The 99,676-nt window shown below is 64.2% G+C and carries 101 protein-coding genes and 1 tRNA gene; 53 read left to right on the top strand and 49 right to left on the bottom strand.

The genetic code is table 11. The annotated features are described in order from the left end of the window. Window positions 1-236: 236 nt before the first annotated feature. From ACIPUD_RS34530 to ACIPUD_RS34510, 5 genes are all read right to left on the bottom strand, one after another. Window positions 237-1,592: an esterase-like activity of phytase family protein gene (locus tag ACIPUD_RS34530; protein WP_377829368.1), complete on the bottom strand. Its 1,356-nt coding sequence runs from the start codon at window positions 1,590-1,592 to the stop codon at window positions 237-239. An 84-nt stretch (window positions 1,593-1,676) separates the two neighbouring features. Further along, window positions 1,677-2,573: a carbohydrate ABC transporter permease gene (locus ACIPUD_RS34525; protein ID WP_018453844.1), complete on the bottom strand. Its 897-nt coding sequence runs from the start codon at window positions 2,571-2,573 to the stop codon at window positions 1,677-1,679. Continuing rightward, window positions 2,566-3,522, bottom strand: a complete 957-nt coding sequence (locus tag ACIPUD_RS34520; protein WP_018453845.1) for a carbohydrate ABC transporter permease — start codon at window positions 3,520-3,522, stop codon at window positions 2,566-2,568. The genes ACIPUD_RS34525 and ACIPUD_RS34520 overlap by 8 nt, the downstream gene beginning before the upstream one ends. A 167-nt stretch (window positions 3,523-3,689) precedes the next feature. After that, on the bottom strand, window positions 3,690-5,033 hold the full coding sequence (locus ACIPUD_RS34515) for an ABC transporter substrate-binding protein (RefSeq protein WP_018453846.1): 1,344 nt from the start codon (window positions 5,031-5,033) through the stop codon (window positions 3,690-3,692). 88 nt (window positions 5,034-5,121) lie between these two features. Beyond that, the gene (locus tag ACIPUD_RS34510) at window positions 5,122-6,165 is read right to left on the bottom strand and encodes a C-terminal binding protein (RefSeq protein WP_026232607.1); all 1,044 of its coding nucleotides are present in this window, start codon (window positions 6,163-6,165) and stop codon (window positions 5,122-5,124) included. 252 nt (window positions 6,166-6,417) lie between these two features. Between ACIPUD_RS34510 and ACIPUD_RS34505 the strand changes: the two genes are divergently transcribed. Next, complete coding sequence (locus ACIPUD_RS34505; RefSeq protein ID WP_026232608.1) at window positions 6,418-8,103, top strand: methyl-accepting chemotaxis protein; 1,686 nt, start codon at window positions 6,418-6,420, stop codon at window positions 8,101-8,103. A 156-nt stretch (window positions 8,104-8,259) separates the two neighbouring features. Here ACIPUD_RS34505 and ACIPUD_RS34500 read toward each other — a convergent pair whose 3' ends face one another. Both ACIPUD_RS34500 and ACIPUD_RS34495 read right to left on the bottom strand, forming a co-directional pair. Next, window positions 8,260-9,237: a Bug family tripartite tricarboxylate transporter substrate binding protein gene (locus ACIPUD_RS34500; protein ID WP_018453849.1), complete on the bottom strand. Its 978-nt coding sequence runs from the start codon at window positions 9,235-9,237 to the stop codon at window positions 8,260-8,262. Between the two features lie 97 nt (window positions 9,238-9,334). Then, window positions 9,335-10,270: a DMT family transporter gene (locus ACIPUD_RS34495; RefSeq protein ID WP_007614154.1), complete on the bottom strand. Its 936-nt coding sequence runs from the start codon at window positions 10,268-10,270 to the stop codon at window positions 9,335-9,337. Window positions 10,271-10,375: 105 nt separating this feature from the next. Between ACIPUD_RS34495 and ACIPUD_RS34490 the strand changes: the two genes are divergently transcribed. After that, complete coding sequence (locus tag ACIPUD_RS34490; protein ID WP_018453850.1) at window positions 10,376-10,765, top strand: hypothetical protein; 390 nt, start codon at window positions 10,376-10,378, stop codon at window positions 10,763-10,765. Between the two features lie 17 nt (window positions 10,766-10,782). Here ACIPUD_RS34490 and ACIPUD_RS34485 read toward each other — a convergent pair whose 3' ends face one another. Continuing rightward, on the bottom strand, window positions 10,783-11,388 hold the full coding sequence (locus ACIPUD_RS34485) for a TetR/AcrR family transcriptional regulator (RefSeq protein WP_018453851.1): 606 nt from the start codon (window positions 11,386-11,388) through the stop codon (window positions 10,783-10,785). A 73-nt stretch (window positions 11,389-11,461) separates the two neighbouring features. On the opposite strand from ACIPUD_RS34485, the gene ACIPUD_RS34480 reads away from it, so the two are divergent. Next, window positions 11,462-11,866 carry a hypothetical protein gene (locus tag ACIPUD_RS34480; RefSeq protein WP_204512197.1) on the top strand — a complete coding sequence of 135 codons (405 nt, stop codon included), beginning with the start codon at window positions 11,462-11,464 and terminating at the stop codon, window positions 11,864-11,866. An 86-nt stretch (window positions 11,867-11,952) separates the two neighbouring features. Further along, window positions 11,953-12,357 carry a VOC family protein gene (locus tag ACIPUD_RS34475; RefSeq protein WP_018453853.1) on the top strand — a complete coding sequence of 135 codons (405 nt, stop codon included), beginning with the start codon at window positions 11,953-11,955 and terminating at the stop codon, window positions 12,355-12,357. A 28-nt stretch (window positions 12,358-12,385) separates the two neighbouring features. On the opposite strand, the gene ACIPUD_RS34470 is transcribed toward ACIPUD_RS34475, so the two are convergent. Beyond that, window positions 12,386-13,318 carry a DMT family transporter gene (locus tag ACIPUD_RS34470; protein WP_085395142.1) on the bottom strand — a complete coding sequence of 311 codons (933 nt, stop codon included), beginning with the start codon at window positions 13,316-13,318 and terminating at the stop codon, window positions 12,386-12,388. Between the two features lie 366 nt (window positions 13,319-13,684). Here ACIPUD_RS34470 and ACIPUD_RS34465 point away from each other — a divergent pair, with 366 nt between their 5' ends. Together ACIPUD_RS34465 and ACIPUD_RS34460 are read left to right on the top strand one after the other, a co-directional pair. After that, the gene (locus ACIPUD_RS34465; RefSeq protein ID WP_085395141.1) at window positions 13,685-14,977 is read left to right on the top strand and encodes an adenylosuccinate synthase; all 1,293 of its coding nucleotides are present in this window, start codon (window positions 13,685-13,687) and stop codon (window positions 14,975-14,977) included. Window positions 14,978-15,014: 37 nt separating this feature from the next. Next, complete coding sequence (locus ACIPUD_RS34460; RefSeq protein ID WP_085349173.1) at window positions 15,015-16,640, top strand: hypothetical protein; 1,626 nt, start codon at window positions 15,015-15,017, stop codon at window positions 16,638-16,640. A 156-nt stretch (window positions 16,641-16,796) separates the two neighbouring features. Here the strand turns inward: ACIPUD_RS34460 and ACIPUD_RS34455 are convergent, their stop codons facing one another. From ACIPUD_RS34455 to ACIPUD_RS34445, 3 genes are all read right to left on the bottom strand, one after another. Next, window positions 16,797-17,072: a hypothetical protein gene (locus ACIPUD_RS34455; RefSeq protein ID WP_231190374.1), complete on the bottom strand. Its 276-nt coding sequence runs from the start codon at window positions 17,070-17,072 to the stop codon at window positions 16,797-16,799. Between the two features lie 260 nt (window positions 17,073-17,332). Further along, complete coding sequence (locus ACIPUD_RS34450) at window positions 17,333-17,560, bottom strand: hypothetical protein (RefSeq protein ID WP_018453858.1); 228 nt, start codon at window positions 17,558-17,560, stop codon at window positions 17,333-17,335. Between the two features lie 37 nt (window positions 17,561-17,597). Beyond that, window positions 17,598-17,843 carry a cysteine rich repeat-containing protein gene (locus ACIPUD_RS34445; protein ID WP_085384905.1) on the bottom strand — a complete coding sequence of 82 codons (246 nt, stop codon included), beginning with the start codon at window positions 17,841-17,843 and terminating at the stop codon, window positions 17,598-17,600. Window positions 17,844-17,978: 135 nt separating this feature from the next. Between ACIPUD_RS34445 and ACIPUD_RS34440 the strand changes: the two genes are divergently transcribed. Together ACIPUD_RS34440 and ACIPUD_RS34435 are read left to right on the top strand one after the other, a co-directional pair. Beyond that, on the top strand, window positions 17,979-18,404 hold the full coding sequence (locus tag ACIPUD_RS34440) for a DUF5413 family protein (protein ID WP_085349175.1): 426 nt from the start codon (window positions 17,979-17,981) through the stop codon (window positions 18,402-18,404). Between the two features lie 61 nt (window positions 18,405-18,465). Further along, window positions 18,466-19,023 carry a DUF4112 domain-containing protein gene (locus ACIPUD_RS34435; protein WP_085395191.1) on the top strand — a complete coding sequence of 186 codons (558 nt, stop codon included), beginning with the start codon at window positions 18,466-18,468 and terminating at the stop codon, window positions 19,021-19,023. Window positions 19,024-19,102: 79 nt separating this feature from the next. On the opposite strand, the gene ACIPUD_RS34430 is transcribed toward ACIPUD_RS34435, so the two are convergent. From ACIPUD_RS34430 to msrA, 4 genes are all read right to left on the bottom strand, one after another. Then, window positions 19,103-19,396, bottom strand: coding sequence for a hypothetical protein (locus tag ACIPUD_RS34430; RefSeq protein WP_007596188.1), 294 nt, complete (start codon window positions 19,394-19,396; stop codon window positions 19,103-19,105). Window positions 19,397-19,607: 211 nt separating this feature from the next. Next, window positions 19,608-19,772, bottom strand: coding sequence for a DUF3309 family protein (locus ACIPUD_RS34425; protein WP_083926348.1), 165 nt, complete (start codon window positions 19,770-19,772; stop codon window positions 19,608-19,610). A 108-nt stretch (window positions 19,773-19,880) separates the two neighbouring features. Next, on the bottom strand, window positions 19,881-20,300 hold the full coding sequence (msrB, locus tag ACIPUD_RS34420; RefSeq protein ID WP_018453863.1) for a peptide-methionine (R)-S-oxide reductase MsrB: 420 nt from the start codon (window positions 20,298-20,300) through the stop codon (window positions 19,881-19,883). Window positions 20,301-20,315: 15 nt separating this feature from the next. Then, window positions 20,316-21,020 (bottom strand): peptide-methionine (S)-S-oxide reductase MsrA, encoded by a 705-nt coding sequence (msrA, locus tag ACIPUD_RS34415; protein ID WP_018453864.1) that lies wholly within the window; start codon window positions 21,018-21,020, stop codon window positions 20,316-20,318. Between the two features lie 245 nt (window positions 21,021-21,265). On the opposite strand from msrA, the gene ACIPUD_RS34410 reads away from it, so the two are divergent. Beyond that, window positions 21,266-22,963, top strand: coding sequence for a tetratricopeptide repeat protein (locus tag ACIPUD_RS34410; protein WP_085395139.1), 1,698 nt, complete (start codon window positions 21,266-21,268; stop codon window positions 22,961-22,963). Between the two features lie 120 nt (window positions 22,964-23,083). Here the strand turns inward: ACIPUD_RS34410 and ACIPUD_RS34405 are convergent, their stop codons facing one another. The 6 genes from ACIPUD_RS34405 to napE all read right to left on the bottom strand — a co-directional run bounded on the left by ACIPUD_RS34405 (window position 23,084) and on the right by napE (window position 28,461). Beyond that, window positions 23,084-24,199 carry an ATP-dependent DNA helicase gene (locus ACIPUD_RS34405; RefSeq protein ID WP_007596183.1) on the bottom strand — a complete coding sequence of 372 codons (1,116 nt, stop codon included), beginning with the start codon at window positions 24,197-24,199 and terminating at the stop codon, window positions 23,084-23,086. Between the two features lie 89 nt (window positions 24,200-24,288). Further along, entirely contained in the window at window positions 24,289-24,942 is a 654-nt protein-coding gene (locus ACIPUD_RS34400) for a NapC/NirT family cytochrome c (protein ID WP_085349178.1), read from the bottom strand. Then, entirely contained in the window at window positions 24,939-25,409 is a 471-nt protein-coding gene (locus tag ACIPUD_RS34395; protein ID WP_007614113.1) for a nitrate reductase cytochrome c-type subunit, read from the bottom strand. Before ACIPUD_RS34395 ends, ACIPUD_RS34400 begins: the two co-directional genes overlap by 4 nt. After that, window positions 25,406-27,919, bottom strand: a complete 2,514-nt coding sequence (napA, locus tag ACIPUD_RS34390; RefSeq protein WP_247337662.1) for a nitrate reductase catalytic subunit NapA — start codon at window positions 27,917-27,919, stop codon at window positions 25,406-25,408. The genes ACIPUD_RS34395 and napA overlap by 4 nt, the downstream gene beginning before the upstream one ends. 16 nt (window positions 27,920-27,935) lie before the next feature. Further along, window positions 27,936-28,250, bottom strand: a complete 315-nt coding sequence (locus ACIPUD_RS34385; protein WP_085349181.1) for a chaperone NapD — start codon at window positions 28,248-28,250, stop codon at window positions 27,936-27,938. Window positions 28,251-28,275: 25 nt separating this feature from the next. Then, window positions 28,276-28,461, bottom strand: coding sequence for a periplasmic nitrate reductase, NapE protein (gene napE / locus ACIPUD_RS34380; protein WP_085349182.1), 186 nt, complete (start codon window positions 28,459-28,461; stop codon window positions 28,276-28,278). A 204-nt stretch (window positions 28,462-28,665) separates the two neighbouring features. Here napE and ACIPUD_RS34375 point away from each other — a divergent pair, with 204 nt between their 5' ends. From ACIPUD_RS34375 to ACIPUD_RS34365, 3 genes are all read left to right on the top strand, one after another. Further along, window positions 28,666-29,790, top strand: coding sequence for a helix-turn-helix domain-containing protein (locus ACIPUD_RS34375; protein ID WP_446482428.1), 1,125 nt, complete (start codon window positions 28,666-28,668; stop codon window positions 29,788-29,790). Window positions 29,791-29,875: 85 nt separating this feature from the next. After that, complete coding sequence (locus tag ACIPUD_RS34370) at window positions 29,876-31,105, top strand: acyltransferase family protein (protein ID WP_446482426.1); 1,230 nt, start codon at window positions 29,876-29,878, stop codon at window positions 31,103-31,105. 98 nt (window positions 31,106-31,203) lie between these two features. Further along, entirely contained in the window at window positions 31,204-32,409 is a 1,206-nt protein-coding gene (locus tag ACIPUD_RS34365) for an LLM class flavin-dependent oxidoreductase (RefSeq protein WP_446482425.1), read from the top strand. 28 nt (window positions 32,410-32,437) lie between these two features. Here ACIPUD_RS34365 and ACIPUD_RS34360 read toward each other — a convergent pair whose 3' ends face one another. Then, window positions 32,438-33,019: a hypothetical protein gene (locus tag ACIPUD_RS34360; RefSeq protein ID WP_446482424.1), complete on the bottom strand. Its 582-nt coding sequence runs from the start codon at window positions 33,017-33,019 to the stop codon at window positions 32,438-32,440. A 319-nt stretch (window positions 33,020-33,338) separates the two neighbouring features. Between ACIPUD_RS34360 and ACIPUD_RS34355 the strand changes: the two genes are divergently transcribed. The 10 genes from ACIPUD_RS34355 to ACIPUD_RS34310 all read left to right on the top strand — a co-directional run bounded on the left by ACIPUD_RS34355 (window position 33,339) and on the right by ACIPUD_RS34310 (window position 41,860). Then, a complete protein-coding gene (locus ACIPUD_RS34355; RefSeq protein ID WP_446482427.1) occupies window positions 33,339-33,698 on the top strand; it encodes a DUF2200 domain-containing protein in 360 nt (119 codons plus the stop codon). A 111-nt stretch (window positions 33,699-33,809) separates the two neighbouring features. Beyond that, complete coding sequence (locus tag ACIPUD_RS34350) at window positions 33,810-34,598, top strand: helix-turn-helix transcriptional regulator (RefSeq protein ID WP_446482423.1); 789 nt, start codon at window positions 33,810-33,812, stop codon at window positions 34,596-34,598. 77 nt (window positions 34,599-34,675) lie between these two features. Beyond that, window positions 34,676-35,842 (top strand): cytochrome P450, encoded by a 1,167-nt coding sequence (locus ACIPUD_RS34345; protein ID WP_446482422.1) that lies wholly within the window; start codon window positions 34,676-34,678, stop codon window positions 35,840-35,842. Between the two features lie 360 nt (window positions 35,843-36,202). Next, a complete protein-coding gene (locus tag ACIPUD_RS34340) occupies window positions 36,203-37,165 on the top strand; it encodes a sulfonate ABC transporter substrate-binding protein (RefSeq protein WP_446482421.1) in 963 nt (320 codons plus the stop codon). A gap of 38 nt (window positions 37,166-37,203) precedes the next feature. Beyond that, window positions 37,204-38,157: a sulfonate ABC transporter substrate-binding protein gene (locus ACIPUD_RS34335; RefSeq protein ID WP_446482420.1), complete on the top strand. Its 954-nt coding sequence runs from the start codon at window positions 37,204-37,206 to the stop codon at window positions 38,155-38,157. Window positions 38,158-38,165: 8 nt separating this feature from the next. Further along, entirely contained in the window at window positions 38,166-39,332 is a 1,167-nt protein-coding gene (ssuD, locus tag ACIPUD_RS34330; protein ID WP_446482419.1) for an FMNH2-dependent alkanesulfonate monooxygenase, read from the top strand. Continuing rightward, complete coding sequence (gene ssuC, locus ACIPUD_RS34325; RefSeq protein WP_085359394.1) at window positions 39,329-40,135, top strand: aliphatic sulfonate ABC transporter permease SsuC; 807 nt, start codon at window positions 39,329-39,331, stop codon at window positions 40,133-40,135. Before ssuD ends, ssuC begins: the two co-directional genes overlap by 4 nt. A gap of 20 nt (window positions 40,136-40,155) precedes the next feature. After that, on the top strand, window positions 40,156-40,992 hold the full coding sequence (locus ACIPUD_RS34320) for an ATP-binding cassette domain-containing protein (RefSeq protein ID WP_446482418.1): 837 nt from the start codon (window positions 40,156-40,158) through the stop codon (window positions 40,990-40,992). Window positions 40,993-41,024: 32 nt separating this feature from the next. Further along, complete coding sequence (locus tag ACIPUD_RS34315) at window positions 41,025-41,606, top strand: flavin reductase family protein (RefSeq protein WP_446482417.1); 582 nt, start codon at window positions 41,025-41,027, stop codon at window positions 41,604-41,606. A 95-nt stretch (window positions 41,607-41,701) separates the two neighbouring features. Then, window positions 41,702-41,860, top strand: a complete 159-nt coding sequence (locus ACIPUD_RS34310) for a hypothetical protein (RefSeq protein ID WP_018453881.1) — start codon at window positions 41,702-41,704, stop codon at window positions 41,858-41,860. A gap of 30 nt (window positions 41,861-41,890) precedes the next feature. On the opposite strand, the gene ACIPUD_RS34305 is transcribed toward ACIPUD_RS34310, so the two are convergent. The 10 genes from ACIPUD_RS34305 to ACIPUD_RS34260 all read right to left on the bottom strand — a co-directional run bounded on the left by ACIPUD_RS34305 (window position 41,891) and on the right by ACIPUD_RS34260 (window position 53,059). Continuing rightward, window positions 41,891-43,039, bottom strand: a complete 1,149-nt coding sequence (locus tag ACIPUD_RS34305) for a M20 family metallopeptidase (protein ID WP_446482416.1) — start codon at window positions 43,037-43,039, stop codon at window positions 41,891-41,893. Between the two features lie 164 nt (window positions 43,040-43,203). Further along, a complete protein-coding gene (locus ACIPUD_RS34300) occupies window positions 43,204-44,454 on the bottom strand; it encodes a vanadium-dependent haloperoxidase (RefSeq protein ID WP_018453883.1) in 1,251 nt (416 codons plus the stop codon). A 290-nt stretch (window positions 44,455-44,744) separates the two neighbouring features. Continuing rightward, window positions 44,745-46,130 (bottom strand): sigma-54-dependent transcriptional regulator FlbD, encoded by a 1,386-nt coding sequence (gene flbD / locus ACIPUD_RS34295; protein ID WP_026232617.1) that lies wholly within the window; start codon window positions 46,128-46,130, stop codon window positions 44,745-44,747. A gap of 44 nt (window positions 46,131-46,174) precedes the next feature. Beyond that, window positions 46,175-46,525, bottom strand: coding sequence for a flagellar motor switch protein FliN (fliN, locus tag ACIPUD_RS34290; RefSeq protein WP_007596160.1), 351 nt, complete (start codon window positions 46,523-46,525; stop codon window positions 46,175-46,177). Window positions 46,526-46,528: 3 nt separating this feature from the next. Continuing rightward, window positions 46,529-47,149 carry a FliH/SctL family protein gene (locus tag ACIPUD_RS34285; RefSeq protein ID WP_018453885.1) on the bottom strand — a complete coding sequence of 207 codons (621 nt, stop codon included), beginning with the start codon at window positions 47,147-47,149 and terminating at the stop codon, window positions 46,529-46,531. Further along, a complete protein-coding gene (fliG, locus tag ACIPUD_RS34280; RefSeq protein WP_085395130.1) occupies window positions 47,149-48,240 on the bottom strand; it encodes a flagellar motor switch protein FliG in 1,092 nt (363 codons plus the stop codon). Before fliG ends, ACIPUD_RS34285 begins: the two co-directional genes overlap by 1 nt. Before the next feature lie 17 nt (window positions 48,241-48,257). Beyond that, window positions 48,258-49,865: a flagellar basal-body MS-ring/collar protein FliF gene (gene fliF / locus ACIPUD_RS34275; RefSeq protein ID WP_446482415.1), complete on the bottom strand. Its 1,608-nt coding sequence runs from the start codon at window positions 49,863-49,865 to the stop codon at window positions 48,258-48,260. Between the two features lie 192 nt (window positions 49,866-50,057). Beyond that, complete coding sequence (gene sciP, locus ACIPUD_RS34270; RefSeq protein WP_002714638.1) at window positions 50,058-50,333, bottom strand: CtrA inhibitor SciP; 276 nt, start codon at window positions 50,331-50,333, stop codon at window positions 50,058-50,060. A gap of 361 nt (window positions 50,334-50,694) precedes the next feature. Continuing rightward, window positions 50,695-51,402 carry a flagellar hook assembly protein FlgD gene (locus tag ACIPUD_RS34265; protein ID WP_018453889.1) on the bottom strand — a complete coding sequence of 236 codons (708 nt, stop codon included), beginning with the start codon at window positions 51,400-51,402 and terminating at the stop codon, window positions 50,695-50,697. A 13-nt stretch (window positions 51,403-51,415) separates the two neighbouring features. Beyond that, a complete protein-coding gene (locus ACIPUD_RS34260; protein ID WP_446482414.1) occupies window positions 51,416-53,059 on the bottom strand; it encodes a flagellar hook-length control protein FliK in 1,644 nt (547 codons plus the stop codon). A 348-nt stretch (window positions 53,060-53,407) separates the two neighbouring features. Between ACIPUD_RS34260 and mnmA the strand changes: the two genes are divergently transcribed. From mnmA to ACIPUD_RS34235, 5 genes are all read left to right on the top strand, one after another. Beyond that, window positions 53,408-54,589, top strand: coding sequence for a tRNA 2-thiouridine(34) synthase MnmA (gene mnmA, locus ACIPUD_RS34255; RefSeq protein ID WP_018453891.1), 1,182 nt, complete (start codon window positions 53,408-53,410; stop codon window positions 54,587-54,589). A 42-nt stretch (window positions 54,590-54,631) separates the two neighbouring features. Beyond that, window positions 54,632-55,270: a class I SAM-dependent methyltransferase gene (locus ACIPUD_RS34250; RefSeq protein ID WP_446482413.1), complete on the top strand. Its 639-nt coding sequence runs from the start codon at window positions 54,632-54,634 to the stop codon at window positions 55,268-55,270. Window positions 55,271-55,314: 44 nt separating this feature from the next. Continuing rightward, entirely contained in the window at window positions 55,315-55,671 is a 357-nt protein-coding gene (locus ACIPUD_RS34245; protein WP_063994841.1) for a hypothetical protein, read from the top strand. A gap of 308 nt (window positions 55,672-55,979) precedes the next feature. Then, window positions 55,980-56,056, top strand: a tRNA-Met gene (locus ACIPUD_RS34240). A gap of 333 nt (window positions 56,057-56,389) precedes the next feature. Beyond that, entirely contained in the window at window positions 56,390-56,659 is a 270-nt protein-coding gene (locus ACIPUD_RS34235; protein WP_018453910.1) for a hypothetical protein, read from the top strand. 104 nt (window positions 56,660-56,763) lie between these two features. On the opposite strand, the gene ACIPUD_RS34230 is transcribed toward ACIPUD_RS34235, so the two are convergent. From ACIPUD_RS34230 to ACIPUD_RS34215, 4 genes are all read right to left on the bottom strand, one after another. Beyond that, window positions 56,764-57,492 carry a DUF72 domain-containing protein gene (locus ACIPUD_RS34230; RefSeq protein WP_446482412.1) on the bottom strand — a complete coding sequence of 243 codons (729 nt, stop codon included), beginning with the start codon at window positions 57,490-57,492 and terminating at the stop codon, window positions 56,764-56,766. Between the two features lie 45 nt (window positions 57,493-57,537). After that, window positions 57,538-58,467, bottom strand: a complete 930-nt coding sequence (ku, locus tag ACIPUD_RS34225) for a non-homologous end joining protein Ku (protein ID WP_018453912.1) — start codon at window positions 58,465-58,467, stop codon at window positions 57,538-57,540. A gap of 968 nt (window positions 58,468-59,435) precedes the next feature. Next, complete coding sequence (locus ACIPUD_RS34220; protein ID WP_204512182.1) at window positions 59,436-60,335, bottom strand: SMP-30/gluconolactonase/LRE family protein; 900 nt, start codon at window positions 60,333-60,335, stop codon at window positions 59,436-59,438. Between the two features lie 58 nt (window positions 60,336-60,393). Continuing rightward, the gene (locus tag ACIPUD_RS34215; protein WP_446482411.1) at window positions 60,394-61,053 is read right to left on the bottom strand and encodes a GntR family transcriptional regulator; all 660 of its coding nucleotides are present in this window, start codon (window positions 61,051-61,053) and stop codon (window positions 60,394-60,396) included. A 227-nt stretch (window positions 61,054-61,280) separates the two neighbouring features. On the opposite strand from ACIPUD_RS34215, the gene ACIPUD_RS34210 reads away from it, so the two are divergent. From ACIPUD_RS34210 to ACIPUD_RS34180, 7 genes are all read left to right on the top strand, one after another. Next, window positions 61,281-62,297 carry a TRAP transporter substrate-binding protein gene (locus ACIPUD_RS34210; protein WP_446482410.1) on the top strand — a complete coding sequence of 339 codons (1,017 nt, stop codon included), beginning with the start codon at window positions 61,281-61,283 and terminating at the stop codon, window positions 62,295-62,297. A gap of 76 nt (window positions 62,298-62,373) precedes the next feature. Continuing rightward, on the top strand, window positions 62,374-62,883 hold the full coding sequence (locus ACIPUD_RS34205) for a TRAP transporter small permease (protein ID WP_085383159.1): 510 nt from the start codon (window positions 62,374-62,376) through the stop codon (window positions 62,881-62,883). Between the two features lie 61 nt (window positions 62,884-62,944). Further along, the gene (locus tag ACIPUD_RS34200; RefSeq protein ID WP_085383158.1) at window positions 62,945-64,225 is read left to right on the top strand and encodes a TRAP transporter large permease subunit; all 1,281 of its coding nucleotides are present in this window, start codon (window positions 62,945-62,947) and stop codon (window positions 64,223-64,225) included. Window positions 64,226-64,257: 32 nt separating this feature from the next. Beyond that, complete coding sequence (locus ACIPUD_RS34195; protein WP_446482409.1) at window positions 64,258-64,752, top strand: type II 3-dehydroquinate dehydratase; 495 nt, start codon at window positions 64,258-64,260, stop codon at window positions 64,750-64,752. Window positions 64,753-64,766: 14 nt separating this feature from the next. After that, window positions 64,767-65,423, top strand: a complete 657-nt coding sequence (locus tag ACIPUD_RS34190) for a hypothetical protein (protein ID WP_446482408.1) — start codon at window positions 64,767-64,769, stop codon at window positions 65,421-65,423. Between the two features lie 336 nt (window positions 65,424-65,759). Continuing rightward, window positions 65,760-65,921, top strand: coding sequence for a DUF2934 domain-containing protein (locus ACIPUD_RS34185; protein WP_018453920.1), 162 nt, complete (start codon window positions 65,760-65,762; stop codon window positions 65,919-65,921). A 268-nt stretch (window positions 65,922-66,189) separates the two neighbouring features. Continuing rightward, window positions 66,190-66,474: a DUF2934 domain-containing protein gene (locus tag ACIPUD_RS34180; protein WP_446482407.1), complete on the top strand. Its 285-nt coding sequence runs from the start codon at window positions 66,190-66,192 to the stop codon at window positions 66,472-66,474. A gap of 286 nt (window positions 66,475-66,760) precedes the next feature. On the opposite strand, the gene ACIPUD_RS34175 is transcribed toward ACIPUD_RS34180, so the two are convergent. Then, window positions 66,761-67,492 carry a DUF3750 domain-containing protein gene (locus tag ACIPUD_RS34175; protein WP_018453922.1) on the bottom strand — a complete coding sequence of 244 codons (732 nt, stop codon included), beginning with the start codon at window positions 67,490-67,492 and terminating at the stop codon, window positions 66,761-66,763. A gap of 121 nt (window positions 67,493-67,613) precedes the next feature. Here ACIPUD_RS34175 and ACIPUD_RS34170 point away from each other — a divergent pair, with 121 nt between their 5' ends. Further along, on the top strand, window positions 67,614-67,874 hold the full coding sequence (locus tag ACIPUD_RS34170) for a hypothetical protein (protein WP_007595982.1): 261 nt from the start codon (window positions 67,614-67,616) through the stop codon (window positions 67,872-67,874). Between the two features lie 159 nt (window positions 67,875-68,033). Here ACIPUD_RS34170 and ACIPUD_RS34165 read toward each other — a convergent pair whose 3' ends face one another. Beyond that, entirely contained in the window at window positions 68,034-68,264 is a 231-nt protein-coding gene (locus tag ACIPUD_RS34165) for a hypothetical protein (protein WP_094183527.1), read from the bottom strand. Between ACIPUD_RS34165 and ACIPUD_RS34160 the strand changes: the two genes are divergently transcribed. Then, window positions 68,263-71,379 carry a DEAD/DEAH box helicase gene (locus ACIPUD_RS34160; RefSeq protein WP_446482406.1) on the top strand — a complete coding sequence of 1,039 codons (3,117 nt, stop codon included), beginning with the start codon at window positions 68,263-68,265 and terminating at the stop codon, window positions 71,377-71,379. The two genes, ACIPUD_RS34165 and ACIPUD_RS34160, sit on opposite strands and share 2 nt — an antisense overlap. A 3-nt stretch (window positions 71,380-71,382) precedes the next feature. Here ACIPUD_RS34160 and ACIPUD_RS34155 read toward each other — a convergent pair whose 3' ends face one another. The 4 genes from ACIPUD_RS34155 to ACIPUD_RS34140 all read right to left on the bottom strand — a co-directional run bounded on the left by ACIPUD_RS34155 (window position 71,383) and on the right by ACIPUD_RS34140 (window position 75,739). Further along, window positions 71,383-72,654, bottom strand: coding sequence for a DUF892 family protein (locus tag ACIPUD_RS34155; protein WP_018453925.1), 1,272 nt, complete (start codon window positions 72,652-72,654; stop codon window positions 71,383-71,385). 147 nt (window positions 72,655-72,801) lie between these two features. Beyond that, on the bottom strand, window positions 72,802-73,095 hold the full coding sequence (locus tag ACIPUD_RS34150; protein WP_026232628.1) for a hypothetical protein: 294 nt from the start codon (window positions 73,093-73,095) through the stop codon (window positions 72,802-72,804). 105 nt (window positions 73,096-73,200) lie between these two features. Next, on the bottom strand, window positions 73,201-75,438 hold the full coding sequence (gene glgX / locus ACIPUD_RS34145) for a glycogen debranching protein GlgX (protein WP_317245755.1): 2,238 nt from the start codon (window positions 75,436-75,438) through the stop codon (window positions 73,201-73,203). Between the two features lie 43 nt (window positions 75,439-75,481). After that, window positions 75,482-75,739: a DUF3606 domain-containing protein gene (locus ACIPUD_RS34140; protein WP_018453928.1), complete on the bottom strand. Its 258-nt coding sequence runs from the start codon at window positions 75,737-75,739 to the stop codon at window positions 75,482-75,484. A 279-nt stretch (window positions 75,740-76,018) separates the two neighbouring features. Between ACIPUD_RS34140 and treZ the strand changes: the two genes are divergently transcribed. Together treZ and ACIPUD_RS34130 are read left to right on the top strand one after the other, a co-directional pair. Further along, on the top strand, window positions 76,019-77,830 hold the full coding sequence (treZ, locus tag ACIPUD_RS34135; protein WP_247361093.1) for a malto-oligosyltrehalose trehalohydrolase: 1,812 nt from the start codon (window positions 76,019-76,021) through the stop codon (window positions 77,828-77,830). A gap of 63 nt (window positions 77,831-77,893) precedes the next feature. Further along, complete coding sequence (locus ACIPUD_RS34130; RefSeq protein ID WP_018453930.1) at window positions 77,894-78,751, top strand: SDR family oxidoreductase; 858 nt, start codon at window positions 77,894-77,896, stop codon at window positions 78,749-78,751. A 91-nt stretch (window positions 78,752-78,842) separates the two neighbouring features. Here the strand turns inward: ACIPUD_RS34130 and ACIPUD_RS34125 are convergent, their stop codons facing one another. Then, window positions 78,843-79,358: a YciE/YciF ferroxidase family protein gene (locus tag ACIPUD_RS34125; RefSeq protein WP_018453931.1), complete on the bottom strand. Its 516-nt coding sequence runs from the start codon at window positions 79,356-79,358 to the stop codon at window positions 78,843-78,845. A gap of 86 nt (window positions 79,359-79,444) precedes the next feature. On the opposite strand from ACIPUD_RS34125, the gene ACIPUD_RS34120 reads away from it, so the two are divergent. The 4 genes from ACIPUD_RS34120 (at window position 79,445) to ACIPUD_RS34105 (ending at window position 80,456) form a co-directional block, all read left to right on the top strand. Then, window positions 79,445-79,639, top strand: a complete 195-nt coding sequence (locus tag ACIPUD_RS34120) for a hypothetical protein (protein ID WP_007614011.1) — start codon at window positions 79,445-79,447, stop codon at window positions 79,637-79,639. 120 nt (window positions 79,640-79,759) lie between these two features. Next, entirely contained in the window at window positions 79,760-79,942 is a 183-nt protein-coding gene (locus ACIPUD_RS34115; RefSeq protein WP_143273038.1) for a hypothetical protein, read from the top strand. Then, window positions 79,942-80,154, top strand: coding sequence for a hypothetical protein (locus ACIPUD_RS34110; protein WP_143273036.1), 213 nt, complete (start codon window positions 79,942-79,944; stop codon window positions 80,152-80,154). The genes ACIPUD_RS34115 and ACIPUD_RS34110 overlap by 1 nt, the downstream gene beginning before the upstream one ends. A 116-nt stretch (window positions 80,155-80,270) precedes the next feature. Next, window positions 80,271-80,456, top strand: coding sequence for a hypothetical protein (locus ACIPUD_RS34105; protein ID WP_018453934.1), 186 nt, complete (start codon window positions 80,271-80,273; stop codon window positions 80,454-80,456). Between the two features lie 47 nt (window positions 80,457-80,503). Here ACIPUD_RS34105 and ACIPUD_RS34100 read toward each other — a convergent pair whose 3' ends face one another. After that, window positions 80,504-82,291 carry a peptide ABC transporter substrate-binding protein gene (locus ACIPUD_RS34100; RefSeq protein WP_085348497.1) on the bottom strand — a complete coding sequence of 596 codons (1,788 nt, stop codon included), beginning with the start codon at window positions 82,289-82,291 and terminating at the stop codon, window positions 80,504-80,506. 390 nt (window positions 82,292-82,681) lie between these two features. Here ACIPUD_RS34100 and ACIPUD_RS34095 point away from each other — a divergent pair, with 390 nt between their 5' ends. From ACIPUD_RS34095 to ACIPUD_RS34055, 9 genes are all read left to right on the top strand, one after another. After that, complete coding sequence (locus ACIPUD_RS34095) at window positions 82,682-83,476, top strand: MetQ/NlpA family ABC transporter substrate-binding protein (protein ID WP_247295672.1); 795 nt, start codon at window positions 82,682-82,684, stop codon at window positions 83,474-83,476. 136 nt (window positions 83,477-83,612) lie between these two features. Beyond that, entirely contained in the window at window positions 83,613-84,647 is a 1,035-nt protein-coding gene (locus ACIPUD_RS34090; RefSeq protein WP_085357552.1) for a putative FMN-dependent luciferase-like monooxygenase, read from the top strand. Between the two features lie 28 nt (window positions 84,648-84,675). After that, window positions 84,676-85,302, top strand: coding sequence for a CMD domain protein (locus ACIPUD_RS34085; protein ID WP_162496264.1), 627 nt, complete (start codon window positions 84,676-84,678; stop codon window positions 85,300-85,302). A 12-nt stretch (window positions 85,303-85,314) separates the two neighbouring features. Further along, window positions 85,315-85,899 carry an alkylhydroperoxidase domain protein gene (locus tag ACIPUD_RS34080; protein ID WP_085348494.1) on the top strand — a complete coding sequence of 195 codons (585 nt, stop codon included), beginning with the start codon at window positions 85,315-85,317 and terminating at the stop codon, window positions 85,897-85,899. 60 nt (window positions 85,900-85,959) lie between these two features. Further along, window positions 85,960-87,117 carry an ABC transporter substrate-binding protein gene (locus ACIPUD_RS34075; protein WP_026232631.1) on the top strand — a complete coding sequence of 386 codons (1,158 nt, stop codon included), beginning with the start codon at window positions 85,960-85,962 and terminating at the stop codon, window positions 87,115-87,117. 13 nt (window positions 87,118-87,130) lie between these two features. Next, complete coding sequence (locus ACIPUD_RS34070; protein WP_446482405.1) at window positions 87,131-88,954, top strand: ABC transporter permease; 1,824 nt, start codon at window positions 87,131-87,133, stop codon at window positions 88,952-88,954. Then, on the top strand, window positions 88,954-89,796 hold the full coding sequence (locus tag ACIPUD_RS34065) for an ABC transporter ATP-binding protein (protein ID WP_162496263.1): 843 nt from the start codon (window positions 88,954-88,956) through the stop codon (window positions 89,794-89,796). Before ACIPUD_RS34070 ends, ACIPUD_RS34065 begins: the two co-directional genes overlap by 1 nt. Further along, entirely contained in the window at window positions 89,793-90,533 is a 741-nt protein-coding gene (locus tag ACIPUD_RS34060; protein ID WP_085357560.1) for an ABC transporter ATP-binding protein, read from the top strand. The genes ACIPUD_RS34065 and ACIPUD_RS34060 overlap by 4 nt, the downstream gene beginning before the upstream one ends. A 283-nt stretch (window positions 90,534-90,816) precedes the next feature. After that, the gene (locus ACIPUD_RS34055; protein WP_094183266.1) at window positions 90,817-91,848 is read left to right on the top strand and encodes a HoxN/HupN/NixA family nickel/cobalt transporter; all 1,032 of its coding nucleotides are present in this window, start codon (window positions 90,817-90,819) and stop codon (window positions 91,846-91,848) included. A gap of 13 nt (window positions 91,849-91,861) precedes the next feature. On the opposite strand, the gene ACIPUD_RS34050 is transcribed toward ACIPUD_RS34055, so the two are convergent. From ACIPUD_RS34050 to ACIPUD_RS34040, 3 genes are all read right to left on the bottom strand, one after another. Continuing rightward, window positions 91,862-93,364, bottom strand: a complete 1,503-nt coding sequence (locus tag ACIPUD_RS34050) for an ATP-binding protein (RefSeq protein ID WP_085357564.1) — start codon at window positions 93,362-93,364, stop codon at window positions 91,862-91,864. Between the two features lie 38 nt (window positions 93,365-93,402). Then, window positions 93,403-93,525, bottom strand: coding sequence for a hypothetical protein (locus tag ACIPUD_RS34045; protein WP_274535530.1), 123 nt, complete (start codon window positions 93,523-93,525; stop codon window positions 93,403-93,405). A 101-nt stretch (window positions 93,526-93,626) separates the two neighbouring features. Further along, window positions 93,627-94,691 carry a ketopantoate reductase family protein gene (locus tag ACIPUD_RS34040; RefSeq protein WP_085394205.1) on the bottom strand — a complete coding sequence of 355 codons (1,065 nt, stop codon included), beginning with the start codon at window positions 94,689-94,691 and terminating at the stop codon, window positions 93,627-93,629. 853 nt (window positions 94,692-95,544) lie between these two features. On the opposite strand from ACIPUD_RS34040, the gene ACIPUD_RS34035 reads away from it, so the two are divergent. Further along, complete coding sequence (locus ACIPUD_RS34035) at window positions 95,545-96,627, top strand: alpha/beta hydrolase (protein WP_085357568.1); 1,083 nt, start codon at window positions 95,545-95,547, stop codon at window positions 96,625-96,627. A gap of 97 nt (window positions 96,628-96,724) precedes the next feature. Here the strand turns inward: ACIPUD_RS34035 and ACIPUD_RS34030 are convergent, their stop codons facing one another. Then, complete coding sequence (locus ACIPUD_RS34030; RefSeq protein ID WP_085357570.1) at window positions 96,725-97,204, bottom strand: MarR family winged helix-turn-helix transcriptional regulator; 480 nt, start codon at window positions 97,202-97,204, stop codon at window positions 96,725-96,727. A gap of 503 nt (window positions 97,205-97,707) precedes the next feature. Here ACIPUD_RS34030 and ACIPUD_RS34025 point away from each other — a divergent pair. Beyond that, the gene (locus ACIPUD_RS34025) at window positions 97,708-99,282 is read left to right on the top strand and encodes a porin (protein WP_085357572.1); all 1,575 of its coding nucleotides are present in this window, start codon (window positions 97,708-97,710) and stop codon (window positions 99,280-99,282) included. The last annotated feature ends 394 nt before the right edge of the window (window positions 99,283-99,676 follow it).

Here is a 99,676-nt window from a genome sequence, read left to right as displayed (position 1 = left end):
GACTGATCCCGAACCGCCGGCACAACTCCCGCCGGTTCGCCCCTTCCTGCAACGCAAGCCGCACAAACTCCCGTCGCTGATCCATCACCGACACCTCGTTCCAGGGCATGGAAGGCCTCCCGAATCGGCCATTCCAGCCCAGTTTGAAGTGTCAGCTATGTCTCCGAACACCTGTCAGTGATCTGTCCGGTCTAAACATCGAGCCGGGCGATGACCCGCGTTGAGAGAGCGCTGGCTTACTTCGCCTTCAGGAAGTCCGCGACATCGAGCAGCATGAACTCGTCGTCGTCGGCCTTGTTGGGATCGCGGCTGGACGAGAACGGCAGATTGTTGTCATTGCCGACGATGATGTGGGTTTCGTCGACACGATCGACGTTCTCGATGGTGAAGAACGGGAACGTGTAGACGCCGTCATTGAGCGGCTTCTTCGCCTTCTTGTCGGGATCCCTGATCTTCAGGAGGTCGATGTAGCCGATCTTGCGCACGGGCTTGCCGACATTGGCGTCGGTGAGCTCGATCTTGTAGACGCGCTTGAACTTGGCCACGTCGGGGAAGCAGTTCTCGCCGCGGGTGCCTTGCGGGCAGGCCTTTTCGGGCGTGCCTTCGCCGTTGTCGCGCTCGATGATCAGGCCGGCGCTCGGGTCGATCATGTTGAAGTCGCCGATGGCATTGCCGTTCTGCTCGAACACATACTGCCAGTAGCGGCCGGTGAATTTTTCCGCGGCGACGTCGAATTCGAGGATGCGCGAGGCTTCCTTGCCGTCGACCTTCTCCCAGTCCTTTTTCTCGGCATCCCAGAGCGGCCCCTCGAGCAGGCCGTAGAGAAACTTGCCGTCTTTCGAGGCGGCGAAGCCCTCGTAACCCTTGGAGCGTCGGAGGTTGACGTTGGTGTAGGTCGCACCCGGCGCGCCCGGGGTCGCCACCGCCCAATGATCCGGCGATCGCACGGGCTTACCGTCGGCGACCGTCTCGAATACGGCCAGAATCTTGCCGGTCTTGTCGGCCTTCAGGATGTAGGGGCCGAACTCGTCGCCGATCCAGAAGGTGTCGCCGATAATCTGGAAACCTTCGGTGTCGAAGTCGGAGCCGGTGAGGTAACGCCTCTCGGTGTCTTCATGTACGATGCGGAACGGCACGCGTCTGTCGGGATCGTGCAGGAACACGGTCTCCAGCCGCTCGATCTTGCCGCCGGCCCAATCCATCCTGTAGCGGTTGAGGTACAGCATCGAATCTGGCGAATTGGCGCGCGCGCCCATGCCGTTGTCGGTGATGACCCAGAAAGAGCCGTCCCCCATCGACTTGATACCGGAATGGCCCTGCAGCGGCTGGCCCTTGAACGGCAGCGACACGCCGGTGGCCCGCTCATAGGACTTGCCCATCACCGTGCCGAGCGCGTCGACCCGCTTCCCGGTGGTGTATTTACCGGATGTCTTGAGATCGGCGGGAGCATCAGCCGGCGCGTCGATGAACGTGGCGGCCGGCATCACGACGTGGCCGGCGAGCTTGGCGGGGAATTCGCCTTCGCTCTGCGCCAGCGCGGAGCTCGCGGTCAGAATGATCGTTGCGACGGTACTAAGCAAAGTCGCGCGCATGTGCGTCTCCTGTTAACGGAGGCCGTCTTATGCGGACCGCGCATTGCAGTTTTGTGAAACCGGGCCAAACGCCGCAGCCGACAGCTACTCCTTGACCGCGCCCGTCAGCGACGACACGTAGTAATCGACGAACAGCGAGTAGAAGATCGCAACCGGCAGCGAGCCGAGCAGCGAGCCCGCCATCAGCGCGCCCCACTGATAGACGTCGCCGGTGACGAGCTCGGTCAGGATCGCGACCGGCACCGTCTTGTTGGCGCCGCTCTGGATAAAGGCGAGCGCGTAGATGAACTCGTTCCAGGACAGCGTGAAGGAGAAGATGCCGGCCGAGATCAGGCCGGGCACCGCCAGCGGCAGCGTGATCCGCCGCAGGATCTGGAGCCTGGTGGCGCCGTCCACCAGCGCGCATTCCTCGAGCTCGTAGGGGATCGACTTGAAATAGCCGATCAGGAGCCAGGTGCAGAACGGCACCAGGAAGGTCGGGTAGACCAGGATCAACGCAAGCGGGCTGTCGAACAGGCCGAACTGCACGACCACGGTGGCGAGCGGAATGAACAGGATCGACGGCGGCACGAGATAGGCCATGTAAATGCCGAGGCCGACATAGGGACTGCCGCGGAAGCGCAGGCGCTCGATCGCATAGGCGGCCAGCGTGCTCGCGATCAGCGACAGCGTAGTCGCCCCGACCGCGACCAGCATCGTCGTCCACAGCCAGCGCGGATAGGCGGTGTCGAACAACAGGTGCTTGATGTGGGCCAGCGTCGGCGAGGAGATCCAGAAAGGGTTGTGCTCCTTGTAGTTCATCAGCTCTGCGTTCGGCTTGAACGACGTGATCGTCATCCAGTAGAACGGAAATAGGAGGATCAGCACGAAGCAGCCGAGCGGCAGATAGATCATCATCAGCCGCCGCAGCCCGGAATCCCAGGCCATGGTGTCCGGCGGCGTGGTGGCGACGGCGGCCGGCTCGGCGGCGGTATCAGTCATTGCTCTCTCCCTGCTGCCATTTGCGGCGCGCCAGGCCGAAATAAGAGAACAGCGTTGCGAACACGAGGAACGGGATCATCGACACCGCAATCGCCGCGCCCTCGCCGAGCTCGCCGCCCGCAATGCCGCGCTGGAAGGCCAGCGTTGCCAGCAAATGGGTTGAGTTGCCGGGGCCGCCCCGGGTGATGGCGTAGACCAGCTGGAAATCGGTGAAGGTGAAGATGATCGAGAAGGTCATGACGATCGCGAGGATCGGCATCATCATCGGGAAGGTGATGTAGCGGAACCGCTGCCAGGCGCTGGCGCCATCGAGCATCGCGGCTTCGTAGAGCGAGGGCGAAATGGTCTGCAGGCCCGCCAGCAGCGAGATCGCGACGAAGGGAATGCCGCGCCAGATATTGGCGGCGATCAGCGAGAAGCGCGCCGGCCAGGGCGAGCCGAGGAAGTCGATATTGGTGGTGCGCCAGTGCAGCACGTCGACCAGAAGGTAGGAGATGATCGAGAACTGCGGATCGTAGATCCACCAGAACGCCAGCGCCGAGAGCACCGTCGGCACGATCCAGGGCATCAGGATGATCGCACGCAACAGGCTCTTGAACGGAAAATGGTTGTTGAGCAGCAGTGCGAGCCAGAAGCCGAGCGCGAACTTTCCAAAGGTCGCGATCCCCGTGTAGACCACGCTGTAGAACACCGCGTTCCACCACAGGGAATCGGTGAGCAGATACTGGAAATTCTCGAAGCCGACGAAGACGCCTTTTCTGCCGATCGTCGTGTCGGTGAAGGCGAGCCAGATGCCGAGGCCGAGCGGATAGGTCAGGAACACCGTGAGCAGCCCGATCGCAGGTGCGAGGCACATCACGATCAGGAACGGCTTGTAGTCGAACAGGCGCACCAGCCAGGAGGGTTGCCGGTGCACGAGGGCAGGAGAAGAGAGTGTGGTCACGGACATCGGTTTGTTGTCCCGTCTCTGAAAGTCACCAGGCCCGTCACTGCGAGGAGCCCGTAACAAAATTGCGAAGCAATTTTGCACTGGGGCGACGAAGCAATCCAGGCTGTAACTGGGAAGACAGGCTGGATTGCTTCGCTTCGCTCGCGATGACGCGCTTTTGGCCAGCGCTACTTCTGCCGCCGGAAGTACCGCTTGCAGCGCTGCTCGGCTTCCGCGGCTGCGGCTTCCGGCGTGGCAGCGCCGGTCGCGACGGATGCGAACATCTGAATCAGCACGTAGTCGGCGCTGACGGCACCGGTCGCGGTCGAGATCGGGCCAGCATAGCCGTCATAGTAGATGGTGTTCATGGTGTCCTTGAAGATCTTGATCTTGGGATCTTCGCTCCAGACCTTGGCCTCCGCGTAAGCCGCGAGCGGCTGGGCCCAGTAGCCGGAATTGGCGTTGAGCCACGGCTCGTACTGGTCCTTTTCCAGCATGTATTGCAGGAAGGCCTTTGCGGCGTTGGGGTACTGGCTGTGCTTGAACAGCATGGCGTTCAGCGTCAGGCCCGCCATCGGCGAGACCTTGGCGACACCCTTCGGCAGCAGTTGATGTTCGCTGTCGTCGGCGATCGCCTTGGTCGCCGGATCGTTCTTCAGTGAAAAATACAGCGAGACGCCGTTGGCGGTCAGCGAGATCTCCTGCGCGGCGTAGGCGCGGTTGTTGCTGACGTCGTTCCATGACGTCGTGCCGGCGATGAAGGTCGGATAGAGCTGTTTGACCCAGTTCAGTGCGGCGATCGTCTCCTTGCTGTTGATGACGACGTTCCCCTCTTCGTCGAGCAGCGCCGCGTTGTGCGACCACAGCGCCCAGTTCGCAAAACCGTTGCCGTCGCCTTTGGCGTTGCCGAGCGCCAAGCCGGCCGGCTTGCCGGCCTTCTGAAGCTTCTGGCAGAGATCGAGGATTCCGGCATGGTCTTCCGGCACCTTGTCGAAGCCGACCGATCGCAGGATCGACTTGCGGTAGATCAGCGGACCCGCGGTCGCGCCGAACGGCAGTCCGATCCAGGCGTCGCTCTTGTTCTTCTTGCCGTAGCGCTGCGCCAGCGGCAGCCAGCCGCCGTACCGCTTGCCGACATAGTCGGCGACGTCGGTCAGCTCGATCAGCTTGTCGATATAGATGTGCGGCGCATCGGAGAAGCCGATGATAATATCGGGGCCGGCACCGGAATTCGCGGTCACCGCGGTCTGCTGGTTGATGTCCTCCCAGCCGACGAAGTCGACCTTGACCTCGACCCCGGTCTCCTTGGTGAATTTGGCCGCATTGGCGCGGAACACGTCCTCGTCGGCCTGGACGAAACGTACCGGTCGCAGCATGCGCAGGGATGCGCCTTTCTCGATCGGCAGTTTCGGTGTGGGGACGTCCGCGGCCTTGATCGCGGATTGCGCATTTGCCGGAGCACCGGTTGCCGCGATTGCCGCAGCGGACAGGCCCAGCGCCAAGGCATCACGACGCGTGATGTCGTTCCTCATCGGTTCCTCCCTATATGTTTCCCTTCCCGGCGTTGATCGCCGGTGAAGGGTCTTTCCGGTTGCCGGCGCGCCTTCGCGGCCGTCCCGTCTAGCTGTTCGGGCCGCGGTCCATGCTGACAGGCTGCCAGCGGCGGAGCGCGGTGTCTTGCAGCACCGACGGATTGACGCAGCTTACCGGCCACATGCCCTGAAGCACCAGTGACAATTCGTAGCCCACCCGGCGCTTGCGCGCCTCGTCAAACCGTGCCGAGGCGGAGGCGACGTGGGCGGTCAGGGTGACATTGTCCATGCCGAGCAGCGGATTGTTGTGCGAGGGCGGCTCCTTCTCCAGCACGTCGAGGGCGGCATGGGCGATCCAGCCCTCCTGAAGCGCCTTGATCAGGCTTTCCTCGTCCACGGTGGCGCCGCGACCCGTGTTGATGAAGACGGACCCCTTCTTCATCTGCCGGAAGTGCTTCTCGGTGAGCATGTGATGCACCTCGGGCCGGGCGGGGGCGTGCATCGAGACGAAGTCGGATTGCGACAACACCTCGTTCAGCGTCGCCGGAATCACGCCGTGGTCGGACATCAGCGTTTCCTGGATGAAGGGATCGTAGGCCATCATCCGCAGGCCGAAGGGAGCTGCGCGTTTCGCAACCGCACGCGCCACGCGGCCGAACGAGATGAAGCCGAGCGTCTGGCCCATCAGCCGCGGTATCTTCGACAACGCCGGCCGGCCCTCGGCCCAGCGGCCGCTACGCACCATCCGGTCCTGCTCGACCAGCCGGCGGAAGCCAGCGAGCAGCAGCATCATGGCATGGTCGGCGACCTCCTCGATGAAGGTGTCGGGGATGTTGGTGACGGGAATGCCGCGCGCGGTCGCGGCCTTGATGTCGACGCTGTCGACGCCGACCGAGCCCAGCGTGATGACCTTGCAGCTCTCCAGCGCGTCGATGATGGTCTTGGTGATCGGGATGCCCTTGGCGTAGATGGCGTCCGCTGTCTTCGCGGCGGCGATGAACCCGGCCTCGTCGGCCGGCGCCTCGACGATCTCGGCGTCGATCGGATCGAGCGCCTCGCGCTCGTAGGAATAATCGCTGCTCGCGACCGTGAAGCTCGCGCCCTTCGGCGTCACCACCCTGTATCTCGGCATGTCCTGCTCCCGATTTGGTTTCTTGTTGTGACCCATGCTTTGCGCGGGCCTTTGCGTCTTTTACGCGAAATCGAGGAGGTCGCGTACAATTCCCGGTTGTCATTGAGGCGATTTATACGACTGGTTCGACGTCTTCTCCGGGCTTCTACGGGGCGCCCCGTAACAGCTTGCTAAGGGGTCACCCCCTAAAGGTTAATTTGATTTCGATCGATTCACTCGCGCGTCCTTATCCCTGTGTTGCCGGAGCATCCCGTGAAATTAAGCAATATGAAGATCGCCCCCAAGCTCGGCATCCTCGTCGGCGTCACCTTGTTCGGACTGTGCATTTCCGGGATCCTCGCCGGATACCTGATGAAGCAGGAGATGGTGAACGCGCGCATCGATCAGGCCAAGGCGATCGTGGAGATGGGGCGCAACTACGCCGCTGCCCTCAAGAAGCGGGTCGACGCCGGCGAGCTGACGAAGGATGCGGCGATGGCCGAGATTCGTCGCTACGGCAATGCAATGACGTATGACAACGGTGCGGGCTATTTGTTCGGCACGTCCTATGACGGCATCACCCAGCTCGCGCCCGATCCGAAGCAGATCGGCAGCAACCGCATGGATGTCGTGACCAACGGCCGCAAGCTGTCTGCCGAGTTGATGGACGGGGTCAAGGCCAATGGTTCGATCCTGCTGTATTATGAATATGTGAAGCCCGGCCAGGAGAAGCCGATCCGCAAGCTCGGCTACGCGGTCGCGGTCCCCGGCTTCGACATGTATCTCGGCACCGGCGCCTATCTCGATGATATCGACGCCAAGATGGGTCCGGTCTACTGGCTGCTCGGCTTGGCCATGCTCGGTATCGTCATCGTCGCCGGCAGCGTTGCCTGGCTGATCGGTCGCAGCATCAGCCGCCCGCTCGCCCTGCTCGGAGCCCGCATGAAGGATCTCGCCGAGGGCAAGCTCGACGGCGACATTCCCGGCGTCGGCCGTGGTGACGAGGTCGGCGCAATGGCGTCGACCGTCCAGATCTTCAAGGACAACGCTGTCCGCATCCGCGACATCGAGAAGAGCGAAGCCGATGCCAAGGATCGCGCAGCGGCGGAACGTCGCAGCGTGATGGAGGGCATCGCCAGCGACTTCGAACGCAGCGTCAATGGTATCGTCCGCTCGGTCTCCTCGGCTGCGACGGGCATGCAAGCCACTGCGCAATCGATGACCGCGACCGCCGGCGACGCCTCGTCGCGTGCGGCGACGGTCGGCGCGGCCTCGCAGAGAGCGTCGGGCAATGTCGGCACGGTTGCCGCGGCTGCCGAAGAGCTGTCGAGCTCGGTTGCGGAGATCTCGCGCCAGGTCACCCGCTCGACCGAAGTGGCGAGCCGCGCTGTCAACGACGCCGAGCGTACCAATGCCACGGTGCAGGAACTCTCCACCGGCGCCGAGAAGATCGGCGAGGTGGTCAAGCTGATCCACTCGATCGCGGCACAGACCAATCTGCTCGCCCTCAACGCCACCATCGAAGCGGCGCGCGCCGGTGAATCCGGCCGCGGCTTTGCCGTCGTCGCTTCCGAAGTCAAGGCGCTCGCCAACCAGACCGCCAAGGCGACCGAGGAAATCTCCGCCCAGGTCGCGGCGATGCAGACATCGACCAGCGATGCGGTCGCCGCCATCGGCGGCATCACTCAGACCATCGCCGAGATGAGCGAGATCACCGCGGGCATTTCAGCATCGATCGAGCAGCAGGGCGAGGCGACCCGCGAGATCGCCCGCAACATTCAGTCGGTCGCGGCCGGATCGAACGAGATCAACGCCAATATCGGCAGCGTCACCTCGGCCGCGGAAGCGACCGGCACGGCGGCAAGCGACGTGCTCACCAACGCTCGCGAGCTCGACAGCCAGTCCGGCGCGCTGCGCAGCGCAGTCGACGGCTTCCTCGCCAAGGTGCGCGCGGCGTAGGTCGCCACACCAAAGCGACGCCATCTCCTCTATCGTCATGCCCGGGCTTGTCCCGGGCATCCACGTTCTTGGACACCGGACGCTTTGATCGACGTGGATGGCCGGGACAAGCCCGGCCATGACGGAGAATGCCGAGCGCGCGGCTTTCGCGAGCCCCTACTGCTTCTCGATCCCTGCCTCGCGGATCAGCTTCTCCCACAACACCAGCTGTTCGTTCACGAACGTGCCGAGCTGCTCGGGCGTGCCCGAAAACGCGTCCATGCCGAGGGTGGCGAGCTGGGCCTTGATCTCCGGCTTCTCGACGATCTTCCGGATCTCGGCGTTGAGTCGCGTCACGATCTCCTTGGGCATGCCGGCGGGGCCAAAATAGCCCTGCCACGACGAGATGTCGAAGTCCGGCACGCCGGCCTCCTGCATCGAGGGCAGGTTCGGCACCAGCGACGAGCGGTCCTTCGTCGTGACGGCGAGCGCGCGTAGCGCGTTGCCCTGGACATGCGGCAGGCCGGTCAGGATGTCCACGAACATCATCGAGACGCGGCCGCCCATGACGTCGTTGAGCGCCGGCGGCGAGCTCTTGTAGGGCACGTGCAGGAGGTCGAGCCCGGCATTGTGTGCAAAGGTCGCCCCCGACACGATCGCCGAGGACGAGCCCGAGGCGTAGCTCAGCTTGCCCGGATTGGCCTTGCCGTAGGCGATGAGCTCGCCGACGGTCTTGGCCGGCACCTCCGGGTGGATCACCAGCATGAAGGGCAGGTCGCCGGTGCGCGCGATCGGGGTGAAGTCCTTGACCGGATCGTAGGTCAGGCTTTTGAGCAGATAGGGATTGGCCGAATGCGTGGTGTTGGTGGTCACCAGCAGCGTGTAGCCGTCGGGCGCGGCGCGCGCGACATAGGTGGCGGCGATCATGCCGTTGGCGCCCGCCTTGTTCTCGATGACGATGCCGACGCCGAGGGCCTGCGACAAATGCTGCGAGATCAGCCGCGTCGTGGTGTCGGTGCCGCTGCCGGCGGCGAACGGCAGCACCAGCGTGATGTTGCGGCTCGGATAATTGTCGGCCTGCGCAGCGGACGCGGCGGCGAGACAAAGGGCGCCCGTGCCGATGGCACGCAGGTTTCGGATCAACGCTGAAAGCATGTCTGGTCGTTCCCTCTTTTTTGGTTGGCGGGGAACCTAGCGTCTCCTCGTCGAAATCGGAAGGCGCGAGTTTGTCGCCTCGTCTCGCGTCGCGGAATTACTTCACCGCAGAACCCTGGCGCGAGGCGATCACGACGCCGGCGAGCACCAGCAGGTAGCCGATCAGGTGGAAGGGCTGAATCTTTTCGCCGAGCAGCAGGATCGCCATCGCCGAGCCGAACACCGGCACCAGATGGAAGAACGGCGCGGCGCGGTTCGGGCCGATCAGCGCCACGCCCCGGTTGAAGAAGAGATAGGCCAGCGTCGAGGGAAAGATCAGGATGTAGCCCAGCGTCGCCAGCGTCACCCCGTCGAGTTGCAGGACGCGACCACTCCAGGCCTCCCAGATCGCGGTCGGCAGCAGCATCGTCGCGCCGCAGCAGGTGGTGAAGGAGAGAAAGGAGAGCTGGTGGATCTTGGGCCGCCGCGGGATGAAGGCAGAGTAGATCCCGAACGCCACCAGCGAGGAGGCGAACATGATGTCGCCCCTGTTGAAGCTGATGCTCGCGAGCGCGGCGAGATCGCCGCGCAGGATGATGATCAGCACGCCGAGAAGCGAGATCCCGATGCCGGCGAGCTGCGCACCGGTCAGCCGCACGCCGAACAGCACCAGCGACCACAGCGCCACGAACAACGGTCCGGCCGACTGGATCAGCAGCGCGTTCAGCGCTTCCGTGTACTGCATCGCCCAGTACGAGATCGCGTTGTTGAAGGCAAAGCCCACCAGCGACAGGAACAGCATCAGCGGCAGGCTCTTGCGCAGATTCGGCCAGTCGCGCTTCAGATGCGGCCAGGCGAAGGGCAGGAGGATCAGGAACACGCCGAACCAGCGGATCGTGGTCACCGTCAGCGGCGGCACATGCGCGCCGACGTGGCGCGCGAGCACGATGTTGCCGGCCCAGAACAGCGAGCTCAGGCTGAGCAGCAGATAAGGCTGGTTGTTGAGCCAACTGGCCGGATTGGAGGCCGGTGGCGCGGGCGAAGCGATCGTCATTGGCGTTGCATACGAGCTTGCGCCGGATTTGCGTCGTGACACAAGTCATGCGACCGCAATGCTACAATGCAGGCATGACCAGAGGAGGCGGCATTGGCGGTTAATATGTTGAACATCGATGGCCTTGATCGGCTCGATCGGCATGCACCGGTGGTGATGTTGAACCTGATGCGCTTCCACGCGCACTCCGGCGACGGCGACGGTTCCGGCTGGGACGCCTATCTGCGCTACAGTGCGGTCACAGTGCCGATGATCAAGGCACGCGGCGGCACGCTGCTCTGGACCGGCGAGGCCAGGGCCGTCGCGCTCGGCCCGCAGCAGGGCAACGACTGGGATTTCGCGGCGCTGGTCTATTATCCCACCGTCACGGCTTTCATCGACATGATGACCTCGAAGGCCTACGAGACGGAGGCTGATCCGCACCGCGTCAACGCCTGCGCCGAGCACGTCATCATTGCGACCAGCGAAGCGTACAGCAAGTTCAAGATGAAGTAGCGCCGCCTGCTGCCGGCTTACTTCAGCCCGTCCACAGCCGCGTGGCACGCCGTCTGCAGCAAGCGACAGACCTCCTCCGTCGACCGCTGCCGGCTCAGCGCTGCAAACGTCGGATAACTCGTCAGCACGAAGATCAAATCAACCGTGTCCCGCATGGCGCGCTTTGCCGCGTGCTTGCCCACGATCCGCGACAGCAGCGCGGTCAGCAATTCGCGCCGTCGCTCGTTACGCTCGATCAGCGCCTCGCCGAATTCCGGATCGGTCGCGATGGCCTGGTTGAGCCCACCGATGGCGGGATCGCGCCCCCAGAACGTACAGAAGATTTCGATGACGCGGTCGAGCGCGGCGCGCGGATCCGCCATCGTCATCACCTCGGCCAGTTCGAACAGTCCGCCCTGGTGCGCGATGTCGTCGAACACGGCCTCCAGCAATCCCCGCCGCGATCCGAACTGGTTGTAGACGGTCAATCGCGTGACGCCGGCCGCCTTGGCGACCACGTCGAGGGAGAAGTTCGCAATGCTCGCGTCCTCGCGTAGGAGTCGCGCGCCGGCCGCGATGATGCGCTCGCGCGTCGCCGCCGCCGCGGAAGCCCGCGCGGAGCTCACATAATTGCGCTTCGGCATCGCCTTGCCATTCTGTTGACGTATTGACTATACATGTAGTATATCTAATTTAGAAGCCGGTTCGGAGCTTGCCATGCAAACTGCCCTCGTGATCGCCTTGTCACTTCATGTGTTGTCGTCCGTGTTCTGGGCGGGATCAAGCTTTGCGCTGGCCCGCATCGGCGGAGTTGCCGGTGAGCAGCTGGTCTTTCCACAACTCGGCGCGGCGACGATTGCCATCCTGACCGGCGGCTATCTCGGCCATCTCGTTCATTCCCACAGCTTCGGCACGACCGAACAGGTGCTCGCCGTCGGTGCTGTCTGCGCACTGATTGCGGCGGGCGTTCAGGCTGTCATCGGTCCCCGTGCGCTCGTGGCCCTGCGTCGTGGCACCGGCAAGCCGGAGGACCTCCGTGCACGTATCGCCGCCGCCCAACGTGCGGCGGCGGGCCTGCTGGGCATCGCCGCGCTCTGCATGGGCGCCGCGCGCTACATTTGAATGCAGTCCAGGGAGGAGTGTTGAGAGCTCTCTGTTCCCAATGTCAGACCATAGCGCGGCTTCCAGCCGCTTTCGAAGGAAAAGCAATGTCCAAGATGATTCTGGTCAACCTGCCGGTACGCGATCTCGCCGCATCGACAGCGTTCTACGTAGCCCTGGGTGGCGCGGTGAATCCTCAATTCTCCGGAGCAAATTCGACGTCGCTCATGTTCACGGACGCGATCGGCGTGATGCTGCTGACCCACGACCGGTATCGTGAATTCACCAGCCGCGAGATCGGCGACGCGCGGCGCCACAGCCAGGCTATGTTCGCTCTCACGGTCGACGACCGCGATGCCGTCGATGCAACGCTGGCGCGCGCGGTGGCTGCGGGCGGTCGCGCCGATCCCAATCCGGCGCAGGATCTCGGCTTCATGTACAACCGACACATTGAAGACCCCGATGGCTATGTTTGGGAGATGGTGTGGATGAACCCGTCGACAAACGCTTGATCGCAGCCGATCGAACCGGGCCCCAAGCCTAGCTCGCCTGCTTCCGTGACGCCACGAACACGCCGGCCAGCACCAGCGCGAAGCCGATGAAGTGGAACGCCTGCGGGTGCTCGCCCAGAAACGCCATTGCCATGATCGAGCCGAACACCGGCACGACATGGAAGAACGGCGCGGCGCGGTTGGCGCCGATCAGGCGGACACCGCGATTGAAGCAGAGATAGGCGAGCGTCGAGGGGAATACCGCGACATAGAACAGGGTCAGGAGGTTCGGCCCGTCGAGCTTCATCACGGGACGCGCGGACAACTCCCACATCTCCAGCGGAATGAGACAGGCAGCACCGCAGCCGAACGTGAAGGCGAGGAACGACAGGCCGTGCATCGGGGGCCGCTTCAAGGTCAGCACCGAATAGAGCGCGAAGATGATCAGCGCGACGACAAAGATGAGGTCGCCCTTGTTGAAGTCGATGTTCGACAGCGTGGTGAAGTCGCCATGCAGCAGGATGATCAGCACGCCGCACATCGACAGCAGCACGCCGAAGGCCTGCGCTACGGTGAGGCGGACGCCGAGGATGGCGAGCGACCACAGCGCCACGACCAGCGGCGCGGCGGATTGCAAGAGGAGAGTGTTGAGCGCCTGCGTATGCTCCAGCGCCCAATATTGCAGCGTGTTGAAGGCGCCGATGCCGGTGATCGAGAGCGTGACCATCAGGCCGAGCCTGCCGCGGATCGCGGGCCAGTCCTGCGCAAGGTGTTTCCAGGCGAACGGCAGCACCAGCAGGAAGGCGAAGAACCAGCGCAGGAACGACAGCGTCACCGGCGGGATGTGACCGGCGGCGAGCCGGCCGACGATGGCATTGCCGGCCCAGCACAGCGCGGTGATGCTGAGCAGCAGATAAGGTTGGTTGGCGATCCAGTTGTGGCCGGACGTGGCGGCGCCGGTGGTCTCGTCGGTGGCGGACATTGGATTGTTGTGGCCCCGCGTCATGCGCCAAGCCTCCAGCCCGGTGGCACCCGGGCCGGTTCAAACCCGGCCCCGTTCAAAGACACGGAAATCGAGGTTGCATCAACGGGGGCCGGATGCATCGCGACCATGCAGCGGCGGAAGCAGCCTCTCACGCTTTGGTCGAAGCATTGCACCCGCCGCGAAGGTTTCTGGATTTTCAGGGGATATCAAAGGCTTGGGATGCGCTCGCGGCCTCGAAAAAGTCCCGTTCTTGCTTGCCTAGAGAGGCTGCATCCTTTATCCGGTTGGCTGCCTCGCGTTCGAGCGGCCCCGGCCGTGATTGGGCTGGGCGCATCTGACAGATTGCATAGGGATTACCCGCGAATGGCCAATGTTGTCGTCGTCGGCGCCCAGTGGGGCGACGAAGGAAAGGGCAAGATCGTCGACTGGTTGTCGGAGCAGGCGGACATCGTCGTCCGTTTCCAGGGCGGCCACAACGCCGGCCACACGCTGGTGATCAACGGCAAGACCTACAAGCTGGCGCTGCTGCCCTCGGGCGTGCTGCGCGATCAGAAGCTGTCGGTGATCGGCAACGGCGTCGTGTTCGATCCCGCCGCCTTCCTCGACGAGGTCACCAAGCTGCGGTCGCAGGGCGTCGCGGTCGGCCCGGACAATCTGCGGGTCGCCGAGAACGTCACCCTGATCCTGCCGCTGCACCGCGAACTCGACGCGCATCGCGAATCCGCCAATGCGGCGACCGCGATCGGCACCACCCGCCGTGGCATTGGCCCGGCCTACGAGGATAAGGTCGGCCGCCGCGCCATCCGCCTGATGGACCTCGCCGATCTCGACACCCTGCCGCACAAGATCGACCGGCTGCTGGCGCATCACAACGCATTGCGCCGCGGCCTCGGCCTGCCGGAGTTCGACGGCAAGGAGATCGTGAAGGAATTGACCGCGCTCGCGCCGCAGCTCTTGCCCTATGCCGAGACGGTGTGGCGGCTGCTCGACATCAAGCGGCGCGAGGGCAAGCGCATGTTGTTCGAAGGCGCGCAAGGCGCCCTGCTCGACGTGGATCACGGCACCTACCCTTACGTCACCTCGTCCAACACGGTGGCGGCGCAGGCGGCGACCGGCTCGGGCCTCGGCCCCGCCGCGGTCGGCTATGTGCTCGGCCTCTGCAAGGCCTATACGACCCGCGTCGGCCAGGGCCCGTTCCCGACCGAGCAGGACAACGAGACCGGCCGCAAGATCGGCGAGCGCGGCCGCGAGTTCGGCACCAATACCGGGCGGCCCCGCCGCTGCGGCTGGTTCGATGCGGTTCTGGTTCGCCAGGCGGTCCGGACCTGCGGCATCAACGGTCTGGCGCTGACCAAGCTCGACATCCTCGACGGCTTCGATTCGATCGAGGTCTGCACCGGCTACAGGCTGGACGGCAAGGAGATCGATCATTTCCCGGCGGGCGAGGGCGCCCAGGCCCGGGTCGAGCCGATCTACGAGACCATCGAGGGCTGGAAGGAGCCGACCGCCAATGCGCGGTCCTGGGCCCAGCTGCCGGCCCAGGCGATCAAATATGTCCGCCGGATCGAGGAATTGGTGGGGTGCCCGGTGGCGCTGCTTTCCACCAGCCCCGAACGCGAGGATACTATCCTGGTACAAAATCCGTTTGAGGCTTAACGATCTCTTACCGGGACGCGCGTATAATTGAGTAGAAATGGCTGATTACTACCCGCTGATCGCCCGCGCTATTGCCGCCCTGGACCCCAACGCTCCCGGCGAGAGCCGTCGCGCGCTCTACGAGCGGGCGCGCACGGCGCTGATCGCGCAACTGCGCAGCGTGCAGCCGCCGCTCTCCGAATCCGAGATCACCCGCGAGCGCCTCTCGCTGGAAGAGGCCGTCCGCAAGGTCGAATCAGAGGCGGCCCAGCGTGCCCGCGAGGCCTCGCGCCCCGGTGGCGGCGCCCGCAGCAGCGGCAGCGGCGACGCCTTCCGCCGTGCCAGCACCCGCGCCACCGAGGGCAACTCGCCCGCGCCGCAAACCGCTGCCCCGCCGCGCACCCGTCCGGCTCCGCCGCCGCCGCGGGCTGACCGGCCCTCCTTCAATGTCGATGACCAGGGCGACGCCCCGCGTGCGCCGCGGGCCCCGCGTTTCGACGCGCCGCGGCAGCCGGGTCCGCCGGCCCCGTCGTCGATGCCGGAGCCTCCGCCGGTCGGACGTGATCGCGCTGGTGGGCGCCGTCCGCCGGACATGGGACCGCCACCGCCGCTGCCGCCCGCACCGGGCGTGCGCGGCTTCCGCGACATCACGGCGGACGCCAACGAGCTCGGCGGCGCCGCCGCGCAGGCCAACCGCGCGGCGCGCCGCACCTACGCCAACGTGCCCTCGCCCTCGCCGGAATTCGACCGGCTCGAGCCGAGCCTGGAGAATCGCGGCGCCGGAGCCGACGCGCCGTATTCCTACGACGAATCGATCGAGGAAGCTGAGCGCTACGCGCCGCCGTCGCAGCCGCCGTCGCAACGTCCGCACATCCCCGTTCTCGACCGCGAACCCAAGAAGAAGCGCGCCCGCACCGGCCGCGCCTTTCCGTTCAAGAGCGCGATCGCCGTCGGCATCGTGCTGATCCTGGTCGGTGCCGGCATCCTGTGGGGCAAGCAGCTGGTCCAGACCGCGACCAACCTGTTGAAGTCTTCGCCGACGCAGGTGGTGGAGGCGCCCAAGGATTCGTCTCAGCCGCAGAGCAAGCCCAAGATTCCGGATCGCGTCGGCCAGCCCTCGGCCAGCGACCAGCCGGTCGCGCCGGTGGCGCAGAAAGTCGTGCTCTACGACGAGGATCCATCCGATCCGAAGGGCAAGCAATATGTCGGCTCGGTGGTGTGGCGGCTCGAGCCGATCAAGGCGTCGGGCAATCAGAAGGCCGACGTCGCCGTGCGCGCCGACATCGAGATTCCCGACCGCAAGTTCAAGATGACGATGTCGTTCCGCCGCAACACCGACTCCTCGCTGCCGGCGAGCCACACCGCGGAGCTGACCTTCGTCCTGCCGCCGGACTTTCCGGGCGGCGGCGTTTCCAACGTGCCGGGCATCCTGATGAAGTCGAACGAGCAGGCACGCGGCACGCCGCTCGCAGGCCTCGCGGTCAAGGTCACCGACGGCTTCTTCCTGGTCGGCCTCTCCAACGTCGATGCCGACCGCAGCCGCAACGTCCAGCTGCTGAAGGAGCGCTCCTGGTTCGACGTGCCCTTGGTCTACGCCAACCAGCGCCGCGCCATCATCGCCATCGAGAAGGGCGCTCCCGGCGAGCGCGCCTTCAACGACGCCTTCGCGCAGTGGGGCGACTAGATCTCTACTCCCTGAGACCTCGGCCTGCATGGTTCGAGACGCCAGCCTTGGCGGGCTCCTCACCATGAGGGTTTGATATCTCGCCGCGAAACGAGACCTCATCCTGAGGGCCCGCCCCTTGGGCGGGCCCTCAGGATGGCCGCAGATACGCTCTCTCTATTGCGCGGCTGCTTCCCGCTTGCGCGATCCTGTCGCGGCGGAGTGCTCGCGGTCCATCACGGCGCGACAGCCCGGGCTGACCTGAGCCTTCTTCTGCACCATGCAGGCCCTGATCCTGGGGATGTCGGGGATCTCACTGGAGCACAGCCGCATCGCATCGCCCGAGCACATCTGCTGCGCTTCGGACGAGAACGCGAAGCTTGGCGATGTTGGGATTGCGATGGCGGTGGTGGCGAGGGCGAAGAGAGTTGCGATCGTCTGATTGCGTGTCATGTAGAATGCGTCCCCGAGTTCCGTGGGCTTGAGCCACTTGGTTTTGGGGCGCCGCACGCGGCTTGACCTGCCGCATGTCTCAGCCATCACGCCGGGACCTCAATCCCGCATGTGGTTGCTCGATCTCTGGTGATGTTCGAATCGAAAAGTGCTGCGCCGCCCGAGCCAAGTATGCGCCATTGTTGCGCGACCGCAATGGCAGGCAAAAAGGAATTCGCAATTGTTGCGCGCACGTCACGCACAACGCGACTCGCGTGCGATCAGATCAACCGATCGGAGGATACGCTCGCTTGTTCCACATCGCTTGCGCCAAGCGCTGCATGCTCTTCGACCGCCGTAACGCCCTTTGCCGTGAGCTCGAACAGATCTCCGTCCTTCATCACGTAACCGTCGGCGATCAGCTCGCCTATCTTGCCGTGCCGGTCGTCGGCAAAGGCGATGGATTGGCTGATGTCCCTGAGGATCGAGAGCTGTTCGTCGCGCAACATGGCTTCACTCTCCGTTCGCCGGGGATGGTTCCGGTCCTCACATGCCGTGGCTCTGAAAGACCTTGCTGCAAGACCGCGACAGTTTGGCCCGGTTGGCTTGCAGGCAGGCCTGCACCGCACCGTCATTGCCGAGGTCCTTGCGGCAGAAGCGCGAGGCGTCCCGCGAACAGGCCTGCTGCTCCTGCGGCGAACCCATATGGCCTTGTGCGAGAGCGGGCGCGTTCGACAGGCCGCTCACGGCCGTCAGTGCGATCGTCGCCAGGAAGAACAGTTTGCGGGACATCGGCGGCTCCAAATCTGACAGGTGAATTTCAAGTCCGTCGCTATGCCGCTTGTTCCCAGCGCAGAGCCCGCACCCCCCCCGCTATTCAAGGTTCCCGCGGCGCTGCTATAGTAAGGTGAAGGATGAGGGTGCCTGATGAAACGCTATCTCGTGTTTGCGCTGGTCGGCCCGTTCGTGGGCGGGTTCCTGCTGCTGCTGACGACGACCTATCAGTCCGGCTATTGGACCCAGACCAGTCTCGCTGAGGTCGGCAAGCTGTTCGCGGTGTTCTTCAAATCCTTGCAATACAGTTATCTGTTCGGCTTCCTGCCCTCGCTGATGATCGGTGCGGTCGACGATATCCTGGTCCACGTCCGCCGGATCGGCCCGGTGCTGCGGATGCTGCTGGTCGGCGTGTTCGCCTTCATCCTGGCCTCGCTGACCTACAGCTCGCGCGGGCCGGACTCGGGCGCGGTGCAGTTCATCCTGTACGGCCTCGTCGGGTTCGTGCCGGCGGTGATTTCATCCTGGCTCGTGCATAAATATGTCGCGGAGCCGCAGCCGGCGGCGGCACAGACTTGAGGGCGCGACCTTCGATCACGCCGCAGCAACCTCCGCCGCGCTGGCGCGTTCCCTACAGGCCATGACCATGTCCGATGACGATATTCTTGCTCCGCGTCGATCCCGTTCGGGAAGCCGCTCGGGTGCGGCCTCTTCGGGCACCGACGGGCGTGGGCCGATCATCGATCAGGACGGTCACGAGATCCGGCCCGAAACGCTGGGGCAGGGCTTTCGCGAATTTCGCTTCGAGTTCGGGAAGGACAGTCCCTTCGCCGGCAACCCGTTTGGCAATCTAACGCGCGAGCAGCGGATCGCGCGGATCGAGGCGATCGCAAAGCTGCTCGACGTCGCCTTCGTGCTGCCCGGAACCAACATCCGCTATGGCATCGATGGGTTGATCGGGTTGATCCCCGTCGTCGGCGACATCATCACCGCCGCGATCTCGCTCTGGCTGGTGCAAGAGGCGAGGGCGCTCGGGGCGCCCTGGTACATCACCGCGCGCATGCTCGGAAATGTCGCCCTCGACGGCGTCGTCGGCATCGTCCCGTTCGCGGGCGACGCATTCGACGTCATGTTCCGTGCCAACATGCGCAACGTGCGCCTGCTCCGCCGCTGGCTCGACAAGCAGCCTCGCATCTGACACGCCCCAAAACGCAAAAAGCGCGACGGCCTTTCCGGCCATCGCGCTTTCAGCGCACATCGGAGCGCGTGACGAAAACTTACGCCGCGTCGGCAGCGTCGGTGCTGGCTTCCACCGGCTTGCGGTGGCGGGGCAGCGGGAAGGCTTCGCTCTCATAGAGCGACCGGATGCCGTTCTGGTCGAAGCGCGCTTCTTCGACCTGGAGATAGGCGCCGTTCAGCGAATCCGTCGGCAACTGCTCCATCGCGAACTGGACGGCTTCGGCCGCGGTGCCGAACCGGCGATAGGTGAAGCCTGCACGCTTCTTCTTGCGGATCGCAGCGGGGAAGAGTTCGGCGGAAGTGTTGAAGTTGAACGGACGCAGTGGACGCATGGTCAAAGACCTCGTGATCTCTCTGGGGCTTTAAGCGCGTGGGGTTGGGACGGGCAGAGGCCACGATTGAGTGGGCGCCGCACATGTCATTTTCGTCCTCTAATATAGCCCGTTTTGACAAAATTGCGACCCCCGCGATGCGAGATGATGAATCTGCGCATGGCAGCTCCGCAGCCCGGGAAATTGCAGGAATATCAGCGACTTGAATGGTCTACAGCTTGCCAAGGAGCAGCAGCACGAGCAGCACCACTAAGACGAGGCCGCCGATCCCCATGCCGGAATGACCCATTCCGTAGCCGTAGCCGCCGAAGCGGCCCGACAGGCCGCCGACGAGATAAATGATCACCAGGATGATCAGGATGGTCCCAAGCGTCATGGCATCCTCCCTGGCGGCCGCCGCCACGCCATGGCCAGCCGCACCACCAGGGAAGAAAAGCACATCGCGGCGCCGGGTTCCATGACGGAACTCGGCGCCGCGCAAGGTTTATTTGGGTTCGAGCTTCAGCGCGGCGGAATTGATGCAGTAACGCAAGCCCGTCGGCCCCGGGCCGTCGGGGAAGACATGGCCGAGATGACCGCTGCACTTGGCGCACAGCACCTCGGTACGGATCATGCCGTGGCTGACGTCCCGCTCCTCTTCGATATGGCCCTCGACGGCGGGTTGGGTGAAGCTCGGCCAGCCGCAGCCGGAATCGAACTTCGCGTCGGACTCGAACAGCACGTTGCCGCAGCCGGCGCAGGTGTAGGTGCCGGCGCGGTGGTCGTGCTCATATTCGCCGGAGAAGGGACGCTCGGTCGCCTTCTCGCGCAGCACCGCGAACTGCATCGGCGACAACTCGCTGCGCCATTGCTCTTCGCTCTTGATGACCTTGTCGTCCGTGGTTTTCGTCTTGGTGTCGGGCATGGGTCTCCCGTTTTTTCAGTTGGTGGCCTTGCTGGCGCTCACCAGCGTCGGCTTCTCGATATAGTTATCCGCGAACAGCTTTTTCAGGTTCTCGACCTTCGGAAGGTCGTTGTAGGCGATATAGGGCTGGTTCGGGTGCAGGGTCAGATAATCCTGGTGATAGGCCTCCGCCGGATAGAATGCCTCCAGCGCGCCGACCTTGGTCGCGATCGGCTTGCTGAAGACCTTGGCGCCGTTGAGCTGGGCGATATAGGCCTCGGCCACCTTCTTCTGTTCGTCGGACGTGGTGAAGATCGCCGAGCGATATTGCGGACCGGTGTCGGGGCCCTGCCGGTTGAGCTGGGTCGGGTCGTGCGCCACCGAGAAGTAGATCTGCAGGATCTTGCCGTAGGAGATCTTCTTGGGGTCGTATTTGATCTCGACGGATTCCGCGTGGCCGGTCCGGCCGCTCGAGACGGTCTGGTAGTCGGCCGTCGCCTTGGTGCCGCCGGCGTAGCCGGAGACCGCGTTGACGACGCCCGCGGTGTGCTGGAACACCCCCTGCACGCCCCAGAAGCAGCCGCCGGCGATCACGGCGGTCTGGATCCCGCTTGCGGGGGCCACATCAACGGCAGGAGCGGGGATCACGACCGCATCCTCTGCGGCCCGGGTCGGCGCGGCAAAGGCCAGCGTCAGGGCGGTGGTTGCGGCGAGCAGGGACAGGACGGCAGGTCGGCGCATGGCGATCCTCTTTCGGAAGGTCTGACAGTCTAGGGCGGTTGGGGCCGGGCGAACAGCCTGCCCGGCATTTTCGGACATTCGAGATACGGGCGGACCGGGCGATTGTTACGGCCGGAGGGACACGAGCCCGTGAAACGCGCCGCCTCCAGCGGCCCGGCTTGGCGACGACCGGAACTCCGCGCTAGATGAACCGGCGCGATCGGTGATCGACTTAAGAGAATCGTGGCTGGAGCTGACCTGACAACATGCTGCGCGTGGCATCCCTGACCCTCGTCGTCGTGCTCGCCATCCTGGCCGGCTGGAGCTCGCTCGCGGCGGCCGAACCGCAACCCGGCGACGACCTCGCCATTTGCCGCGACCGCCAGGCGGATGCACAGGCGAGGGCGCAGGCCTGCGACAAGCTGCTCAACGCCGACCGGCTCACCGGCAAGGACAAGGCCATCGCGCTCTCCGTGCGCGGCAATACGCTGATCAACAAGCGCGACTACGTCCACGCCATCGAGACCTTGTCCATGGCCGTCGACCTCGATCCCGACAACGTCGTCACGCTCAATTTGCGCGGCCTCGCCTATGAGCGGACGGGCCAGGACGACCATGCGATGACGGACTACAACCTCGCGCTCCAGAAGCGCCCGACCTACGGTGTCCCCTACAACAACCGCGGCGTCATCCAGTTGCGCCGGGGTGCGCTGCAAAGCGCGCTCGACGATTTCAACCTGTCGATCAAATACGCGCCCAGGTTCCTGCTCGGCTACACCAACCGCGCCCGCGTGCGCACGCTGATGCAGGATTTTGACGGCGCGATTGCCGATTTCGCGGAGGCCGAGAAGATCGAACCGGCCGCGCAGCAGATCACCGGCAACCGCTGCATCACCTATGGCATGATGGGCAAGTTCGACCAGGCCTTCGCCGACTGCAACGGCCTAATCGAGAAGCAGCCGAAGAACACGTACGCGATCAACAATCGCGCCGACGTCAACATGTTGAAGGGCGATTTCGAAGCCGCGCTGAAGGACTACAATACGGCGATCCAGATCAACCCGAACAACGTCCGGGCACATTCGGGTCGCGGCCAGATCTACGAGCGCAAGAAGGATCTCGCCCAGGCCCGTGCCGACTATCGTGCGGCGGCCTATTCGCTGACGAAGTTCGACGAACTTGACGTCGCGCGCGCCCGCGCGATCGCGCAGGAGCGATTGGCCGCGCTGACCCCGCAGCCGTCGGCCGGATCCACCGGGCGCCGTGTGGCGCTGGTGATCGGCAACGGTGCCTACAAGAACGTCCACGCCTTGCCCAATCCGCCACGCGACTCGAAAATGATCGCAGCCGCGCTGCGCGATGTCGGCTTCCAGACCGTGATATCCGTCAGCGACCTCACCCGCGACAAGTTCTTCGAAGCGTTGCAGACGTTTGCCGCCGAGGCGGAGAAGGCGGATTGGGCGGTGGTCTATTATGCCGGCCATGGTTTCGAGATCGGCGGCGTGAATTATCTCGTTCCCGTCGACGCCAAGCTCGCCGCCGACAGGGACGCCGAGACCCAGGCGGTCGCGCTGGAGCAGGTGATCGCGGCGGTGGGCGCTGCGCGAAAAGTGCGTCTGGTGATGCTGGATGCCTGTCGCGACAATCCGTTCGCGCCGACCATGCAGCGCACGCTGTCGCTCAAGCTCGTGGACAAGGGTTTTTCCAACATCGAGCCGGGCGCCGGCTTCATGGTGGTCTACGCCGCCAAGCACGGCGAGACCGCGATGGATGGCGACGGCGGCGCCGACAGCCCGTTCGCCACCGCGCTCGCTCGCGAGATCAAGATGCCGCGCGTCGAGATCCGAAAACTGTTCGACATCGTTCGCGACGATGTCTGGCTTGTGACCAAGCACGAGCAGCAGCCGTTTTCCTACGGCTCGCCGCCGGGGCGCGAGGATTTTTATTTCGTCGCGGGGAAGTGAACCGCGATGCCGGTGCCGTAGGGTGGGCAAAGCGAAGCGTGCCCACCGTTTTTATTGCGTCTGTGGAGAGATGGTCGGCACGGCGCTTTGCGCCTTTGCCCACCCTACAGCAGCGCGGCTTTACACCACAATGCTCAGCCGCTTCGCCGCCCGCGTGATTCCCGTGTACAGCCACCGCGCGCGGCTCTCCTGAAACGCAAAACTCTCGTCGAACAGCACGACGTCGTCCCATTGCGAGCCCTGCGACTTGTGCACGGTCAGCACGTAGCCGTAGTCGAACTCGTCATAGGGCTTGCGCTGCTCCCAGGCGATCGCCTCGACGCCGCCCTCGAAGCAATCGGCGCGCACCGAGACCTTGGTCACCTTGTGGCCGAGATCCTCGTCCGGCGACAGTCGCATGCTGAGAATGCGGGATTTCGAGCGCGAGGTGTTGCGCGACTTCACGCGCCACAGCCCGCCGTTGAACAGGCCCTTCTTGCGGTTGTTGCGCAGGCAGACCAGCTTGTCGCCGGCGACGGGGAAGACGTCCTCGATGTTCTGGCGCTGGCGCACCCGCATGTTGTACGCGCGTCGCGTGTTGTTGCGGCCGACCAGCACCTGGTCCGCGGCCATGACGCGATCAGGGTCGAGCTCCTTGCGCGACACCACCTCGCTCTCGCCGTAGCGGCCGATGTCGAGCTCGCGGCCCTCGCGGACGTCCATCGACATCCGCACGATCGGATCGTCCTGGGCCTGGCGGTGCACCTCGGTCAGCATCGCGTCGGGCTCGGTATTGGTGAAGAAGCCGCCGCCCTGGATCGGCGGCAGCTGCGCGGGATCGCCCAGCACCAGCAGCGGGCAGTCGAACGACATCAGGTCGCGGCCCAGTTCGGCATCGACCATCGAGCATTCGTCGATCACGATCAGCTTGGCCTTGGAGGCCGGGGCGTCGTCCCACAGTTCGAAGCTGGGCTGCTCCTCACCGGATTCGCGGGTGCGGTAGATCAGCGAATGGATGGTGGAGGCTTCGTCGCACCCCTTGTTGCGCATGACCAGCGCCGCCTTGCCGGTGAAGGCGGCGAACTTCACCTCGCCGTCGACGCCGTCGGCGATGTGCCGCGCCAGCGTGGTCTTGCCGGTGCCGGCATAGCCGAACAGGCGGAACACCGGCGGCGTGCCGTTGCGGCCGGGTTTGGCCTTGAGCCAGTCGCCAACGGCCTTGAGCGCGGCATCCTGATGCGGGGTGAATGTGGCCATGTCTGTCTTGAGGAGGGGGCGAAAACGGAGCGATTCGCCAGCCCCAAAACTAACCATTCGCACCGCTGGTTCAAGCCGGGCGGGGCGCCCTACTGCCAGCCGGGAACGCCGCGCATGTCGGGCAGATGGTGGGCGATGCCCTTGTGGCAGTCGATGCAGGTCTTTTCCTTGGTGAACAGGAAGCGCTGGTGGGCGACCGAGGCGCGCGGCGACTGCTTGGTGATGTCCATGGAATCGGCGCTGTGGCAGTTCCGGCATTCCAGCGAATCGTTGGACTTGAAGCGCGCCCATTCATGCGCCGCCAGTTCGAGCCGGTGATCCTGGAATTTCTCGCGGGTGTCGATCGTGCCGAAGATCTTGCCCCAGACCTCCTTGGAGGCCTGCATCTTGCGGGCGATCTTGTCGGTCCAGTTGTGCGGCACGTGGCAATCCGGACAGGTCGCGCGCACGCCGGAGCGGTTGGCGAAATGGATGGTCGACTTCAGCTCGGCGTAGACGTTGTCCTTCATCTCGTGGCAGCCGGTGCAAAATTTTTCGGTGTTGGTCAATTCCAGCGCGGTGTTGAAGCCGCCCCAGAAGATCACGCCGGCCATGAAGCCCGCCAGCACCAGCACGCCGAGCCCGAACACCGAGCTCGGACGGATCAGCACCTGCCAGAGCTCGCGCGCGAAGTCCCAGCTTCGCGCGACGAAGCCGCGTCTGGCCTTCAGTCCCTCGCCGGGTTCATCAGCGGTCGTCGTCATCGGCGGCCACCGGGGCTTGCGCGCGACAGCAGCGTGTCGATGTCGGTGAAGTCGTTGCTGACGGGCGGATTGGCGGTGTTCTGCGGCACGTGGCATTCCGTGCAGAAGAAGCGGCGCGGCGAGATCGAAGCCAGAAACTGGCCGTCGCGGTCCATGAAGTGGGTGATCGAGACCATCGGCGCCTGCGATTCCGCGATGCGCGCCCGCGCATGGCAGGACAGGCACTTGTTGCCGTTGAGGTCGATCTGATAGCCGTCGATCGTGTGCGGAATGACAGGCGGCTGTTCCGGATAGTTGCGCACTTCTCTTTCAGAGGTGTTGCGGTTCGGCAGCATCGGCGGGGCCGGGCCTTCGTCGTTGAGCGGCGTCGGGCCGCGCAGACCTGACGTCACCGTCTGCGCGGTCAGCGAACTCGCGCCAGCCGCGATCGCGACTGCGAGCAGCGCTACTCCAAATCGTTTCATCATGACATGTTCATCCGCTCGATGCGCACGGCGCACTTCTTGTAATCGGTTTGCAGCGAGATCGGATCGGTGGCGTCCAGCGTCACCTTGTTGATCAGCTTGGATTCGTCGAACCACGGCACGAATACGAGGCCACGCGGCGGCCGGTCGCGGCCGCGCGTCTCGACGCGGACGCGGATGAAGCCGCGGCGGGAGACCACCTTCACCTCGTCGCCGCGGCGGATCTTCGCCTCCTGCGCGTCGTCAGGATGCATGAAGCAGACGGCCTCGGGGAAGGCCTTGTAGAGCTCGGGCACCCGGCGCGTCATGGTGCCGGAATGCCAGTGCTCCAGCACGCGGCCGGTGGAGAGCCAGTAGGGATATTCGTTGTCGGGCGATTCCGCCGGCGGCTCGTAAGGCAGGGCGAAGATCCGCGCCTTGCCGTCGGGATAACCGTAGAACTGCACGTCGGTGCCTTGCTTGACGTAGGGGTCGCTGCCCTCGCGGAAGCGCCATTTCGTCTCCTGGCCGTTGACGACGGGCCAGCGCAGGCCGCGCTCGCGGTGATAGGCGTCGAACGGCGCGAGGTCGTGACCATGGCCGCGGCCGAACGCGGCATATTCCTCGAACAGGCCCTTCTGCACGTAGAATCCGAACGCCTTCGACTCCTCGTTGGCGTAGCCGTCCTCGATCTCCGAACTCGGGAATTTGTCGACCTGGCCGTTCTTGTAGAGCACGTCGAACAGCGTCTTGCCGCGAACGTCCGGCTTCTTGGCGATCAGCTCCTCCGGCCACACCTCCTCGATCTTGAAGCGCTTTGAGAATTCCATGAGCTGCCACAGATCGGACTTCGACTCGCCCGGGGCAGCGACGAGCTGGTGCCAGAACTGCGTGCGGCGCTCGGCATTGCCGTAGGCGCCTTCCTTCTCCACCCACATCGCGGTCGGCAGGATGAGATCGGCGGCGAGCGCCGTCACCGAGGGATAGGCGTCCGAAACCACGATGAAATTGTCGGGATTGCGGAAACCCGGATAGGTCTCCTCGTTGGCGTTGGGACCGGCCTGGAGGTTGTTGTTGACCTGCACCCAATAGGCATTGATCAGGCCGTCCTTCAGCATCCGGCTTTGCAACACGGCGTGCGCGCCGGGCTTGTCGGGAATGGTGCCCTCGGGAAGCTGCCAGATGTGCTCGGCCTTGGTGCGGTGCTCCTTGTTGGTAACGACCATGTCGGCCGGCAGGCGGTGCGAGAAGGTGCCGACCTCGCGCGCGGTGCCGCAGGCCGAGGGCTGGCCGGTCAGCGAGAACGGGCTGTTGCCGGGCGAGGAGATCTTCCCGGTCAGAAGATGGATGTTGTAGACGAGGTTGTTGCACCAGACGCCGCGGGTGTGCTGGTTGAAGCCCATGGTCCAGAACGAGACCACTTTGGTCTTGGGATCGGCATAGAGGTCGGCCAGTGCCTCCAGGCGATTGAGCGGCACGCCCGACATCTCCGCCGCTTTCTCCAGCGTGTAGTCCGAGACGAACTTGACGTACTCGTCGTAGCTCATCTCGGTGGAATCGTTGGCCTTCGCCGCGCCTGTCGCCTTCTTCTGCAGCGGATGCTCGGGCCTCAAACCATAACCAATGTCGGTCTGGCCGCGCCTGAAGATGGTATGCGCGGCGACGAAGTCCTTGTTGACCCGGCCGGTCTTGATGATGTGGTTGGCGATGGCGTTGAGGATGTAAAGGTCGGTCTGCGGCTTGAAGATCATGCCGATGTCGGCGAGGTCGAACGAGCGATGCTCGAAGGTCGAGAGCACGGCGACGCGGACATGCGGCGCGGAGAGCCTGCGGTCGGCGAGGCGCGTCCACAGGATCGGATGCATCTCCGCCATGTTGGAGCCCCACAGCACGAAGGCGTCGGTGGCCTCGATGTCGTCATAGCAGCCGGCCGGCTCGTCGATGCCGAAGGTGCGCATCATGCCGGCCACGGCGGAGGCCATGCAGTGCCGTGCATTGGGGTCGATGTTGTTGGTGCGGAAGCCGGCCTTGAACAGCTTCACGGCCGCATAGCCCTCCCAAACCGTCCACTGGCCGGAACCGAACATGGCGACGCCGTTCGGCCCGCGCTTCTTGATCGCCTCCTTCCACTTCACCTCCATGATGTCGAAGGCTTCGGTCCAGGACACAGGCGTGAACTCGCCGTTCTTGTCGTATTTGCCACCTGTCTTGCGCAGCATCGGCTGCGTCAGGCGGTCGTGGCCGTACATGATCTTGGAGAGGAAGTAGCCCTTGACGCAGTTGAGGCCGCGATTGACCTCGGCCTTGGTGTCGCCATGGGTGGCGACGACGCGGTTGTTCTTGGTCGCGACCATCACGGAGCAGCCGGTGCCGCAGAAGCGGCAGGCGGCCTTGTCCCATTTCAGTTCGGCGACGTCGCGCTCGGCGATGAGGTTCGCGGCGAGCGCCGGTGCCGGCATGCCCGCAGCGGCGGCCGCGATGGCGGCGGCCTCGAGCTTCAGCATCTGGCGGCGGTCGAGCTTTGGCGATGTCATGACGACTCTCCCGGCCTTAAGCCGTTTCGATGGCGTGAAAGACGAGCGCCGCCGAATAGACGTCCGGCAGCGACTGGATGGTGTTGAGCAGGGTGCCGAGGCTGCCGGAATCAGGCGCCTCGGTCACGACGATGAGCTTGCCTCGCGGGTCGCGGCCGTGGATCTCGCAGCCGGCAAGGGCGGTGATCGCGGCTTCCAGCTGGTCCAGGCGCTCGGGGCGCGCCTGCACGATGATGCTGGCGATTTCGCAACCGGGCGGGGCGATGACGCGCTCGGCGCTGAGCACCCGGCCGGTGATCAAGGCACGGCGGTTGAGTGTGGCGTGGGCCATGATGCCTGTCTTTCGCTTTAAGGGATCAATGCAGGGAGGGCGGTGGGCCGGGAGGGCCGGCGAACATCTGGTAGATCCAGACGGCGAGGCCGTAGGAGCCGACCGTTCCGACCGCGAGGACGGGCATCACGACCGCGGTCAGGAACAGGAATGCGAAAATCTCCATGCGCTTGCGGCGCACACGCCCGGTCGTGTCGTCACGCGCCGACATGCTCGTCTCTCTGAATGGGGGGATTGGGACGGCATCCGGGCCGTTGCCTTGCTGCATTTTTGATGCATTCGGGCCGCTGCCGCGTTGATCTGGATCAATCCGCCAATCTGCGGCTGTCGCTGCGGCCGTTGCCACGACGGCAAGTTTGGGTTGTACCCGTGCGAAGGCGATGCGACAGTTTGGCATCGAACGGGGATCCGGGTTGTGAACGCGACAGGGCTGACGGCGATCGATCTCGGACTTCGCGGCGCGGCCAGCGGCGTGTTCCTGTTGATCGTTCTCGTGGCCTTGCTGCGTCGTGCAACCGGCCAACAGGCTTTGCTGGGCATCGCGATGTGCGCAGGCGGCATGTTCTATGCGATCGGGACGGCGCCCAACCTGCCCAAATCGGCTTGGTGGTGGGTGTTGCCGATCCTGTCCGCGCAGCCCGCCGTCTTCTGGCTGTGGGCGCGCGCGGCGTTCGACGACGATTTCGTGCTGAGGCGTTGGCACGGCGCCCTGTGGCTGAGCATCGTTGCTTTTGGGTTTGCGATCACGCTGGGCTGGGCGAACTGGCCCGCTTTGGCCGGCGCAGGCGGGCGAGTCCTGGCTCTGGCCACCCTGGTGCTGGCCCTCGCTGCCGCGGTTCAGACGGTCAAGACCTGGCGGGCCGATCTGGTCGCGCGGCGACGCCGACTGCGGCTGGCGATGCTTGCGATCAATGTCGTGCTCATCGCGACCGTCGCCGTCGCCGGCTTCGCCGCAATTCCCGTCGCGGTTCCCGGTGCGCCCGGCAGTCTCCCGACCGCGCTCGGGCTGTTCGTGGTGGCCATGCTTGCCGGCATCGGCCTGTTCAGCGCGCCGGCGATGGCCGTCGATGACGCCACGGCCGCGATCGCATCCGGCGAGGCGGGGAGGCAAGCCCCGGCCGCCGATCGCGCCGCGGGGCGGGTCGTCGTCGACCCGATCCTGTTGCGGCGTCTCGACCATCTGATGACCGTGGAGCGAACCTACCGCCAGGAAGGCCTTGCGATCGGAGCGCTCGCGGCGCGGCTCGACGTTCCCGAGCATCGGCTGCGCCAAGCCATCAACGAAGGGCTGGGCTATCGCAACTTCAATGCGTTCCTCAACCGCTACCGTATCGAGGACGCCAGGCTGGCGCTGTCCGACGTGACGCAACGGGAGGTCCCGGTGCTGACCATTGCCATGGATGCCGGCTTCCAGTCGATCGGACCTTTCAACCGGGCCTTCAAGGCCGAAACCGGCATGACCCCGACCGAATTCCGGCGTGAGGCGCTGAGCCGGCCCGACAGCGCTGAACTCAGCCCGCCGCGCCGCGAAATCGGCTAGCCGATTTTTGGATCAGGCGAGAGCGCCGCGCCCCGATTGGGCAGACTGTCCGGCAGATCCTCTCGCCAGCCGAATGGGCCCACCCATGTCACCTTCGACCGCCGCCACCCCTGCATCGGAACGGCTGCACGCTCTCGACGCACTCAGGGGCGGCGCCCTGCTGCTCGGCATCGTCCTGCACGCGGCCATGTCGTTCGTGCCCGCCACGCCCCGGTTCTGGTTCATCCAGGACACCCATCCAAGCCTGCTCCTCGGCCTGCTGACCTTCACCATCCACGTCTTCCGGATGACGACCTTCTTCCTGATGGCGGGTTTCTTCGCGCGCATGAGCTTTCATCGCCGGGGCGTCAGGGGCTTTGTCCGCGACAGGCTCCTGAGAATCGGGCTGCCGCTCGTGATCGGTTGGCCGATCCTGTTCACGCCCATGTACTTCATTGCGATCTGGGCGTCTCATTTCCCGAACGGCGGCTGGTCCCGCAGCTGGCCATCGGTGCTGCCGAATTTCCCCCTGACCCATCTCTGGTTCATCTATGTGCTGCTTGAGCTTTATGTCGCCGTGCTGCTGCTCCGCTGCGCATTTGTCTGGCTAGATGCGTCAGCCAGGTGGCGAGCGGTGATTGACCGTGTCTTCGCCGGGATCATGAAAAGTCCGCTGGCCCCCCTTGTTCTGGCAATCCCGATCGGCGCCGCCTTCTGTCTCGATCAACGCTGGATCAATGTGATGGGCGTGAGGACGCCGGATCAATCGCTCATCACCAACGCGCAGGCCTGGATCGGCTTCGGCACCGCCTTCGCGATCGGCTGGCTGCTGCATCGGCAGATCGATCTGCTGCGACTGATTGGGCGGCGCTGGCTCCCGCATCTTCTGCTCGCAATCACTCTGATCCTGATCAGTTTCGTGCTGGTTGGGGCGATGACGTCCGCGCCGGGTGCACCGAAACTGCCTTTCGGCTTCGCCACGCTCCGGCTTGTCTCCGTGATCCTGTATGCGCCGGCGATATGGATTTCGACCTTTGCGGTCATCGGCCTCGCGCTCCGCTTCATGTCCGGCTTCAGTCGGACGTGGCGCTACCTCGCCGATGCATCCTACTGGCTCTATCTGATCCACCTGCCGATCGTGATGGCGCTGCAGGTTGCGCTGTCGCAGCTCGACTGGCCGGGTCTGATCAAGTTCGCGATCATTCTCGGCGTCGCGCTTCCTCCGATGCTGGCGAGCTATCATCTGCTGGTGCGCTTCACCTTCATCGGCGTGGTCCTGAATGGCCGCCGCGCCGAAAAGCACCTTCTCCCGCAAGGCGGAATTGCGACTGCGTAGACAGCGCCGCCCCGCCCATTAAGATGCCCGCAAGAAAAAAATAAACGGCAAGAAAACTTGCAAGAAAACCTGCAAGAAAACCTGGGAGAGACGGCGTCATGAAGTTCGGCATCTTCTATGAGCTGCAACTGCCACGGCCGTGGGTGGCCGGCGACGAGCTCAGCCTCTATCAGAACGCGCTCTCGCAGATGGAACTCGCCGACAGCCTCGGCTACGACCACGCCTGGGTTGTCGAGCATCACTTCCTCGAAGAATACTCGCATTCGCCCTCACCGGAATCGTTTCTCGCAGCCGCGAGCCAGCGCACCAAGAACATCCGGCTCGGCCACGGCATCCTCCAGCTCACGACCAACCACCCCGCACGTGTCGCCGAGCGCGTCGCGGTGCTCGATCTGCTCTCCAACGGCCGCTGCGAATTCGGCATGGGCGAGAGCGCCTCCATCACCGAGCTCACGCCGTTCGGCCGCGACATGGAGACCAAGAAAGAGGTGTTCGAGGAGGCCGTCGCCGCGATCTTCCCGATGTTCAAGGACGCAGGAAGCGAGCACCACGGCAAATATTTCGACATCCCGTTGCGCAACGTCGTGCCAAAACCGGTGCAGAAGCCGCATCCGCCATTGTGGATGGCCTGCTCGCAGCTGCCGACCATCGAGCGCGCCGGCCGCCATGGCTTTGGTGCGCTCGGCTTCCAGTTCGTCAGCGCAGACGCCGCGCACGCCTGGGTGCACGCCTATTACAACGCCATGACCAAGCGTCTCGCCAAGCTCGCCGACTACGAGATCAACCCGAACATGGCGCTGGTGTCGTTCTTCATGTGCGCAAAGACGGACGAGGAGGCGCGTGCGCGCGCCGACGGCGCCACCTTCTTCCAGTTCGCGCTACGCTTCTACGGCGCGTCGCAGAATCGCCAGCGGCCAGCGCCCTACACCGTCAACATGTGGGACGAGTACGACAAGTGGAAACGCGACAATCCTGAGGCGCAGGAGGCCGCGCTGCGCGGCGGCCTGATCGGCTCGCCCGAGACGATCCGCAGGAAGCTGAAGCGCTTCCAGGGCTCGCACATCGACCAGGTCATCCTGCTGAACCAAGCGGGCAAGAACAGCCACGAGCACATCTGCGAATCGCTGGAGCTGTTCGGCCGCGAGGTGATGCCGGAATTCCAGAACGATCCCGCGCAGGCGGCCTGGAAGCAGGGCGTCATGAGCGGCGAGATCAAGCTCGAGGAAATCGACACCGAGGCGTTCACCGACCGCTATGGCAAGCTCGCGATCAACGTTCCGCCGGCGAAGGCGGCGGCGGGGTAGGGTCTTTCGCCGCTGCGGCCGGCTGAGTTTATTTGGATTCGGTTTTCGTCTGGATGTTCTGAACGGCTCCGCCCACCGGAGTCCACTGCGCCCGGCCATCCAAAGCGGAGAGGTTTAGACCACCGCCGGTCCCGAAGAGAACCATGTGACCCGAGCTGACGGAGTCCACAGCGAGCGTCGCACGGGGAAGTTTTGCAGCATTGTACATCGTCAAGGACGCATCCTGATGATCGTTCAGGGACAGCACTGCCCGCTGACCCTGCTCCGTATCGAGGAGCGACACCGAAGGTACGCCATCCTGGCGAAGCCCGATGCTGAGACGCACCTTCTCGCGGCTATCCAAGAGCGAGATGTGCGGCGTTCCGTCGGAAGTGGATGAGATCAAGGCGACGATTTTGCCGGTGCCATTTCGCAAGGCAATTGTTTCCACAGACAGGGTCTTGGCCTTGACTGTATCGGCATTAGCTGTCGCATGCCATTGCGATGAAATGATCGCCGCAGCCGCCAGGATCGTAGCCCCCAAAACGCTCCAACTCATAGCCTTCAGCGACCGGTCCTGCCGCTGGATATGCGATGCGAGATTTTCAAGCGTGGGTTCGACCTTGAACATAGCTGCGCCTTTGCCTTGGAGTAAGCTTCACATCCGAGCATACCCTGCTGGGTGCGAATTCTGCTAACCTAGCAGGGGATGCCGGCAAAACACTGTCGAGACAGTCACCTCAGCGGCCGCCCGGAAGGTGGTTGCGCTGGCACGATGCAGAGTGCCGCAACTGCCTTGAACGCTCAGTGACCGATATCACGGGCGCTTTGATGGAGCGCATTTGCCGCCGTATATTGCTTCGCGGGGCTTCTCAGTCAGAACCTCTACAGGCAACTCCATCGATGATATCGTATTGGCCTTCGGCCGCAGCGAGATCCATGGAGTGGTCATGGCGAAACACAGGATCTATACCACCAGCTTCGCAAGCGTTTACCCGCTTTACGTTGCGAAGGCGGAGAAGAAAGGGCGCACCAAAACGGAGGTTGATCAGGTCATCTCCTGGCTGACGGGCTATGGTCAGACGGAATTGGAAGCTCAACTGGAGCAGGGGACGGACTTCGAAACCTTCTTTGCGAAGGCCCCAAAGATCAATCCTTCGCGAACCCTGATCACAGGCGTGGTTTGCGGCGTCCGGGTCGAGGACGTCAAAGAACCCACGATGCGAGAGATCCGCTACCTGGACAAGCTGATCGATGAGCTGGCCAAGGGAAAAGCAATGGACAGGATTCTGCGCAAAAGTGCTTCCTGAGCCCCTTCGTCCGCCGGCTCGGCGACGTGGCAGGAGATATCGGGCGACACCCGCCTTCCGCTGCGCGGCCATTGCTGATAAATTTCGTCAAAAGGCGATGGGGAGAAAACGATGCGCCCTCGCGGGACGCCCGCAAATCCGGCAGCTGGGGATGTCACGCCCGCGGTGCTTGCCATCGGTCGCCCGGATTTCCCTGATGTCCTGATCGAGACGTTGCGTCGGCAGGCCGGGGTCGGGCATTGCATGGTGTTCGCGCTGAGCCACGCGGGCGCCGCACACTGCCTGCTCGATGCCGGCAACATCCCGATCGGCGGCGATCTCGGCGCTGCCTATGCCGGCCAGTTCCACCAATCCGATCCCAACCGCGATGCGCTGTTCGAAGGCGAGGGCCGCGCCACGCTCGTGCTGCCCGCCTTCGCGCCGCGCATGTACGGCGCCCGCTACCGAAAAATGTTCTTTGTGGATTCCGGCATCGTCGACAAATGCGCGACCGCGATCTGGGTCGACGACACCTGCTTCTACGTCAATTTCTATCGCATCGCTGTCCAGGGCCGCTTCAGCGCCCCCCAGCGTGCGCGGCTTCAGGCCATCGCACCGGCCATCAGTGCGAGCGTGGCACGCCATTTCCAGCACGGCTCGGCTGCGACGACCGAGCAGTCTCTCGCCGCGCTCTTCGCGACGCGCGCGCCGCTCGCCAGCCTCACCCCGCGCGAGCAGGACGTTTGCCGGCGCATCCTCTCCGGCTTCAGCTCCGAGGCGATCTCGCAGACGCTCGGCATCAGCCTGCATTCGACGCTAACCTATCGCAAGCGCGCGTATGAGCGGCTCGGCATCTCGTCACAAAGCGAGCTGTTTGCGATCGTGCTGCGCCTGCTCGCCGGCCCGCGCGGCCTGAACTGAAGCTGTCCCAATCGCTGGGGACAGACGGCGCCTCCTGAAGCCGCTAACCTCGGTGGCGAACAGCAATGGAGCGAAGCTTGAGCACCGCGCCGCGCATCGACATCGACCCGGCCGCATTCTGGGCCGATCCATATCCGATGCTGGCAACGATGCGCAAGGAGGCGCCGATCGCCTTCGTGCCGCAGCTCGGCTCGACACTGCTGACGAGCCGCGACGATATCTCGATCTCCGAGAAGCAGATCGACGTGTTCTCCTCGCACCAGCCCGCGGGCCTGATGAACCGGCTGATGGGCCACAACATGATGCGCAAGGACGGCGAGGCGCATCAGGTCGAGCGCCGCGCGATGTTTCCAACGGTGTCGCCGAAGACGGTGAAGGCGCACTGGGCCGCGCTGTTCCAGGCCCATGCCGATCGCATCATCGACGCGATCGCGCCCGGGCGGATCGATTTCATGCGCGACTTCGCGTTGCCGTTCTCAGGCGAATGCCTGAAGTCGATCACCGGCCTCACCAATATCGGCTTTGCGGACATGGACGCCTGGTCACAGGGCATGATCGAGGGCATCGCCAATTACAGCGGCGACGCGGCCGTCGAGGCGCGTTGCCATGCGGCGACGTCGGGCATCGATGCCGCGATCGACGACATCCTGCCGGTGATGCGCAAGCATCCCGACCAGAGTATCCTCGGCGTGCTCCTCGCGTCCGGCATGGCGATGGAGAGCGTGCGCGCCAACGTCAAGCTCGCGATCTCCGGCGGCCAGAACGAGCCGCGCAAGGCGATCGCCGGCACGGTGTGGGCGCTGCTGACCCATCCCGACCAGCTCGATCTCGTGCGCAAGGGCGAGGTGACGTGGCTCCAGGCCTTCGAGGAATATGCCCGCTGGATCTCGCCGATCGGCATGTCGCCGCGGCGCATCGCAAAGCCGTGGACGATCCGCGACGTCGCGTTCGAAACCGATGAACGCGTATTCCTCATGTTCGGCTCCGCCAACCGCGACGAGAAGCATTTTGAGCGCGCCGACCAGTTCGACGTGCGGCATGATACGGCCAAGAGCGTCGCGTTCGGCGCCGGTCCGCATTTCTGCGCCGGCGCCTGGGCCTCGCGCGCCATGATTGCCGACGTCGCACTGCCGACCTTGTTCGCCCGTGCCGGCCGGCTCGAGATCGCCGACGACGAGCCGGTACGGATCGGCGGATGGGCCTTTCGCGGGCTGCAGAATCTACCGGTGAGATGGCTGCATTAGGCCGGCAGGGACCGGTCCATCCGCAACGCCGCCACGATGCCATCCTGCTCCTGTTTTGCCCGACGAGTCAAGGTCAATTTCGGATAAGCGTAAGTCATTGTTTTCGCGCGCCCCGGCTACTGTGCATGGGGTTGTTTTCGCGATTTTTAATTTCTCGGCTCGGTTGCGTGCGTTTTTCACATTCGCGTGCGGAAAAATATCCCCTGCGTTCGCTCCGTGGATCGAAAGATTAATCATGCGCTCCGCCACGTGCGCAGTGCATGCATCGCTATTTTTCCGCGCGTCTCGACACCTCCGATAAGCCGCCCCATCATTCCCGAGCACGAATGAAGGACGGCCGCACGCGGCCGGGAGTGTCGGATGCAACGTCGGGATTTTCTCAAACTATCCGTTGGAACTGCGGCGGCCGCCGCATTCGTTTCGCACGCCAACGCGCAAGCAACGTCACAAGGCGCGGTGAAGGACATTCGTGTCGGCTACCAGAAGACCGGCGTGCTGGTTATCACGCGTCAGCAGGCCGTCCTGGAAAAGCATTTCGCGCCCCTGGGCATCGACGTGAAATGGGTCGAGTTCTCGTCGGGGCCTCCGATGATGGAGGCAATGAATGTCGGTAGCATCGATTTCGGCGCGGTCGGCGACTCCCCGCCGGTGTTCGCCCAGGCCGCGGGCGCGGCGATCGTCTATGCCGCCGGCCAGCCCATCACCAACGGGCAGGGCATCCTGGTGCCGAAGGATTCGCCGATCCGCGGCATCGCCGACTTGAAAGGCAAGCGCGTCGGCTTCACCAAGGGCTCCAGCGCCCACAACATCGTGGTGCAGACGCTCGAGAAAGCCGGCCTGACCTATGCCGATATCACGCCGGTCTATCTGACGCCGCCGGATGCCGGGCCTGCCTTTGCCAATGGCAGCATCGAGGCGTGGGCGATCTGGGATCCGTATTTCGCGATCGGCGAGACCAAGCAGGGCGGCCGCATCCTGATCAATGCGCGCGAAGTCACCAAGACCAATTCCTTCTTCATCGCCAACCGCGATTTCGCCAGGAATCACGGCGCCATCCTGCAGCAGATCATCGATGTGACGACCGCGGCTGGTCAATGGGCCGAACAGCACCGCGACGAGGTCGCCAAATCGCTCGCCGCGATCACCGGCGTCCCGCTGGACATCCAGACCCTCGCCGCCAATCGCGCGAATTTCGTGGTCGGCCCGGTCACCGACGACATCGTCACGACCCAGCAGGGCGTCGCCGACCGCTTCCACAAGCTCGGCCTGATCCCGAAGCCGATCGTGATCCGCGACATCGTCTGGCGCAACCCGGCAGCCTGATCGTGCCAACCAATCTCCCCATCTCAAAGGGTTTGAACATGAGGCGTATCATCCAGCGTCTGATCGCGGCCATCGTGCTGTCGATCGGCATCGTCGCCGCCGCGGTCGGCACCTCCTACGGACAGGACAAGGTCGTCCGCATCGGCTACCAGAAATACGGCAAGCTGGTGCTGCTCAAGAGCAAGGGCACGCTGGAGCCGAAGTTAGCTGCCGACGGCTACAAGGTGGTGTGGACCGAATTCCCCTCCGGCCCGCCGCTTCTCGAGGCGCTCAATATCGGCGCGATCGATTTCGGCAACACCGGCGAAGCCCCGCCGATCTTCGCGCAAGCCGCCGGCGCGCCGATCCAGTATGTCGCCTACGAGCCGCCGGCGCCGAAGGGCGAGGCGATCCTGGTGCCAAAAGACAGCCCGCTGAAATCGGTCGCCGACCTCAAAGGCAAGAAGGTCGCGCTCAACAAGGGCTCCAATGTCCACTACCTCCTGGTCAAGGCGCTGGAGAAAGCCGGCGTCAAATATTCCGAGATCGAGCCGGTGTTTCTCGCACCAGCCGATGCGCGCGCCGCTTTCGAGCGCGGCGCGGTCGATGCGTGGGTGATCTGGGATCCGTTCCAGGCCGCCGCGGAAGCCGCGACCGGCGCCCGCACGCTCGCCGACGGCACCGGCATCGTCGCCAACTACCAGTTCTATTTCTCCTCGAAGAAATTCCTCGAAACCAATCCGAGGATCGTCGACGCCGTGCTGGCCGAGCTGAGCGCGGTCGATGACTGGGCCAAGGGCGACATCCACGCAGTTGCCGAGCAGCTGGCGCCGTCCATCGGCCTGTCAGTCCCGGTGGTCGAGGTCGCGCTGAAGCGGCAATCCTACGGCATCAAGCCGCTGACCGATGCCGTCATCGCCAATCAGCAGCAGGTTGCGGACGCGTTCTTCGCGCTCAACCTGATTCCCAAATCCATCAAGATTTCCGACCTGGCCCGGAAGCCAGGATCATGAGCAAACAAATGAGCAAGCAAGCGAACGCCAACATCCTCTGGTTCCTGCCGACCCATGGCGACGGCCGCTATCTCGGCACCGGCATCGGCGGCCGCGAGGTCAATTTCAACTATCTGCGCCAGATCGCGCAGGCCGCCGACCAGCTCGGCTATTTCGGCGTGCTGCTGCCGACCGGGCGGTCTTGCGAGGATTCCTGGATCGTCGCCTCCTCGGTCGCGCCGTTCACCGAGCGGCTGCGCTATCTCGTGGCGGTCAGGCCCGGCCTGCAATCGCCGAGCGTGGCCGCGCGCATGACCGCGACGCTGGACCGCATCACCAACGGCCGGCTCCTGGTCAACGTCGTCACCGGCGGCGATCCCGTCGAGAACAAGGGCGACGGCATCTTCCTCGCCCATGACGAGCGCTACGAGGTCACCCGCGAGTTCCTCAACGTCTATGGCGAGCTGCTCGCCGGCAAGACCGTCAATGTCGGGGGCAAGCACATCCATGTCGAAGGCGGCAAGCTGCTGTTTCCTCCGGTGCAGTCGCCGCGTCCGCCGCTCTATTTCGGCGGCTCGTCGGATGCCGGAATCGACGTCGCCGTCGACACCGTCGACAAATATCTGACCTGGGGCGAACCGCCGGCCTTGGTCGCCGAGAAGATCGCGAGGGTGAGGGAGGTCGCAGCAGCTCGCGGTCGAAAACTATCCTTCGGCATCCGGCTCCACGTGATTGTCCGCGAGACCAATGACGCGGCTTGGCGAGCGGCCAATGAGCTGATCAAACATGTCAGCGACGAGACCATCGCGACCGCGCAGAAGAACTTTGAGCGGATGGATTCGGTTGGCCAGCAGCGCATGGCGCAGCTTCACGGCGGCAAGCGCGACAAGCTCGAGATCGCTCCGAACCTATGGGCCGGTGTCGGCCTCGTGCGCGGTGGCGCCGGCACGGCGCTGGTCGGCGACGCCCAGACGGTCGCGGCCCGTATCAAGGAGTATCAGGACATTGGCATCGATACCTTCATCATGTCGGGCTACCCGCATCTGGAGGAAGCCTATCGTTTCGCCGAGCTGGTGTTCCCGCTGCTCTCGCTGGAGCAGCCCAGCAACGTGACCAGGCTTCACTTCAACGGTGGTCCTTTTGGTGAAACGGTCGGCAGCGATTATCGTCCGCAGCAGCAGGTATCGCAATCATGAGCCTGATCGACAACGTTTCGCTCCCGCGCGGTTTGCGGCTGCCGCGCGTGGACGGCCTGATCCAGTGGATCGTGCCGCTCGCCATCATCGCGATCTGGCAGGTCGCCGGCGTCACCGGCTTCGTGCCGACGCGGGTGCTGCCGGCGCCGAGCGACGTGTTGCTTGCGGGCTGGAAGCTGCTGCTCTCCGGCGAGCTCGTTCGCAACATCTGGGTCTCGTTCTGGCGCGCCTCGATCGGCTTCCTGATCGGCGGCAGCATCGGCTTTGCGTTCGGCCTCGCCAATGGCCTGTCGCAGCTGTCGTCAAAGCTCACCGACACCACGCTGCAGATGGTGCGCAACGTGCCGCATCTGGCGCTGATCCCGCTGGTCATCCTGTGGTTCGGCATCGACGAGAGCGCGAAGCTGTTTTTGGTCGCGCTCGGCGTGTTCTTCCCGATCTACCTCAACACGCTGCACGGCATCCGCACCGTCGACCCGCAGCTGATCGAGATGGGGCGGATCTACGGCATGAGCGACGGCGAGCTGTTCCGCCGCGTGATCTTCCCGGGCGCGCTGCCCTCGATCTTCGTCGGCATCCGCTTCGCCCTCGGCATCATGTGGTTGACCCTGATCGTCGCGGAGACCATCGCGGCGTCCTCGGGGCTCGGCTACATGGCGATGCAGGCGCGCGAGTTCATGCTGATCGACGTCGTGGTGCTCTCGATCCTGATCTACGCGCTGCTGGGCAAGCTCGCCGACAGCGCCTCCCGCGTGCTGGAGCGCCTGACGCTCTCCTGGCACCCCGCTTATTGGAAACGCTGAGCAGACATACTGGGAATCACATGCAGACAGCCCTTCGTACCTCCCTTCCGGACACCGAACTCGCCAGCCGTTCCCATTTCGCGCCTCACGCCCGCGTCGTGCGCGAGGAGCGCCCAGTGCAAACGAGCGGCCTGCCGCTCAGCATCCGCGGCTTGCGCAAATCCTACGGCGACAACGAGGTGCTGCGCGGCATCGACCTGCACATCCCTGCCGGCCAGTTCGTCGCCATCGTGGGCAAGAGCGGCTGCGGCAAGAGCACGCTGCTGCGCCTCATCGCGGGCCTGGAGAAGTTCGACGCCGGCAGTATCTCGCTCGGCGACGCCGTGAAGCCCGAGGATATTCGCGTGATGTTCCAGGAGCCGCGGCTGTTGCCTTGGGCCCGCGTGGTCTCCAATGTCGAGGTCGGCCTCGGTCGCGATCGTTCATCCAGTGATGCGCATACACGCGCCGATAAGGCGTTGACCGAAGTCGGACTGACCGACAAGCGCGACCAGTGGCCCTCGGTACTGTCGGGCGGCCAGAAGCAGCGCGTAGCTCTTGCCCGCGCGTTGGTCTCGCGTCCCCGTGTGCTCGCCTTCGACGAGCCGCTTGGCGCGCTGGACGCGTTGACCCGCATCTCGATGCAGCGGTTGCTGGAGCGGGTCTGGCGCGACCAGGGCTTTACCGCGATCCTGGTGACCCACGATGTCGCCGAGGCGGTCGCGCTGGCCGACCGGGTGCTGGTGATCGAGGAAGGGCGCATCGCCCACGACGTCGTGGTTAACACGGCCCGGCCCCGCGAACGCGGCTCGGCCGAGCTCGCGGGTCTCGAAGGCTCGATCCTGAGCCACCTTTTGTCGGCGGACGATCGTACCTAAATAGAGAGGGACCCCCGCTGGGGGACGATGCCATGAATGTAGTGCCCCGCGATCTCATGACCGAAAATGTCGTCTCCTCCGCCGATTTCCGCGGCGCCATGCGCCATCTCACCGGCGGCGTCAGCGTCATCACCGCCGGACGGGGCAAGGAGATCACCGGCATGACCGTCACCTCGGTCAGCTCGTTCTCGGTCGATCCGCCGACGCTGATCGTCAGCATCAACCGCGACGCCTCCTCCTTCCCGCTGATCCGGCGCCACGGCGCCTTCGGCGTGAACATCCTCGCGGCCGATCAGCTCGACATCGCCGAGCGCTTTGCCGGCAAGGGCGGGCTCAAGGGTGCCGATCGTTTCGCGGGCGCCAGATGGGTGACGGCGGTCTCGGGTGTTCCGCTGCTGGTTGGCGCATTGTCCGCCGTCGATTGCGAGGTCGAGGAGATCTTCGAGCGCCATTCGCACGGGATCATCATCGGGCGTGTCAGAGACGTCAGGAATTCGACCCGCAACGCTGCGCTGGCCTATTGGCACGGCCAGTACGTGGCGGTGGATCAGGACGAAGACGCACTCCGGCTTGCGGACGTCAGCGTTCCCACCCAGGTCCGGCGCGGCAATTGATCGCCGCCGGCGACAGGCCGTGCAGGCTGGCGTTTTCCTCCTCATCGCTCTAGAAGCGCTGCCTGAGCCTCCCGCCGGGACAGCAATGGAGCGCAATGATGAAACGCGTCGCGACCTGGGCCTTCTATGCGGTCGGCGCGCTCGCGATCGCCTATCTCGCGCTCTATGCCTATGCGATGTTCAGCGGCCATCCGATCGTGCCGGGCGATCCCATCCAGATCTTCCGCAGGCCGGATGCGCCGAGCTATTCGTGAGGTTTTCGCGGGCGGGCGCGGCACCTGTTTTTACCCCCGCAAGATCGCCAGCGCCAGCGCCTGTGCGCGCGGCACGATGCTGTCGAGCTCGAGATATTCCTCCGGCGTGTGCGCGAGCCCGCCGACCGGGCCGAGCCCGCAGATGGTCGGTGTCCCGACCGCGGCGGTGAAGCCGGAATCGGCGCAGCCGCCGGAGAACTCGCCCTGGAGCGTGGTGAGGCCGGCCTGCCTTGCGGCGGCCTGATAGTTCTCGAACAGCGCCCTTGAATCGGCGCTCTGTACCACCGGCACGAACTCGCCTTTGACCGTCAGCGTCGCGCTGGTGCCAGGAACGTAGGACGTCGCGATGATGGTCTCGATCGCGGCCATCACCCTCGCGCGGTCCGCCGGATCGACGTAGCGCAGGTCGATCTGTCCTTCGGCGTAAGGCGCCGTCGTGTTGACGGACTGCCCGCCCGAGACGAGGCCGACATTGAGCGTGATGCCCTTGTCGAGATCAGTCAGCGCGTGGATATGGACGATCTTGTGCGCGAGCTCGCCGATCGCGCTGACGCCGGCGGCGAAATTGGCGCCGGAATGCGCGGCTTTGCCGGTGATAGCGACATGCATGAAGATGCCGCCCTTGCGCCCCGTGACGATATTGCCGGTCGGGCGGCCCGGCTCGGAATTAAACACGGCGCGCGCGGCGCGCCCTTCGCGCTCGATCACCGGCCGCGAGGAGGGCGAGCCGATCTCCTCGTCCGAGGTGATCAGCAGCTTGATCGGGTGCGGGTTGCCGCCGAATTTGTGGAAGGCGGTTGCCACGAAGATGTTCATGACGACGCCGGACTTCATGTCGGCGACACCCGGACCATAGGCGCGCCTGTCTTGAATCGTGAACGGGCGCCGTCCGGCCTCGCCCTTGCCGAACACGGTGTCGCGATGTCCCATCAACAGCACCGGCTTCTCGTTGCTGCCGGGCTTTGCGACTTCGGCATGGATGGCATCGCCGAATGTGGCATGGCTTTCGCGCCGGAACGGAATGCTATGCTCGGCGAAATGCCGCTCGAACCGCGCCCCGACCGCATCGACGCCTTCCTTGTCATACGACCCGGAATCGATGTTCACGACATCGCGCAGCAGGTCGATCATCGCCTGCCGCTGCGTCGCCAGCCAGTCCGTGATTTGAGCTTGAGACATGTTGACCCTCGCGTGGTTCTCACGCGGGATATAGGGCCTAGCGCCGGTGTGACCTAGTCGGAGAACGCGGTGCGGCCATGTCGCCGGTCCACGGAATTGGACGCACCGTGCCTTCCACGTCGTCCCGGCTTTCGCCAGAACGAAGTTGAGCGTGTGGCAACCGGCTAACGCCTCGGCTCCGCCATCGCTTCCACGCCGCGAAGCTGCGTGGCGACGGTCAGCGCGCCGATCTTCCGGCCCATCTCCTTGCCGATCTCGGTCGAGAACCGATAGTGAAAGCCGGCCCAGATACGGGCGTTGGAGACTTCGTCGCTATAGTCCTGGAGCCGCGTCCATTTGCGGGTGACGCCTGGTGCCGTGGGGCTGGTCACCGAGAACTCGCCGAAATCTCCAACGATGGTCTGGAGCACGGTCGAAATCGCTGCCGACGTAATGCAGTGAGCACAGGGATATTCCGGATGCATCGGCGTGTCCCCCAGCGGCAGCCAGGATGCGTCGCGAGGCGTCGCTGCGTTCGATGTCAGGTCGGCGTTGCGTATGGCCGTGATCGGCCGCCAGAAATTGTAGTGGTACTTCGCGTCGAAAACGGCAACGAAGGCGTCGTTGCCGGCAATTGACGTCAGCGCGTACAGCCGGGCGCAGTCGACGAGATCCATGCCCTTGGCCGTTGCCGCCTGCCTCACGATCGGATTGTAGGTGCGGGCACCGACAAAGAACCAAAATCGACCGACCGTGGTTTGCTCGGGCGTCCGGATCACACTTGTTCGGCTGCCGACCTCGCGGATTTCGTTGACGTCCCGGGTCCACAGCTCTGAACCGAGCGCCGGCGGCGGGCCGGGGCGATACTGAGATCCGGACGTCATGACCCAGGGCGTCGTCGCGCCCGCGATCGAGAACAGCGGGACGGTCGTCGGAACGTAGGCACCCGCCGTTGTCAGGGGCCGGTAAGTTTCAAGGGCGGCGCTGCCATCGTTCTCACGAAGCGCGATGATCTGCATCGCGGCCTCCTTGCCGAGGCCGATGCCCGCGATCTTGGACTCGCCGTCGGCGATCGGCACCAGAGAACTCGTCAGCGCCGCATCCAGCTCCGGCTTGAGGTCCGGATAGAGCGACAGCAGCACGTCGTGAGCCGCAACTGCGGCCGCAGCTTCCCGCGACGTCGAACGATCCGCGGATAGGGCAAGCTTGTAAGGCGCGTACCGGCGATCGATCGCGTTGACCGCCTCGAACATCGCGACGTGCATCATAGACAAGGCACGGCTGTGGGGCGCTGGAAGGATTTGCTTTTCAGTGGCGATCGCGTCGGCCTTTGCATTCCAATCCATGATCACGTCGGCGCGCGCAAGCGGCGCCGACGCTGCGAGCAGCGTTACAATCAATGAGAGGCGGAAGATGGTCCACGACGAGTTCTTCATGGGATGCCCTTTCGATGTAAAGGACGTTTCGCGAGACCAATGCGGCTCTGCCCGACATCACGTCGCGCGGCTCGAGGACTTTAACCATCTTGTTGTGGTTTGATTGTGAACTGCTTCACGCGGCGGAAGAGTAGCTCCGAATGGGTCGGCGTGGCTTACCGTTCGCACTGAGTAATGGATCCTGACTTTCGCCGGAAGCCACGGATTGTGGTGACTGCTTTGCGTTCTTCTCAAAGAAAAATGCCCGGGACCAGCCCGGGCATTCGTTTCTCTCAGTCAGCGTAGAGCGCCTACGCCCCCACCATCGGCATGCGTGGATATTCACCCGGCGTTCCCGCTGGCGTGATCGGAATGCCGCCGTCGGAATATTCGTTGAGCTTGTTGCGCAGCGTACGGATCGAGATGCCCAGGATATTGGCGGCATGGGTCCGGTTGCCGAGGCAGTGCTTCAGCGTCTCCAGGATCAGGTCACGCTCGACGTCGGCGACGGTGCGGCCAACCAGGGCCCGCGTCACCTGCTCGGCGGCCATGGTGGCATGGGCCACGGCCGGCACGGTTTTGGCGAGGTCGAGGCGGTCGCCGTCGGGCGTGAGGATCGCATCGGCGCCGATCTCGTCGCCCTGCGCCATCAGGACTGACCGGTGCATGGTGTTTTCGAGTTCGCGGACGTTGCCCTGCCAGCGGTTGGTGGACAGCACCCGGCGCGCTTCCGCCGAGATCGGGCGCATCGGCACGCCATTGGCTTCGGCGTATTTCTTCACGAAGTGCTGGGCGAGCTCGAGAATGTCGGCGGGACGCTCGCGCAGCGGCGGGATCTTCAGGTTCACGACGTTGAGCCGGAACAAGAGGTCCTCGCGGAACGTGCCCTCGCGCACCGCGTCCACCAGGTTGCGGTTCGAGGTCGCGATGATGCGGATGTCCACCGGGACGGGCTTGGTGCCGCCGACACGGTCGATCACGCGCTCCTGGATGGCGCGGAGCAGTTTCGATTGCAGGCGGACGTCCATCTCCGAGATTTCGTCGAGCAGCAGCGTGCCGCCGGTTGCCTCCTCGAACTTGCCGATGCGGCGGGCGATCGCGCCGGTGAAGGCACCCTTCTCGTGGCCGAACAGCTCGGACTCCAGCAGATGCTCGGGGATCGCGGCGCAGTTGATCGAGATGAACGGGCGCTTGGCGCGGGCCGAGCGGGTGTGGACGTAGCGAGCCAGCACTTCCTTGCCTGTCCCGGATTCGCCGGTGATCATCACCGAAGCGTCCGAGCCCGCGATCTGCTGCGCGAGCTTTATCACCTTGGCCATCGCCTCGTCGCGATAGACCAGCTCGCGGGAATCGTTGGCGACGGCAGCCAGCACCGCCGCGATCAGTTCCGGGTCCGGCGGCAGCGGGATGTATTCCTTGGCGCCGGCGTGGATCGCGGCGACCGCGGCGCGGGCGTCGTTGGTGATGCCGCAGGCGACGATCGGCGCGTGGATGTGCTCGGCCTCGAGCCGCATCACGAGATCGCGGATGTCGAGGGCGACGTCGACCAGCAGCAGGTCGGCACCCTTGCCGCCGCGCAGCACGCGCATTGCCTGTTCGTTATCCTCGGCGTGGGTCACGGTGGCGCCGTTCGCCATCGCGATCTTGGTGGCGGTGGTGAGCTGGCCCTTCAATGTGCCAACGATGAGAAGCCGCATATCAGTCTCCTGTCCGTCTGGTCGCGCTGCCGCGCGTCGTCGCTTTAGGCGCGTTCAGTCTTGATGATTTCGGTCATGGTCACGCCGAGCTTGTCCTCGACCAGGACGACTTCGCCACGGGCGACCAGCTTGTTGTTGACATAGATGTCGATGGCCTCGCCGACGCGCCGGTCGAGCTCGAGCACGGTCCCGGGTCCGAGCTTCAACAGCTCGCTGACGTCCATCTTGGAGCGGCCGAGCACGGCCGAGACCTGCACCGGAACGTCGAACACGGCCTCGAGGTCGGCGGCGGCGCGCGTCGCGTATTCGTCCTCGTTGTAGCCGACGTCGGTGCCGGTAGGCGGCATCGGGCCGTTGAGATCGGGCAGCGGGACCTGTCCGTCAGTGTCGCTCATGGCTTAACTCCCCCTGCGGGACGCAACATAGCGTCCCACCATTTCGTCGATCTTGGCCGTGATGGCGGCGCGTTCCAGCACGACGCCGCCATCGGCCCATTCGATCCGGCAGTCGCCGGTGGCAATCTCGGGTTCGGCCAGAATCACCAGCCGGCCTTCGAAGCCGTTCTGCCTGGCCAGGCGCTCGATGTTCTCGCGCGCGGAATCGTAGAGCGCGTCGTTGATGCGGACGACGAGATGCGGCGTCGCGACCAGATGCGAGAAGCAGTCCTTGACCAGCGCGACGATCTCGCCGAGCGGCTCGGCGGCGACCAGATCGGCGCACAGCTTGCGCGCCACCGCGACCGCGACGTCGACCGCCTCGGTTTCCATCTTGGATTCGATGTTGCCGATGCCCGAAGCGATGCCGCGGATGGCGATGTTGATCTCTTCCATGGCGAGCGCGACACGGCGGTCGCTCTCGGCCTTGGCCTCGCGCTGGCCGGCGGCGAAGCCGTCCTGATAGGCGCGCGCCTCGGCTTCCGCGACCTTCTGGGCGATCTCGGCCGCGGTGGCGGCCTTCTCGCGCGTCCGGTCGGGCGCTGCAAAGTCGTTGTCGAACAGGAATTTTGCCGGAGCGGCCATCAATACACCAGCTCGTCGTCGGCGCGGTTCTTGGTCAGCATGATCTCGCCCTTGGCGGCGAGATCCTTGGCGAGGTTGACCAGCAGCGCCTGAGCCTCGTCGACGTCGCGCAGGCGGACCGGGCCCATCGCCGCCATGTCGTCCTGGAGCATTTTTGCCGCACGCGAGGACATGTTGCCGAAGAAGAAGTTGCGGACGTCCTCGTTGGCGCTCTTGAGCGCGACGCCGAGCTTGTCCTTGTCGACGTTGCGCATCAGGGTCTGGGCGGAGCCGGAATCCAGCTTCACGAGGTCGTCGAAGGTAAACATCAGCGCCTTGATCCGCTCGGCCGATTCGCGGTTGTCCTCTTCCAGCGAGGTGATGAAGCGCGTTTCGGTCTGGCGGTCGAAATTGTTGAAGATTTCCGCCATCACCTCGTGGGCGTCGCGTCGGCGGGTCTGTGACAAATTGGACATGAATTCGGTGCGCAGCGTCTTCTCCACGCTCTCGATCACCTCCTTCTGCACCGCCTCCATCTTCAGCATGCGGTTGACGACGTCGAGCGCCAGGTCCTCCGGGAAGATGCCGAGCACGCGCGCGGCGTGTTCCGGCTTCAGCTTCGACAGCACCACCGCGATGGTCTGCGGATATTCGTTCTTGAGATAGTTGGCGAGCACCTCTTCCTGCACGTTGGAGAGCTTCTCCCACATGTTGCGGCCGGCGGGGCCGCGGATTTCGTCCATGATGCCGTTGACGCGCTCGGGGGCCAGGTATTGCTGGAGCAGCCGTTCGGTGGCGTCGAAATTGCCCATCAGCGCGCCAGAGGCCGACATCCGCGAGACGAATTCGAGCAGCATGTCCTCCACGGTGTCGACCTCGACAGTGCCGAGCGTCGACATTTCCAGGGAGAGCTGGCGCACCTCGTCGTCGTCGAGCAGCGACCAGATCTTGCCGCCATATTGCTCGCCGAGCGCCAGCATCAGGATCGCGGCGCGCTTCGGCCCCGCCACCGCTTCGCTCTTCGCGCCTCCGCGGCTGCCCGCACGCTGACCGAGCGTGGAGATCACGCTGGTGATGTCGTTGGAATTGGCGTTTTGCAGGGCGGCGGCCATATCAGATCACTTCTCGATTATTTCGTGGGTTCGGTCAGCCATTGGCGGATGATGGCGACGGTCTCGTTGGGATTGCGCTCGGCGAGTTCGCCGACGCGATGGACGGATTGGGCATGGACCTGGCCCTGGACCGTGGCGACGTCGATCGCGCTCGCGGCGCCGCTCGGCAAGAGCGCCTGGCTGGCAGGCGCGGCCTCGTCGCTCGCCGGACCGGTGAGGGCGCCGGAGATGGCGGCTGCGACTTCGTCGGATGCCAGGATGCGCTTGACCAGCGGCCGGACCACCAGGAACAGCACGACCAGGCCGAGCAGCATCATCACGCCGAGCTCGACGAAGTACATGACGTCGTCCTTGGTGAACTGGAGCATGCCGAGTAAGCCGCTCGGCTCGGCGATCGGGGGGGTGGAGGGGGCATCGGCAAAGCGCAGATTGACCACCTCGACCTGGTCGCCGCGCTTCTGGTCGAAGCCGATCGCCGAGCGCACCAGCGTGGCGATGCGGTCGAGCTGCTCCTTGGTGCGGTCCTGGTAGGCCAGATCGCCCTTCTCGTTCTTGGAGTAGATGCCGTCGACCAGCACCGCGACCGAGATGCGGTTAACCCGGCCGGCCTCGGTCACTTCGGTCTTGGTGGTGCGGGAGATCTCGTAATTGTTGGTCTCTTCGCTCTTCTTGCTCTGGTCCTTGGCCGCGACGCCGCCGTTCTGCTGGTTGCCCGGCAACTCGTTGTTGACGGTGACCTGGCCGTTGTTGTCGGCGGTCATGCTCTGCTCTTCGCGGGTCTGGCTCGAGCGCAGCACGCGGCCTTCGGGATCGTACTTGTCCGAGGTCTGGGTGACCTTGTTGAAGTCGAAATCGGCGGAGAGCTGGACCCGGGCGCGTCCCGTGCCCACCACGGAGGAGACGATGTCCTCGACCTGCCTGCGCATCCGCTTCTCGAAGGCGGTGCGGCGCTCGTCGCCGATCTGCTGGTCCGGATCGGTCTGGGCGCCGTCGGCGAGCAGCTGCCCGGTCTCGTCGACGATCGAGACCCGCTGCGGCTTCAGCCCGTTCACGGCCGAGGCGACGAGGTGGCGGATGGCGCGGATCTGCTGGGCTTCCAGCGCGCCGCGGACCCGCACCACGATCGAGGCCGACGGCTCCGGCGCCTCGCGCGAGAACAGCGGGCGCTCGGGCAGCACCAAATGGACGCGGGCGGCCTGGATGCGGTCGATGGCGCGGATGGTGCGGGCGAGCTCGCCTTCCAGCGCGCGGAGATGGTTGATGTTCTGGACGAAAGAGGTGGTGCCGAGCGCATCCGACTTGTCGAACACCTCGTAGCCGACGCCGCCGCCCTTGGGCAGGCCGCCCTCGGCGAGCTTCATCCGCAGCCGGGTGACCTTGTCCTTGGGCACCATGATGATGGTGCCCTCGTTGCGCAGCTCGAACTGGATGCCCTGGCGCTCCAGGTCCTTGATGATGCCCGAGGAGTCCTCGACGCTCAGGTCGGTGAACAGCGTCGTCATCTGCGGCGTGGTGACGCGCATGATGACGAACGCGAAAAAGCCGACGAGCGCGGCGGTGACCGCGATCATCGCCCCGAACCGGGCGGCTCCGATACCCTTCAGAAAGTCCGCAAGACCTTGCAAGCAACCGCCCCGACAGATTCGGCTGCTTTCACAGGAAAGGCCGACTGGGCAATTATTGCCTAGGTGATGGTTTCGATATGGTTAACGAAGGTTAAGAGCTGCGACAAAAGTCGCGCCAAAACGGAGCATGAAAAAAATCGGCCTCGCAAGACGAGGCCGATTTTCGTCAAAAGCCGCAGATTTCCGGATTGCCTACTGGCGATATTGTTGGATACGGGTGGTGCGAAGTCCCGCCAGACCATGCTGGTCGATCGAAAACTGCCAGGAGAGGAATTCGTCAACCGTCAGCGTGTAACGGCTGCAGGCCTCCTCGAGGGAGAGAAGACCGCCACGAACTGCGGCGACGACCTCGGCCTTGCGGCGGATGACCCAGCGTTTGGTGCCGGGTGCAGGCAGATCCGCAATCGTCAACGGACTACCGTCCGGCCCGATGACGTATTTTACCCTCGGGCGATGGGGTTCTGTCATGGCGTACTCACAAACTCTCAACCACTGAACTCACTCAGGAACCCTACGCGCGCCGGCTTAAAAATCCGCTAAGCCTAAGGCTTCAATACAATTCTCGTTGAAAATGGCTGGAACGCAGCCGACTCGGCCGGCGGGACGGTGCGTCCAGGCGGGCCGAAGGGGGTGTTCGTAAATACTTTACTAACGAACGAGGCCTGCGCGCGACGCTGCAAGACCCCAATTGTCGTCCTGGCGAAAGCCAGGACCCATTACCCCAGGGAGGAGTCGCTACGACGACTCGGGGTTACGAACCAAAGCGACTTTCGGTGGCAATGGGTCTGGCTTCGCCAGGACGACACCGTTATCCAGTGGCATTCCGCCTTTAATTGCTGGCCGTCGCGATGATGCTCTTGACCTGGCTCAGCGTGTAGCTGGCGCCGTCGATGGTCAGCAGCGGCGGCGACTGGGTCAGGTCGACGGATGACACCGTGCCCTGCACCTGCGCAGCGATGCCGACATTGTTGTTGGCGACATCCTTGCCCGTGGCCGAGATCGTGTACTTGCCGTCGGGCCATTGCGTGCCGTCATTGCCCTGGCCGTTCCAGGTGAACGGAACGTCGGTGCCGGCGCCGGCGGTGTATTTGCCGGTGAACACGGTCTGGCCGCTGGCATTGGCGATGGTGATGTCGACGGTGGCGTCGCTCGGCACGTTGAGATGCCAGGTCGCCGACGAATTCGTCATGGTCCCGGTGGTGCCGTCGACCAGGGCGGTCTTGCCGACGAAGCCCAGCGCCTGGGTCGCCTGCGTGGTCTGCTGCAGGGTGACGAGCTGGGACAGCGAGTCGTTGGTCTTGAGCTGCTGCTCGACCCCGGCGAACTGCACCAGCTGCTGGGTGAACTGGTTGGTGTCGAGCGGATCGAGCGGGTTCTGGTTCTGCAGCTGCGTCGTCAGCAGCGTCAGGAAGGTCTGGAAATTGCCGGCGAGCGTCGCGCCGGTGGTCGAGCCCAGGCTCGGGTTCGACGAGGATTTCGGCAGGTCGGTCGTGCCCGAGACGACGGATGGGGCGGTGGCGGCATTCGTGGTGGTCATGATCGAATACTCCTCACACTCTGATGTCGACGCCGCTGCTCGATCCGAGCATGCGGCCGTAGCTGCGCCCGACCGGGGCCGCGGGAACTGCGTCCTCGTCGCTGACGATCAGCCGGCGGGCATTGCCGCCATTGTCGTTGTTCTGGCCGGAGTTCTGGCCCGATGAATTCTGGTCGCGCAGGCTGAAGGACAGCCCGTTGCTGCCGGTCTTGAAGCCGGCATCGTCGAGCGCGCGCTGCAATTGCGGCGCGTCCTGCCGCAGCATCTGCAGCGTCTCCGGCTTCTCGACGGTGAGATGCGAGGTGACCTGTCCGTTGCGGTCGACATTGATGCGGACGTCGATGCGGCCGAGGTCGAGCGGATCGAGGCTGATGTCGAACCGGGTCTTGCCCGCGCGTGCGGCGGCGGCAATTTCGATCGGCACGCCTGTGATCGGAATGGCCGTATTGGTGGCTGCGGTCGCCGTGAGCGTCGCGGTCGATGCGGTCGCGGCCGAAGTCGTATTGGTCAGCGACGCCTGCACGGCCGAGGCCGCCTGCGCGCCGGTGTCGGTGGTGGAGACAGCGGCCTGCGTGCCCGCATGGGCATGCGGTGCTGCCGTCGCCGGTGCCGCATCGGCGGTGCGGTCGGAAGTCCCAGCCTTGGCGTCGGTCGCGTTCGCGTCGATCGGCGGCTTGTCGGCGTGCGGATGCGCCGCGTTGGCGGACGCTGCCCTCGCCGAGGTCTGCGCGGCGTTGGCCTTGCCGGTGTCCTGGCCGATATTGGAGACGTCGCTGGCGCCTTGCGCAGTGACTGCGGCCTTGAACGAGGTTTTTGGCGTGCCCTGGTCGACGGCGGCGATCAGGCCGCCATTGGTCTTGGCATCGGCCGCGGTCGAATCGGTGGTCCCGGTCGCGGCATCGGCCAGCACTGCCGAGGTGTCGGCATCGACCTTGGCGCTTGCGGTCTTGGCGCTCTTGTCGCCCGGCGTCGCGGTATCGGTCTTGGTGCCGGCGATCTGCGCTGCGATGGATGCGCTGGCGGCGATGCCGGCGGCGGCAATCGTCAGCGGCGAGGAGGCGGAGCCGGCGGCTTGGTTTGCAGCCGCGTTGGAATCGACCGGCACGGCGACCACGAGTGCATTCGGATCGGGTACGGCGGCCTGCGTCGCGTCGACTTGCGCGGCGGCGGCGGTATCGACGGCGGCGGCGAGGCCATCGATGCCGCCGGCCTTGTCCGCATTGGTCTCGTCGGATTTGTCCGCAGATTTGTCGGCCGATTTGGCGTCGGACGCCTCCGGCTTGTCCTTGGTCTTGCTATCAGCCTTGGCCGCATCAGCCGTCGAGTCGTTCTTGGCGTCGCTCTTGGCGTCGTTCTTGATGTCGTTTTTGGCGGGCGCGGAATTGTTGGCGTCGTCGCTGGCCTTGCTCTGCGAGGACTGGTCGCTCGCTGAGCGATCGCGCGGGCTCTTGTCGGAGGCGGAGGACGAGGAATCGGTGCGGCGCGGGGAGTCCTGCACGGAGGACGCCGCGCTGTCGCTGATCGCCTGGGTGTTGCTGTCCACCAGCGAGCCAAAGGAGTCGTTGGACGTGTCTTTCGGCGCTTGCGACCGGGCAGGCTTTTGCTGCGCGCTTGGGACTTGCACGCTTGCCACGACATCTGACGTTCGACTGACCACAGGCAACCCCTTGGAAACATCTTCGCCATGAGAGGTAGCAAGGAGCGGGCCACCCTTGTGGGTAGGAATTTTATCCAATCAAATCAATGCGTTGACGAATTCGCGCCCCGCCGCGGAGCCTCCCAAAGCCCCGCCATTTCTGCCTCCCCGGCAAGAATTGCCGTAAACCTTGCGGGGTCCGTGATTGCTTCACCGGAAGGCCGCCTATATTAAAGAGAGAGCTCTCAACCGCTTTCGACCGGGCAGGCCGCGCCCTTCGGGAACTCTCGGTTCCCGGGGATTGCCTTTGTCCCGCCGGAAGCACCCAGCGGATCGCCCAACGCCGCCGTCCACAACGCTTTAAGGCCCATGCTCAACAGTCTGGATCTCGAAGGCCGTCCTGAGGATACCAGGGTCGTCGTTGCCATGTCAGGCGGCGTCGATTCATCGACGACGGCTGCGCTTTTGAAGGCGGAAGGCTACGACGTTGTCGGCATCACGCTGCAGCTCTACGACCATGGTGCGGCGACCCATCGCAAGGGCGCCTGCTGCGCCGGCCAGGACATCCACGACGCCCGCGACGTCGCCGCCAAGCTCGGCATTCCCCATTACGTGCTCGACTACGAGGATCGCTTTCGCGAATCCGTCATCGACAATTTCGCCGACAGCTACGCGCTCGGCGAGACGCCGGTGCCGTGTATCGAGTGCAACCGCTCGGTCAAGTTCCGCGACCTCTTGAAGACCGCGCGCGAGCTCGGCGCCACCGCGCTTGCCACCGGCCATTACGTTGCCTCGCGCCGCCGCGACGACGGCTCGCGCGCGCTGGTGTGTGCCGCCGACGCCGATCGCGACCAGAGCTACTTCCTGTTCGCGACCACGCAGGAGCAGCTCGATTATCTGCGCTTTCCGCTCGGCGACATGACCAAGCCCGAGACGCGCGAGCTGGCGCGGCGCTTCGGTCTTGCCGTCGCCGACAAGCACGACAGCCAGGACATCTGCTTCGTGCCGACCGGGCGCTACACCGACATCATCACCCGCCTGCGGCCGAACGCGATGGACCCCGGCGACATCGTCGATCTCGACGGCCGCGTGCTCGGCCGGCACAACGGCATCGCCAATTTCACCATCGGCCAGCGCCGCGGCCTCGGCATCGCAGCCGCCGCGCCGCTGTTCGTGGTGCGGCTGGAGGCCGCCAACCGCCGCGTCGTCGTCGGCCCGCGCGAGGCGCTGAAGATGCACCGCATCGTGTTGCGCGACGTCAACTGGATCGGCGATGGCGACATCGACCGCGCCATCGGCAATGGCCTCGAAATGTTCGTGCGCGTGCGCTCGACCCGCGCGCCCCAGCCGGCGTGGCTGCGCGGCGCGAACGGCCATTACGAGGTCGAGCTCGTCGCCGGCGAAGAGGGCGTTTCGCCGGGACAGGCCTGCGTGTTCTACGACGCACCTGGCGGCCAGGCCCGCGTGCTCGGCGGCGGCTTCATTCAAAGCGCCGCCGCGAAGGCCGCAAGCAGCACGACGAGGCCGCTCGCAGAAGCGGTCCGCGGCTAAGCGCATGATGCGCAAAATAAGAATCTAGGCAGGGCAGGGGGCATGGCAGCAGACATCTCGCGGGCCGGGGTCGAGAAGGCCTATGGCCGCTGGGCGCCGGTCTATGATCTCGTGTTCGGCAAGGTGTTCGACGCCGGCCGGCAGTCGACCATCGCCGAGGCCGATCGCATCGGCGGCCGCATCCTCGACGTCGGCGTCGGCACCGGGCTGTCGCTCTCCGACTATGCGCGCACCACGAAGATTTGCGGGGTCGACATCTCCGAGCCGATGCTGCGCAAGGCGCAATCGCGCGTGCGCGCGATGCGCTTGAGCAATGTCGAAGTACTCTCGGTGATGGACGCGAAGAACCTCGCCTTCCCCGAAAACTTCTTCGACGCGGTGGTCGCACAATACGTCATCACCGCGGTGCCCGATCCCGAAGGCACGCTCGACGAGTTCATGCGCGTCTTGAAGCCCGGCGGCGAGCTGATCCTGGTCAACCACATCGGGGCCGAAAAAGGTTTGCGCAAAGTCTCCGAGCTCGCGTTTGCGCCGCTCGCCCGCCGCCTCGGCTGGCGCCCGGAATTTCCATGGCAGCGCCTGGTCGACTGGGCCGCAAAACACGGCGGCGTTACGCTGGCCGAGCGCCGCCCGATGCCGCCGATGGGCCACTTTTCGCTGATCCGCTACCTCAAATCGTGATCGGGGGTGCGGAACACGCGGGCTGACCCGCGCGTTTCCCTCCCATGCGCACGACATCAAACATCATTCTGGCCAGCCTCCTGATCGCCGCCTCCGGCAGCGCGATCGCGCAGGCTCCGCCCGCCCCGGCGACGCCGCCGCAAGCGACCGCGCCGCCATCCCCGCAGCATGCGACCAATTGCACGCCGCAGGACCGCCCGAACCGCTCGGCCGACGGCACCACCACCGGCCAGTCCCGGGAACCGCTCGGCGACAAATTGGCAAAATCGGACGGCGTGCTCTGCCCGCCCTCCGGCGTCGATCCCGAGATGCACGCCCCGGCGCCCAGCACGAACGGCGCCATGCCCGTCATCCCGCCCCCCGGCAGCCCCGGCGGCGACCCGACGGTGCGGCCGAAATAGCTCGTCGCGCCGAAGCCTTGGCGTAGGCGGAGCCTGTTCCGCATCCCAATCTCGTCGTCATGCCCGGGCTCGTCCCGGGCATCCACGTTCTTGTGGCCGGCCGGGATGGCCGGGACCAGCCCGGCCATGACGGATTCAGCGCCAAAAGGCCCAAATCCCCCGCCGACATGTCCCGCCGAAGCTTTAGCGAAGGCGGAAGCCTTGGCGAAGGTGGAAGCTTTGCCAAACTCGGATTGACAGCCCGCCGCCCCCTTCCTTATATGCCGCGCGTTCGCGAGGTCGGCTTGTTTCGGCCCTCGCGACCCTGTGGCGGGGTAGCTCAGCTGGTTAGAGCACGGGAATCATAATCCTGGGGTCGGGGGTTCGAGTCCCTCTCCCGCTACCAAAAAATCAGGCACTTCCTGCTAACCTGCGATCCTCGGACTCTCTTGGTACCACATTAGTCCCACCAATTCGCAAGCTGGCGAGCATGAAGCTACGCGCTGCGGAGGGGAAGACGGCGGGGTACATTTAGCGGTTTAGCGCCCGGAGTCGAAGCGTGGCCGCTTCTCAGCGGGCAGAACCCTACGGCTGAGCCGTGCTGCAGCCGACGCGATTGTGCCAGAGCCGCGGAACACGGGGACAAACCTCAGCTCTGCCGATTGCGAATCCCTGCTGCGTGCTAACCGCTCGGAACGAGAAGACGGGCCAACGATTCGTCCGGGCAGGAGCAAGCTCGATGCTGATGACGAAGGAAAGACGGCCGGCGATCCGAACGCTGCGGGGCTGGGCGCTCAGCGTGCTGCAGGAGGCGGGCGCCATCCACGAATGCGAGGAGCATGGCTGGGCGAAGGACCGGGCCGACCCGCATGCACGCGAGCACGCATTGGATATAGCCAGGCAGGAGCCACCCGAGGGCTTATCTCCGGATCAGGCCGTCGGGCAAGTGCGCGAGGTTTTGCATTCGATCGGCGATACGTGCCCGGAGTGCCCGCCACGTCCCGATTAGGTCCCCTGCGCTGTCGCGCCGCTCGAATGGCGTGCGAGCCTCAAACGCCTTTGGCAAACTTGGACGACGTAACGGATATCAGCGGACTATTGCCAAAAGGCCCTTCAAGCGAGCAAGTCTAGTGCGTTCTCGATCGCTGCGCCGGCTGCGGTGTTGTCGAAGATGCACCAGGTCTCACTAGATGACGACGCAGCACCGAGCCGCAGCTTCAGCGATCGCAGGAACGCCCCGTCGTACGCGGAGTAGTAAATGCGCGGCGCTCCATGCAATCGAAAATAGCGCAGACTAGGCCACCCGCCCGGCAGGTCGGCATCGGTCCCCCGCGCCGGATCCGCGGCGACACGGGCAATCCGACGTTCCCCGAGCCAGGCGCCGACCTCGGGCGTAAACCAGCTGACGTGACGCGGCTCGCACGCGAGAGCGGCTGAGGTCTTTTCCTGCAGCGCGCGGAACAGGAACTCCGCATCGGAGTCAACGAACATTTTGCGAGGCGCAAACTGAACGAGCAAAACCCCGAGCTTCGCACCAAGTCCGGCGCTCTCTTCGATGAACCGATCGAGTTCACCCTGCGCAAGCTGTGACGAGTGAGTAACAGACTTCGGCACCTTTACCGAAAAGCGGAAATCATCTGGCGTCGCGTTCGCCCATTTCTCATAGGTCGAACGCCGGTGCGGCTTATGAAATGATGAGTTGATCTCGGTGGCGTTCAACACCCGCGCGTAGCGTTCAAGCTGGCTACCTACCCCGCCAACTCTTTCCTTGCAGACTCGCGGAACATTCCATCCCGCTGTGCCGAGCCGCAGCTCAGCCTTGACATGCGCGGCCTCTTCCATGTCAGTCCGAAACTGCCATCGGGTATCACCGGATGTTTCACAATCTCACGCCGACTTCCGCCGCGTCCCTGCTGTCGGCTTCTTCGCCGCCGCTTCCTTAGCCAGCTTCTTACCGGCGATCGGCATCAGCATCTCCTTCTGAGCCGCGGCAGCCTTCTTCGTCTTCTTGGCAGGCTTTTTCGGAGCCTCGGTCTTTGCTGCTGCCCCGCCGACGCTCTTGCGTAGCGCGTCCATCAGATCGACGACGTTCTCGCCTTTCGGCCGATCCTTCGGCACGATCGGCTTGCCGGTGCGCTTCTGGTTGATGAGCTCGATCAGCGCGCTTTCATAATGGTCCTCGAACTTCTCCGGCTCGAATGATCCCGCCTTCTGGTTCACGATGTGCCTGGCCAGATCGAGCATGTCCTTCGTCACTTTGACGTCCTGGATCTCGTCGAAGTATTCCTGCTCGCTACGAACCTCGTAGGGATACCGCAGCAAGGTGCCGACCAGACCCTTGTCCATCGGCTCGAGCGCAATGATGTGCTCTCGGTTGGTGAGCACCACGCGCCCGATCGCAACCTTGTTCATCTCGCGGATGGTCTCGCGGATGACCGCGAAGGCGTCGTGGCCGACTTTTCCGTCCGGACGGATGTAGTAGGGGCGAATTAGGTAGCGCGGATCGATCTCGGCCTTGTCTACGAACTCATCGATCTCGATGGTCCGCGTGGATTCCAGCGCGATCTCCTCAAGCTCCTCCTTGGTCACCTCGATGAACTGGTCCTTCTCGAGCTGGTAGCCCTTAACGATGTCCTCGTTGGGCACCTCGTCGCCGGTGTCGGCGTCGACTTTCAGGTACTTGATCCGATGACCGGTCTGACGGTTGAGCTGGTTGAAGGAGATCTTCTCGCTCTCCGACGTAGCTGGGTAGAGCGCCACGGGACAGGTGACCAACGAGAGACGCAAAAAGCCTTTCCAGTTCGCGCGGGGGGCCATGGTACGCAAAACTCCATAAGGGGACTTGGACTCAAGACGAACGGCGCGACACAGTTCCGACACCGCCCGCAGGTGTCCACCGCAAATTGATGCCAGATCCCGGTCAAGCGCCCGGAATAGATGGCGGGCAGTCTTAACCCAACGAACAAAATAAGAACGTGTATCGGTGACGCAATCCCTGGCAGTCCGCGGTGATTAGACCTCTGTGGAAAACGGCCAATCCCTTGCTCTAGGGAAGCGGCAACCCAGCCCGTCGGGCAACACACCCTTCTCCCGTCAATCCCTCTCCGCAAAAATATTCCACTTTACCGAAATTCGGAAACGGCGTATGTGTCGCTCATCCCGGCTCATCCTTGAGGGGCGATCTCGTTGTCGTCTTGATTGCGAGCCGGGCTTGCGATGGACGCGGCAGCGTCGGTACGAGATGGTGCGGGCAGGGCGGGTAGACCCTGTGAGCCCGCAACCGCGTGCGGACGAGCGGCGCTGCTAGGCTTCGTCTCGCCTGTAAGTTTTCGGCTTCGTCGACAGGGCTGGAAAAACTGCGGCGAAATGGCGGGCCGTGCGTACGGCAAAACCGTGTGGTCCTGGCCGTCGTTGCTACGGTCAAGCTTTCGCGGAGGTGTGTGCGAGCCCAACCGGGCAGACAGCATCATCCAAATTCGCGAGGCGAGGGAGGCCAAAGAGAACTCGGCTCCCGGGAGAGCACGGCATAAGCCGTCCAACCGTCGCGCAGGGAAGGCCGAGTGATTGGCTACACCTGTATGCTGCTGTGCGGTTTTCCTGCGTGTGCTTTTCGCGCAGCGGACCGCGGGTGCCAGCCGGCACCCGGCCTTCCCTGCGCCCTCTTGGATATGAGGGCGGAGTGACGAAGCAAAGCTCGGGCGAAACGCGCCGCGAGAACGAGAAATCATGTCCGCTGTTTGAATGCCTGGTCGCGTCATGTGCCGCGACGTCTCGGTGGCAGGCGCTCAGGATGAATTGCCGAAGCGATGCTCTGGAAGTCCCTGTGCAATGCCATCAATGGCCAGAACATGACCCGCCTGGGGTTCGCGGCCCAGTTGCTCGCGATCAAGAAACTTTCTCGCCGTCGTCACGAACAGGGTCTTCAGATCGGCTCCGCCGAAGCATACGCAGGTCGGATTGGTCGCCGGCACCGGAATGACGGTATCGATCCGGCCGTCCGGCCGATAGCGCACCACCCGGCCGCCGGAGAAGAATGCGGTCCACAGTCCGCCCGCAGCGTCGATGCACGCGCCGTCGGGCCTCTCGCCGGAGGCGCTGTAATCCGCGAACAGCCGTCTGTTGCTAATCGCGCCGTCATCGAGATCGAAGTCGAACTGCCAGGTGCGGTAACGCCTCGTGTCCGTGAAGTAGAGCGTGCGATTGTCGGGCGAGAACGCGATGCCGTTCGTCACGATGACATCGCCGAACATGCGCGTTGTCCGGCCGTCCGCGTCCACCCGATACAGCGCTCCGTTCGGCCGATGCAGCTGGTTGTCCATGGTGCCGATCCACAGCCGGCCCCGCGCGTCGACGCGCCCGTCGTTCAGGCGATTGTCGAGGCCGCTTTCGACCTCGCAGAGCTGACCTGGAGGATCGTCATCGAACGCGCGGCGATAAAGCCTCAGATCCTGCGCGAGCAGGTGGGAGCCATCCGCCGTCAAGGCCTGACTGCCGAGGAAGTTGCATGCGTACGGAATAACCTGATGCGCGCCTGTCGCCGGATCGAAGGATTGATGCAGCCGCCGGTCGATGTCGACCCACCACAGCTTGCGGGAGCTGTCGCACCACAATGGCGTTTCGCCGAGGATATCGCCTGTGGCGACCGCGGTCTCGACCCGATGCGCGGGAATCATGTCAGGAGTCATCCCGAAATCCGATTGCAGCGACGAGCGCTCTCTCCGAACGACGTCAGGCCGCGGACGATCAATCCTCGTTCCAGGAGGCGAGGGCGTGCGCGACGCACCCGTTGATGTGGTCGGTAAGCACGGTTTTGGCGCCTTTGATGTCGCGCTTGAGGGCGCATTCGAGCAGCGCCTTGTGCTGGTTGATCGTCTCCGCGCCGCGGTAGCGCAGCGCATAGCGGAAATATTTGTCGAACACGATCGCGTGGGTCTGCATCAGCTCGCGCGAGCCGCAATTCGAGATGAGAGCCTGGTGGAATTCGCCGTCGTAGCGTTTGCGCAGCTCGGGATCGTCCCCCTCCTTGAGGACGGTGCGTTCGGTGGCCGCCAGCTTGTGATGCGCGGACACCACGCGGCCCTCCCACTCGACGTCGCCGGCACGAAACGACTCGGCCATTGCATGCTGCTCCAGCAGGATGCGCAGGCCGGCGAGTTCACGCAGGTTCTGGATGGATATCGGCGCCACCTCGAAGCCGCGCTGGCCCTCCGCGACCACGAATCCCTCGGAGGTCAGACGATTGAGGATCTCGCGCAGCGTGGAGATGCTGACGCCGTAGTCCTCCTTCATGGCGTCGAGCTTGAGACGTCCGGACGGCGTCAGCACGCCGAAAATGATGTCAGATCGAATCCGCTGATAACCGCTGTCGCCCGCCGACAAGGGGCGCCCCTCGAGTGACGTCATGCTCTCCGATCCCGCAATATGCGCGCAACGCCCCGTGGTGGGCGGCCGAACCATCAATGTTACCAGCAATATAGCAAATCCATAACAACAGATGTATTCGAAAATATCAGATGAACAGAGATTTATCATTTGACCGAGAAATGTAGTTATGTTTTTTGATTGACCTGAGGGTGCAGAAAAGAATGGCTCGAGCCGCCGTCGTGCCCCGATCGAGCAGGGAGGTCAAAATGAGCTTGTTGGTACGGGCGCTGTCTGCGACGGCGATCTGCGTGGCGCTGACGGTCGGTGCATCCGCTGAGGACATTCAGGAGCGCACGATCAGGTGGGGACACCTGAACAACACCGATCACCCCGTCAGCGCGGGGGTGCAGAAATTTGCGGAGATCCTGCTGGCGAAGAGCGGGGGCAAGATGAAGATTCGTGAGTTCGCGGCCTCGCAGCTCGGCAACGAGCTGCAGCAGCAATCCGCGCTACGCGGCGGCACGCAGGAAATGCTGTCGGCCTCGACGACGTCGCTCGCAACCGTCGTGCCGGAGTTCGGCCTCATCGACTTTCCATTCATCGTGAAGACCATCGAGCAGGCGGATGCTCTCGGCACCGGCAAATTCGGCACGTCGATGCTCGATACGTTGCCGTCGAAGGGATTGATCGGTCTGGGCTATTGGGGCCTCGGCTTCCGCAACGTCACCAACAGCACGCGGCCGATCACCAAGGTCGAGGATTTCAACGGCCTCAAGCTCCGCGTCATTCCGAACCCGGTCTATATCGAGACCTTCGGATCCTTCAAGGCCAATCCCGTTCCGATGGCCTTCGGCGAACTCTATTCGGCGTTGGAGACGCGCACCGTCGATGGCGAGGAGAACCCCTTCACGGTCATTCTCTCCAACAAGTTCTACGAAGTGCAAAAATACGTTTCCGCCACCAATCACACCTTCACCCTGAACATTATCCTGGTGAGCAAGGCGTTTTGGGACAAGCTCTCGCCGACCGAGCAGCGCCTGATGCGCGAGGCGTATGAGGAAAGCCGAGGCTATCAAAAGGAGCAGACCCGCCTTCAGACCGAAAAGGCCCTCTCTGAATTACAGGCGAAGGGCATGCAGTACAACACCGTCGCGCCGGAAGAGCTCGATCGCATGCGCAAGACGGCGCAGCCGGTGGTCGACAAGATTGCCGCCAATCTCAAGCCGGAGGCGGTCAAGCTGTTCAACGACGAGCTCGACCGCATCCGCAAGGACGTGAAATAGTCGACCTCGTCAGCATGCAAGAGGCAGAGCCGGCCAGTTGGCCGGCTCTGAACCCGACTTTGCCCGGACGACACGCATGGCGCGAATTCTCGATCTCTATTGCACCCTGCTGAAGGGCATCATTGCCGCATGTCTTGCGGTGATGGTGGTGCTGGTGTTCGGCAACGTTGTCCTGCGCTACGGCTTCAACTCCGGTATTGCGATTTCCGAGGAGCTGTCGCGCTGGCTCCTGGTCTGGCTGACTTTCCTCGGTGCGGTCGTGGCAATGCGTGAGCACGCCCATCTCGGCGTCGATAGCCTTGTGCGGATGCTGCCGGCTTACGGCAAACGCATCTGCTTCATCGTCAGCTACGTCCTGATGCTGTTCGCCGACTGGCTTCTGCTCTCGGGAAGTTGGCGGCAGACGATCATCAATATCGACGACCGCGCGCCGGCGACCGGCCTCTCGCTCGGCATTTTCTATGGCGTCGGCGTGATCTTCGGCGTTTCGGCCGGAGTGATCCTTCTCTACGACCTGTTCCGCGTCGTTTCCGGACAGGCCAGCGAAGCCGACATGGTAGCCGTCAGGGAATCGGAGGAGCACTGATGCTGTCTCCTCGTATCGTGCCGCCCGGCGCTCACATCCTGAAAATCACCGGGATCATGCCATGACGATTGCCGTCTTCACCCTCTCGCTGCTCGGCGCCATGGCGCTGGGCATGCCGATCGCCTTTGCGCTGATCGTCTGCGGCGTGGCCCTGATGAGCACGATCGACATGTTCGACGCGCAGATCGTGGCGCAGAACGTCATCAACGGCGCGGACAGCTTTCCGCTCATGGCCATTCCCTTCTTCATGCTCGCCGGCGAGGTCATGAACAAGGGTGGTTTGGCCAAGCGAATCGTCAACGTTGCGCTCGTCGCGGTCGGCCATTTTCGCGGCGGCCTTGGTTACGTCACGATCCTCGCGTCCTGCATCCTTGCGTCGCTCTCGGGCTCCGCGGCAGCCGATGCCGCGGCACTGGCTGCCCTGCTGGTGCCGATGATGGTGGCGGCGGGCCACAAGAAATCCTATGCGGCGGGTCTGGTCGCGGCCGGCGGCATCATCGCGCCCGTGATTCCGCCCAGCATCGGATTCGTCATTTTCGGTGTCGCCGCGGGCGTGTCGATCTCGAAACTGTTTCTGGCCGGGATCGTCCCCGGGCTGTTGCTCGGGGCGGGGCTCTGCCTGGCCTGGTGGTGGGTGGTCCGCCAGGAGAACCTGACGCCCCCGCCAAGAGCATCGCTCTCGGAAATGGTGAAAGCGGTGGTCGACGGCTTCTGGGCGTTGATGCTGCCGGTCATCATCGTGGTCGGCCTGCGTTTCGGCATCTTCACGCCGACGGAAGCCGCAGTGGTCGTCGCCGTCTATTCGCTGTTCGTTGCGACCTGCATCTATCGGGAATTGAAGCTGTCGCAGCTTTACGAGGTGTTCGTCTCCTCGGCCTTGACGACGAGCATCGTCATGTTTCTCGTGGCAGCCGCGCTGGTGTCGTCCTGGCTCATCACCGTGTCCGAGATTTCGGCACAGATCGTCACCCTGCTCAAGCCTTTCATGGGCAACAACACGCTCCTGATGCTGGCGATCATGGTCGTGGTGGTGATCGTGGGGACGGCTCTCGACATGACGCCGACCATCCTCATCCTCACGCCGATCCTGATGCCGATCGTCAAGGCGGCGGGCATCGATCCCGTCTACTTTGGTGTCCTCTTCATCATCAATAATGCGATCGGCCTCATCACGCCACCGGTCGGTATCGTGCTGAACGTGGTTTGCGGCGTCTCCAGGATCAGCATGGAGGACATCATCAAGGGCGTCTGGCCCTTCTTGATTGCGCAACTGATCGTCCTGTTCGCGATGGTGCTATTCCCGGGGCTGGTGACCATCCCGGCCAAGTGGTTCAGCGGCTAGACGCGTCGGCAACAAAAGAAGGACAAGCGAAAATGGCCGCAAGGATCATGATCCTCAACGGACCCAATCTCAATTTCCTCGGCATCCGCGAGCCCCACATCTACGGCTCGACGACGCTCGGGGAGATCGAGGCGAGCTGCAAGGCGCTGGCCGACCAGCTCGGGGTTTCGATGTCGTTCCATCAATCGAACATGGAGGGCGAACTCGTCAGCCTGATCCAGTCCGCCCATGGCAACGCGGACGCCATCATCATGAACCCCGCGGCCTATTCATTCACCTCGATCGCGCTGATCGATGCGCTGAAGATTTTCGAGGGTGTAAAGATCGAGGTGCATATCTCGAACATCCACGCGCGGGACGAGCTGCACCGCCACTCGATCACGTCGAGCGCCTCCACGGCAGTCATTTGCGGCCTGGGCCCCTATGGTTACCTCGCCGCGATGCTCGCGGCGATCCAACGGCTAGGGCAATTGCCTGCGACCATCGCACCGGCTCTGCACGGGCTCGCGGCCGGCGGCAAGGCGTAGGCATGGAGGGCGGGATGCGCGGCACGGGATTTCTCGCCATCTGGAGCGACGTCGAGGCTCACGACCTGACCGACTACCGGCACTGGCTGACGCGTGAGCACACGACCGAGCGCGTGACGACGAAGGGCTTCCTCGCATCGCGTGTCTTCCGCGCGGCAAGGGACGACATCAACCGCTTCTTCATTCTGTACGAGCTGGGGACGCCGGAGGTCCTCGACGGCGAGGCTTATCTGGCGCGCCTCAACGCACCGACGCCGTGGTCCCGGCGCATCATGCCGAAGCTTGGCAATTTCATGCGGGGCGGCGGCGTCATGATTGCGCGGGGAGGGCAGGGCGAGGGCGCATCGATCATGGCGCTGCGGATCGAGACGTTGCCGAAGGATCCCCAGGGTCTGGCTCAGGCGCTCGTTGCGTGCGACGGGGTTGCCGCGGTGCAGATCGGCGCGACCGAGGAGGCGCGGACATCGGTGCGGACGACCGAGAAGGGCATGCGGAAGAACGAGGGCTTTTTCGCCGGACTTTTGCTGATCGAGGCGCTCGACGTCGCGTCGTTGCAGGGCGCCTTGCGGAAAGCCGCGGAAATTGCCCCCGACGTCATGGCCGGGGCGAGCGAGCCGGAAGTTTATCAAAGCATGTTTGCGCTCGAGGCCCGTATCGCAGATTTCGGCTGATGACAACGTTCTCGCTCGCCGCGGTGACTTGCTCGAGCTTGCGCCGCCTGCTGCCCGACGTCAGATTCGTCTGGATTGCCGGCTGACGTGGCATCCCGATACCTGAGGAACGCTCCGCGTCAGGAGTGCACCGCTCCATCCCGGGGCCTGTAAAAGGCGGCGAGAGCGGGCTTCGTTCGAGCTCGCGTGTTCGCCGCTCCGGGCTAGGAACTCTTGCGCACCATCGAGGCTTGACTCAGCGGGCCAGCGTCGCCGCCGATTTGCTGGCCTGCACGGCCCCGCCTCCAAGCCCCCATACCCCCCAGGGTGGGGCCGTGTCTCTTCGCAGGAGATGCAATGCCGGAGCCGACCGATCACGACATCAGAGAACGCGCGCACCGCTTGTGGGAACAGGCGGGCAAGCCGGAAGGCCGCGAGGACGAGTTCTGGCACGCGGCCGAGCAGGAGTTGCGCAACGAGGACAAGTCGAACCCGATGCGGACGCCGGATACGCTGTGACCAACAAGGGCTGCCCATTCTGCCACGGTCTGGGATGGGTCTGCGTAAACCATCCGCTCCGCGCCTGGAGCGAGGAATTGGGCGGCTGCCGCTGTGGTGAGGGCATGCCCTGCACCTGCAACACGACGGAAGATCCCGAAACAAGTGTGGTGATCGTCGAAGCTGACACGACCTGGCATTGAAGGCGGAACAGAAGCCTTCCAGCAGGAATTGAGGTTGTGAGCAGCACGGGCTGCGACGCAGGCCGGTGGCTACGGCGGGGTTTGCGGTGGATGAGCAGCAAAAGATAGAGCACCAGATCGAACTCGCAACGCGAGCGGCTGCGCTCGTTAAAGACGAAACCACCGTCCAGCGATTCAGGAGTTTCGCCGAGGAGCTGAAGCAAAAGCTCCTTCGCATGATGCGGCGCGGCAAGGTACGAGCGCGCGCGTACGAGCTCTGGGAGCAGGCCGGTCGCCCGGCCGATCGCGATGTGGAGTTCTGGGTCGAAGCGGAAGGGCAGATCGAAGAAGAGCGCGATCAGCGGAGGTCCTCGGATTCAGAGAAACGATAGTAGCTGGCGCTGCCGGTAGCCACATCGGCAGCGAACAAGCTTCGGCCGCGCGTCCTGGACAGAGAAAAAAGCCGCCGAGCTCTTCACCCTGGCGGCTTCAAAAGTTTCGTAGCTGTTGGTCGCCTCTCCAGCCTCATGCGTACCGCCGTTACCTTGTTTGCGGCCATGCAAGATCAATCTACGCGACGGCGCTCGATTCTGCTGTGACCTGAAGCACACATTGGAGGACGATGTGTCGGGAAGCTTGGGAGGGCGCCGACTTTGATGGGTCGGCCCCGTCATTGGCCTATGCGCCGGCCGCGACACCGAGGCGGCCTATGCCTGGAAGCTTCAGCGCGGGGCGGCGGATGTCGAGGCCGAGCACCGCGCCGAGGAAATTGATCTCGACCCCTTCGACCCAGCCGATGGTCATGCCGAGATAGCCCGACAGCGAGGCGTAGAGCCCGGTGCCGGACGCCGTGATGCCGGCCCAGCGTCCGCTGTAGGGAAAGTCCTTGCCGATAGCGGTCGGCGGCAGCACGGCACGCAGCTCGGGAACAGCATCCAGCGCCGCCTGCACGAAGGTGTTGGAATTCGGTCCCGGCCAGGCGCTGTAGTCGCCATAGGCGCGGAACTTGTAATTCTCGATGACGGCACGGATCTTCGGAATCAGCGCTTCGGCCCGCGCGCCATCGACGGCGACCACCGTTTCCGGGAGGGCTCCGAACCAGCGGCCGTCGGGCGGAAAGCCGTTGCTGCGAACAGGGTCGCCCCAGGCCGTGTAGTCGTATCGGCTATAGGTTGTGGCGCCCTTCTCCTTGACGACGATCCAGGTGTGGACGGCAAAAATACTGCGCCAGCGCACGGTGCGCGCGGCGAACACTCGGATCAGCGCATCCGGATTGGCCGATGCGGGCGGCAGCAGGCCGGCGCTGGAGCGATCCGCCGTCTGCCAATTGCCGCGGCCGTCGCCGCGCAAATAATAGCGGCCGGCCGACACGCCGATCGGCAGGAAGATCAGCAGCAGGAACAGAATCAAGGATTTCCTCAAGGGCAAACGGCGATCAGGCGGGACGATGCCACCAATATAGTTCGCAAGGCACGCCGCGCCAGCGCTCTCCTGCTCTTGCATTCGGGTGGTGCGGCCATATGTTGCGTCCATGAGGAAGTTGTCGCTCGTCGAGGACCAGGCCATCCAAGCGCGAATCGCGTACATCGCGGGCGCCGAGATTTTCGATCGCCTCTTCGCCGGCATCCGATTCGACGAAATCGACGGCAATCTGCTGTTTGCCATTGCCAGCGACGAAGACTGCGCGGCCGAGATCGAGGACGAGTTCTCGCACCAGCTCGCTGTGGTCGCCACGCACATCCTCGCGCAGAGCGTGGACGTGGTCGTGGTGCTGCCGAAGGTTCTGCAATAGCCGCCTGTCCGTTAGCCTTCTGCCCGTTCAGGCCGCTTGCCTTTGCCCCCTGTCTCTGCTTTTCAACGCAATTGCAAAATTGTAATGACGTCAGTGGGCGCTCAAGCCCGAGGCGCGTTATCGACGGAGCTCGACGGGAGGGCTCGTCGTCGCTCGCCTCTATTTGCGAAACAAAGTTGGATACACATTGGCGCCCACCAGCAAAGCCCGGGCCACGACCGGCGCGATAAAGACAAAAAGCAAGAGCTCGAAAAGCGTAGGCTCGATAAGCAAGAGCGCGAAGAGCACGAGTTCGAAAAGCAAGAGCTCGAAAAGTACCAGCTCGACAAGCAAGCGCCCGGACAAGAGCGCCTCGCGTTCCGCGGTCGCCTCCTCATCGCCGCTCGGCATGCTGGCGCTGCATCTGCTCGAGCAGTGGGAGAAGTCCGGCCGCGACGGCCTCGTCTTCCTCTGCGACGACGAGAGTAGGGCGGAGCGGCTGGGCGGCGTGATCCACGCCCTCGATCCCTCGGTCGACGTGCTGGTGTTTCCGCGCCTGAACACGCTGCCCTTCGACGGCCTCGAGCCCTCCCGCGAGATCGCAGGCCGGCGCAGCTCGGTGCTGCGGCGTCTCGCCAAGACAAAGAAGCCCGTCTTCCTGGTGTCCACCGCGGAAGCCATCATGGAACGGCTGCCGCTGCCGGCGAGCTGGTCGCGGTCGAGCCTCACGCTGAAGGTGGGCGCGCCCTATTCCGAGACCGAGCTGGAGACGCGGCTGGAAGCTCTCGGCTACGATCTCGACGAAGAGGCGGAGTATCCGGGCGGTGTCCTGTTCCATGGCAAGACGTTCGAAGTGTTTCCCGCCGGCGCACTCGCTCCCTTCCGGATCGAGCATTCCGGCGACACGATCCGCAAGATCGTCGCGGTTGATCCCATCGAGCACGAGGTCGTCTACGAGACCCCGGAATTGATCATAGATCCCATGTCCGAGCGGATCGCTCTGGGAGCTACGCGCGGACAGCGGGTGACACTGCCTGATTATTGCAGCCGCGCGCGATGGATCGCGGATGCCGGGGTATCGGCTCACGCCGAGAGCTGGCAGGGCACGATCGAGGACGCTGCCGGCCGCAGGGATGCGGAACGCGAATATCTGGGGCAGGCGGACTGGAAGCAGCTGAAGAAGCGCATCAGCGTGCTGCCGCGCAAGGCGGCCTTCATCTCGACGCCGGAGTTCTCGAAGCTGGCCTCGCCTCGCAAGGCGCTTCGCGCCTTCGTCGCCGACATGCAGCGCGGCGGATCGCGGCTGCTGTTCGTCGCGGCCGTCGAGGACGACCTTCGCGCGATGGAGCGCATGAGCGGCATCAAGGCGGAGCGCTTGGCCGATTGGAGCGAGGTGACGAAGGCACGGAGCCGCGAAGGCGCGCTGCTGGCCGATTTCGACGCGGGGTTCATTGGCGCCGGCCGCAAGCCGCTCGTCGTCGTGACCGCGTCCGACGTGCTCGGCAGCCGAGCCCATCATCCGCAGCCGATGGCGCGCGCCTGGAATCCGGCTTTCGATCATCCCGACGTGCCGGAAAAGGGCGCCGCTATCGTCCATCTGCAACGCGGGCTCGCCGTGCTCGATGGCTTGCAGACCCTGGATATGGGCAAGGGATCGCGACGCGAGATGATCAGGCTCAAATTCGCGGGCGACAATGCCGTGCTCGTACCGCCTTCCGATCTTGCCGTGATCTGGCCTTATGCCGGCGAGCCCGGGAAGCTGACGCTGGACAAGGCGGACGGCAGCAGCTGGTGGGCGCGGCGCACCGAGGCGGAAGCGGAAATCCAGGTCGCCGCCAAGGCGCTCGCCAAACACATCAGCCAGCGCCTCCGCCGTCGTGCACCGAAACTGGTGCCGCCGGGGCCGGCTTACGAAAAATTCGTCGCGCGGTTCCCCTATTTCACGACAGTGGACCAGGCCCAGGCGATTCAAGACGTCCTCGACGATCTTGCGGCGGGCCATCCCATGGACAGGGTGATCTGCGGTGACGTCGGCTTCGGCAAGACCGAGGTCGCGCTGCGGGCGGCGGCCGCAGTGGCGCTGTCCGGCAAGCAGGTGGCGATCGCGGCGCCGACGACCGTGCTGGCGCGGCAGCATGTCGAAACCTTCCGCAAGCGATTCGGCCCTCTCGGCATCGAGGTGGGAAGCCTGTCGCGGGCCAGTTCAGGCCCGGAGACGCGAGAGACCAAGGAGGGGTTGCGGCGCGGCACGCTGAAAGTCGTGGTCGGCACGCAGGCGCTTGCGGCAAAGGACGTGAAGTTCGCCGAACTCGGCCTCGTCATCATCGACGAAGAGCAGCATTTCGGGGCGGCCGAGAAGGCGAAGCTTTCAGGCCTCGCCAAGGGGGCCCATTCGCTGTGGATGAGCGCCACGCCGATCCCGCGCACGCTCGCGGCGGGTCTTGCCGGCTTCAGGGACCTCAGCGTGATCGCCTCGCCGCCGGTTCATCGCCTTCCCATCGTGACCAGGATCGCGCCGCTGTCCGATGCTGCCATTGCCGCAGCGCTGCTCCGTGAGCGCAGGCGGCACGGTCAGAGCTTCCTGATCTGCCCACGCATCCAGGATCTGGAGCCGATGCTGGCGCGGGTGCAATCGGTGGCGCCGGAGCTGCGCATCGTCTGTCTTCACGGCAGACTGCCCGTGGACGAGATCGACGATCGCATGATGAGTTTCGTCGATGGCGAGGCGGATGTGCTGCTGGCGACCAATATCGTGGAAAGCGGTCTCGATATTCCGCGCGCGAACACCATCGTGGTGTGCTGGCCCGAAAAGTTCGGGCTTGCGCAGCTGCATCAGCTCAGGGGACGGGTGGGACGCGGCGGCACGCGCGCTTTTGCTCATCTGCTGACGGAATCGACCTCGGAGCAGTCCGAGAAGCGCCTGGCGGTACTGGAGGAGTTCAGCAAGCCCGGGGCCGGCTTTGCGATCAGCGAGCGCGACCTCGACCTCAGGGGCGCCGGCGATCTGTTCTCGGAACAGCAGTCCGGGCATGTCCAGGTGTTCGGACCGGTGCTCTACAGTCATCTGCTGAAGCGCGCGTCCGAGCGAGGCAGCGATACCGGGGCCGATCTGTGGGTGCCCGATCTCAATATGCCGCTCGCCGACATGCTGCCTGAAGGCTACGTGCAATCCGAGGCGGTCCGGCTCGAGATCTATGGGCGCGCTGCCAGGTGCCGGAGCGACGACGATCTGGAAGATCTGGAAGAGGAGATCTCGCGTCGTTTCGGCAGGCTGCCGCCGGAGGCCCGCGACTTCTTCGCCTCCGCCAGGCTGCGGATCGATTGCAAGCGGCGCGGTATCGTCAGGCTCGATGTCGGGCCCGAGGCCGTCGCCGCGACGTTCCTGCCGGGGCGACTACGGAAATCGAGGGCGAAGTCGCAGACGGGGGCGCTGCAGCGCGACGGCGACCGCGTTGTTCACGCCGGCCGCCGCGACCAGGATCCGTTCAGCCGGGTCGAGGAGTTTCTCGACCTGCTGGACGGCTAGGGATCATTCGGTCTGCTCGACTGCCGCCGGCATTTTCGCCACCGACATCAGAGAGCGAGCCACCTGGTTGAGAAGCTGATCGGCGTTCTCCTCCTCGGCGAGCGATTTCGACAGCAGGGCGACAATGGCACTGTGGCGAAGCTGCTGGGCGAGGTTGCGCGCCGTGGTGTAGCCCGCGATCTCGTAATGCTCGACGCGCTGCGCTGCGCCGATCAGGGCGAGGTCGGCCGCCGCGTCCTCCTTGTCCTCGCCCTCGGCCATGATCTCCTGGCCTTCCTCGACGAGGCCCATCATGCCCTTGCAGGGCTTGGCGCGGGCGGATTTGCCGAGCATTTCGAAGCATTCGTTGATGCGCTCGACCTGCGCTTCGGTCTCGGCGAGGTGCTGCTCGAACAGCTCGCGCAACTGATCGAAGCGGGCGGCCTCCGCCATCTTGGGAAGCGCCTTGGTCAATTGCTTCTCGGCATGCAGGATATCGCGCAGCTCGTTGATGAGCAGATCGCCGAGACCCGCTTCGTCCGCGGGCGGCGAGCTCTCGGTGACGATGGCCGAGGCCGGACCCGGTTCGCCCGCCTGGATCGCCGGCGACTCCGTGAACACCCAGTCGCCGCCCTCGTTCCACGGGCCGCGCGTGTCGATCTCGCCATGGTCGCCGGCGCCGGTGGAATCGTTGAAGAACTGGTCCACGAGGCCGGGCGTCGGCGCGATGCGGCCGATGCTGAACGCTGGCTTGCCCATGCTCTCGAGCGCGAGCGCGAACGCCTTCATGTGCGTGATCTCGCGGGTCATCAGGAACTGCAGCGCGTCCTTGCTGCCGGCGTCGTCGCAGAAATTGATCAGCCGCTCGTAGACGATCTTGGCCCGCGCCTCCGCGGCGATGTTGCTGCGCAGATCGACGTCAAGCTCGCCGGTGATCTTCAGATAGTCGGCGGTCCAGGCATTGCCCTGGGAGTTGAAGAGATTGACGCCGCCGCCGCCGGCGATGGCGATGAGGGGATCGGCTTCGGCCGCCTGGCGGTCGAACTTCGACGGCTTGAGATGCATCCGCGCCAGCGTGCCGACCACTTCCAGATGGCTGAGCTCTTCGGTGCCGATGTCCATCAGCAGGTCCTTGCGATCGGGATCCTCGCAGTTCAACCCCTGGATCGAGTACTGCATCGCGGCGGCGAGCTCGCCATTCGCGCCGCCGAACTGCTCCAGCAGCATGTTGCCGAAGCGGGGATCCGGCTCGTCGACGCGAACGGTGAACATCAGCTTCTTGACGTGGTGATACATGGTGGGGACTCTCGTATTGGGAGGACAGGAAAGAGGATGTCTTCCGAACGGGCGGCTTTAGCGTTCGTTCCTCGCGAAACGACCTGCGCCGATGATATCGGGCGCAGGTCGTTCGAAGTCGATCGGCAGGATTGTGGGCGTATTCGTTTAGCGTTGGTCCGGACGCTTGGCGGGCGGCCCATTCTTGTTGCCTGGCGCGCCCTGAATATTCGACGGGTCCTGCGACTGCACGGCGGTGTTGCCAGTGGAGCTCGTCGAACTCGATCCAACGGTCTCACCAGGCTTTGCGGCCGGCCCGTTCTTGTTGCCGGGCTGCCCGGCAATGCCGGCACCCGAATTCTGCGCGCTCGGCGCGGACGAAACGTCAGGCTTGCTGGCCTGCGCCCAGGCTGCTCCAGGCAGCGCGAGAGCGGCGAGGATAACGGCACCTGTGAACTTCATCTCGGTGTTCTCCGACTGATGCCCCATCTACTCGAACGCCGATAACCTGCGTGCGTTCCCTGTCGTCATCAACTCGAAAGCGTCGGCTCACCGTGTCACGACCAATTACCCCGGCAGCGGCGCCTCCACGACGTCCAGCAGCGCGCCGAGGCCCTGGCGCAGGCGGCGCGTGGCGATGGTTTCGGTGGCGAGACCGAACACCACGAGGGATCGCCCCGTCATCGCATAAACGTGCCCGAACTCGAATGCGGGCATTTGCCCCTCCGGTTGATTGGTGTCGATCAACCCGATCCAGCTGCGTCCCTCGGCGACTGCGGGCAAGGTGAAATTCACGACGTCGTAATGGGCGTTGTAGATCAGCAGCATGGTTGCGTCCGAGCCGCGGCGCTTGATCCCGGTCTCCTGGGCGCGGCCGTCGAGCAGCAGGCCGAAACATTTGGCGTTACCGTCCTGCCACTGGTCCGTCGTCATTTCCTCCCCGGACGGCGCGAGCCACGTCACGTCCTTCACGTCCAGCTCTTCATTGTGGGAGCCGACCAGGAAGCGGCTGCGGTAAAGAATCGGAAATGCCTTGCGCGTGGCGATCAGCTTGCGCGTGAATTCGCGCAGGCTGCGGCCATTTGCGGTGATGCGGAGCCAGTCGAGCCATGTGATCTCGTTGTCCTGGGCGTACGCGTTGTTGTTGCCGTGTTGGGTGTGTCCGAATTCGTCGCCGGCAAGCAGCATAGGCGTGCCGTGCGACAACAGCATGGTCGCCAGCAGATTGCGCTTTTGGCGTTCGCGCAGCGCCGTGATGTCCGGATCGTCCGTCGGTCCCTCGGCGCCGCAATTCCAGGAATGATTGTTGCTGTGGCCGTCGCGATTATCCTCACCATTGGCTTCGTTGTGCTTGTCGTTGTACGAGACGAGGTCATTGAGATTGAAGCCGTCATGGGCTGTGACGAAGTTGACGCTGGCCCATGGCCGGCGGCCGCGCTTGTTGAAGAGATCGCCGGATCCGGACACGCGCTTGGCGAAGTCGGCGATCGATCCCTCGTCGCCCTTCCAAAAGGCGCGCACGGTGTCCCTGAACTTGTCGTTCCACTCCGCCCATCCCGGCGGAAACTGACCGACCTGATAGCCGCCCGGACCGATGTCCCAGGGCTCGGCGATCAGCTTGACGCTGGAAAGCACGGGGTCCTGCCGGCAGGCATCGAGGAAGCCGCCGCCTTCATCGAACCCGTAAGGTTCGCGCGCCAGGATGGTGGCGAGATCGAAGCGGAAACCGTCGACCCGCATCTCGGTCGCCCAGTAGCGCAGGGAATCCGCGACCAGTTGCAGCACGCGTGGATGCGACAGGTTCACCGTGTTCCCGGTACCGGTGTCGTTGATGTAGTAGCGCTGCTGGTCCGGCAGCAGGCGGTAATAGCTGGCGTTGTCGATGCCCTTGAACGAGAGGGTTGGGCCGAGCTCGTTTCCTTCAGCGGTGTGATTGTAGACGACGTCGAGGATGACCTCGACGCCATGGGCGTGGAACTGGTTGACCATGGCCTTGAATTCGTTCGCGAACGGCGTCCTGAGGTAACGCGGCTCCGGCGCGAAGAAGGCAAGGGAGTTGTAGCCCCAGTAATTGCGCAAGCCTTTCTCGACCAGATAGCTGTCGTCAACGAAGGCATGGATCGGCAACAATTCTGCACTGGTAATGCCAAGCGAGCGCAGGTAGGCCGGAACTTCCGAGTGCGCGAGACCGGAGAACGTGCCGCGGTCTGCGTCGGGCACCAGCGGATGCAACTGGGTAAACCCCTTGACGTGCATCTCGTAGACGATCGTCCGCTCCCACGGCACTTCCGGCTTGCGCGCGGCGCCCCAGGTGAAGGCCGGGTCGATGACACGGCATTTCTGCATCAAGGGCGCGCTGTCGCGTTCGTCGTAGGAGAGATCCTTGTCGGCATGGTCGAGCTGGTAGCCGAACAGCTCCGGTCCCCAGCGCAACCGGCCGACCAGCTGCTTGGCGTAGGGATCGAGCACGAGCTTGTTGGGATTGAAGCGGTGTCCAGCGTCGGGTTCGTAGGGGCCATGGACGCGGTAGCCGTAGACGGTGCCGGGGCGGGCCGAGGGCAAATAGCCGTGCCAGACTTCGTCGGTATATTCGGGGAGTTCGATCCGCTCCAGTTCGGTTTCGCCGCTGTCGTCGAACAGGCAGAGTTCGACCTTGGTGGCATGGGCTGAAAACAGCGCGAAATTGACGCCGAGCCCGTCCCAGGTGGCGCCGAGCGGAAACGGCTTGCCCTCGCTGATGCGGGAGCGGCGCAGGCTCGAGGCCGCCCGCGTCAGGGTGTCGTCTGAATGTACCGTTTGATCCATCGCTGCCCCCGAATAGCCCCTGAAGAATTTGGTGAGGTTGCCGTCACTTCCGCGTCGCCTGCTCGCCGACGGTCGCAGAAGTAATCACCGCGACAGGGGGCACATCGTCCGGCTTCGGCAGCGTGGTTGCCCTTTGCAGCGCCGCCTCCTTGCTGATAGCCGCAATCGAGTTGCCAATCCGCTCGACGATGCTGGTCAGCTCTGCGTCGGATAGTCCGAGACGCTTTCTGACGAGGCGCACCTGAGTACGGTCGGCGAGGTCGAGCTTGTTGCGGATCGGCTGTGGCTTCGAGCGGCGCATGACGAAAACTCCCGTGTGGAGTTGCAACCGTCGCCCCGGCGATTCCGTTCCCTGTTTGCAACAGTGATCTTCCCCAACCCATCGTCGCCGCACCTCGGCCCAAAAGTGCACACAACGCACATGGCGCATCGGTGTGGCGCCGGCCTGAGGAACGAATGCCCACATCTCGGCTTCTCCCGTTGAGCATGCTCAAGCGATCGTAAAATCGAGCCTCGCGAAGCGTGCCGTAACTTCCAGCCATGCACGCAAAGGCGGCCAGGTTTGAGTCACAGTTTGGGAATGGCTGGGCCAGCGCGACACCACGGCCCTCGATGCCTCGACCACGGGGTCTGCTTCAATCTGTGGGCGCCGACGGCGCAATCGGTCGAATTGCTCGAAGCCGGCCGGCCGCCACTCCGGATGATGCGCGACCACGATGGCTGGTACCAGGCGTTGAGTCCCACCGCGCATGTCGGCACGCGCTATCAGTTCAGGATCAACGAAGACCTGGTCGTTCCCGATCCCGCCTCGTTCTTCCAGCCGGACGACGTCGGGGCCCCGAGCGAGGTGGTGGACACTGCGGCGTTCCGGGACTCGGTGCTCTATCCCGGCCGCCCTTGGGCGGAGGCCGTGATCTACGAGTTGCACGTCGGCACCTTCAGTGAGGAGGGCACCTATGCCGGCGTCGAGAAGAAGTTGCCCTATCTGCGCGATCTCGGCATTACCGCAATCGAGCTGATGCCGCTCAATGATGTCCCCGGCCGGCACAATTGGGGCTATGACGGCGTGCTGCTGAATGCGCCGAATGCGCGCTACGGCAGGCCGGAAGACCTCAAGCGGCTGTTACGCGCGGCGCATGCCCTCGACATCATGGTCTATCTCGATGTTGTCTATAACCATTTCGGACCGCAGCTGAACTATCTGCACCTCTATGCGGAAAGTTTCTTTACCGCGCGCCACAGCACCGGCTGGGGCCCTGCCGTCAACCTCGAGGGACACGACGGCGCGTTCGTGCGCGAGTTCCTGATCGAGAACGCGTTGATGTGGCTGCGCGACTACGGGTTCGACGGCTTGCGGCTCGACGCCGTTCACGCCCTGAAGGACGATTCCGACCGCCATTTCCTGATCGAGCTTGCCGAGACGGTTCGCAGTCAGCTGCCGGACCGGCGCGTGCATCTGATGCTGGAGAACGAGGCCAATCAGGCCCGCCTGCTCGACCGTGCTCAGGGGCGAACCCGGCTCTATGACGCGCAATGGGGCGATGATTTTCACAACGCGCTCCACGTCCTGTTGTCGGGCGAGGACGAAGGCTATTATCGCGCGTTCGCAGACAGGCCGCTTGAACATCTCGCGCGAGCGCTCACCGAGGGCTTTGCCTACCAGGGCGAAATCTTTCCGCTGCATGACGAACCGCGCGGCGAGCCGAGCGCGCATCTGCCGCCTGATGCCACCATCTTCTTCGCCCAGAACCACGACCAGATCGGCAACCGCGCGCTCGGGGAGCGGCTTTCCGCGCTGGTCGGTCCGGAGAAGCTGGACCAGGCCATGGCACTGGTTCTCTTGAACCCGCATATTCCCCTGTTGTTCATGGGTGAGGAAGCCGCGGCCGAGACGCCATTCCTGTTTTTCGCAGACTGGTCCGGCGAAGCTGCCGAGCTGACGCGGGAAGGGCGGCGCAAGGAGTTCGCGCACTTCAAGGCGTTCTCGACGCCCGGCATGCGCGCCAGGATTCCGGATCCGTGCGATGAAAAAACCTTCGGGGCATCGAAGCTCGACTGGGCCGGCATCGACCGCTCTCCCGCCAGCGCCAGGTTTCGCGGCCTCACAGCCCGATTGCTGAAGATAAGGCGCGAGAAGATCGTTCCGCTGATCAAACGGGGTTTCGTTTCGGCTCATTGCAGGTTGCTGGGGGAGAACCAGCGTAAGGGCGGCCTGGATGCCCGTTGGCGGACGCAGAAGGGAGACATCTTGCAGATTCTTGCCAATTTCGCCGACCACGAACTGCCCATGCCGGCGCTGGTCGCGGGCGAGAGCCTATGGCGATTGGGCGCCGCCGACGCGCCAGAGCTGTTGCCGAGCGACATCATCGTGCGGCTTGGCCACGAGGCGTGATGGAACCGCGAGGAACGCTTCCGAAAGCTTTCCGTTAGCGGAGTAAATCCCTGGAGCCACTCCATGACCGAATATCCAAAGCCGCCTTATCCGTCCCAGCAGCAATCGATGCCCGGTTCGACCCGCGCGATGAATCCACGACCGGATCACGGCGAAGAGAGTTACAAGGGCTCCGGGCGACTGTCCGGAAAGAAGGCAATCATCACCGGTGGCGACAGTGGCATCGGCCGCGCGGTCGCGATCGCCTATGCCCGGGAAGGTGCCGACATCGTCATCGCCTATTTGAACGAGGACGAGGATGCCGCTGAGGTCAAGACGCTGGTGGAGCGCGAGGGACGCAAGGTCGTCCTGATCCCCGGCGACATCCGCAATCCCGATCATTGTCGCGCGATCATCCAGCGCACCGTCGAGGCGTTCGGCGCAATAGACATCCTCGTCAACAACGCGGCGCATCAGGACACGTTCAAGGAGATCGCTGAGATCAGCGACGAGGAATGGCAGCGGACGTTCGAGACCAACATTCACGCCATGTTCTATCTCACCAAGGCTGCGGTCCCCCACATGCGCCCGGGAGCGGCGATCATCAACACCGCGTCGGTGAACTCCGACATGCCGAATCCAACCCTGCTGGCCTATGCCACGACCAAGGGCGCCATTCAGAACTTTACCGGCGGCCTTGCGCAGATGCTGGCGGCAAAGGGCATTCGGGTCAATGCGGTCGCTCCGGGTCCGATCTGGACGCCGCTGATTCCGTCGACGATGCCGGAGGACAAAGTCAAGAACTTCGGCAAGCAAGTGCCGATGCAACGGGCCGGCCAACCGGCCGAACTTGCGACCGCCTATGTCATGCTCGCCGATCCACTCTCGAGCTACACGTCGGGAGCGACCCTGGCGGTCACCGGCGGCAAGCCGTTCATCTGACCGAACCTGCAACGAGAACGTGGCAGCCCCGCGGGTGGGGCCGCCACGTCTAGTACGTCTTCACCAGCACGCCTTGACCAGCAGGTCTCGATCAAGCCGCGCTGGACGCCTTGGCATTGACGCCCTTGCGAAGCGCCACGGTGTTCAGCTTGGTGTTGGCGGCCTTCTCTTCGTTCAGGTTCGTCGTGAGGAAGCGCACGATGTCGTCGTGCCCGAGTTCCTCCGCCCATGCGATCAGCGTGCCGTAGCGGCACATCTCATAATGCTCGACGGCCTGTGCGTTGGCCACGATCGCGGCATCGAGCACGGCCTTGTCCTCGATTTCGCCCGCGGTCTCATCGGCCTCCTTGATGAGGCCGTCGATGGCGGGACAGTGTGTCCCGCTGGGCTCCTTGCCGAGCTTCGCGAATGCCTTGCCGAGCCTGTCGACCTGCTTGTTGGTCTCCTCCAGATGGGCTTTCAAGCCGGCGGCAAGGTCCCTGTTTGTCGCCTTCTCGATCATCTTCGGCAGAGCCTTGAGGATCTGCTGTTCCGCGTAATAGATATCCTGCAGGCCGTGCAGCAGCAGGTCTTCCATCGATTTGATGTCCTTGGTGAAGAATCCCATAAACGACGTCTCCTTTGACAATGATGGAACTGGAACGCTGCACAGCCCTAGCTGTTCCATTCCCGTGATCAGATCAGGAGAGCCGAATGAGCGATGGTGCGGATCATCTTGCGGGCTTGCTCGGACGAGCGGCCATGGACGTGTGGGGTGACATGCCTCGCGACATCCAGGAAGCGCTGTTCGAGACCGCCATGAAGGGGCGTCCTGCGGAGCGGGAAGAGCTCGCGCGACTGCTGCACGAGCGGCATCCCCGTACGCTTCATCCGGCACGGCCTGGCTGAGCCGCGGCAGGAACGATTGTGTCAGAAGCCGATTTGTAAAATGGGCGAGGCGCGGTGAATGGGATTGACGAAGCCCGTGAGCCGTAGCTCGCCCAGGATCAAATCGGTGAGTCGATCGGCGTGACTGAAATGATGATCGGAAAATGGTACGACCCGATCTCCCAGCGATGGATCGTGCCTCGCGAGGAACGTCCGGTGGCGGACTATTCGCAGTCCAACCCGGAGAAGGGGCCGGAAAGCAGCGCATCGCGCGAGGCGCAGCGGATCTGGGACCTGTTGGTCGATTGCTGCGCGCGCGGTTGATGTCCGAGCCGCACCATCATTCGCTTCTACTTGGCAATTCAGAGAGTGATGACATAGACCGCGAAGGCAATGATGAGCGCCAGGCTTACGACGGCGGTGCTGATCAATATCTTGCCCATGGCGCGTCCGTGCTGTCTCGCCGCGTCAATGTAACAGCCGCCATTTTCGTTCCGGAGCGGCAGGTGAAGGTGGCTCCCACTGTTCACATGTGAACAAAGGGTGTCGGCACCAATGGCGTGAACTATATCATTTGATACAGACATGGCTGCGCTCGCACTTATCATCGGCAATCCCGCACCGCATGGTGCCATGAGATGGAGACCCGATCGTGCTCAGGCGGCGTCGCGTTCAGCAAACCACCACTCTGCAAGAACGGCTTGCGGAGTTCACCAGGACCATCCGTGAAAAGGCCGAGGCGTTGCCCGACGGCAAGGAGCGGGATGAGCTGATGAAACGGCTCAGAAGCGCCGACGCGGCGTCAAACCTCGACCGTCAATTCGCCGGCAGGGATTGAGCTGGTGGTCTGCCGAGGCGGAGTTTGCGCGTTCAGCCTCTCCGGCGTCAGCTGCGATACCAACTCGCCAGATTCCAGGTCGTGACGTCCCATCCCGACATGTCGACCATGAGGTTGTTGACCCCTGCGTTGACGATGTTGCGGGATAGAAGCGGCAGGAACACGTTGGCCTCGCAAAACGTTTCGTCGACCTTGATCAGCAGCGCGGCCCGCCTGACCGGATCAAGCTCGTTCTGCGCAGACTTGTAGGCCTTGTCGGCCTCGGGATCGGACCAGCGCGAGACGTTGCGGCCGAGCCATTTGTTTTCCTTGTTGGAGATCTCCCAGGAGACGCACTGGTTCAGGAAGCGCTCCGGGTCGGGCTGCGGCTGCGTGGTGTTGTACATCTCCATGTCGGCATAGAACTTAGAGTAGGTGTCGGGGTTGCCGACGTCGGACGAGAAGAACACCGATGCCGTGACCGCCTTGATTTCGATCTCGATCCCGGCCTTCTGGCAGGCCTGCTTGATGATGGCCTGCGTCTTCTGACGCGGCGCATTGGTCGAGGTCTGGAAGACGAATTTGAGCTTCTTGCCGTCTTTCTCGCGGATGCCGTCCGCGGCCTTGGCCCAGCCGGCCTCGTCGAGGATCTTGTTCGCCTTGTCGACGTCGAACTCGTATTTCAGCTTCGGCGACTTGAACTGTTTGGGCGCGTTGACGAAGCTCGCGGTGGCGACGCCGCCGCGCCCGTAAATGAATTTCTGAATCGACTCGCGGTCGATCAGCAGATTGATCGCGCGGCGAACGGCGGGATCGGACAGCGTCGGGTGCTTGGTCTTGGGGCTTGAGCGCTCGCCGTCCACCTCGGTCCAGGGGTCCGTCGTGTTGAGGATGATGAATTCGACGTTGCCTGATGGCGTGACGTCGAGCTTGCCCTTGCCGCTGGCCTCCATGCGTTTGAGGACCTCCTCCTCCACCTGCATGTTCCAGGCATAGTCGTATTCGCCGGTCTGCAGCACGGCGCGAGCCGCGGACACCGCATCGCCACCGCCCTTGATCTCGAGCGTGTCGAAATGCGGCTGGTTCTTGACGTGATAGTCGGGATTGCGTTCGGCCCGGATCAGGTCACCCGGCTTGAACTCGACGAATTTGTAGGGACCAGTGCCGACCGGCTTCAGATTGCCGGGCGCTTCGCGCGACTTCGCGCCGACATAGTCGCCGAAATGATGTTTCGGCAGGATCGGACCGACCGAGCCGACGAAGGGATCGGCCCAGAACGGCGTCGGCGCCTTGAACAGCACCTTGACGGTGTGGTCGTCGATCTTCTCGACCGTGATGTCTTTGTAAGACCCCGTAGTGTACGCCGCCGTGGCGAGATCCGAGGCGTATTGCCAGGTGAACACGACGTCGTCGGCGGTGAAGGGCTTGCCGTCATGCCATCTCACGCCCTGCTTCAGTTTCCAGGTCACGCTCAGGCCGTCCGGCGAAAGGCCGCCGTTCTGCTTGGACGGAGCCTCGGCCGCGAGGCAGGGGACGAGGTTGCCGTCCTTGTCCCAGCCGGCGAGGGGCTCGAAGAAGACGCGCGAGGCGATCTGGTCCTTGGTCCCGAGCGCGAAATGCGGATTGAGCAGTGTAGGGGCCTGCCAGAGCAGGATTTTGAGTGGGCCGCCGCCGCCGGCCTTGGTCGGCTTGTAGGGCAGGGTGGCGTCCGCCATCGCCACGTCGTTCCAGACCAGGATCTGGCTCGCGACAGGCGCCGCGATCCCGATCGCAGCCATCGTCTGCATGAACGAGCGTCGCGACAGGGTGCCCTGCTGCACCTCAGTGATGGACTTGCGGATTTCGTTCTCGTTCATCGGATGATCCCCCACTTCAAGGACAAGTCGTCACCGGCCAAGGCCCATCATGTTTGATCATGGGCGAGGCGGCAATGCCACCAAGGTCAGAAAACCCTGCGGCGAAATGACGAATGTGCGGGGAGAGGTCTGACGCCCGGATGGAGCCGAGCGCAACCAGGATAAGTCCAGCCGCGCTGGCGGCGCCCCGGATTGCGCATCGCTCCATCGGGCTACGGGCAACGATCCGTGGGTTTTGTCGTGACGCGTCTCACGCTTGCGCAGATGCATTCGTTCCCCGCATGCCGTCGAACGGAGAAGCGTCGTCCGCGTCAATCGGTCAATATGGATTTACATTTCATTGATTTCGCGCCGCGGAGAAGCGAATACGGTTCCAATCATTGCCGAGTCATGGAGACCAAGATGTCGTTCTGTTCCACCCTGATCCTTGCGACCGTGCTCGCCGTCTGGTCGGCCGCCGCTTCAGGCGAGACCATCAAGATCGGCGTGACGCCGGGGCCGCACGCCCAGATCTTCGAGGCGGTGAAGCCGATCGCCGCCAAGCAGGGTCTCGACATCCAGCTCATCGAATTCTCCGACTACGTCGTGCCGAACGCAGCGCTCGATGCCGGTGAGATCCAGGCCAATTCGTTCCAGAACCAACCATATTTGGACAATCAGAAGGCGGACCGTGGCTACAAGATCGAAGCCGTCGGCCTGACCGTGAATTTCCCGATCGGCGTCTATTCCAAGAAGCACAAGGCCTTCGCCGATATCCCCGAGGGCGGCAAGGTCTCGATCCCGAACGATCCGACCAATGGCGGCCGCGTGTTGCTGCTGCTGCGCGACCAGGGCGCGATCAAGCTGAAGGACGGCACGGGTTTCAAGCCGACGGTGCTCGATATCACCGAGAATCCCAAGAAGCTGAAGTTCATCGAGGTCGACGCGGCGCAGGCGCCGCGCGCGCTCGACGACGTCGACGCCGCCGCGATCAACACCAATTATGCAACCCAGGCTGGCCTCGATCCCGTCAAGGATCCGATCCTGCGCGAGGACCCGAAGGGTCCCTACGTCAATCTCATCGCCGTTCGCACGGTCGACAAGGACAAGCCCTGGGTCAAGATCCTGGTGGACAGCTATCACACGGCGGAGGTCAAGGAGTTCATCCTGACCAAGTTCAAGGGCGCGGTTCTGCCGAGCTGGTAGGCAGTCTGCCCAGCCAAAGTTCAGCTCAGGGCGATCCCGGCGGGCGGGCTTGCGTACTAGCCCTGCGCAATGCCCGCTTGTCTGGAGCTGCGGCAACCGACATCATCGGGACCTATCCTCGTCCGACAGGGGTCGTATGAAACGCTTAGCAAACCTGAAACGCCTGGGGTTTTTCACGCGGCTTCTCGACGAGGCCCCGCCGGCCGACCGATATCGCTTCGCGGCCGAGCAGATCGTGCGCGCCGAGAAGGCGGGCCTCGATTCCGCGTGGATCGCGCAGCATCATTTCCACGAGCGCGAGGGCGGCCTGCCGTCGCCCTTTACTTTCCTCGGTTACGTCGCAGCCCAAACCTCGCGCATCCGGCTCGGCACCGGCATCGTCACCTTGCCGCTGGAGAATGCGGTGAGGGTGGCGGAAGACGCCGCGGTGCTCGACCTGCTCTGCAACGGTCGCTTCGAACTCGGTGTCGGCACCGGCGGCAATCCCTCGGCCTTTGCCGCCTTCGGCCTCGACAGCGCCCAGCGCAACGAGATCTTTGCGCGCAATCTGGACGTCGTCCGCACCGCGCTGGTGGGCAAGCCGCTCGAAGGTGGTGACACGCTCTATCCGCAGCGGCCGCAATTGGACGACAGGATCTGGCAGGCGACGTTCTCTGTCGCGGGCGGCGCGCGTGCCGGCAAGGCAGGCGATGGCCTGTTGCTGTCGCGCACCCAGCCTCGAACCAAGGAGGCGCCGAAGGCAACGCTCGCCGAGATTCAGAATCCGGTGATCGATGCCTATCTCGAGGCGCTGCCGCCGGGACGGGAGCCCCGCATCATGGCCTCGCGCACCGTCTTCGTTGCCGACGACCGGACTGAGGCGATGCGTCTTGCCGATATCGGCCTGCGGCGCGCGCTCCCGCAATTCCTCAAGGGCGGCCACGCCAAGCCAGGCGAAACGCTCGAGGAGATGATCGCGGCGTTCGACACCCATGTCGGCGCGGCCGACGACGTCATCGCTTCGCTCCGCGCCGACGCCACGCTGGAGCGGGTGACCGATCTCGTCTTCCAGGCGCATTCGGTCGATGCCCCGCATCCCCATATCCTGCGCTCGATCGAGCTGGTGGCGGAGAAGGTCGCGCCGGCGCTGGGCTGGGCGCGGACGGCGCCCGACGTGGCGCTGGCGGGTTAGTCGGAATGAGGTTGCAAGAGGCTGAATGATGGCTACGAAAGATATCATCGACACGCTCGCCGGGATCGAACCGGGTTCGGCTCTGGACGGCATTCGGGCCAAGCGCATCCAGGCGCGCGACAATGCGCAGAAGAGCTATCTCTCGCTGTTCGAGCCGATCGACGCCGGCGATGTCTCGCTGGTGGAGCGCGCCGCGGTCGCGCTCTTCGTGATCGGGCTTCACCGCGAGCCCACGATGGCCGGCTTCTATCGGGCGAAGTTAGCTGCGACCGCCGATGGCGCGCGCCTGGTCGAAGCTGTCGATGTCGAAATCGCGCGGAGCGAGACCTCGGGCCCCTACGGTGCCTTTCCAACCGGCCCCCTGTCTGTCGAAAACAAGGCCGGCTTGATCTACCGCGTCAGCGCGGAGCGCAAGCCCGATCTCGGGGACCGGCTCGCTGCGGCGTTCGAACATGCGCATCTGCTGGTGTTCCGCCCGCGCGATGCGGCCGCCGCCGACATGAAGGCTCTGCTCGCCGCCGGTTGGTCGAACACCGGAATCGTCACGTTCTCTCAGCTCGTTGCGTTCCTGTCGTTCCAGGTGCGCGTCGTCACCGGACTGCGCGTGCTCGGTGCCTCGCTCGGGCGCACCACGAACGCCGCGGCCGGCGCGTAAGGAGGCTGCATCATGAGCGCTGCAAACAATGCCAATCCGCCCGTCGTCTTCACCCAGGACGAACTGGGCTGGGTGTCCTGGATCGACCCGCTGCTCGAAGCCGAGCTGACCGAGCGGCATTTCGCGGGCCTCGTCGATCGCTCCCGTTCCAAGTCCGAGTATTTCCGCCTGCTGGTGCGCGACCCCGAGGTGCTGGAAGCCCGCACCAAGACGGACAAGGACATCTTCTACAACGTCGCCGACGGCCTGCCGCGCGCCGAGCGCGAGCTCGCGGCGGCTGCGACCTCGCGCTACAACGGCTGCATCTACTGCGCCTCCGTGCATGCGCGTTTCGCCAGCACTTATTCCAAGCGCCGCGACGATGTGCAGCGCCTGCTCGACGAGGGCGTCGGCGCCGATCTCGGCGAGCGCTGGAATGCGGTCGTCAAGGCCTCGGTGGCGTTGGCTGCGACGCCGATCGCGTTCAGCCCCGACAATATCGATGAGCTGCGCCGCGCCGGTCTCGACGATGCCGAGATCGTCGACGTCATCAACGGCGCGTCGTTCTTCAACTGGGCGAACCGGCTGATGCTGTCGCTTGGCGAGCCCTCGAAATAGCCAATCTCACCGGCATGGAAATTGCTAGTTGTTTCAACGCCTGACAGGATGGAGCCGTCCATGAGCAACATCGATCGTCGTACCCTGGTCAAGGGCTCGCTTGCCGCCCTGATGGCGGGGGCAGCCTTCTCGCGCGCCGCGCTTGCGCAATCGTCCGAACCGATTTTGCTGGGCGTCAGTGGTCCGTTGACCGGGCCGAACGCACAATATGGCACGCAGTGGAAGCAGGGCTTCGATCTCGCGCTCGACGAGATCGAGGCAGCGGGCGGCATCAACGGCCGCAAGCTCGCCTATAATTTCGAGGACAGCCAGAGCGACCCGCGCCAGTCGGTGGCGATCGCCCAGAAATTCGTCTCCGATCCCAGGATTGTCATGGAGCTCGGCGACTTCTCCAGCCCCGCCTCGATGGCGGCCTCGCCGATCTATCAGCGCGGCGGGCTGGTGCAGTTCGGATTCACAAATTCGCATCCCGATTTCACCAAGGGCGGCGACTTCATGTGGAGCACCTCGGTCAGCCAGGCTGACGAGCAGCCGCTGCTGGCGGCCTATGCCGTCAAGCGCCTCGGCCTGAAGAAGCTCGCCGTGCTGCACCTCAACACCGATTGGGGCCGTACCAGCCGCGACTATTTCGTTAAGGCCGCGAAGGAGCACGGCGCCGAAATCGCCGTCACCGAAGGCTACATCGCGGAGGAGCGCGACTTCCGCTCCACGCTGGTGCGTGTCCGCGACGCCAATCCTGACGGGCTGATCCTGATCTCCTATTATTCCGACGGTGCGCTGATCGCGCGCCAGGCGCGCCAGGTTGGGCTGAAGCAGGTGATCTGCGCCGCGAGCTCGGTCTACTCGCCGAAATTCCTGGAGCTCGGCGGCGAGGCCGTCGAGGATGTTCATGTCGGCACGCGCTACTTCCCGGAAGACCCGCGCCCCGAGGTGCAGACGTTCATCGCCGGCTTCAAGAAGAAATACAACGGGGTGGAGCCCGACGCGTTCAACGCCTACGCCTATGACGCGATGAACATGGCGGCCGCCGTGGTGAGGATCGGCGGCGCCGACCGGCGCGCGATCCGCGATGCCTTCACGAAAGTGAAGGACGTCTCGAGCGTGATCTTCGGCAAAGCGACGTTCGACGTCGAGAGCCGGCGCGTCAAGGGCGCCATGAATGCGGAGCTCGTCGTGCGCAAGGGCCAGTTCGCCCTCTGGGACGGCAAGCCGACCTGAGGGGATCTCCTGCGTGTCTTCCTGGCTCGACTACACGATCAACGGGCTGATCGTCGGTAACGTCTACGCCCTCGTTGCGGTCGGGCTCGCGCTGATCTTCGGCGTCAGCCGGCTGATCAACTTTGCGCAAGGATCGATCTACGTCGTCGGCGCCTATATCGGCTGGGTCGCGGTGGTGCAGCTGCATACGCCACTGCCGCTCACCATCATCCTGGTCGCGGTGGCGGCGGCGCTGGTCGGCTTGATCATCGAGCGGTTCGGCCTGCGCCCGCTGCAGAACTCGGTGCGCATCGCACCGCTGCTGGCGACCATCGGCATCAGCTTCGTGCTCGATCAGCTCGTGATGCTGACTTTTTCGCCCAATCCGCGCGCATTGCCGAGCCAGTTGCCGGATGTCCGCTTCCAGATCGGCGGCGGCACGATCGGCCCGCTCGATCTGCTCATCGCCGGTGTCGGCCTCACCAGCGCGTTGCTGCTGTTCGTGTTCCTGCGCTACAGCAAGCTCGGCTGGGCCGTGCGTGCCACCGCGCAGGACCGCGACGCCGCGATGCAGATGGGCGTCGACGTCAACCGCGTCAATCAGGCCGTGTTCGGCATTGCGGCTGCGCTCGGCGGCGTCTCCGGCCTGCTGGTCGGTATGTACTATAACCAGATCGACACCGCGATGAGCCTGCAGGCGACGCTCAAGGGCGTCGTCGCCGAAGTCGTCGGCGGTGCCGGCAATGTGCCGGGTGCGGTGATCGGCAGCCTGCTGCTGGGATTGGTGGAGAGCTACGGCGTTGCCGTGTTCGGCACCAGCTACCGCAACCTGTTCGCGTTCCTGCTGCTGGTCGTGGTGCTCGTGCTGCGCCCGAACGGTCTGTTCGCCAGCGCGCGGCAGGCGCCGCCCGAGCCGCTCACCGGCACTTTCATCGCGCCGAGCCGCCCGGTCTGGATTCCGCGCTGGGCTCTGCTGATCGCTGCCGTCGTCTTCGCGATCCTGCCGCTGTTGCCCGTGTCGTTCTACGTGCTCCAGACCCTGATCAACGCCTGGCTGCTCGGCATGCTCGCGCTGAGCCTCACCCTGGTTGCAGGCACGATTGGTCAGGTCTCGCTGGGACACGCCGCGCTGCTCGCGATCGGCGCCTACACCTCCGCGCTGCTGTCGCTCACGTTCGCTGTCCCGGTCGGCCTTGCCATCATCGGCGGCGGCCTGATGAGTGCTGCGCTGGGCACGGCGCTGATCTCGCCGTCGTTCCGGCTGCGCGGACATTATGTGTCAATCGCGACGCTCGCGATCGGCGAGATCGTCTCGCTGGTGATCCTGAATTGGGAGAGCGTCACGCGCGGGCCGATCGGCATCTCCGGCATCCCGCCGCTGTCGCTGTTTGGCTATGAGCTGGTCAGCCCGATTTCGATCTACTGGTTCAGCTTCATCGTGATGGTCGTGCTGGCGCTGCTGCAGGGACGCCTGCTCGGCTCGCATCTCGGCCGCAGCTTTCGCGCCATCCGCGACGACGACATCGCCGCGCGGGCCTATGGCCTCAGCCTGAATCGCTACAAATCGCTGGCCTTCATCTTCGGCGGCTTTGCCGCGGGGGTCAGCGGCGGCATCGCCGCGCATCTCTATTCCTATATCAACCACGAGACCTTCAACACGCAACAATCCATCCTGGCGCTGACCGTCGTCATCCTCGGCGGTCTCGGCAATGTCGTCGGGGCGATTCTCGGGGCGGTCGCGCTGGTCGGCCTGCCGGAAGTGTTCCGCATCGCGGCGGAGTATCGCATCCTGATCTACGGCATCGTGCTGCTGCTGCTGGTGCGGTTCAGGCCGCAGGGCCTTTTGGGGACGGTGTGATGATGGACGCACACACGGCGATGCTGTCCCTGCGCGGGCTCACGCGGCGCTTCGGCGGCCTCACCGCCGTCGACGCCATCGATCTCGATCTCGCCAAAGGCGAGCTGATCAGCATCATCGGCCCGAACGGGGCGGGCAAGACAACGCTGTTCAATCTCGTGACCGGGCTTGACCTTCCGGACGCCGGGACGGTTCGCTTCGAAGGTCAGGACATCACAGGTTTCTCGCCGGAACGCCTGGCGGCCGGAGGCATCGCGCGGACGTTCCAGCTCGGCCGCGTCTTCGGCAATCTCAGCGTGATGGACAACGTCCTGATCGGTGCGCATACGCGCTTGCGCGCGGTGAAACCGGCAGTGCCGGTGATCGGCCCGCTGCTGGAATTGGGTCTGGCGCTGCTGCGCCCCGCCAGCGTCAAGGCGGAGGAAGAGCGGCTGCGCGAGGAGGTGAAGGTCATTCTCGCGCGCTTCGGCGAGCGGTTGCTGCCGCGTATCGACCAGCCGGCCTACAGCCTCTCTTACGCCAACCGCCGCCGCGTCGAGATCGCGCGCGCGCTCGCCTTGAAGCCGCGCCTGCTGCTGCTGGACGAGCCGACCGCCGGCATGAATCCGACCGAGACCACGGAGATGCAGGGGCTCGTCGCCGAGCTGAAAGCCGAAGGGCTGACGATCGTGCTGATCGAGCACAAGCTCGAAATGGTGATGCGCCTCTCCGATCGCGTCATCGTCATGGACGAGGGCAAGAAAATCGCGGAAGGCCCGGGCGAAGCGGTGCGCGGTGATCCCAAGGTGATCGAGGCCTATCTCGGCCACGGCCTGACGACGAAGCAGGAGAGCGCGGCATGACGAACCCGCCTCCCGATGCGCTGCTCGCGATCACCGACGTCAATACCTTCTATGGTCAGGCCCAGGTGCATTTCGACCTGTCGATATCAGTTCCGCGCGGCCACATCGTCTGCCTGCTCGGCGGCAATGCCAGCGGCAAATCGACCACGATGAAGATCATTCTAGGCCTCGTGAAGCCGCGCTCGGGCGACGTGACGTTCGACGGCACTTCGCTACTGGGACTTACCACGCCGCAGATCGTCCGCCGCGGCATCGCCTCGGTGCCGGAGGCACGGCGGCTGTTCGCCGACATGAGCGTCCGCGAGAACATTTTGATGGGCGCCTTCGTGCGCGACGACCGCGAGGCGATCGCGCAGGATCTCGACAAGATGCTCACGCTGTTCCCGAAGCTCGGCCAACGGCTGTCGCAGCGCGCCGGCTCGCTCTCGGGCGGCGAGCAGCAGATGGTCGCGATGGCGCGGGCGCTGATGAGCCGTCCCCGGATGATCGTGATGGACGAGCCGACCATGGGCCTGTCGCCGCTTTACGTCGACCGCGTGCTGGAGCTGATCCGCACCATCAACCAGGAGGGCGTCTCGGTCTTCATGGTCGAGCAGAACGCCAGCCTCGCGCTCGAGATCGCGCACGAGGCCTATGTGCTCCAGACCGGCAAGATCGTTCTCTCCGGCTCCGCCCGCGCGCTGAAGGACGATCCCCGCATCCGCGATGCCTATCTCGGCGGCTCCGAGGCGGCGTAGCGCCATCTCGGCCTGCTGGTTCGAGACGCCCGCCCTCGGCGGGCGCCTCACCATGAGGGTCTGGCAACCTCGCGGCGAAGCAAGACCTCATCCTAAAGGAGCCCGCGCAGCGGGCGTCCCGAAGGACGCCGCAAGCACTGCTGCAGAACCGTGCCGCCCCTCCGGGATTGCACTGGTCAGTATGACCACCTTATGAAAAGATCATACCGCTCGTGCGATGGGTCGTGCAGCGGACGGAATGATTGGCGTGACGAAATTATCTTTGCGGGCGGTCGATCCCGGAATGATGCTGCTGTTCGGCGGGTTGATCGCGGCCAACATCGCGGCGTGGGCTTGGGCGTTCGCGGCGTTCGGTGACCGGCCGACGGTGATGGCGACCGCGCTGCTTGCCTGGGTGTTCGGCCTGCGCCACGCCGTCGATGCCGACCACATCGCGGCCATCGACAACGTCGTGCGCAAGCTGATGCAGGCCGGCGATGCGCCGCGCAGCGTTGGTCTCTATTTCGCGCTTGGTCATTCCACCGTGGTTGTGGTCGCGACCATGCTGCTCGCGCTGGGCTTGGTGAGCCTTGGCGGCGACAGCCTGCTCAAGGACGTCGGCGGCTTCATCGGCACGTCGGTGTCGGCGCTGTTCCTGCTGGTGATCGCGGCCATCAACCTGGTCATCTTCGCCGGCCTGTGGCGGACGTTCCGGATCGCGCGCGCGCAAGGCATTCACGACGCCGCGCAGCTTGATGCGCTGCTCGCCAGCCGCGGATTGCTGGCGCGGCTGCTCGGCCCGATGTTCCGCCTGGTGACCAAGCCGGCGCATATGTACCCGCTCGGCTTCCTGTTCGGCCTCGGCTTCGACACCGCCACCGAGATCGGCCTGCTCAGCATCTCCGCCAGCGAATACGCGCTTGGTGCATCGCTGGCCGACGTCATGGTCTTTCCCGCGCTGTTCGCATCAGGCATGGCGCTGGTCGATACCGCCGATTCCGCGCTGATGGTCAGCGCTTATCGTTGGGCCTTCGTCGATCCCTTACGGAAGCTCTGGTACAACCTCACGATCACCGGTGCCTCGGTCGCGGTGGCGCTGTTCATCGGCGGCATTGAGGCGCTTGGCCTGATCGGGGATCGGCTCGGCCTGTCTGGCGGTGTGTGGACGCTGGTCGACGGCCTCAACGATTCACTCGCGAACGTCGGCTTCGCCGTGGTCGCGCTATTCGCGATTGCATGGCTGGTTTCGGTCATGCTCTATCGCAGGCTATTCGCGCTCGAGCGGCGGCGCACGCCCGATGTGCTGGTGGGCGCCGATGCTACCGAGACAGCGTGAGTCAATCGTGGGCTCAAGCCGAAGCTGCGCTCTCCGCCGGCAGGTCGTCGGCATTGGGATCGCCCGGCGCGGTGGCCCACGCCAATTCCACCAGCGTCACGAACCTGCGGCCGGCGCCGTCGAGCTGGCAGACGATCAGGCCCTGCTCTTCCATGTAGCCGAGCAGGCGCTGAGCCCGGCGCAGCGAATGCGAGCCGTAGGCGCGGGCGATCGCGGCGTCGCCGGGGCAGGGCCAGCCTTCTTTCGCCGCGCGCGCGATCATCATGAACACGCCTTGCATGTCGTCGGGCAGGATCGAGGCGCGCAGCGACACGTCCTGCCAGGCGTCGTCCTCGGCATGCTCGGCGCCGAGCCCGGCGCGTGCGCGTGTCAGCATGCGGCGGAATTCGGTGAGGTCGGGCACCGCCGAGCCGAGTCCCTCGATGCGGCAGCGAACCACGAACTCCTGGTACAGCACGCCGACCGCGCGGAAACCGGCGTCGGGCGCGGCGAGCACGGCACGAAGGGTCCGATCCACGCGTTCGCGCCGTTCGGCAAGCTCTTCGGCACTAATCGGGACCTCGATTATTTCGGGGCCGATCTCCGGTGCCGCAGCCTTCGCGGCGCGGAGCTGCTCGAGCAGATCGGGCGCGGGCCGGCGCTGCGGCCGGCTGGCATCGGGCGGCGGCGCGGCCAGGATCACGGCGCGCATATTCTCGAGTGAGGTTTCGGGCATCGGCATCAGCCGCGGCGTGGAATTGCGCGGCTGGGTTTCGGTTGCGCCGATATTCAAACGCAGGGGGCGTCGCGACAGCGCGGGGCCGAGCGCCATGAATTGTCCGCGTTCGAGATCGCGAAACGATTCGGCCTGCCGCCGCTCCATGCCGAGCAGGTCGGCGGCGCGCGCCATGTCGATGTCGAGGAAAGTGCGGCCCATCAGGAAGTTGGACGCTTCCGCCGCGACGTTTTTGGCGAGCTTCGCCAGCCGCTGGGTCGCGATGATCCCGGCAAGCCCGCGCTTGCGGCCGCGGCACATCAGATTGGTCATCGCGCCGAGCGAAAGCTTTCGCGCTTCGTCAGAGACTTCGCCCGCGACCGCAGGCGCAAACAGCTGCGCCTCGTCGACCACCACCAGCATCGGGTACCAATGGTCGCGGTCCACGTCGAACAGTCCGCCGAGGAAGGCCGCGGCGCGGCGCATCTGGTTCTCGGCATCGAGCCCTTCGAGGTTGAGCACGGTGGAGACGCGATGCAGCCGCGCGCGCTCGCCGGCAACCTGAAGGCCGCGTTCGGTGTGATCCTCGGCCTCGATCACGAGATGGCCGAAATGCTCCGCCAGGGAGACGAAATCGCCTTCGGGATCGATGATGGCCTGCTGCACCCAGGGCGCGCTCTGCTCCAGCAGCCGCCGCAGCAGATGTGATTTTCCGGAACCCGAATTGCCTTGCACCAGGAGGCGGGTCGCCAGCAGTTCCTCGAGGTCCATGGCCGCCGCGGCGCCCGCCGTGGTCTGCCCCATCTCGATCGCAACCGTCATGCCCGACTCAAGTCCCATCATTCGCGGACAGGGGCTTATCAATCCGGCCACGGCGCGTCGAGCGCCATGCCGAGAATCATGCGTTGTTGCCCACGGCGGAGTTCAGGCGTGATTCGATTGCCGTAGAAGTGCGGGCCGATAGGGGGCTTGCGGATCGTCATCCTGGGGTATCGCTTGCGCGAGTTCCCCCGCTGATGTGCGAAACCGCCATTGCGCCGTGCGCTCGGCATGCGCCCCGTCAATGAGGGGTCCGCGAAGCCCGTTACAGCGCGCCCGATCCGCCCTGCACGATCTTCTCGTTGAGCTTCAGGTCCACGGTCTCGACGGTGCGGTCGATCTCTGCATTGGGCGCGCCGAGCTGATGCGAGATCAGCTTGACCAGCAGGTCGACGCGCTCGATGAAGGGTGCGCCGCCGGCCACCGCGCGCGCGGCCGATGACGGCTTCAGCAGGCTCTCGGCAGCCTTGGCGTATTTCGCGAACGGCACCTGGTCCTGCGGATCGGCGCCGAGGCGCCGGGCGATGGCGTCGACATGCTCGTAGATCGTCTGCGAGCGCGCGAGATCACCGTGCACGGCATCGCGGATCGACTGCGGCTCGTGCGGCGTGATGCAGCGGTAGTTGCCAGTCAGCAGCATCGACCATTTGGCCAGCGGCACGAACAGGGAATCGAACACCTTCAGCTTCACCGGCACGTCGTGGCCGTCGAGGGTCACCGCGTCGATGTCGGCTTCGAGCTCGCGCAGCACCTTGTTGTGCTTCTCGTCGGCGAACACGGATGCCTTGAAATTCGTGGGCAGACCGACGTGCAGCACGTTCGCAGCCTCTTCCGGCGGACGGAATGCCTGCGGGTCGGGCGAGCACAGGGTCACCAGCCCCGGCTCGAAGCGCTCCCACACCTGCGCATTGGTGTAGGCCTCCTCGAGATCCATGTCTGCGAGCGAGGGGATCCGCTTCAGATAGGGCAGCGGCGGCATGTTCATGATCGAGAGGCACGGCAGCTTCGCCGCGGCGATCCTGACCATGAGAACGCGCACCGTGTGGTTGGTGTATTGCGGCTCCTGCATTGCAAGGCCGACCATGTCGTAACGGGACAGGTCCACATTGGCCGGCGTCACGGCGTCGAGCTTGCCGGGCAGGTCGCGCGAGAAGATGGCGCGGTGAACCGCCTCGTCACGCAACTTGATGCGCACCTCGGTCCCCTCGCGGTTGATCATCTCCGCGGTCTTGGCGCGGCAGACCAGGGTCACGTTGTGCCCCGCCATCAGCAGCTTCGTGCCCAGCAGGGAACCGTAGGAAGCCCCGAGAATCAGGATGTTACGCGCCATGTCTCGTCCCTTTGACAATTTGTGATTTTTAAGACCCGGCCGTCATCCGCGGGCGAGTTTGGCGGGCATGTAAGGCAAAGTGCGTGCGGATGGCAACTGGGATAATGGATACAAGGCGCGGATCAGCGGGCGGCCCGGCGTGTTGCTTGACGCCGAAAGCAAGACGACGCCAAACCGGCGGCGGTTGTGCAGGGTCGTTGAGTTGCTCAAATAACTGGCTTACCGAAGTAAGAAATGTTGCACATCTCGATCGCCCAGGCTCTCCCAGAACGCGATCATACCTCGTCACGTCTCGCGCGCCGGGTGCGGATGAGCGACTTCGAGGATTTTGTCGCGCCGGTTTTCCTGCGACATTGACTAGCGGAAAGCCCTTTGGCGAAGGCCATCGGCATCGATCAGGCGGTAACCCGCCGCATTTTTATCGCTGGCGTGATTGGTGGCGCGCCGGATCGGCGTCATGAGGAATCATGATGGATGCCGACACAGGCGATGCCTTCTCCCCCGTTAAATGAGCTCCAATTTTAGTCGTCCACCGCAACAAAAAACTGCAAACGCGGGACAGCAAAAAATGGCAGAGTGGTGCGGGGCCTAAACTGTGTATCAGCAACGGAGCTGAGACGTGACGATTGAGTTGGAGTCGGCGTGCGACTTGTTTTGCGACCGGTTCGTTCGGACTGTAGTCCGTCCGGTCCAGTGCCCCCGCCCGCGAAGGGAAAACGGAACGATCATCGGGACGGCAGACGCAAGCGCGATCACGCACGCATGACATCGCCTCGAGCAGACATGCAGGGCGTTGCGCTGACAGCGCTGCGCCGAGTCCAAGCAACCGCCGACGCGCCGTTCGGGGACGGGCATGGAAGATGATCATTGGCCTCACGGCACGTGCGACGGCGCCGGTCGAAGCCTGGCGTGCTTGCGAAAACGCGCGTCCCATTTTTTCGAAAGCTTGTCCGTCGCGGAACTCGTGCGCGAGGCGCACAGGCATCGGTGGATTTCGGAGTGGTTGAGGATCTCAGGCGAGTACCGGATATTCGCCGAATCGGCGCGCGTAACCAGTTCAGCTCAGATCGCGCGGGAAGCGTGGCTGTGCTCGCTGACGGCCCTTGAAGTCGCGAGGAACCTGTCTTGGCCCGGAGATCCCGGGGGTACCGACCTCGTAGACAAGGTCAGACTCTGCCTGAGGGGCTTCGAGGCGGACGCCGGTTCGGCGATCGAGCGTGTGGAGATCGACTGCTTTGATCAAGGCTCGCTTGCGGGCTACTTTCTGCCGGCGTTCCCCGATCGGTCTTTCGCACCCGCGGTTATCTGCGTCAGCGACGAGGACATCACCCTCGGCTCGATGATGAGCAGGCTGTTGCCGGCTTCAGGGCGACGGAACGTGTCACTCCTGCTCGTTGATGCCGGCGATTCATCCGGTCGTAGCCCCTTCAAGCCGGCGCATATTCTTCAATGCTGGCTGGATTACCTGGAAGCTCGTCCGGACGTCGATTCGCAGCAGATCGCGGTCTACGGCGAGGGGGCGGCCGCCAGTCACGCATCCCGTCTTGCCCTCGTGGATCGCAGAATGGCTGCCGCCGTGTGCGACGGCGGCATTGCGACGCCGGTCATGCGCCGGGCATCGCTGCGCTGGATGATCGGCGTCGAGCAGGCGGTCCGTGACGGGCCCTCGACGGGTTCGTTGCTGCCGTTGTGTCGGATACCTTGCCCGCTTCTGATGGTCGTCGGCAGCCGCTCAATGGTTTGGGAGGAGGATGCTCTCGAACTGCAAGCCGGCTATCGGCAGGCCGGAGCCGATTGCGCGACCGTCGTGCCGAACTGCATTCCGCACCCTCTGGGCGAGGTCGAGAATTTCATCGCGGTGGACGATTTCATTTTCGAATGGCTCGACAGCAAACTTGGAATTGCCCGCCAGCTGGATTCCGTGACCTACCTCTAAGGCGCCAAGAGATTGGGGGAAGGCGAGAAAAGATTGGGAAGGCGAGGAGAGATTGGGGATGAATCGAGGCGCGCGTTCCGCGCCTGACGTCAGGGAGTCAGGAAGCGTCGATGGCCAGCAACCGTGCGGCCAGCCGGGCATTCTTGGCAATCGTTGCGAGCGCGGCATTCAGGTCGGCCAAGGTCTTCTCGTCGAGCTCGTTGAACATGGTCGAGTTCAAGGCGAGCTTTCTCTTCGACAGTTTTTCGATCTCCGTCGTTGCTTTCGCCGTCAGCGACATCAGGACGTAGCGTGCGTCTTCTGCGGCCGGCCGTCGCGACAGGAAGCCGCCCTTTTCGAGACTCTTGGTCTGGTTGGTGACGAAGGCGGGGTGGACGCGCAGCTTGTTCGCGATGTCGATTCCCGCGACACCTCGCCCCTGGTCCAGTTCGGTGATGGCCATCAGGATCAGCCACTGCGGCTCGGTAATGCCCAGCAGTCCGGCCCAGCTGGTGTGGATGTCCTCCAGCTGGGAATGAATTTCGACGACGTTCCAGATGAAGTCCGTAATCGCCCTGTCGAGTTTCTTCTCGATCATGTGGCTCCCTCCCGGTTTATCCCTTGCCTATCCTTAATGGGATATCTTGGAAGCGTCTCGAAAATCGCGCGCCGACTAAAGGGGAGATACCGCGCGGAAGAAATCGTAGGCTCACTTATTACTTGCAAAGAACAATTAATTTTATTATCGACTATCGCACTCTATTTCGCTGCTCTTGACCCACGCGACGGACAGCGATGCGAGACCTCCAAGAAGCCCTCGGGATGCCCCCCGAGGGCTTTTCTGGTCTTTCTATAGTGATCTTCCGGGGTGAGATCGCGCTGTTGCCCTCAAGCCACATCGCGACCCGAAGTGTCGATTCATCAAAGCAATAAATTGAGACCATTGTTTTTATAAACTATATGTGAAGCCGCGACGGAGGGGCACCTCGCTGTCGTTTCAGTCCGAACCTTCGGTGCGGACCTGAATTGAACGAAAATTGAGAGGGTAAAGCGGCGTCCACCGAGGACCCGAGCCCCCTGAACCGACCTGGAGGTTTACTGATGAAGTTGACGAAGACACTCTTTCTCGGCTCGGCTGCCGGCCTGATGGCCGCCTCCGGGGCGTTCGCTGCCGATCTTCCCGTGAAGGCCAAGGCGGTCGAATACGTGAAGATCTGCTCGCTGTACGGCGCCGGTTTCTACTACATCCCCGGCACCGACACCTGCATCAAGCTGGGTGGTTACCTGCGTGCCGATGCGAACCTCAATACCAATTCGGACTTCAACCCGAACCAGAGCGGTGTTGCCGGTGCACGCAACCGCCTGATGAACTACTACACCTTCCGCGCTCGTGAAGACCTCAACATCGACACCCGCACCGCGACCGAATACGGCGTGGTCCGCACGTTCTTCGACGGCGTCTTTACCTGGACGACCGGCAACTATTCGGGCACCGGTTCGGCAACGGGTGGCACCCAGTACAGCGGTACGCTCGGTCTCAACGCTGCGGGCACAGGCCTCGTCGGTTCGGGTAGCGGCAACGTCAATGGGACCGACGGCAATACCTCGGCCGGTGCGCTCGGCGTATACTACGCCTTCATCCAGTTCGCCGGCTTCACGATGGGTAAGGCCGTGTCGCAGTTCGACGCGCCCTGGACCAACTATCCCGGCAACATCACCGACAACCTCGTCGGCGGCAGCGGCACCGTTACCGGCGTCACCCAGTTCACCTACACCGCCGACTTCGGCCAGGGCGTCACGGCATCGTTCTCCGCTGAAGATGCGACGGCCTACTATCAGGCCGGCAACCTCAACATGACCGGCGCGACCGCAGGTGGCATCATCGGCGGCTCATACGGCACCAACGCCCTCGGCGGCTCGCGTTCGCCGAACCTCGTCGGTCAGGTGCGTGTCGATCAGGCCTGGGGTCTCTTCCAGGCGTCAGTGGCTGCGCATGACAACCATGTCGCCTATTACGGCGCGACCGAAGCCACCGGCCATCCCGACGACAAATGGGGTTGGGCGGTTCAGCTCGCTTTGTCGATCAAGAACATCCCGACCGGCGCGGGTGACACGATCAACATCCAGGGCGTCTACACCGACGGCGCGACCCGCTACAACTTCCAGAACCTGTCGGGCAGCAGCTACTCGCTGTTCGGTAGCTCGGGTGTTGCCTACCAGAGCGTTGGCTTCGCCAATGCTCCTGACACGGTGTACGTGACCGGTAGCTCGCAGGAAACCGTCAAGACGTGGGGCTTCCGTGGCGCTTACACCCACAACTGGGATCCCAACTGGAACTCCTCGCTGTACGGTGCTTACGCTCAGGCCCAGTTCGGCACGCTGGCCAAGACCACCATCTGCGGCGCCGGCGGCGGCGCCGGTGTGTTCGGAGCCCTGGCAGGTGTGACGGGTTGCAACCCTGACTTCGCGATCGGCCAGCTAGGTGTCGTCACCCGGTGGACCCCGGTCAAGAACCTGACCTTCTCGGCGGACGTGTCCTGGACCCATCTCGACCAGAAGTATTCTGGTACGGTTGGCGCCTCCCCGAGCGTCGCGACCGCCAAGCCAACCGCGGCCTACGAGCTGAAGGATCAGGACTCGGTCGCCATGATCCTCCGCGCTCAGCGCAACTGGTAAAATCTATCGAAACACATGAACGAACACCCGGCGGGAAACCGCCGGGTGTTTTTTTGCGCAAGGCAGATGATATAGGGCGGCGAAGCCCCGGTGCCCGGATGGAGCGGAAGCGTGATCCGGGGGCTGCTCGCGCTGCGTCCGGCACCTTCCCGGATCACGCTTCGCTTCATCCGGGCTACGGGACCGCGCCTGTGTCGCCCCCGTGTCAATCCGCTCTCACAAAAATATTCCGCTTTACCGAAATTCGGAAACGGCGTATGTGTTGGCCATCCCGGCTCATCCTTGAGGGGCGATCTTGTGGTCGTCATGTTCGCGAGCCGGGCTTGCGGTGGACGCGGCAGCGTTCGGGTGCGAGAGGCCAAGGGCAGGGCGGATTGCTCTCCGTGAGCCCAAG

It is taken from the genome of Bradyrhizobium sp. CAR08 (assembly GCF_052871955.1).
The sequence above is the reverse complement of the archived record's forward strand: the minus strand, read 5'-3'. Positions and strand labels throughout refer to the sequence as shown.

Excerpts from the sequence above, each read along its gene's own strand:
- ACIPUD_RS34320 (WP_446482418.1), top strand. The coding sequence starts at position 40,156 with ATGCAGACAGCCCTTCGTACCTCCCTTCCGGACACCGAACTCGCCAGC.
- ACIPUD_RS34455 (WP_231190374.1), bottom strand. The coding sequence starts at position 17,072 with ATGACACGCAATCAGACGATCGCAACTCTCTTCGCCCTCGCCACCACC.
- ACIPUD_RS34510 (WP_026232607.1), bottom strand. The coding sequence starts at position 6,165 with ATGCCGAGATACAGGGTGGTGACGCCGAAGGGCGCGAGCTTCACGGTC.
- ACIPUD_RS34190 (WP_446482408.1), top strand. The coding sequence starts at position 64,767 with ATGCGCGGCACGGGATTTCTCGCCATCTGGAGCGACGTCGAGGCTCAC.
- ku (WP_018453912.1), bottom strand. The coding sequence starts at position 58,467 with ATGGCCCCCCGCGCGAACTGGAAAGGCTTTTTGCGTCTCTCGTTGGTC.
- ACIPUD_RS34060 (WP_085357560.1), top strand. The coding sequence starts at position 89,793 with ATGACGAACCCGCCTCCCGATGCGCTGCTCGCGATCACCGACGTCAAT.
- ACIPUD_RS34250 (WP_446482413.1), top strand. The coding sequence starts at position 54,632 with ATGGCAGCAGACATCTCGCGGGCCGGGGTCGAGAAGGCCTATGGCCGC.
- ACIPUD_RS34035 (WP_085357568.1), top strand. The coding sequence starts at position 95,545 with ATGGAAGATGATCATTGGCCTCACGGCACGTGCGACGGCGCCGGTCGA.
- ACIPUD_RS34525 (WP_018453844.1), bottom strand. The coding sequence starts at position 2,573 with ATGACTGATACCGCCGCCGAGCCGGCCGCCGTCGCCACCACGCCGCCG.
- ACIPUD_RS34155 (WP_018453925.1), bottom strand. The coding sequence starts at position 72,654 with ATGTATCACCACGTCAAGAAGCTGATGTTCACCGTTCGCGTCGACGAG.
- ACIPUD_RS34460 (WP_085349173.1), top strand. The coding sequence starts at position 15,015 with ATGGCTGATTACTACCCGCTGATCGCCCGCGCTATTGCCGCCCTGGAC.
- flbD (WP_026232617.1), bottom strand. The coding sequence starts at position 46,130 with ATGCGGCTTCTCATCGTTGGCACATTGAAGGGCCAGCTCACCACCGCC.
- ACIPUD_RS34075 (WP_026232631.1), top strand. The coding sequence starts at position 85,960 with ATGAGCAACATCGATCGTCGTACCCTGGTCAAGGGCTCGCTTGCCGCC.
- ACIPUD_RS34495 (WP_007614154.1), bottom strand. The coding sequence starts at position 10,270 with ATGACGATCGCTTCGCCCGCGCCACCGGCCTCCAATCCGGCCAGTTGG.
- ACIPUD_RS34160 (WP_446482406.1), top strand. The coding sequence starts at position 68,263 with ATGCTGGCGCTGCATCTGCTCGAGCAGTGGGAGAAGTCCGGCCGCGAC.
- ACIPUD_RS34080 (WP_085348494.1), top strand. The coding sequence starts at position 85,315 with ATGAGCGCTGCAAACAATGCCAATCCGCCCGTCGTCTTCACCCAGGAC.
- ACIPUD_RS34410 (WP_085395139.1), top strand. The coding sequence starts at position 21,266 with ATGCTGCGCGTGGCATCCCTGACCCTCGTCGTCGTGCTCGCCATCCTG.
- ACIPUD_RS34475 (WP_018453853.1), top strand. The coding sequence starts at position 11,953 with ATGTCCAAGATGATTCTGGTCAACCTGCCGGTACGCGATCTCGCCGCA.
- ACIPUD_RS34265 (WP_018453889.1), bottom strand. The coding sequence starts at position 51,402 with ATGACCACCACGAATGCCGCCACCGCCCCATCCGTCGTCTCGGGCACG.
- ACIPUD_RS34340 (WP_446482421.1), top strand. The coding sequence starts at position 36,203 with ATGCAACGTCGGGATTTTCTCAAACTATCCGTTGGAACTGCGGCGGCC.
- ACIPUD_RS34215 (WP_446482411.1), bottom strand. The coding sequence starts at position 61,053 with ATGACGTCACTCGAGGGGCGCCCCTTGTCGGCGGGCGACAGCGGTTAT.
- napE (WP_085349182.1), bottom strand. The coding sequence starts at position 28,461 with ATGTCGGCGCGTGACGACACGACCGGGCGTGTGCGCCGCAAGCGCATG.
- ACIPUD_RS34140 (WP_018453928.1), bottom strand. The coding sequence starts at position 75,739 with ATGCGCCGCTCGAAGCCACAGCCGATCCGCAACAAGCTCGACCTCGCC.
- ACIPUD_RS34435 (WP_085395191.1), top strand. The coding sequence starts at position 18,466 with ATGACCATGTCCGATGACGATATTCTTGCTCCGCGTCGATCCCGTTCG.
- ACIPUD_RS34310 (WP_018453881.1), top strand. The coding sequence starts at position 41,702 with ATGATGAAACGCGTCGCGACCTGGGCCTTCTATGCGGTCGGCGCGCTC.
- ACIPUD_RS34520 (WP_018453845.1), bottom strand. The coding sequence starts at position 3,522 with ATGTCCGTGACCACACTCTCTTCTCCTGCCCTCGTGCACCGGCAACCC.
- ACIPUD_RS34040 (WP_085394205.1), bottom strand. The coding sequence starts at position 94,691 with ATGGCGCGTAACATCCTGATTCTCGGGGCTTCCTACGGTTCCCTGCTG.
- ACIPUD_RS34430 (WP_007596188.1), bottom strand. The coding sequence starts at position 19,396 with ATGCGTCCACTGCGTCCGTTCAACTTCAACACTTCCGCCGAACTCTTC.
- ACIPUD_RS34385 (WP_085349181.1), bottom strand. The coding sequence starts at position 28,250 with ATGGCCCACGCCACACTCAACCGCCGTGCCTTGATCACCGGCCGGGTG.
- ACIPUD_RS34425 (WP_083926348.1), bottom strand. The coding sequence starts at position 19,772 with ATGACGCTTGGGACCATCCTGATCATCCTGGTGATCATTTATCTCGTC.
- ACIPUD_RS34235 (WP_018453910.1), top strand. The coding sequence starts at position 56,390 with ATGCTGATGACGAAGGAAAGACGGCCGGCGATCCGAACGCTGCGGGGC.
- ACIPUD_RS34125 (WP_018453931.1), bottom strand. The coding sequence starts at position 79,358 with ATGGGATTCTTCACCAAGGACATCAAATCGATGGAAGACCTGCTGCTG.
- ACIPUD_RS34150 (WP_026232628.1), bottom strand. The coding sequence starts at position 73,095 with ATGAAGTTCACAGGTGCCGTTATCCTCGCCGCTCTCGCGCTGCCTGGA.
- fliG (WP_085395130.1), bottom strand. The coding sequence starts at position 48,240 with ATGGCCGCCGCCCTGCAAAACGCCAATTCCAACGACATCACCAGCGTG.
- fliN (WP_007596160.1), bottom strand. The coding sequence starts at position 46,525 with ATGAGCGACACTGACGGACAGGTCCCGCTGCCCGATCTCAACGGCCCG.
- ACIPUD_RS34100 (WP_085348497.1), bottom strand. The coding sequence starts at position 82,291 with ATGAACGAGAACGAAATCCGCAAGTCCATCACTGAGGTGCAGCAGGGC.
- ACIPUD_RS34440 (WP_085349175.1), top strand. The coding sequence starts at position 17,979 with ATGAAACGCTATCTCGTGTTTGCGCTGGTCGGCCCGTTCGTGGGCGGG.
- ACIPUD_RS34355 (WP_446482427.1), top strand. The coding sequence starts at position 33,339 with ATGGCGAAACACAGGATCTATACCACCAGCTTCGCAAGCGTTTACCCG.
- ACIPUD_RS34110 (WP_143273036.1), top strand. The coding sequence starts at position 79,942 with ATGTCCGAGCCGCACCATCATTCGCTTCTACTTGGCAATTCAGAGAGT.
- sciP (WP_002714638.1), bottom strand. The coding sequence starts at position 50,333 with ATGACAGAACCCCATCGCCCGAGGGTAAAATACGTCATCGGGCCGGAC.
- ACIPUD_RS34120 (WP_007614011.1), top strand. The coding sequence starts at position 79,445 with ATGAGCGATGGTGCGGATCATCTTGCGGGCTTGCTCGGACGAGCGGCC.
- ACIPUD_RS34030 (WP_085357570.1), bottom strand. The coding sequence starts at position 97,204 with ATGATCGAGAAGAAACTCGACAGGGCGATTACGGACTTCATCTGGAAC.
- ACIPUD_RS34465 (WP_085395141.1), top strand. The coding sequence starts at position 13,685 with ATGGCCAATGTTGTCGTCGTCGGCGCCCAGTGGGGCGACGAAGGAAAG.
- ACIPUD_RS34055 (WP_094183266.1), top strand. The coding sequence starts at position 90,817 with ATGATGCTGCTGTTCGGCGGGTTGATCGCGGCCAACATCGCGGCGTGG.
- ACIPUD_RS34285 (WP_018453885.1), bottom strand. The coding sequence starts at position 47,149 with ATGGCCGCTCCGGCAAAATTCCTGTTCGACAACGACTTTGCAGCGCCC.
- ACIPUD_RS34050 (WP_085357564.1), bottom strand. The coding sequence starts at position 93,364 with ATGACGGTTGCGATCGAGATGGGGCAGACCACGGCGGGCGCCGCGGCG.
- ACIPUD_RS34210 (WP_446482410.1), top strand. The coding sequence starts at position 61,281 with ATGAGCTTGTTGGTACGGGCGCTGTCTGCGACGGCGATCTGCGTGGCG.
- ACIPUD_RS34130 (WP_018453930.1), top strand. The coding sequence starts at position 77,894 with ATGACCGAATATCCAAAGCCGCCTTATCCGTCCCAGCAGCAATCGATG.
- ACIPUD_RS34195 (WP_446482409.1), top strand. The coding sequence starts at position 64,258 with ATGGCCGCAAGGATCATGATCCTCAACGGACCCAATCTCAATTTCCTC.
- ACIPUD_RS34480 (WP_204512197.1), top strand. The coding sequence starts at position 11,462 with ATGCAAACTGCCCTCGTGATCGCCTTGTCACTTCATGTGTTGTCGTCC.
- ACIPUD_RS34490 (WP_018453850.1), top strand. The coding sequence starts at position 10,376 with ATGTTGAACATCGATGGCCTTGATCGGCTCGATCGGCATGCACCGGTG.
- ACIPUD_RS34515 (WP_018453846.1), bottom strand. The coding sequence starts at position 5,033 with ATGAGGAACGACATCACGCGTCGTGATGCCTTGGCGCTGGGCCTGTCC.
- ssuD (WP_446482419.1), top strand. The coding sequence starts at position 38,166 with ATGAGCAAGCAAGCGAACGCCAACATCCTCTGGTTCCTGCCGACCCAT.
- ACIPUD_RS34470 (WP_085395142.1), bottom strand. The coding sequence starts at position 13,318 with ATGTCCGCCACCGACGAGACCACCGGCGCCGCCACGTCCGGCCACAAC.
- ACIPUD_RS34230 (WP_446482412.1), bottom strand. The coding sequence starts at position 57,492 with ATGGAAGAGGCCGCGCATGTCAAGGCTGAGCTGCGGCTCGGCACAGCG.
- ACIPUD_RS34165 (WP_094183527.1), bottom strand. The coding sequence starts at position 68,264 with ATGCCGAGCGGCGATGAGGAGGCGACCGCGGAACGCGAGGCGCTCTTG.
- napA (WP_247337662.1), bottom strand. The coding sequence starts at position 27,919 with ATGACATCGCCAAAGCTCGACCGCCGCCAGATGCTGAAGCTCGAGGCC.
- ACIPUD_RS34395 (WP_007614113.1), bottom strand. The coding sequence starts at position 25,409 with ATGATGAAACGATTTGGAGTAGCGCTGCTCGCAGTCGCGATCGCGGCT.
- ACIPUD_RS34370 (WP_446482426.1), top strand. The coding sequence starts at position 29,876 with ATGTCACCTTCGACCGCCGCCACCCCTGCATCGGAACGGCTGCACGCT.
- msrB (WP_018453863.1), bottom strand. The coding sequence starts at position 20,300 with ATGCCCGACACCAAGACGAAAACCACGGACGACAAGGTCATCAAGAGC.
- ACIPUD_RS34300 (WP_018453883.1), bottom strand. The coding sequence starts at position 44,454 with ATGAAGAACTCGTCGTGGACCATCTTCCGCCTCTCATTGATTGTAACG.
- ACIPUD_RS34360 (WP_446482424.1), bottom strand. The coding sequence starts at position 33,019 with ATGTTCAAGGTCGAACCCACGCTTGAAAATCTCGCATCGCATATCCAG.
- ACIPUD_RS34315 (WP_446482417.1), top strand. The coding sequence starts at position 41,025 with ATGAATGTAGTGCCCCGCGATCTCATGACCGAAAATGTCGTCTCCTCC.
- ACIPUD_RS34245 (WP_063994841.1), top strand. The coding sequence starts at position 55,315 with ATGCGCACGACATCAAACATCATTCTGGCCAGCCTCCTGATCGCCGCC.
- ACIPUD_RS34305 (WP_446482416.1), bottom strand. The coding sequence starts at position 43,039 with ATGTCTCAAGCTCAAATCACGGACTGGCTGGCGACGCAGCGGCAGGCG.
- ACIPUD_RS34065 (WP_162496263.1), top strand. The coding sequence starts at position 88,954 with ATGATGGACGCACACACGGCGATGCTGTCCCTGCGCGGGCTCACGCGG.
- glgX (WP_317245755.1), bottom strand. The coding sequence starts at position 75,438 with ATGGATCAAACGGTACATTCAGACGACACCCTGACGCGGGCGGCCTCG.
- ACIPUD_RS34485 (WP_018453851.1), bottom strand. The coding sequence starts at position 11,388 with ATGCCGAAGCGCAATTATGTGAGCTCCGCGCGGGCTTCCGCGGCGGCG.
- ACIPUD_RS34085 (WP_162496264.1), top strand. The coding sequence starts at position 84,676 with ATGGCTACGAAAGATATCATCGACACGCTCGCCGGGATCGAACCGGGT.
- mnmA (WP_018453891.1), top strand. The coding sequence starts at position 53,408 with ATGCTCAACAGTCTGGATCTCGAAGGCCGTCCTGAGGATACCAGGGTC.
- ACIPUD_RS34500 (WP_018453849.1), bottom strand. The coding sequence starts at position 9,237 with ATGCTTTCAGCGTTGATCCGAAACCTGCGTGCCATCGGCACGGGCGCC.
- ACIPUD_RS34450 (WP_018453858.1), bottom strand. The coding sequence starts at position 17,560 with ATGTTGCGCGACGAACAGCTCTCGATCCTCAGGGACATCAGCCAATCC.
- ACIPUD_RS34185 (WP_018453920.1), top strand. The coding sequence starts at position 65,760 with ATGCCGGAGCCGACCGATCACGACATCAGAGAACGCGCGCACCGCTTG.
- ACIPUD_RS34170 (WP_007595982.1), top strand. The coding sequence starts at position 67,614 with ATGAGGAAGTTGTCGCTCGTCGAGGACCAGGCCATCCAAGCGCGAATC.
- ACIPUD_RS34405 (WP_007596183.1), bottom strand. The coding sequence starts at position 24,199 with ATGGCCACATTCACCCCGCATCAGGATGCCGCGCTCAAGGCCGTTGGC.
- ssuC (WP_085359394.1), top strand. The coding sequence starts at position 39,329 with ATGAGCCTGATCGACAACGTTTCGCTCCCGCGCGGTTTGCGGCTGCCG.
- ACIPUD_RS34205 (WP_085383159.1), top strand. The coding sequence starts at position 62,374 with ATGGCGCGAATTCTCGATCTCTATTGCACCCTGCTGAAGGGCATCATT.
- treZ (WP_247361093.1), top strand. The coding sequence starts at position 76,019 with ATGGCTGGGCCAGCGCGACACCACGGCCCTCGATGCCTCGACCACGGG.
- ACIPUD_RS34350 (WP_446482423.1), top strand. The coding sequence starts at position 33,810 with ATGCGCCCTCGCGGGACGCCCGCAAATCCGGCAGCTGGGGATGTCACG.
- ACIPUD_RS34095 (WP_247295672.1), top strand. The coding sequence starts at position 82,682 with ATGGAGACCAAGATGTCGTTCTGTTCCACCCTGATCCTTGCGACCGTG.
- msrA (WP_018453864.1), bottom strand. The coding sequence starts at position 21,020 with ATGCGCCGACCTGCCGTCCTGTCCCTGCTCGCCGCAACCACCGCCCTG.
- ACIPUD_RS34400 (WP_085349178.1), bottom strand. The coding sequence starts at position 24,942 with ATGACGACGACCGCTGATGAACCCGGCGAGGGACTGAAGGCCAGACGC.
- ACIPUD_RS34530 (WP_377829368.1), bottom strand. The coding sequence starts at position 1,592 with ATGCGCGCGACTTTGCTTAGTACCGTCGCAACGATCATTCTGACCGCG.
- ACIPUD_RS34445 (WP_085384905.1), bottom strand. The coding sequence starts at position 17,843 with ATGTCCCGCAAACTGTTCTTCCTGGCGACGATCGCACTGACGGCCGTG.
- ACIPUD_RS34025 (WP_085357572.1), top strand. The coding sequence starts at position 97,708 with ATGAAGTTGACGAAGACACTCTTTCTCGGCTCGGCTGCCGGCCTGATG.
- ACIPUD_RS34200 (WP_085383158.1), top strand. The coding sequence starts at position 62,945 with ATGACGATTGCCGTCTTCACCCTCTCGCTGCTCGGCGCCATGGCGCTG.
- ACIPUD_RS34220 (WP_204512182.1), bottom strand. The coding sequence starts at position 60,335 with ATGACTCCTGACATGATTCCCGCGCATCGGGTCGAGACCGCGGTCGCC.
- ACIPUD_RS34335 (WP_446482420.1), top strand. The coding sequence starts at position 37,204 with ATGAGGCGTATCATCCAGCGTCTGATCGCGGCCATCGTGCTGTCGATC.
- ACIPUD_RS34365 (WP_446482425.1), top strand. The coding sequence starts at position 31,204 with ATGAAGTTCGGCATCTTCTATGAGCTGCAACTGCCACGGCCGTGGGTG.
- ACIPUD_RS34045 (WP_274535530.1), bottom strand. The coding sequence starts at position 93,525 with ATGACGATCCGCAAGCCCCCTATCGGCCCGCACTTCTACGGCAATCGA.
- ACIPUD_RS34090 (WP_085357552.1), top strand. The coding sequence starts at position 83,613 with ATGAAACGCTTAGCAAACCTGAAACGCCTGGGGTTTTTCACGCGGCTT.